Raw genomic sequence first — 115,343 nt, 5'->3', positions numbered from 1 at the left:
TGGTAGACACCGCGGACGTCACCGTGCTTCTGGAGCGCGGACGGGCCCTGTCCGCTCCGGTGCTCCGGGCCGCCGTTGACCGGCTCGCACCGCCCATGGACACCGTCGCCGCCTACCACTTCGGCTGGATCGACGCCCAGGGCCGGCCCTCCGACGGCGACGGCGGCAAGGCCGTCCGCCCGGCGCTCGCCCTGATGTCCGCCGAGGCGGCGGGTGCTGCGGCCGAGGCCGGCATCCCCGGCGCGGTGGCCGTCGAACTCGTGCACAACTTCTCGCTGTTGCACGACGACCTGATGGACGGCGACGAGCAGCGCCGCCACCGTGACACGGTATGGAAGGTGCACGGCCCGGCGCAGGCGATCCTGGTCGGCGACGCGCTGTTCGCGCTGGCCAACGAGATCCTGCTGGAGCTCGGCACGGTCGAGGCGGGCCGCGCGGCCCGCCGGCTGACCACCGCCACCCGCAAGCTCATCGACGGGCAGGCCCAGGACATCTCCTACGAGCACCGCGAGCGGGTCACCGTCGAGGAGTGCCTGGAGATGGAGGGCAACAAGACGGGCGCCCTGCTCGCCTGTGCCGTCTCCATCGGTGCGGTGCTCGGCGGCGCCGACGACCGTACCGCCGACACCCTGGAGGCGTACGGCTACCACCTCGGCCTCGCCTTCCAGGCCGTCGACGACCTGCTCGGTATCTGGGGCGACCCGGAGTCCACCGGCAAGCAGACCTGGAGCGATCTGCGTCAGCGCAAGAAGTCCCTGCCGGTCGTCGCCGCGCTCGCCGCGGGCGGCCCGGCCTCGGAGCGTCTCGGCGAGCTGCTTGCCGCGGACGCCAAGAGCACCGACTTCGACAGCTTCTCCGAGGAGGAGTTCGCCGCCCGGGCGGCGCTCATCGAGGAGGCGGGCGGCCGTGAGTGGACCGCCCAGGAGGCCCGTCGGCAGCATGCGATCGCCATCGAGGCGCTGCACGGTGTCGACATGCCGGAAACCGTGCGTGCGCAGCTCACGGCGCTCGCGGACTTCGTCGTCGTACGAAAGAGATGATCACCATTCGCATATGACTCGCAGTCGCCGGTCGGCGCCCTCGAAGGGCGCCGACCGACGGAGACCCCAGCACAGCAGAGGACCAACTGCACGAAGGGGAAGCCATGACAGCGACGACCGACGGAAGCACCGGGGCTGTTGACCCCCGCGCAGCCTCGGCCAGCGAACCGACCGAATCAACCATCGCCGCGGACGACGTACTCGCCGCCGCGCGGCGGGCCGCGGAACGCTCGGTGGAGCATCTCCTCGGCAGACAGGACGACCAGGGCTGGTGGAAGGGCGACCTCGCCACCAACGTCACCATGGACGCCGAGGATCTGCTGCTCCGTCAGTTCCTCGGTATCCAGGACCCGGCCACCGTCGAGTCGGCCGCCCGCTTCATCCGCGGCGAGCAGCTCGGCGACGGTACCTGGGCCACCTTCCACGGAGGGCCTGGTGAGCTCTCCACCACCATCGAGGCGTACGTCGCGCTGCGGCTGGCCGGAGACCGGCCGGACGATCCGCACATGGCCCGCGCATCGAGGTGGATCAGGGAAGAGGGCGGCATCGCCGAGAGCCGCGTCTTCACCCGGATCTGGCTGGCCTTGTTCGGCTGGTGGAAATGGGACGACCTGCCCGAGCTCCCACCGGAGCTGATGTTCTTCCCGAAGTGGGTCCCGCTCAACATCTACGACTTCGGCTGCTGGGCCCGGCAGACGATTGTGCCGCTGACCGTCGTCTCGGCGAAGCGGCCGGTACGGCCCGCGCCCTTCGCCCTCGACGAGCTGCACACCGACCCGCTCGTCCCCAACCCACTCAAGCGCCGTGCCCCGGCGGTCAGTTGGGACGGCGTCTTTCAGCGTCTCGACAAGGCCTTGCACGTCTACCACAAGGTGGCCCCGCGCCGGCTGCGCCGGATCGCCATGAATGCGGCAGCCCGCTGGATCATCGAACGCCAGGAGAACGACGGCTGCTGGGGCGGCATCCAGCCGCCCGCCGTGTACTCCGTCATCGCCCTGCATCTCCTCGGCTACGACCTCGACCACCCGGTGATGCGGGCCGGCCTGGACTCGCTCAACCGGTTCGCCATCTGGCGCGAGGACGGCGCCCGCATGATCGAGGCCTGCCAGTCACCGGTCTGGGACACCTGCCTCGCCACCATCGCGCTCGCCGATGCCGGAGTCAGGCCCGACCATCCCGCGCTCGTGAAAGCGGCCGACTGGATGCTCGGAGAGGAGATCGTCAGGCCCGGCGACTGGTCCGTGCGGCGACCTCAACTCGACCCGGGCGGGTGGGCGTTCGAGTTCCACAACGACAACTACCCGGACATCGACGACACCGCCGAGGTGGTCCTCGCGCTGCGCCGGGTCCGGCATCCGAATCCGGCCGGCGTCGAGGCCGCCATCGAACGCGGGGTGCGCTGGAACCTCGGCATGCAGTCCCGCAACGGGGCCTGGGGCGCATTCGACGCCGACAACACCAGCCCGTTCCCCAACCGGCTGCCGTTCTGCGACTTCGGGGAGGTCATCGATCCTCCGTCCGCCGATGTCACCGGACATGTGGTGGAGATGCTGGCCATGGAGGGGCGGTCCGACCACCCCGCCACCCGGCGCGGCATCGAATGGCTGCTTGCCGAACAGGAGGCGAGCGGTGCGTGGTTCGGTCGCTGGGGCGTGAACTACGTATACGGAACAGGGTCGGTGGTGCCCGCCCTGGTCGCCGCCGGGCTGCCCGCCGCACATCCGGCGATCCGCCGGGCGGTCGGCTGGCTGGAGTCCGTACAGAACGACGACGGCGGCTGGGGCGAGGATCTGCGCTCGTACCAGGAGGAGAAGTGGATCGGGAACGGTGCGTCGACCGCGTCCCAGACCGCCTGGGCGCTGCTCGCCCTCCTCGCCGCCGGCCGGCGCGAGAGCACCGCGGTGACCCGGGGCGTCGCCTGGCTGACCGAGACCCAGCAGGCCGACGGGTCCTGGGACGAGCCGTACTTCACCGGCACCGGGTTCCCCTGGGACTTCTCCATCAACTACCACCTCTACCGGCAGGTCTTCCCGCTCACCGCACTCGGGCGGTACGTGTACGGCGACCCGTTCGCCGACCGCACGGCCGTCCGGGAGGGGGCCTGATGGGCGATGCACCGGGGCCGTTCGGCCCCGCGGCGCCGCTGCTGATCGCCTGCGCGCTCGGCATCGAGCAACTCGCCCTGCGCAGTGGCAGAGGAAAGGCGGGCGACGCCCCGGGCCAGGTGACCGTGCTCCGTACGGGCATGGGCCCGAAAGCCGCCGAGACGGCCGTGGCGCACGCGCTCGGCCAGGACCGGGCGCTCGGCGCCGCGGTCATCGCCTCCGGGTTCTGTGCCGGGCTCGCGCCCGGCATGCACCCGGGAGACCTGGTGGTCGCCGACGAGACCCGGGAGGCCGGCGACTCGACGACCTGCACCGGTGCGGGTCTGCTCGCCGAGGCGCTCGCCAGGACGGTGCCGGGCCGCACCGTCCACACCGGTCCGTTGACCGGCTCCGGCCATGTCGTGCGCGGACATGAGCGGGCCGAGCTGCGGGCCACCGGAGCGATCGCTGTGGACATGGAGTCCGCCGCCACCCTCCGCACCGCCCTGCGCACCGGGGTACGCCCCGTTGCGGCCGTACGGGTGGTCGTGGACGCTCCGGAGCACGAGCTCGTCCGCATCGGCACGGTACGCGGTGGAATATCGGCTTTCCGTGTTCTCCGTGCTGTCCTGCCGGCTTTCTATGAATGGCACCGATCTTTGCTGCTCCCCAGGAGGTGAGCTAGATGGCCATGCCGCTCCGTCAGACCATCAAGGTTGCGACGTACCTCATCGAACAGAAGCTCCGCAAGCGGGACAAATTCCCGCTCATTGTCGAGCTGGAGCCTTTGTTCGCCTGCAATCTGGCGTGCGAGGGCTGCGGAAAGATCCAGCATCCGGCAGGAGTACTCAAGCAGCGGATGCCGGTGGCCCAGGCCGTCGGCGCGGTGCTGGAATCGGGTGCCCCCATGGTGTCCATCGCGGGCGGTGAACCCCTGATGCACCCGCAGATCGACGAAATCGTGCGGCAGCTGGTTGCGCGGAAGAAGTACGTCTTCCTCTGCACCAACGCGATGCTGCTGCGCAAGAAGATGGAGAAATTCACCCCGTCGCCGTTCTTCGCCTTCGCCGTGCACATCGACGGTCTGCGCGAGCGGCACGACGAATCGGTCGCCAAGGAAGGCGTGTTCGACGAGGCGGTGGCGGCGATCAAGGAGGCCAAGCGCCGCGGCTTCCGGGTCACCACGAACTCCACCTTCTTCAACACCGACACCCCGCAGACCGTCATCGAGGTACTGAACTACCTCAATGACGACCTGAAGGTCGACGAGATGATGATCTCGCCCGCCTACGCGTACGAGAAGGCACCCGACCAGGAGCACTTCCTCGGCGTCGAGCAGACCCGCGAGCTCTTCAAGAAGTCCTTCGCGGGCGGCAACCGGGCCCGCTGGCGGCTGAACCACTCGCCGCTCTTCCTGGACTTCCTCGAAGGCAAGGCGGACTTCCCGTGCACGGCCTGGGCGATCCCCAACTACTCGCTCTTCGGCTGGCAGCGGCCCTGCTATCTGATGAGCGACGGGTACGTCCCTACGTACCGGGAGCTCATCGAGGAGACCGACTGGGACAAGTACGGCCGCGGCAAGGATCCGCGTTGCGCCAACTGCATGGCGCACTGCGGCTACGAGCCCACTGCCGTCCTCGCCACGATGGGCTCGCTCAAGGAGTCCCTGCGTGCCGCGCGCGAGACCGTCTCCGGGAGCCGGTGACGTCATGACCACTGGAGAACCAGTCGCGCTGGGTCTCCCCGAGCTGCCGGCCCGGCCGCTCGCGATGCGCCGTCCCTCGCGGCGCATCCAGGTCGGGTCGGTGGCGGTCGGTGGGGATGCGCCGGTGTCGGTGCAGTCGATGACCACGACCCGGACGTCGGATGTCGGTGCGACGTTGCAGCAGATCGCGGAGCTGACGGCGTCGGGCTGTCAGATCGTGCGGGTTGCGTGTCCGACGCAGGATGATGCGGATGCGCTTGCGACGATTGCGCGGAAGTCGCAGATTCCGGTGATCGCGGATATTCATTTCCAGCCGAAGTATGTGTTCGCGGCGATTGATGCGGGCTGTGCTGCGGTGCGGGTGAATCCGGGGAACATCAAGCAGTTCGATGACAAGGTGAAGGAGATCGCGCGGGCGGCGAACGATGCGGGGACGCCGATCCGGATCGGTGTGAATGCGGGTTCGTTGGATGCGCGGTTGTTGAGGAAGTACGGGAAGGCGACGCCTGAGGCTCTGGTGGAGTCGGCGTTGTGGGAGGCGTCGCTGTTCGAGGAGCACGGGTTCCGGGACATCAAGATCTCGGTGAAGCACAACGATCCGGTGGTGATGGTGAATGCGTACCGTCAGTTGGCGGCTCGGTGTGATTACCCGTTGCATCTGGGGGTGACGGAGGCGGGGCCGGCGTTCCAGGGGACGATCAAGTCTGCGGTGGCGTTCGGTGCGTTGTTGAGTGAGGGGATCGGGGACACGATCCGGGTGTCGTTGTCGGCGCCGCCGGCCGAGGAGGTCAAGGTCGGTCTGCAGATTCTTGAGTCGTTGAATCTGAAGCAGCGGCGGTTGGAGATCGTGTCGTGTCCGTCGTGCGGTCGTGCGCAGGTGGATGTGTACAAGCTGGCGGATCAGGTGTCCGCGGGTCTTGAGGGCATGGAGGTGCCGTTGCGGGTTGCCGTGATGGGCTGTGTCGTCAATGGTCCGGGTGAGGCCCGTGAGGCGGATCTGGGTGTGGCGTCGGGGAACGGCAAGGGGCAGATCTTCGTCAAGGGCGAGATCATCAAGACGGTTCCCGAGTCGAAGATCGTCGAGACGCTCATCGAGGAAGCCCTGAAGATCGCCGAGGGCATGGAAGACGCGGGGACACCGTCAGGGGTTCCCGCCGTCACCGTGAGCTGAAACAGGACCGGAGAGGGGGCCCGAGCGTGACCATTCTGGAGACCATTCGGGGGCCGCACGACCTGAAGGCACTGAGCGGACCGGAACTCGGCGAACTCGCCGCGGACATCAGGAAGTTCCTGATCGAGGCGGTGGCCAGGACCGGCGGCCATCTGGGGCCCAACCTGGGGGTGGTGGAGCTGTCCGTCGCCCTGCACCGGGCCTTCGACTCCCCGGTGGACCGCATCCTGTGGGACACCGGGCACCAGAGCTACGTACACAAACTGCTCACCGGGCGACAGGACTTCTCCAAGCTGCGTGGGAAGGGCGGTCTGTCCGGCTACCCGTCGCGCGAGGAGTCCGCGCACGACGTCATCGAGAACTCGCACGCCTCGACCGTGCTCGGCTGGGCGGACGGCCTGGCCAAGGCGAACGAGGTGCTCGGCCGCCCCCACCATGTCGTCGCCGTCATCGGCGACGGGGCTCTCACCGGCGGCATGGCGTGGGAGGCGCTCAACAACATCGCGGCGGCCAGGGACCGGCCGTTGATCATCGTGGTGAACGACAACGAGCGCTCGTACGGGCCGACCATAGGCGGCCTCGCCAACCACCTGGCCACCCTCCGTACCACCGACGGATACGAGCGCTTCCTGTCATGGGGCAAGGACGTCCTCCAGCGCACACCCGTCGTCGGACAGCCGCTGTACGAGTCACTGCACGGCGCGAAGAAGGGGTTCAAGGACGCCTTCGCCCCGCAGGGCATGTTCGAGGACCTGGGGCTCAAGTACGTCGGGCCGGTCGACGGGCACGACATCGCGGCCGTCGAGTCCGCGCTGAGCCGGGCGAAACGCTTCCACGGCCCGGTGCTGGTGCACTGCCTCACCGAGAAGGGCCGCGGGTACGCGCCCGCTCTGGAGGACGAGGCGGACCGGTTTCACACCGTCGGTGCGATGGACCCGCTGACCTGTGCCCCGCTCGCACCGCTCGGCAGCCCGTCGTGGACCTCTGTGTTCGCGGACGAGATCGCCGAGATCGGTGCGGAGCGGCCGGACGTCGTCGCGATCACGGCGGCGATGCTGCACCCCGTCGGGCTGACGAAGTTCGCCGAGGCGTTCCCCGACCGGGTCTGGGACGTCGGGATCGCCGAGCAGCACGCGGCGGTCTCCGCGGCGGGGCTCGCCACCGGCGGGCTGCATCCGGTCGTCGCCGTCTACGCCACGTTCCTCAACCGTGCCTTCGACCAGCTCTTGATGGACGTCGCGCTTCACAGGTGCGGTGTGACGTTCGTCCTCGACCGGGCAGGTGTCACCGGCCCGGACGGTCCTTCGCACAACGGCATGTGGGACCTGTCCGTGCTCCAGGTCGTGCCCGGGCTCCGGATCGCCGCCCCGCGCGACGCCGACCGGCTGCGGGAGGAGCTGCGTGAAGCCGTCACCGTCGACGACGCGCCGACCGTGCTGCGTTTCCCGAAGGAGTCGGTGGGGGAGCCCGTCCCGGCGATCGGCCGGGTCGGTGCCATGGACGTACTGCACCGCGCCGACGACCCCCAGGTGCTCATCGTGGCGGTGGGCGTGCTCGCCTCCGTGTGTCTGCAGGCCGCCGACCTCCTTGCGGGTGGCGGAATCCGCTGTACGGTCGTCGACCCCCGTTGGGTCAAACCGGTCGACGAACAGCTCGCCCCGCTCGCCGGACAGCACCGGCTGGTCGCCGTCGTCGAGGACAACAGCCGGGCGGGCGGCGTCGGTTCGGCGGTCGGACAGGCGTTGCGCGATGCCGGTGTCGACGTACCGCTGCGCACGTTCGGCATCCCCGAGCAGTTCCTCGCGCACGGCAAGCGCGCCGAGGTGCTGGCCGACATCGGGCTCACACCGGTCGAGATCGCCGGCCGGATCAGTGCCGCGCTGGCCGCCAAGGCCGCAGCCGAGCGGATGGAGGAGAGCGGGGAATGAAGGACGGCGGCCCCAAGGGTTTCGATCTTGCGCAACTCCTCGCGGAACGCGGCGCCGAGCGCTACGAGCTGCACACGAAATACCTCAACCACCAGCTGCCGCGGATGCTCCGCACCATCGGCTTCGACAAGGTCTACGAGCGGGCCGAGGGTGCGTACTTCTGGGACGCGGACGGCAACGACTACCTCGACATGCTCGCCGGCTTCGGCGTGATGGGGCTGGGCCGCCACCACCCCGTCGTCCGCAAGGCACTGCACGACGTCCTGGACGCCTCGCTCGCCGACCTCACCCGCTTCGACTGCCAGCCGCTGCCCGGACTGCTGGCCGAGAAGCTGCTCGCACACAGCCCGCACCTGGACCGGGTCTTCTTCGGCAACAGCGGCACCGAAGCCGTCGAGACCGCGCTGAAGTTCGCCCGGTACGCCACCGGGAAGCCGCGCGTGCTCTACTGCACCCACGCCTTCCACGGCCTGACGACCGGCTCCCTCTCGGTCAACGGCGAGTCCGGCTTCCGGGACGGTTTCGCCCCGCTGCTGCCCGACACGGCCATCGCACTCGGCGACCTCGACGCACTCCTGCGTGAACTGAAGCGTGACGATGTGGCGGCGCTCGTCGTCGAGCCGATCCAGGGCAAGGGTGTCCACGAAGCGCCGCCCGGCTTCCTGCGCGCCGCACAGGAGCTGCTGCACCGGCACAAGGCACTGCTCATCGCCGACGAGGTGCAGACCGGCCTCGGCCGGACCGGTGACTTCTACGCGTACCAGCACGAGGAAGGTGTCGAACCCGATCTGGTCTGTGTCGCCAAGGCACTCTCCGGCGGCTATGTGCCGGTGGGAGCGACCCTCGGGAAGGACTGGATCTTCAGACGGGTCTATTCGTCGATGGACCGGGTTCTGGTCCACTCGGCAAGCTTCGGCTCCAACGCCCAGGCGATGGCGGCGGGGCTCGCGGTCCTCGCGGTGATGGAGGACGAGGAGATCGTCGCCAACGCCCGCCGCACCGGCGATCTGCTGCGCGAGCGGCTCGCCGCGCTCATCGGGCGGTACGAGCTGCTGCACGAGGTCCGTGGCCGCGGGCTGATGATCGGAATCGAGTTCGGCCGGCCGTCCTCGCTGAAGCTGCGCAGCCGCTGGACCGTGCTCCAGGCGGCCCGCAAGGGTCTCTTCGCGCAGATGGTGGTCGTACCGCTGCTGCAGAAGCACCGGATCCTCACCCAGGTCTCCGGCGACCATCTGGAAGTGATCAAGCTGATTCCACCGCTGGTCATCGGTGAGCCGGAGGTGGACCGGTTCGTGACAGCGTTCACGGCGGTGATGGACGACGCGCACAGCGGCGGCGGGCTGATGTGGGACTTCGGCCGAACACTGGTCAAGCAGGCGGTCGCCCACCGCTGAGTCCCAAAGGTTTTGCCTCGGAGGCAAGAAAATTGCCTCTGAGGCAGAATCCTGGCCCAATGGACATATGAATCCTCCCGAAGGAGGGGTGGCCGACGAGCTGCCCGGGGTCGCGCCACGCCTGCGCGATCTGCGCCGCAGCCGTGGTCTCACCCTCGAGAGCGCCGCGCAGCGCGCGGGGCTTTCCCCCGCCCATCTCTCCCGGCTCGAAACGGGCCGGCGGCAGCCCTCGCTGCCGATGCTCCTCGGACTTGCCAGGATCTACGGTACGACGGTCTCCGAGCTGCTCGGCGAGATTCCGCCCGAACGTGACGCGATCGTGCGCGCCGGCACGTTCGAAGGTGCCGAGGCCGACGGCTGGATGTACCAGCAGGCCGGTGGCTCCGGCCGGGCGATGCAGGCGCTGCGCGTCCGCGTGCCGTACGGCGCGCAGGGCGATCTCGTACGCGTTCATCCGGGCGAGGAATGGCTGTACGTCCTCGCCGGGCGGCTGCGGGTGAGTCTCGGTGACACCGTGCACGATCTCGATCCCGGGGACAGCGCCCACTTCGACTCGCTGACCCCGCACCGGATCGCCGCCGTCGGCCCCGAGGGATCCGAGCTCCTCTTCGTCCACACCCTGCTCCAGAGCCCCGCCGCCGAGCTGTGCCTCGGCAGCGGGATCCACCGCCGCTGAGACCGGTCCGTCCGGTCGCCAGAGAGGACTGTCATGTCCGATTCAGAGAACTTCGATCCGCTCAGCCCGGCCAGGCCCAAGAACTACGACCCGCAGGAGCGGAAGTTTCCGCGCGGCGTGGTGATCCGGCTGATCGCCTATCTTGTCGCCGGACACGTCTTCGCGGCCTTCCTCTACCTCCTCTTCGCGGTGGCCGGCAAGGGCTGACCGGCCGGCCACCACCGCCGGGAGATCCGGTTACGCCTCGTCGAGCAGCCGTCCGCGCAGCCGCTCCAGCGTCTGCGGAGTGAGCTTCAGCCCGTCGGCGAGATAGCGGTCGGTGCTGCCCCAGGTCTCCTCGATGGTGGTGAACGCCTGGGCGAGATATTCGGCGCGGGCGTCGAAGAGCGGGCTGAGCAGCTCCATCACCTCGGGCGACATCCCGGTCGCCGAGGTGTCGCTGCGGCGCACCTTGTACCGGCGGTGCAGCTCGTTGGACTTCAGGTAGTCGGCCTCGACGGCCTCGCGCTCGACCCCGACGGCGAGCAGCGCCACCGCGATCGAGATCCCGGCCCGGTCCTTGCCCGCCGCACAGTGCATCAGCGCGGGGACGCTGTCCTCGGCCAGCGCGTGCAGGACCCGGCTGTGCTCGGCGGTGCGGTCCCTGACGATCGCCCGGTACGAGGCGGTCATCCGGGCCGCTCCCTTGCCGTCGGCGAGGATGTCGCGCAGCTGCTCGATGTTGCCGTCGCGGACCATCCGCCAGAACTCGGCGCCGTCGGCCGGGTCGGAGAGCGGGATGCTCACATTCCGTACACCCGGCAGCTCCACGTCCAGGCCGTCCAGCTTGTGGTCGGCCGCATTCCGGAAGTCGAAGATCGTGTGCAGCCCGAGACCGCCGAGGAACGCCGCGTCCTCGGCGGTGGCGTGCGCGAGGTGACCGCTGCGGAAGAGTCGTCCGTACCTCACCCGGCGTCCGTCGACGGTGGGCAGACCGCCCACGTCACGGAAGTTGCGCACGCCCGACAGCTCGGGTTCCGTCGACGGGATCTGCGGCACCTGCTGCGTCACGGTGTCTCCTGGAATGTCTGGCGTCGGCGCTGCTCGCCGGCGAGGTCACTCCCGCGACGATACGACATCGGTCCCTCGGACAATCATCTCGGCCGTTCTCGCCCCCGACGCAGGTGAATTCCCCCTGCGCGGGCGTTGCCCGGCCACCCGTCGGAGCTTGATGATGTGCGGAACTGTGCGAATGTGGGGATGACATGATCGAGACTGGTGACACGGGTCGGACCTGGCTGCTGACCGGGGCGACCGGCAGCTATGCGCTGCATCTCACCGACCGGGACGAACTGCTGCATCTGCACTGGGGGCCGCGCATCTCCCTCGCGGCCGCCGAGGCCCTCGCCGCCGCACCGGCCCTGCCCTTCCGCGGCTTCGAGTCACAGCTGGACGGTCGCGAGGAGTACCCGGTGGAGGGTGGCCCCCGGTTCGTCCGGCCCGCGCTCTCGGTACGGACCCCCGAGGTCCGCGGCACCGAATGGGCCTACGCCGAGGCGGCGGTGGACGGCGACGAACTGCGCATCGCGTTCTCCGACCCCGTACAGCAGCTCGCGCTGACGCTGCACTACCGGATGCGGGACGACTCCGATGTGGTCGAGCGCTGGGCCACCGTCCGCCACGCAGGCCCCGACGGACCGCCGCTGGAGCTGCTGCGGGCCGACGCTGCCGCCTGGGCACTGCCCGCCCGCGACGGCTGGCGCCTCAGTCATCTGCACGGGCGGTGGGCGGCCGAGACGCAGCTGGTGCGGTCGGAGCTGACGTACGGCGAGAAGGTCCTCTCCAGCAGGCGCGGTCACACCGGGCACCAGTTTCTGCCCTGGGTCGCGCTCGACGCGGACGGCGCCGCCACCGAGGAGGTCGGCGAGGTGTACGGCTGCGCGCTCGCCTGGTCCGGCTCGTGGCGGATCGCCGTGCAGCAGCTTCCCGACGGGCTCGTGCAGATCACCGGCGGAGCCGGCTACGACGACTCGGGTCTGCTGCGGCTCGCACCGGGGGAGACGTACACCACACCGGTGTTCGCCGGACTGTGGAGCGCCGAAGGGTTCGGCGGGGCGAGCCGGGCCTGGCACGCCTGGCAGCTGGCTCACGTCGTTCCGGACGCCGAGAGCCTGCGGCCGGTGCTCTACAACTCCTGGGAGGCCACCGGCTTCGACATCGCGGAGGACCAGCAGCGTGCCCTGGCCGTGCGCGCCGCAGCGATGGGTGTCGAACTGTTCGTCGTGGACGACGCGTGGTTCGGGCAGCGCACCAGCGACCGGGCGGGACTCGGCGACTGGACCCCGAACCCCGAGCGCTTCCCCGGCGGACTGAAGCCGCTCGCCGACGAAGTGCACGCGCTCGGCATGCAGTTCGGCATCTGGGTCGAACCGGAGATGGTGAACGCCGACAGTGACCTGTATCGCGCGCACCCTGACTGGGTGCAGCACTTTCCCGGCCGGACCCGGACGGAGTTCCGTCATCAGCTGGTGCTCAATCTGGCCCGGACCGATGTGCGGAACCATCTGTGGGAACAGCTCGACTCACTGCTTTCCAGCGCCCCGATCGACTATGTGAAATGGGACTTCAACCGCTGCTTCACCGATGCGGGGTGGCCGGGCGAGGAGTATCCGCAGAAGCTCTGGATCGAGCATGTGGATGCGCTGTACGCGCTGATCGACCGGCTGCGGGCGGCTCACCCCGGTGTCGCTTTCGAGTCCTGCTCGGGCGGCGGTGGCAGGATCGATCTGGGCATCCTCGCCCGTACCGACCAGGTGTGGACCTCCGACAACACCGACCCGCTGGACCGGCTCGCCATCCAGGAGGGCTTCGGGCAGATCCATCCGGCTCGAGTGATGGCCGCCTGGGTGACCGACAGTCCGAATGTCCAGCTCAACGGCAGGGTGAGCTCGCTGCGCTTCCGGTTCGTGAGCGCGATGGCCGGGGTGCTCGGGGTCGGCGGAGACCTCACCGAGTGGAGCGACGAGGAGCTGGCCGAGGCCCGGGGCTGGGTGGACCTGTACAAGGAGATCCGCCCGGTGGTGCAGCACGGTGCGCTGTACCGGCTGCGTGCGCCGCGTGGCGGGCTCGGCGCCGTGCAGTACACACGCGGTGACGAGACCGTCGTGCTCATGTGGCTGGAGACACAGAGGTACGGGGAGCTGCCGCCGGTCCTGCGGCTGCGTGGGCTCGACCCCACGGCGACCTACACCTGTTCGGACACCGGGGCCGTCCACCACGGTTCCGTGCTGCTGCATCAGGGGCTGCACACCGGCCTGCGGGGGGATCTGGACGCGAAGGTGCTGAGGCTCCGCCGCGGATGATGTTCATGACATGTCCGTATTGAGGCATTTAGTCGAACATGCCCTGATTCAGCGGTAGATGAGGGGCCTTTCGTGAGCGGGATCATATCTGTGACGGTGTGTGCTGGTGCGGGGGGCGGGGATTCCGTGCACCGCGCGGAAAGCCAAGATCCTTAATCCACGGAGTGTGACCGGAATTCCGCGCCGATTTCCTGGCGCGGATTCCGGCACGCAACCGATGGCTTGTTCTGCTCGTCCTCACTCGTTTACGGTCACCGTCAATCCGGACGGACCGCCTAATCCTGCCGCCGACCGGAATTCGCATCCACTCATCGTGTGGCAGGAGCGGGGGAACCAGGTAAGCCGCCGACCGGAGAAATCCGGCCGGCTCGGGGTGAAGTCGCACCTCATGCGACCGGGCATCTCCAGCCCGAACCCGACAGCTCACCTCGTAGGCGCCGGAGAGGAAATTCTTCATGCCCATATCGGGTAAGCACCGTCGTCCGAAGTCCAGCACCATCGCTCGTGGCGTTGCCGCCGTCGGCGCCGGCGGGGCCGTCATCGCCCTCCCGCTGCTCGGTGCCACCGGTGCCCACGCCGCGGAGCAGGCCGCCCCCGCCGCGCACTCCGCCGCCGCTCCGGCCGCCCCGGTCGCGAAGAAGCAGTCCGAGACCCGGACGTACTCCGTCGTCGCCGGCGACTACCTGTCGAAGATCGCCTCCGACAACAAGGTCGAGGGTGGCTGGGAGAAGCTGTACCAGGACAACCGTGAGGTCATCGGCGGCAACCCGAGCCTGATCCACCCGGGCATGAAGCTGACCCTCGGCGGCCCTGCCGCGGCCACCGGCACCACGCCGGCCGCCCCGGCTCCGTCGAAGGCTCCGGCGGTCACCAAGCCCGCGCCCGCCCAGAGCAGCAGCTCCGGCTACGTCGCCCCGGTTCCGGGCAAGCACACCACCAACTACCGTGCCTCCGGTGCCAACTGGTCCAGTGGCAGCCACACCGGCATCGACTTCCCGGTCTCCACCGGCACCAGCGTGAAGGCGATCACCTCCGGCACCGTCGTCACTGCCGGCTGGGGTGGCGCGTACGGCAACGAGGTCGTCGTCAAGCACGCCGACGGCCACTACTCGCAGTACGGCCACCTGTCCGCGCTCTCCGTCTCGGTGGGTCAGACCCTCTCGACCGGCCAGCAGATCGGCCTCTCCGGTGCCACCGGCAACGTCACCGGCCCGCACCTCCACTTCGAGGTCCGCACCGGTCCCGCGTACGGCTCGGACATCGACCCTGTCGCCTTCCTGGCGTCGCACGGAATCTCCGTCTGATCTGATCCGATCAGGCCTGATCCGAACGGCTTGTTGAAGGGGCGGTGCGCGGCGGCGCACCGCCCCTTCGCTTATTCCCTCTTTACCAAAACCTGACCGGGTGGTCTATCTCACCTCCCGTCAACCCCTTATTACGGTCGCGTAGGTCACATTCGGCAGTGCAGGATGTGCCCTTGTGGCAGACGATTCGAGAAAAAATCAACGTGGCGTCAACAACCGGCATGGCGCCATCGGGTCGTACGCAGCGATTGGCGACAGCTTCACCGAGGGGGTCGGTGACCCCGGCCCGGACGGAACCTTCGTCGGCTGGGCGGACCGTTTCGCCGTACTCCTCGCGGACCAGCTCCCCGACCCCGACGCGGCGACGAACACCGGTTCCGCCGGTTCGGCTCACGGGAACTTCCGTTACGCCAATCTCGCCGTACGCGGACGCCTCCTCGACCAGATAGTCGAGGAACAGGTGCCGCGCGCCAAGCAGCTCGCCCCCGACCTGGTGAGCTTCTGCGCGGGCGGCAATGACATCATCCGGCCCGGCACCGACCCCGACGACGTGGCCGAGCGGTTCGAGCGCGCGGTCGCCGACCTGACACGGTCGGTCGGCACCGTCATGGTCACGACCGGCTTCGACACCCGCGGCGTTCCCGTACTGCGCCATCTGCGCGGCAAGATCGCCACCTACACCGCCCATGTGCGGTCCATCGCCGACCGCTACGACTGCCCGGTCCTCGACCTGTGGTCGCTGCGGTCCGTGCAGGACAGGCGCGCCTGGGACGACGACCGGCTCCACCTGTCGGCCGAGGGACACACCCGGGTCGCGCTGCGCGCCGCCCAGGTCCTCGGCCTCGATGTGCCGGCCGACCCCGACCAGGAGTGGCCGCCGCAGGCACAGCGCGGCACGCTCGAGGTACGGCGCGACGACATCCACTGGGCCCGCGAATATCTGGTGCCCTGGATCGGGCGGCGGCTGCGCGGCGAGTCCTCCGGTGACCACGTCGAGGCGAAGCGCCCCGACCTGTTGCCGCTGTGACCGGCGCGGTGTCCTCTTCGGCCGGACGGGCGCGCTCGCAGCGACCCGTCCGGTTCGATCAGGCTCGTCCGCCGACCGGGAACAACGGCAGCAACGCTTGATCCCGGTGAGCCGGTACGCCCGCCGGCTCGGCCGGTATGCGTTCCAGCACCCCGCCCGCGAAGACGTCGTACAGCGGCAGCGTCTCCAGATGCACATATCCGATGTGGCAGTCGCACACGGCGAGCGGACAGGCCCGCGGGCCCAACGCCCGCCGATAGCTGCCGTCGTAGAGATTGCCGAGCTCGGCCGGGACGAAGTGGCAGCGGCGCACCGTACCGTCCCCGTCCACCGAGATGACCGACTCGCCGGTCCGGCAGGGCATCCCGGCCGAGCGATGCGGATCCCGGCTGTACGGGAAGAGGGGGTCGAGGGACGTCCAGCGGTCCGCCTCCTCGTCCGTGTAGCTACGCCCCTCGGCCGCGTTGACCCAGAGATAGACCTCGCCGGGCAGGTCGGCACGGAGCCGTCGAGCCTCGTCGAGATGCTCGTCGAGACCCACCACGCCGACGCTGTACCGGACACCGAGGCCGGTCAGCTCCCGGCACTTCGCGAGGAAGCGGTCGTACGGCGTCTGTCCCGGGTGGTACGTGCACCACAGCGCGATCCTGTCGCGGGTGGACTCACCCGCTTCGGCCAGCCACCGCGTGCGGCCGCTGAGATTGGTCTGGATCGCGACCCGGCCGATGTGCGGCAGCTGTGCCAGCTCGACCAGCGCCCGGCGGTACCAGGAGCGGACCAGCCCCTCGCCCCAGGGCGTGAACAGCACCGAGATCCGGTCGCCGGTCCGTGCCGCCGCCCAGGCGGTGAACCGCTCCAGCGCGGCACGGTCCGCACGCAGCTGTTCCGGACTGTCGCGCCGCTTGGCGAACGGGCAGTACGGGCAGTCGTAGTCGCACGACGCCAGCGGACCGCGGTACAGGATCGTCAGGTCCATGGGCGCGCTCACTTCAGTTCGTACGCGGCCATCGCGGCCCGTACGGCTGGGGAGAACAGCTCGGGACCCAGCGCGTCGGAATGCGCGAGGCCTTCGGGCGACAGCCGCAGCAGCCCGGTCGCACCGGCGGCGCCGTCCAGCCAGCCGCGCGCCTCGAACCGGTCCAGCTCGGCGCGGAAGTCGTCGCCGGGCAAGGTGCCGAACCGTTCGTGGTACTCGCCCGGTCGCAGCCCCTGGGCCTGGAGCAGCGACTGCAGGAGATGGCGTCTGCGCGCCTCGTCGCCGTCGACGTGGCGACCCACTTCGGCGCGGGAGAAGTCCTCGGTGGCGGTGTAGTCGTCGATGATCGTCCGCACCTCACGCATCTCCACCGCGTAGTCGAACGAGTAATGCAGCCGTGTGGTGTACGAACGGGCGCCACAGCCCAGACCGATCATGCCGTCCGTCTGGCACGCGTAGTCGGCGGGGCCCTCCTGCGGGGCGTCGGTGCGGCGGAACATCCGCATCGACACCTGCTCGTAGCCGTGGGCGAGAAGATGGTCCCGGCCCGCCCGGTACAGCCGCAGCCGCTGCTCGTCCCACGCGGCGTCCGCCGCGGCCTCGACGTCGGCGCCGTACCGGCCCAGCCCGGTCAGCGGGCGCACGTACAGCGGATAGAGGTAGAGCTCCTCCGGCTGCCAGCCGAGCGCGGCGTCCAGCGAGGTGCGCCAACTGTCCTCCGTCTGCCCGTCGATGCCGTAGATCAGGTCGATGTTCAGGACCGGGATGCGCACGTCACGGATCCGGCCGAGGGCGGCTTCCACATCGGCCCGGCGCTGCGGACGGACCGCCGCGCGGGCTTCGGCGTCGATGAAGCTCTGTACGCCGATGCTGATCCTGGTCGTCCCGCGGTCGGCGAGGACGGCCAGCCGGTCGGCCGTCGCGGTCGACGGCGACGTCTCGACCGACAGCGGTACGGAGCGCAGGTCGGCACCCATCCGCTGCTCCGCGATGTCGCAGAGCCGGTCCAGTTCGGCGGCGGTCAGAAAGGTGGGGGTGCCGCCGCCGAACGCCGCGGCGGCGAACCGTACCGGCGCCTCGTCCCCCAGCGCGTCCCGGACGGCGGTGGCCTGTCTCTCCAGCGCGTCGAGGTAGCGGGTCGTCAGCTCATCGGGAGCGCCGATCCGGGTGAAGAGGTTGCAGAAGCCGCAGCGGACCTCGCAGAACGGTATGTGGAGATAGAGCGACAGCGCGTCCTTGCGCTCGGCCGCCCACAGCTCGCGCAGCACGGGCCGCCCGGTGGGGTGTGAGTCGAGTTTCCCGTACGCAGTCTTGTGCGGATAGGCGTAGACATAGCTCTGATACGGGCGGATGGTGGGCTGACTCGTCAGCATGCGGTGGCCCCCGGTTCGAGGAAGAAGTGCGCGTACGGAACGGTCCATACGGACTCGTGGCCGAGCCGGTGACCGGTGTAGCCGTCGTCCCCGTACGCCGTGCCGTGGTCGGAGCAGACGATGGCGAAGCAACGGCGGCGGCTGCTCGCGGCGGCGAAGAGCCGGCCGATGTGCGCGTCGACGTACTCCAGGGCGGCGGCATGCGTGGCGCGGGAGTCACCCGCCTCCGGGGTGGCGCCCGGCCGGTGGAACCAGTTGGGCTGGTGCAGCGCAGCCACGTTGACGAAGAGGAACAGCCGCTGTTCGGCCGGAAGCCGGGCGACGACCTGCTCGGCCCGGGTCACCTGGGCCTCGAAGGAAGTGGGTGACGCAACCCCGAACTCCGGTTCCCAGTGGCTCTCCTGGAACATGTCCGGCAGAACCGAACCGAGCGGGCCCTGCCGGTTGAAGAATCCGACGCCACCGATGCACACCGTGCGGTAGCCGGCCCCGGCGAGAGCGGACACCAGATCGGGGGTGTCGAAGACAAAAGTACGGGAAGCCGTGGTCTCACTGCCCGCGAAGCGCGCCGCGAACAGCCGCGGATGCGGGCCGGGCGCGGCGGGCGTCGGCAGGAAGCCCGCGAAGATCGCCTGGTGGGAGGCGTATGTGAAGCTGCCGGGAGCATGCCGCTTCTCCCAGACCCCGCCCGGCAGATGGCGGGCCAGATGCGGGATGCGGCCGGCGGCGGCGAGCTCCGCCGCCACGTCGTACCGCAGGGTGTCGAGCGTGATCAGCAACAGGTCGTGGCTGCCCACGATCCCGCTCATGTCCGGGTTCCGGGCGTCGGTGGGGGACCGGCCGGTATCAGGCGCTGGTGGTTGCACGGTGGTTCCTTGCTCTGTTCAGTACGGCGGCGACCTGCGCCGCATAGGTGTCCAGGCCCTCGGCGCCACTGCCCGGCAGGCCGGTCAGGCGTGGCAGCAGATCGCCGAACGCGTTGACCTCGCCGACGGCGAACCGCCGCCAGCCCGTCGCGGGCAGCAGATCGACGGCCACGCACAGCGTCTCCGGGAAGCAGGCGGCGGCCCTCTCGCACACGGCGAGGACCTCGGCCCAGCTGCCGCCCGCCGCCCGGACGGCCACGCGGACCTCGTCGAGATCTCCGCGCTCCCCGCCGAGGTGAAGATTGGTCATGGGGGAGCGGCTGGTCCGTACGACGGCATGGGTCGCGCGACCGGCCACGACCACGACCCGCAGATCGGCCGATCGCCCATGCTGCGATGCCTTGGGCAGCCAGCGCTCGATGTGCAGCCCGTCCGGTGCGAGCGCGTCGACGATCGCCGCCACCTCGCGTTCCGTCGTACAGCGGCGCACCCGCAGCGAGTTGAAGAGCCGCCCGGCGGAGTCACGCTCCACCGACGTCGTCGCCCGCACGCGGCCCGGTCCGGCCGTCTCCACGGCGAGTACGCCCGAGGCGGACGAGCCGTGCGCGAGCTTCACGAAGGCCCGCGGCATACGGTGCCCCGCCATCAGCGCGCGCACGTCAGCCCAGCCGCGCACCACAGGCGCGCCGGCCCCGGAGGTCGCGGATGCAGGCACGGGGACTGCGGCGCCGTCCAGTACGCCATGGCAGAGCCGCTTGTCGAACAACACCGCCACATCGCCCGGATCGTCCAGCAACTCCGCGCCGGCGGCAGCTGCCGCCCGCGCCACCTCCCTTACGGCCGCGGTGAAGCGGGCGTACCAGCGGGCCGTTCCCTCCACCCTCGTCGGATCGTCGACGGCCCGCAGCAGCCGATCCACCTCGGCGTCCTCACCGGGCGAGTCCATCCGTACGGTCTCGCCCGGCCGGAACGCCACCTCGCCGCGCAGCACGTCCGGCCAGGGCACGACCCGTGGGGCCGGCAGCCCGGCGGCACGTACCGCCTCCTGGAACAGCGTCACCCGACGGTTGCCGGGCACGCCGACGACGGCAAAGCGTGGCACCGGACCTACCGTGCTACTCGGAGACCGCGACATAGCGCTCGTCGTCCTCATCCGGATCCCAGTACTCCACCTCGTGCGGTTCGCCGTTCACCCGGTCGGGTCCGATCAGCCCCCTGAGCCGGTCGACCAGCGGGTCGCTGATGTAGTGATGGTGCAGATCCAGCGAGGTCAGATGAGTGAGGGGCTGGCCCGCGAGCAGCGCCTCGGCGCCGATGTCGCTCAGGGTCCCCATCGCGAGGGAGAGCGATTCCAGGTGGGCGACGACCGGGGCCGATGCCACCGCGGCCGCGATCTCGTCCTGGATCTCACTGTTCTGCAGGCCCAGGTGGCGCAGCTTCGGGAACGCGGCACCGGAGAGCAGCGGGGCGAGGTCGTCGACCGTCGAGTCGCCGCCGTACTCGGTGACGCCCAGCCAGAGTTCGAGATGCTCCAGCGCGGGCAGATCCGAAGCACCGATCGCCCGCACGACGCCGGCCGGGAGCCCGCCCGACTCGAACCGGAGCGACCTGAGCGCCTTGTGCCGCACCGGCTGCAGGCCGAGGACCTCCGTGCCCTCGACCGGCTCACCGCACCCGCGTACGGTCAACTCCTCCAGCTGCCCGAACGCCTCGACCACCGGGGTGATGTCGGACATCTCCAGCCACGAGAGCTCGCATTCCTCGCTGACGACATCGGCGAGGAAGAGCGCTCGCAGGGCCGGGAAGCGGTCCGCATCGGCGCACAGCAGCTCGACGACCGGTGCGAAGGGGGTGTACTCCTCCTCCCACCAGGGGCCGATCACCAGAGCCCGTACCGCGGTCGTGTCCACCGTGTCGAGGAAGTACTGCCAGAGTGCCGCGAACGTCAGATCGCTCTGCCAGGCGCTCTCCAGCCGCCAGGCGACGGCATCCGCCGCCGGGAGGGGATCAGCGCGCGGCCGGTCGGGGCCTGGCAACGTGAGAACCGGCAACCCGTGGAAGGAATCGGGGTGTTCGATGTCCGTCATCGCACATCACTCCGCAACCGTGGTGTAGCGGCCTTCGATCCCGCGGCCGCCCCACGGCTCCTCGCGCTCGGAGAGATCGACCTGCACGCCGTGCGGCTCCAACGCCGCCTTGATTCGACGCTCCACCGGCTCGGTGAGGAAGTGATGGTGCAGATCGAGCCGTTCGAGATGGGTCAGCGGCTGGCCCTCGAGCAGCGCGGCCGCGCCCTCGTCGCCCAGTGTGCCGTTCGACAGGTCGAGGGTGCGGAGCTGGGCGACGACCGGGGCGCTCGCGACGGCGCGCGCGATTTCGTTCTGCAACTCGCTGTTGCGCAGACCGAGGTGGTGGAGCCGGGGGAACCGCGAGCCGGAGAGCAGCGGGGCCAGGTCCGCGACATCCGCGTCGCCGCCGTACTCGGAGACGCCCAGCCAGAGATCCAGCCGCTCCAGTGCGGGCAGCTCGCTGTCAAGAATGCCGCGGATCACCTCGACCGGAAGCCCGCCGGTCTCGATGGTCAGCGAACGCAGCCGATCGTGCTTCGACGGGGAGAACGTCAGATACGTGCCGCCGCGCACGCCCAGTTCGAGCAGGGCGGGGAACGCGGTCAGCAGCGCGGTGACCTCGCACTGCTCGATCCAGGAGATCTCGTTCTCCTCGCGCGTCATGTCGCCGACGAATATCGCCTCCAGCGAAGTCAGCCGGTCGGCCGCGGCGATCACCAGACCGATCGGGTAGGACGACGTCTCGTCGGTCGCCTCCCCCCACTGCCCGATGATCAGGGCTCGCACGCCGCCCGGGTCGACCGCCCCGAGGAACGCCTGGAACGCCTCCTCCCAGGTCATCTCGGACTCGTCGTCGTACGGGTCGACCGAGATACGCCAGGCCGCGGCGTCCGCGGCCTGCGCCGGGGCCTCGCCCGTCGCGTGCTGGAAGTCGACGGCCGGAAGGCCGAGCAACTCGTGCAGGTGATCCACACCGGACATGGCCCTGAACTCCTGAGACTGGGATCGGCTGATGCCCGCAAGGTTTATCAAGCCGCACTGACAACGCGGCGGGCGGGACCGGTTGTGACCGATTGTCAGACCCTCCTCGTAGCGTTTTCTCCACGGCCGCGGCACAGCGGGTGCCGCCGTGGAGGGGAGACGTCTGTGTACCGGCAGGGCGATGTACTGATCGTGTCGTTGGAGGAGTCGGCGGTGCCCGCGCATCTGGTGGACGCGCCGGGGGAGCCGCGGGACGCCCGGGGGCGACTGGTGCTGGCGCTCGGCGAGGTCACCGGTCATGCGCATGCGGTACAGGGGCCCGGCCGGCTGATGCGCGAGGCGGGCGCGTTCGGCCCGATGCTCCTCCATCTCCCCGACGGCGGACGCGTGGTGCACGAGGAGCATGCGGCGATCCCGCTGTCGAAGGGCTGGTACCGCGTGGTGCGCCAGCGGGAGTACGCACCCGGCGCGGTCCGCATCGTCGCGGACTGACCGGCCCGTCCGGAGCGGCCAGGAGGCACCGGACAGGACGTGGCACAGCAGGGATTCAGGACCGGACAGCGATACAGGGGACGGGGACAACCGATGCAGTATGTGGACTCATGGCGGGGCGTGGCAGCGGCGACCGGCGCGGCGGACCGGGCCGCGGCCGAGGACGGCGTCCGGCTCGCCTACCGCAGCGCGGGACTGGCGGAGCCGGAGGAGTTCGTCTGGGCGGACTCGCCGAAGGCGGCCGTCGAGGCCGTCGAGAAGCTCGTCGACGCGGGGCGCTCGGTCCGCGACGAGGTGCGCACCCGCCCGTGGGCGCAGGAGCGGCGCCGGATGTACGACGAGCTGGGACCGGCCGGCTGGTCCGCCCTCTGGTCGGCCACGGGCGCCCAGCTCTGGGAGACCACGGCGGCGCTCGCCGAGCGGATACGGGCGGGTGTCGTCACGGCCCTCGCCCAGCGGCCCGAGGACGAGACGGCGGTCCGGCTGGTGCTGCTCGACGCGGTGCTCGGCCAGCACGACGCGGCGTGGCTGGCCGCGTTCGACGGCCGTGGTGACCGGCTCGACGGACTGGCGGAGGTGGCCCGGCACGCCGGCTGGTGGTGGCCCTACGAGCGCACGGTGGTGCTCAGCGAACGCCCGGAGGCACTCCACCGCGACGAGGCGGGCCGGCTCGACCGCGGGGACGGCCCAGCCCTCTCGTACCCTGACGGATTCGCGCTGTACGCCTGGCGCGGCATGCCGGTCCCCGCCGAGTTCCTGGCGGAGCTGGCGGCCCTGACCCCCGAGCGGATACGCAACGAGGAGAACGCGGAACTGCGCCGCGTGATGCTGGAGTTCTACGGCTACGACCGCTACCTCACCGAGTCGGGCGCCGAGCCGGTGCACCGGGACGAGACGGGCATCCTGTGGCGGATCGCGCTGCAGGGCGACGAGGACGTGGTGATGGTCGAGGTGGTCAATTCCACCCCGGAGCCGGACGGCACGCATCGCACGTACTGGCTGCGGGTGCCGCCGACGACCAGGACCGCGAAGGAGGGTGTGGCCTGGACGTTCGGACTTCAGCGGGAAGCGTACGCACCCCTGCGTCAGACCTGATCGACCGACCGGCCGGGAGGTGGCGGGAGACGGGAGGAAACGGGGAGCGCGGGGGAACCGGCCGGGTCAGGCCGTCAGTGCCTCCTGGTCGATGCCCAGCTCGCGGGCGAGCGCCTCGTCGGTCCACGCCAGCATCGTGGTCCGGGAGAGCGGACCGGCGTAGGACGTCATCTGGACGGCCAGACCGTCCAGCAGCGCGGTCAACCGCCAGGCCACGGACATGGGATCGTCGCAGTGGAACTCCCCTGCGGCGGCCCCTTCTTCGAGGACCTCGGCCAGTTCGGCCTTCCACTGCTGGTCGAGATCGCCGGCCACATTGCGCAGCGCCGGATCGCGCAACGAGGCCGCCCAGCCCTCGATCCACAGCCGCCACCCCTTGGCCTGTCCGGTCGGCGCGTACCAGCGGACGGCGGCGCGCAGCCGCCGTACCGCACTGGTGCGGCGGCTGAGCAGCTTGCGCAGATGGGCCAGGTCGGCCTCGGCCGCATGCGCGAAGGCGGCCGCGACCAGCTTCTCCTTCGTCGAGAAGTGGTAGAGCACGAGTGCGTTGCTCACCCCGAGGACGGACGCCACATCGGCGATCCGTACCGCGGCGACGCCTCGCACCTCGATCTGCTCGACGGCAGCACGCAGCAGCTCCTCGCGTCGTTCCGCCACGCTCAACCGCACTCTTGCCACGGCGTCACCCTAACCAATGCAGGGGTTCCCGACAGGTCGGGGGCGAGACCGCAAGCGGCCCGCCCCCGACCTTCCAGCTGTCAGGCCTCGGTCAGCACCAGATGTCGGCGCAGCCCGAGTTGTACGCGTCGATGAGGGTCTCCGTCAGCGACGCACCGGTGGTGTCCGTGACGGTTGTCCGCAGGTCGACCTTGGCGGTGCCCGCGGCAGGCACCGTGACCTTCCACCGGCCGTCGGCCCCGCGCGCCGCCGTGGCCTGCTTCCAGTCGGTGCCGTCCGTCGCGTACCAGACCTTCAACGATGTGATGGGAAGCGCCCGCTGACCGCCCTGTGCGGTCAGGCCGACCGTGTAGTCGAGCGGCTTGTCCGCGTCCGCCGCGTTCTCGCCGGTCAGCGGCAGCCGGTAGTCGAGGTCCAGCAACCGGGCCGCGGCAGCGGACCGCTCGTGGCCGGAGCGGAACCGCCACTCGCTGGTCACCTGCGCCCCGAGCATCCATGTCACCGGATCCGGTGAGGTGCGGGTGGCATCGACGGTCAGCCGATACCAGTTGTCCTTGCGCGGCAGGTCGAACGTGGCCCGGCCAGGTGCGCCGTTGCGGGCCAGTGCCTTCCCGCTGTCGTCCGCCAGCACCGTGCTGCCGGTGTCCGCCACCGGCGCCGTCTCGGCGCGATGGCCGGCCGCGTCGGAGAACATCGGGAGCGCCACATTGAGCTTGTCGCCGTCCCGGGTGATCTGTGCGGACCCGGCCTGCTTGCCGAGCGCGGGGTTGAAGGGCGCGGACATCCAGTCGTCCCGGTATTCACCGCCCGCGCGGTACACGGTCGGCGCGCTGACCAGCGTCCCCAAAGGGTAGACCCGTTCGGCGACGTCGTACTGGTAATGGAAGGTAGCCGTCGTCCACGCCACGTCCGGGGTGTAGTAGAGCGTCTGCTCCGACGGCGGCCGGTAGCGGGTGGACTGCTGGAAGAGCGTCAGCCCGTGCCAGGTCGTCCAGGCGTACATGCCCTTGGGGTCGGACGGGTAGCCGTGGGTACGCTGTACCGTCGTCACCTTGGCCAGTTCCGACCGCCGGTCGAACCAGTCGGCCCCGGCCGGGACCCTGCCGTCGACGGAATGATGCAGGAAGTACGCGTCCGCCGAGCTGTTGATGCCGTCGAGCGTCAGCGTCAGCGGCCCTTCGGCCAGCCGGGCCCGCAGGGCGGGCACACTGGCCGTGTCCAGCCTGAGTACCGGTGTCGGCTTGTAGACCGAGAGCCCGTAACCCACGTACACGATGGCAGCCGTACCCGCGTCCGAGAGCTTCTGGTAGAGCGCGTTGTTGAACGAGGTCTGGCTGGTGGCCGGTGTCCACAGGACGATCCTGCCCTTGAGGTCCATGGCGGCCGGGTCGGTGTCCGCCCCGGTGCCGATGTCGACGACCTCGCCGGTGGCCGTCCCCAGCCAGCTGTAGATGCTGTACTGCGAGAGCAGCAGCTTCAGCGCGTCGGCCGAGGAGCCGGGCTCGTGCGCGTCGACCTCCCGCTGCTGCCAGCTCAGCCCGCCGAAGAAGCTGAGCCCGTCCAGCGTCCCACCGGTGGTGGGCACCGCCTCCACCTGGTACTGGCCTGCGGAGCTCGGCGCGACCAGACCGGTGTCCTGGGCGCCCGTACCTGGGCCGACGCGTGACACGATCCCGGTCGCAGACTGCAGGGACACCCGCGCCGACCCGTCGTCCACGCCGATCCTGACCGGCTTCGCCCCCTCGGTGCCCAGTGTGACGGAGCGGTCCCCGCTGACGGTGACCCGCCGGGCGAAGTGGATCGCCGCGGTCCCGACGACGGTGTTGCCGACCGTGTCGTACTCCCAGGTGTGCCCGAGGATCCGGTAACTGCCGCGCGGCAGCGTCACCGTCCTCGGCTCGGTGCCGTCCAGCCCGATCAGCTGGGACGCGCCGGTCCTCTCGTTCTGCAGGACCGCGCCCGTCGAGGTGCGTTCGGCGCCTTCGCGCGGTGCGGGACCGGTCAGGGTGAGGGAGTACGTCTCAGGATCGGCCTCGACCGAGACGGGCACCGTCGCCCGGCCGCCCCCCGGCCAGGTCGCGGTGACCGCCCCGCTGTACGTCGTCCCCGCCTCGACCCGCGACGGCTCGAGGACGACGTCCGTGACCGCGGACGAACGCGCGGGCACGGTCACGGTCTCCGCGCCCAGCCGGATCGCCCGGCCCGGCCCTGCGGACAGCCGTAGCTTCACCGGCTTGTCCGTGGTGTTCGTCCACGTCACCTCATGGCTCTGCGCGGCGGCGGAGGCGTTCGGGTACGTGGTGTGGGCGGCCAGCGTGGCGGGTTCGGCCACCGCCTTCGCCGCCAACGCCGCCGGCACGTCGGTGAGACCGGCGCCGGTGTCGGAGGCCGACGCACCCGCCACCGGGGCGGCGCTGCCGACGAGCGCGGACTTCAGGCGCGCGCCCGACCAGTCGGGGTGGCGCTGGGTCAGCAGGGCGGCGGCGCCCGCGACATGCGGGCTCGCCATCGACGTACCGGAGAGTGAGGCGTACTGCTCGGTGACGGCCGCGTCGTCGAGCGTGCCGGCGGCGCGGGCGGCCACGATGGCGCTGCCCGGTGCGGAGATCTCCGGCTTGACCGCGGGCCGGCCCTGGCGCGGTCCACGCGAGGAGAACGCGGACATCTCACCGGACTTGGTGACCGAGCCGACCGTCAGGGCGGCATCGGCGGCGCCGGGTGCGCTGATCGTCCGGTCGCCGCTGTTGCCCGCGGCGATGACGAACAGCGTGCCGTGCTCGGCGGAGAGCTTGTCGACCGCGGCGGACAACGGGTCGGTGCCGTCGGAGGCCCGGTTCGACCCGAGGCTCATATTGACGATCCGGGCGTCCTGGTCGACAGCCCACTGCATGCCCGCGAGGATCCACGAGTCGTAGCCGTAGCCGTCGTTGCCGAGGACCTTGCCCTCGACGAGCTCGGCGCCCGGCGCGACGCCCGCGTAACGGCCTTCGGACGCCGCACCGGAACCGGCGATGATCGACGACACATGGGTGCCGTGGCCCTGCCGGTCCTGGACGTCGCCGTCCTCGGTGAAGTCCTGCGAAGCGGTGACGACGCCCTTCAGATCGGGGTGGTCACGGTCGTAGCCGGTGTCGAGCACCGCGACCTTGGTGCCTTTCCCGGTGATCCCGGCCCGGTGCGCCTTGTCCGCACCGATCTGCGGTACGGACGTGTCGAGCGTGGCCCGCACCCTGCCGTCCAGCCAGACCTTCCCGATGCCTGCGGTGCGGGCCCGGGAGGCCGTGCCGAGCTGCTTCCACACGGTGCCGGCCGACTTCTTGGACACGGTCAGAGCCGTGGTCCCGGCGGTCCGGAAGGCCGCGGCAACGCGGGCGCCCTTCGGCGCGTCCGGGCTTCCGGCGGAGGGCGTGGCGCCGCCGACCAGGACCCGTAGCGTGTCGGTGCTGCGGTCCGAGTACCCCGAGGCGACCAGCTCGCTCACGTCGAACAGGCGCTGGTCCACCCGGCCCTGCGAGATCTGCCCGACGGCGTCGATCGGCACCGCGTACTCGTGGCCGTCCGCCCGGAACCGGGTGAAGCCCATGCCCTCGCGGCCCGGTCCCGGCACGATGGAACTGATCTCCACGGCGTTCCCGCTGCCGGAGTACGTCACCACGTCGCCGGTCAGCAGGGTGACGGTGCGGGTTCCACCGCCCGCTCCAGGGGACGGGGCCGGATCGGCGAACGCGGGTGCCTGGTCGGCGGTGGCGGGGAGCGATCCACCGGCAAGGGCGGCGGCGAGCGCTGTGGCGCAGGCCGCCGCCCATCTGGTCCGTCTCATTCTCACCTCGTGAACTCGTGTGTTTTCAGGGGGTGGTGAGGTGAGACTGTCAGGAGCATGACGTAACAGTGGCGGTCGGAGCTGGCGGGAAGCTGCCATGGCAGCTATTCGCCGTGCGGCCCCTCGGGAAACGGGAGCCGGTTCGCCCGTACAGGTCCGGCGGCTCAGCGGATCCGGCGGCCCGGCGTGCTCATCGGTACCAGCCGAACCGTGCTCATCGGTACCAGCCGAACCGTTCGGCCATCACAGGAAGCCGCTCGGCGACGAGGGCGTGGGCCGCCGCCCGGGGAGTGGAGCCGTCGGCCTCGGCGCGGGCCAGCATCCGGCCGATCAGCGCCCGCATCGAACGACGGGTGTGCGAGAACGCCTCCTCGGCATCGGCCCCGATGTCGCCGAACAGCGTCCACCACCACCACGCGTTCGTACCGGAGTTGACGACCACGTCGGGCAGTACGGTGATGCCGCGCTCGGCGAGCAGCGCCTCCGCCTCCGGCAGTACCGGCATGTTCGCCGCCTCGACGATCCAACGGGCGCTGATCCGGGCCTGGTTCGTGGCGTCGACGGCGTACGAGACCGCCGCCGGCACGAGTACCTCCGCCTCCTGCGTCAGCCAGGCGTCGGCGGGCAGCTCCTGGTCTCCGTCGCGCAGCGCACCGCGGTCCACCGTTCCGTACGCGTCCCGGGCCGCGAGCAGCGTCTCGACGTCGAGGCCCGCCGGGTTCGCGATCGTCCCCTTGACGTCGGCGATCGCGACGACCTTCAGTCCGGCCCGGGCGAGGAACCGCGCCGTGGCGCCGCCCATGGTGCCGAGCCCCTGTACGGAGACCCTGGCCTCCGTGTACGCGACGCCCGCCCGGTCCAGCGCGGCGAGCGCCGACTCGGCCACCCCGCAGCCGCCGACCAGCTCGTCGAGCCCGATGCCGTCCACCTCGACGGCGAACGCGTCGGCGAGCCGCTGCCGCGCCGCCGTCTCGTCGTCGAGGAGCGGGTAGACCGCCTGGATCGAGGAGACGAGCCCGGCCTCGGCCGCCGCCCGGTCGACGATGTCCTGGGTGAGACCGAGATCCTCGCCGGTCGTCCAGACGTTCTCTATGTACGGACGCACCGCCCGCAGATAGCGCACGAGCACCCCGTACGCCTCAGGGTCGCGCGGGTCGCAGTCGATGCCGCCCTTGGCGCCGCCGAGCGGTATGTAGCGCGCCTGTGTGTCATCGGCATCGAAGTGCAGGGCCTCCTTCATCGTCATGCCCCGGGCAAGGCCCGCCACCTCGTCGAGCGTGCAGCCCGCCCGCATCCGCAGCCCGCCGCTCGACACGCCGCGCACCAGTCGGTCGACGACCAGATGGCCCTGGCGACCGGTGACGTGGTCCGTCCAGGTCAGCGAGATCAGGGGGGCGGGCGGAGCGGCCGAGGACACCGCCGGCGCCGTCGGAATCGTCGGTGTCGTCATCGGGGTGTCTCCTCGGTATCAGTGGTCGGGGTGGGTCCCGGAGCGGTTCGGGCCGGGGCGCGGGCGAGCGTCTCCGGCCATCCGGGGTGGCCGCCGCAGCCAACGATTTACTGAATCGCCGGTCAGTATCGGGAGGTGGGGGCGGCCCTGTCAATGTGACCCTTGCTGAATCGTTGTTCAGTGGATGGGGTCGGCCGTGCCCTGGGCGGCGGCCTTCGGCGGATCGCACCGCGTGAAGCCCTGGCCGGTCAGGCCGCGTGCGAACGGGTGCGGAAGCGCATCTCCTCCACGGCGCGGATCGCGGTCGTCAGCTCGACCCGCCGCTCCTCGCCGATCCCGGTCCCGATTGTGCGGGGCCACGTCCAGCGACGTGCGGGCGGTCATGGCCGGTTTCCTTGCCCGGTGTCCATCGGTGTCGGCCGGCTGCTGTCGCGGATGCGCCGGGCGACGGCCGCCGGATGTGACATGAGTCAGTGGCGGAACGCGGAATCCTGTGATCGCTGTGCACGTTGGATTCGTCATGACGGGAATCGATGCACAGCAGGACGCGCTCCTTCGGCTGGTCGCCGAGGAGCGCGGCGGGGTGCTCGTGACGCTGAAGCGGGACGGCCGGCCCCAGCTGTCCAATGTCAATCACTTCTACTATCCCGCGGAGCGCATCATCCGTGTCTCGATCACCGATGACCGGGCGAAGACGCGGAACCTGCGGCGCGATCCGCGGGCGAGCTACCACGTCACCAGCGAGGACCGCTGGGCCTGGACGGTCGCAGACGGCACGGCCGAACTGTCGCCGGTCGCCGCCGATCCGTCCGACGCGACCGTCGAGGAGCTGATCACGCTCTACCGGGACGTGCAGGGCGAGCACCCCGACTGGGACGATTACCGCAGTGCGATGGTCCGCGACCGGCGGATCGTGCTGCGTCTGCATGTCGAACATGCGTACGGGCAGTTGCGTGGCTGAGACGGCAGGGTCCCGCCGTCATTCCATTGGCCGTCCCGTACTCGCACTGTGCTACCCCCTGCTCATAATGAAACGACACCGACTCCCTCAGGAGATGTTGTGACCGGCGCTGACTCCCTGCATTCGCTCCGTACCCGGCTGCGTTCGCTGCGACCCGCCGCATTCGGCGCCGACCCGGGGGGCGCGCGCATGGAGCGCATCCGGAACTCGCCCAATTTCGCCGACGGGGTCTTCCAGAACCCGGTGGGGGCCCGGACCAGGCCGTCCGGCTCGACGCTGGAGTTCGCGAAGGTCTACTTCCACAAGGAGGAGCGGGTACGCAGGTCGCCGAACGGCATGATGCCCGTCCATGCGACCACCCTCGCCGACCTCGCCCGGCCGCCGGCCTCGGGGTTGCGGCTCACCTGGATGGGCCACTCGAGCGTGCTCGCCGAGATCGACGGCCGACGGGTGCTCTTCGACCCGGTATGGGGTGAGCGCTGTTCGCCCTTCGCGTTCGCCGGACCCAAGCGGCTGCACCCGGTGCCGTTGCCGCTCGCCACGCTCGGCCCGCTCCACGCGGTCGTGATCTCGCACGACCATTACGACCACCTCGACCTGCCGACGATCCGCGCCCTGGCGGGCACGGACACGGTCTTCGCGGTGCCCCTCGGAGTCGGCGCCCACCTGGAGCGCTGGGGCGTGTCGACCGACCGGCTGCGTGAGCTCGACTGGAACGAGACCACGAACATCGCCGGGATCAGCTTCACCGCGACTCCGGCCCGGCACTTCTGCGGACGTGGCCTGCGCAACCAGCAGCACACGCTCTGGGCGTCCTGGGCCGTCGCGGGCCCCGAGCACCGGATCTACCACTCCGGGGACACCGGCTACTTCCCCGGTTTCAAGGACATCGGCGCCGAGCACGGCCCGTTCGACGCGACGATGATCCAGATCGGTGCGTATTCGGAGTACTGGCCCGACATCCACATGACCCCCGACGAGGGCATGCAGGCGCAGCTCGACCTGCAAGGGGGCAAGCCGCACGGTGTCATGCTGCCCATCCACTGGGGCACCTTCAACCTCGCCGTTCACCCCTGGCACGAGCCTGCCGAGCGGACGATGCTAGCTGGTCACACGGTCGGCCAGGTCACTGCCGCGCCTCGACCCGGTGAGCCCTTCGAGCCCGCGGACCGACCGGCCGTCGAGCCGTGGTGGCGACAGTGCGCCGCAACGCCCCTGGAGGGGTGGGCCGAGTGGCCGCCTCCGGAGCCGACCGGGGCCGTCGTCACCTCGGCACCTGATGACGACCTCGTCGCGGAGATCTGACAGCGAACGGAGAGCGGCCTCGGAGACATGGCGAAGCCGCTGCCGCACTATCGGCTGCCTAGCAGAGCCAGGCGAGCCGGGCCACTGACTCCCGCTCCCCCCGGGGGGAGCGGGAGCCGAAGGCCCGTCAACAGATCCGGCTGCCGCTTTCGCGAAACCCGTGCCGCATCCGTGTCGGGCCCCGGAGTGTGAAGTCCTGACACCGAGTGCCCCACTCCTCCGGTTCGACGGCGGGGTGGGGCCTCTGCCGGGCCCGCAGCTCGGACGACCCGGAGGCCCGCCCCGTCACCCGCGCCATCGTCCTGCGCCCCTTCGAACCACAGATCGCCTAAGTCGTGACTAGTAGACGTACATGGGGTAGCTGGGGTAAACGGGATACACGGGGTACACCGGGTACACGGGGTAGACGGGGTACACGGGATAGGTGGTGGGCGCTGGCCGCCATCCGCAGTCGCCCGGGTGCCAGTCGCACCAGCTGGCGGGTGCGGCCTGTGACGCGGTGGTCCGCGCCGGAACCTGTGGGGCCGCCTGGGCTGTCGGTGCAGCTACGGAAAAGGCGAGCGCTGAGGCCAAGGCGGATGCAGCCACGAACGCCGGGATTCGCCTACGCAGAGTTCTGGTCATGATGAGCCTCGTCCTGTGGAGACCCCCGAGTTCTGCTGTTCCCCCGTATTTCCACGCTCCGCTTCTTGTCGACCCCTGGCAACCCCTCCCGCGCCTGTCGGCCGAGGCGTGTGTGCTTCACCCGGCTCCGCGCCGGTCGGCCGGTCGACGGCGTCGACCTCGGACGACGCCGCCCACCCTCACCGTGCATCGCACCCCACTTGAGCACGCACCGTGCTCGTGGATTCGCGGATCCCGCAGCCACCTCCTGCAAGCTCCTCCATGACTACGACCGGGGTATTCGCGCTCGAACTGTTCGGACCGTCCGGGTCTGCCGGACCGGCCGCGCCGTCATGTGTGTTCCGGCTGCCCGGGTCTACGTGTACGCGGGCGGGTGTCAATGAGGCGTATTCGGCTGTCCGTGCGAGAGCTCATACCAGAGCGGGACGGATGGCGGGCAAGTTCTACAACTGCCCGCCACGGATACGCGATCGACGACTACCGTGTGTGGCCGGTGATCAACGGTGGGCTCATATCTTCCGGGCCTGCCCGACCGATGACCTGAGCCTGACCGACCACCGTAGGTGCCACCAATGAACGCCGAATCCTGGTGCCCCACGTACCGAGGACGCTGATGTCTCAACTTCGCGCACCCGAAGCGCGACCGGAACGCCGAGAAGGCGGGCGGCACGGCCGGCCGGGGGCCCGTGCCCACTCGGCCGCCGCCAGGCCGCGCGCCGCACAGCCGTCCCCCGACGCCCGCATACGGCCCCAGATCTTGCGCACGGCCGTGCTGCCGGCCGTCGCGGTGGCACTGAGCGGCACCGCAGCAGTGGTCATCACCGTCCGCTCCACGAGTGCCCCGATGACCACCCAACTCTGGGCCGCGCTGGGCGGATCCGCGGCGCTGGCCGTCGCCGCCGTGGTCGCCGCGTCCCTCGGTGCCAACCGGGTCGCCACCACCGTCCTCGGCCGGTGTCTGGCCCTGCGCCGTTCCAGTGCGCAGGGGCAGGCGGAACTGCAGCGGGTGGTGGAGCAGTTGCGCAACGGCGAGCCGTTGCCCGCGCGGCGGCCCCCGCAGCCCGTCCCACCCGGGAGCGACGCCTTCGACCTGCTCGCGCAGGAAATGGGCCGCTCGCACGAAGGGGCCGTGGCCGCAGTCGTGCAGGCCTCCCGGCTCACCCGCGCATCGGGCGAGGAACAGCGGGTGGAGGTCTTCGTCAACCTCGCCCGCCGGCTGCAGTCGCTCGTACACCGTGAGATTCAGCTGCTGGACGAGCTGGAGAACGAGGTCGAGGACCCCGATCTGCTCAAGGGCCTGTTCCATGTCGACCATCTCGCCACCCGCATCCGCCGGCATGCGGAGAACCTCGCCGTCCTCGGCGGCGCCGTCTCCCGGCGGCAGTGGAGCAACCCGGTCACCATGACCGAGGTGCTGCGTTCGGCGATCGCCGAGGTCGAGCACTATCCGCGGGTCAAGCTGGTGCCGCCGATCGACGGCACGCTACGCGGGCACGCCGTGGCCGACGTGATCCATCTGCTGGCCGAACTCGTCGAGAACGCCACGGTGTTCTCCGCCCCGCACACCCAGGTGCTGCTGCGTGCCCAGCACGTCACCGCGGGGCTCGCCCTGGAGGTCGAGGACCGCGGGCTCGGCATGCCGGGCAACGAACAGCAGCGGATGAACACGCTGCTCGCCGACCCCGACCGGGTCAACGTCGCCCATCTGCTGCAGGACGGCCGGATCGGACTGTTCGTCGTCGCGTCACTGGCCCGCAGGCACGGCATCGCGGTCCGGCTGCAGAGCAACATCTACGGCGGCACACAGGCCGTGCTGGTGCTGCCGCAGTCCCTGCTCGGGGTCGAAGGGGACACGCCCCCGACGGCGGACGCCGCCCCGGTCCCGCCACCCGGTCCCGTACACCGGCCACCGGCCCAGGACGACACCGCCCACCAGCGGAACCTGAGCCCCGCCCCGGCCCCGGACCGGCAGCCGCAGATGCCCAGTCGGCCACTGCGGCTGCATCAACCACCGCAGCAGTTGCGAAGGCAGGGCGAAGCCCCACCGCTGCCGTCGCGTGCCGAGAGCGTCAACCGGTGCACCCCCGCCGATGCCCGCCCCGGTGTCCAGCGCCCGGACGACGCGATCGCGGCGCTCCAGCCCGACCCCGGAGTCGTGCGCGGCACCATGGGCCGGCCCCAACTCCCCAGGCGCGCCAACCAGGAACACCTGGTCCCGCAGCTCAGGGAGGCTCCCGTGCCGCGCGCCGAGGACGAACAACCCGTCCTGCACGACCCGGGCCTGATGGCGTCCTTCCGCCGGGGCATCGAACTCGCCGAGGCGCGCAGCGTCTCGGAGGCCGACACCGCTCAGGCCCCGGACGGCGTCCTCGACGCGCCCGCACCGCAGGCCTGGCGACCGCCGGCCCCACTCGAACCGCTGCCGGTCCGGGGACTCACCGCGCCCGCCGAGCCGTCGCAGCCCGCCCCGGACCCCCTCGAGACGAACACCTTCAAGGAGTAGATGCACCATGGCGACCGATATGCCGTCCGGTCAGGTCTCGGACCTCGACTGGTTGCTGAGCGGGCTGGTACAGCGTGTGCCGTACACGCGCAGCGCGGTCCTGCTCTCCGCCGACGGGCTGGTGAAGTCCCTCCACGGCATGGATGCCGACAGCGCCGACCACATGGCGGCGCTCGCCGCCGGCCTGTACTCCCTCGGGCGCAGCGCCGGGGCGCGCTTCGGCGACAACGGGGAGGTCCGCCAGGTGGTGGTGGAGCTCGACTCGACGCTGCTGTTCGTCTCCACCGCCGGTTCCGGCACCTGTCTCGCCGTCCTCGCCGGACGCGAAGCGGATGCCGCGGTGCTCGGATACGAGATGACCATGCTGGTCAAGAGCGTCCGGCCGTATCTGATGACCCCGGCCAGACAAGCGGCCGGGGCACCGAGCGCCACGGGACTGTGAGGGTGTCGGCCAAGCAGGACGGGCCGTTGCTCGACGACGCGGCCGGCCGGCTCATCCGTCCGTACACCGTCAGCGACGGCCGTACCCGTCCGACGACCGTGCTCGACCTGCTCTCCCTGGTGATGGCCACGGGCAGCGATCCGCAGACCCATCTCGGCCCCGAGCACTGCGTGGCGCTGGGACTGTGCGGCGGTCCCACCTCGGTCGCCGAGATCGCCGCGCATCTGCGGCTGCCCGCGGTCGTCACCAAGGTGCTCGTCTCCGATCTGGTGGACTGCGGCGCAGTCACCGCGCATCCGCCGGCCTTTCATGACATGCCCACCGACCGATCCCTGCTGGAGGCAGTGCTCGATGGCTTACGACGACAGCTCTGACGGCTTCGGCGGCTCGGCCGGGGGTGACGGCACCGGGGACACCGAATACTTCCCCGTCGCACTCAAGGTCCTCGTGGCGGGCGGCTTCGGCGTCGGCAAGACGACGTTCGTGGGCGCGGTCAGCGAGATCGCACCGCTGAGCACGGAAGAGCTGCTCACTCAGGTCAGCGCCGCGACCGACAGCCTCGAGGGGATCGAGTCCAAGACCGCGACCACGGTCGCCATGGACTTCGGCCGCATCACCCTCGACGAGCAGCATGTGCTCTATCTGTTCGGTACCCCGGGCCAGGAGCGCTTCTGGTTCATGTGGGACGAGCTCTCCCAGGGCGCGCTGGGCGCGGTCGTGCTGGCGGACACCCGCAGACTCGAGGAGTGCTTCCCGGCGGTCGACTTCTTCGAACGGCGCGGCATCGGATTCATCGTCGCAGTGAACGAGTTCGACGGCTCCTACCGCTACGGCCCAGAGGAGGTGCGCGCCGCGCTCGACCTCGGCCCCGATGTGCCCGTCATCCTCTGTGACGCCCGGATCGCCAGCTCGGGCACCGGAGCGCTGGTCACGCTGGTGCAGCACCTGATCAACGCCACCTCCTCACCGGCCCCGCTCTCCGGCTACGGAGCCCGTCCGTGAGCCGACACGCGACCGGTCGGCCGCTGCTGACCCCCGTCGACCGCGATGCCTCCGTCCGCACCCGACGACTGCGGATGCTCGGGCTCGGGGAGCGCGGCGACACCTCGTTCCGCAGCTTCGACGCGTTCGCGGACAAGGTGGCCGAAGTGACGGATGTGCCGTATTCGATGGTCAACTTCATTGACGGGAACCGGCAGTTCTTCGCCGGTCTGCACACCCCTGCCGGCACCCGCACCGGTTCCGATCTGGGTGCCACGGCCGCGGGCAGCGGCCATGGCGGACGGTACATGGCGCTCGACCACGGCTACTGCCCGCATGTCGTCGCACGGCGCAAGGCACTGGTCCTGGAGGACGTCTGCGACTACCCGCGATTCGCCGGCAACGCGGTCGTCGACGAGATAGGCATCCGTTCCTATCTGGGGGCGCCGCTCATCGACCGCACGGGCGTCGCACTGGGCGCCGTCTGCGCCGTCGACACCGTGCCCCGCCCCTGGGGGCGGGCCGGCCTCGACACGATCAAGTCCCTGGCGCAGGAACTCATCGGCCACATCCAGCGACGGGAGGACAACCGGTTCAGGAGCATCAAGCCCTGATCCGCCCCGCCTCCCGCGCTCACACCTCGACCGTGGTGCCGTCCAGGAAGGTCAGCACCACCGAATCCGCGTCCGCCCGCACCACCACCGACGTACGCAACGCCCGTGGATGCACGGTGTCGCGGGACAGCGCGATCAGCGAGACGTGGATGCTCCGCCCGCCCGGACGATGGGCGGCACACAGATACGGGATCGCGGAGTGCGGTCCGAACGCATTGGACTGCACGTCCCGCGCGACACCGGACCCGTGCGTCTCCAGGCCGCCTGCGGTCATGCCGGCCCGCGCGCTCTGCACAGCCTCCGGGGTTTCCTCGACCGCCGCGCCGCCGTCGGCTTCCGCGTCCTCCTCGGTGTCCCAGCCGTACAGTGCGACAACGGCACTGGTCAGACCGTCGGCTGTGCGCGCCGTCGCCCAGCCGGGGCCCGACGAGACGCGCGGCCGCTCCTCGTGCGCCACGGAATGACCGCCCTCCCGCACGATCGCACCCTCCGGCGCATCGACCCGGTGCACCCGGATCTCCCACGGGCCGTGCAGCACACTCGTCGTCTCGATCCGGTACGTACGCTCGTCACCGGGCAGTTCGGCCGCGTACCAGGACGAGGCGATCCGGTCCTCGCAGCGCAACGGATGAATCCTGCGCCGCCGGGACGGGGTGCCGTCCGGTGCGAGCAGGGCCAGATGGCCGTCGACGGAACGTGCCACGGCGTGCGGAGCGGACTCGGGGGCCGTCGCCGTCGAGTAGCAGAGTCTCGCGTAGTGCGGATCCTCCTCGCCCGCCTGCGGTGCGTCGTCGGTCGCGGCCGGGGGGTTGTGGTCACTGCCGTGGTTGATCAGCCGGACGATACCGTCGTGCCGGGTGCCGTGCAGTAGCCACCCCGGTGCTGGCAGCGCGGTGTACCGGTCGGACTCCTCCACCGGAAGCGGGAGTTCGCGCTCCGTCCACACCGGGTGGTCCGCCGGGAGCAGCAGCCCGAGGAACCCCTTGCTCGCCCAGTACGGGGAGGCGGGACCGGAGTACGGCTGGGTGCTGGGCAGGAACGTGTCGTACCAGCCGAGGGTCAGGAGCCCCCGCTCGTCGGGGATGCCGCGCTCCACGAAGTGCCGCAGGGTGCCCGAGGCGAGCCGACGCGTCAGCCCCGGCGCGAGCGGCGTGCAGTCGGCCAGCGCCCCCATCCAGACCGGTGCGAGGGCCGCGAATCGGTAGGTCAGGGAACGCCCCTGGTGCACCGGCGCACCGTCGGAGCCGAAGAACTGCGGATAGTCCTCCAGGAACCGGGAGAGCCGCTGCCGGTAGACCTCGGTCCTGCCCCCGTCGTCGCCCGGGCCCACCATGCGCGACCAGAGCAGCGGATACAGATGCATCGCCCAGCCGATGTAGTAGTCGAAGTTCCGGCCGTCCCCGTCCGTGTACCAGCCGTCCCCGACGTACCAGTCCTCGATCCTGTCCAGGTTGCTCTCGATGTCGGAGCGGTTGTACGGGGCGCCCACCGAGGCGAGGAACTGCTCGGACACCACCTGGAAGAGGCGCCAGTTGTTGTCCCAGGTGCGGCCGCCGACAAATCCCGAGAACCAGTCGACGACCCGCTCCTGGACGCGGGTGTCCAGCTTGTCCCAGATCCAGGGGCGGGTCTCGTGCAGCGCCACGGCGATCGAGGCCGCTTCGACCATCTGCTGTGAGCAGTCGGTGAGTGCGGGCCAGGCCTCGGCCGACCCCGGGTCGGTGCCGGTCGCCAGACCCTGCGCGTAGCGCTCGATCAGTTTCGGGTCGACGTCGCCCTGGGCTCCGGCGATCCGGAAGGCCGCCATCAGGAAGGAGCGTGCGTACCCCTCGAGCCCGTCCGACACCACGCCCGACCAACTGGCCCGGCCGGGCAGCCGGTACTGGGCGAAGCCCGAGGTCGCGTACGGGACGAGAGCGTCGAGCATGCGGTCGGCCGTGACCTCCCAGTGGGCGCGCGTCCAGCCGGTCCGTGAGGACAGCAGTCGGTCGGTCGGCGGGAGGTGCAGGAAGGGCGCGGTCATGCGGGCGGTGCTCCTCAGTCCGTCAGGGACGACGGGTCTACGGGCGGTGTGGGCAGGCTGAGCGCGGCGAGGACGGCCTTCGTCCGTGTCGATCGGCTACTCCCACTTGTCGGCGTGGAAGCCGGTGAGATCGTAGCCAGTGAGCTCGAGGAGGAACGGGGGACCGGCGGACCGGCGGCCGGTGCTCACGGGCCGGCCGCCGGTGCCCGGTCAGGAGAGGGTGGCGGTGTGCGTGTGGCCGCGTGATCCACCGACCGCCACCGTGAGCACGGGGTGTCGGCCCGGCGCGAGGGACACGGTGTCGTCCGCGGCGACCACCCGGCCGGCGGGGAAGGGAAGTTCGACGGTGAGCGACGTCAGGGTGCGGCTCGGGTCGGCGACGGCGACGTTGAGCTCCCGGCCCCGGCGCTGGACCAGGACCGAGGCCGGACCGGATGCGGTGATCCCGGCGGCGGTGCCGGCACCCCAGAAGTTCACTGCCGTCAGCCCCTGCCTGCGGGCCTCGACGGCCTGTGCGGTGGTGTCGTTGGCGACGATCCGGACCGGCCGCGAATGCGACCAGACCGCGGTCGCGGCCGCGGAGGCACCGGGCAGCAGCACATAGGAGTAGCCCGCACCGGCGGGCGAGACACCGTGGTCGACCCAGAGCGTGAGGTAGCGGCGGGTGACCGGATCGGTGCTGCCGCCGGTGTCCGCCCCGGTGTTGATCGCCCGCCAGGTCCCGGTCCGCTCCTCGCGCAGCGCGCGCAGATCAGTGGGGTCGGCGAAGACATAGCCGCCGACGCCGTCGACATGGGCCCACCGGGCATGGCCGAACTTCTGCGTCCAGCCCTGCTGGGCGGGCTGCCGGACGCCGTCGACCAGCAGCCGCTGTGTGCCGTTCCGGCCGAGGTTGCGGTTCTCGACGATCGTCTCGACCGTGCGGCCGTCGCCCGACGAGATGCCCGCGCCCAGCGCGATCACCGCGTTGTCCAGCAGGAACCACGACTTCTTGGTCCGCAGGGAGGTGCCTGCGGGGCCGATGAGCTCCATCGCGGCAGCACCGTACCGGTCGTGGAGCACCGCTCCGCCCGCGACCGCGTTCGTCGGCCGGTAGGTGGAGGTGCCGGTGCCGGTGCCGAGATCGGTTCGCTCACGGGTGTCGACCGTGGTGCCGGGCAGGCGGTACGGGTCGACGGTCGGCCAGAAGCCGTCGTCGAACTGGCCGAGGTCGTCGCCGTCGTACAGATAGGTCATGCCGTCGCCGGTGTACCAGCCGTGCAGATTCTCGCCGTTGCCCGCCTCGTATGCCGAGATGCGTTTCGAGGAGAGCGACAGGGTGCAGCCCCATCGCGCCTGGCGGTGCACCACCCGGTCCATGTCCGCGAAGACGAAGTGGCCCGTTGTGCGCGGTCCGGGGTGAATGGTCCGGTCGTTCAGCACCGCTTTGGCGAGGGCGAGCTGGGGGAGCGTGGCGAGCGAAGCGAACGGGGTGGTGCGGTTGCGGGTCAGCCAGCCCTTGACCAGCTCGCGCCAGCGGTCGGCGTACGCGGCGGGTGCGCCCGTCGCCAGGAGCAGGATCGCGGCGACGGCCGCCGCACCGTCACGGTGGTCACCGGCGCGCTCCCGGGAAATCGCTCGGCCACGCACCGCGTCCATCATCAGCCCGTCGAAGACCACCGGCGCGAAGGAACGCTCGACGGCCTCGTACATCACGGAGACGCTCGGGTCGGCGATCGCCCACTCGGAGTCCGCGAGCAGGGACAGCAGCCACGCGGCGCCGCCGAGCAGCACCGCGCCGTACGTACCGGTGTACGCGACCACATCGTGCTGGACGAACGACCCGTCCCGGTAGAAACCGTCACCCGAACTCGTATACCGGAACAGGCTGTTGCGTCCCGAGTCACGTACGTCGGAGAGGGCGTCACGGGCCGATGCCAGTTTGGCCGCGTCCTGTCCCAGCAGCCCGCGCAGCGCGACGATGACGGCCTTGTCCGTGCGGTTGGCGCCCGTCTCGGCGAGCGTGGGGGAGTTGGTGCGACGGTCCGCGTCAGGGCAGAAGCGGTCGACGACCGCCAGATAGGCCGCCAGATCGGCGGCCGGAAGACGGTCGCGCAGCAGGACGGAGCAGTCCATCAGCGCGCGCGGGGCGCCGATCTCCCAGAACCACCAGTTGCCCGTCTCGCGCTTGGCCGGGTTGTACGCGGTGTCGTGGGCGAAGCGCAGCGCGGCGACGAGGGTGTCCGCCGCCTCCGCACTGCCGGCGAGTGAGGTACCGGGGGTGGCCCAGGCGGTGGCGAGCGTACGCAGCCGGGTGTAGCTCTGGCCGAAGTTGCCCGGGTCGGTAGCGGGCGAGAGGTCCGGCCAGAGGGCGGTCCGTCCGGCACTGCGGTCCAGGGTCTCCCAGAGCCCCTTCGCCGTGGCGTCCAGGGCCGCGACCGCGGCTGCGAAATCGGCGTCCGAGGGGTCGAACGCGCCGCCGGTCAGGAGAGTTTCGGCACGCTGCAGAAGCGCGTCGAAACCGACGGTACCGACCGTCTCGACGGGTTCGTCGGCCGTGTCGCCGGACTGCGCGCGCGCGGCACCGGCCGACGTGGCAAGTGTCGTGGCGGATATGGCCGCAGTGGCGCCTGTCGCGGCGAGAAGGGTTCGTCTGCTGACATTCATGGTGACTCCTTGCGCCTGCGGTCAGTCGGTCAGCGTGCTCGGGTCGACGGGCGGCTTCGGCAGGCGGAGCGCCGCCAGTTCCGCCTTGCCCGTGGCGTCGATCGGGAACGCCCAGGTGTTCACGTAGAAGTCCGTGAGGTCGTATCCGGCGACACGGCTGGAGTAGGTGGCGAGTGCCCGGTAGCGCTTGTCGGTCTCCGTGTAGTCCGACTGCGGGTTCTCCTCGCGCACCAGCTTGTGCAGGCGAGGCCAGAAGTCGTCCCCGAAGGCGAGCTCCAGCTGGCGCAGTGGGACGAGCTTCTCGTAGGCGCCGAAGGACTTCTCGTACGTGAGCCCCGCCGTGCCGAACTTGTGTTGCGCGGACCGGAAATAGGTGAGCCCGGTCGTCGCGTCGACCGTGAGCAGGTTGGACGGCTGCCGCAGGGTGCGCTGTGCGGCCAGCGAATAGATGTTGACCGTGACCTCGGTCAGACCGCCCGGCTTGTACGCCATCTGCTGGTGGAGGTGGCCGAGTTCGTGGTACAGCCCCCAGCCGCGAGTGCGCAGCCCTTCCACTGTGGTGGCCCGGTCGAGATAGGCGCGGGGGAAGCCGTTGTAGCCGTGCGTGGCGTAGGCGCCGACACCGGTCGGCACCTTGCTGACCTCGGTGAAGTGGTACGGCCCCGCCTTGCGCCGGTGCACCGGCCTCGTACCGTCGAGGCCGCTGATCCGGGCGTGCGAGTCGATGATCGTCTCGACCAGTTCGAGAAGCGCGGCATGGTCCTCGCCGCGGTACAGGAGCGCGCCGTCGCGGGTGAGCGTCATGATCGTGTGCGGGGCGTGGAGTTCGACGTACGGCGAGCTGGTCAGCGTGTCGAGTTGGTGCTGGTAGTCGGCCTCGGAGGTGCGGCCCAGTGTGAAGACCGGCATCGGTACGGCACCGGACCGGAAGACCACGCCGGCCCGCTCGCCGCTCCCCGCCAGGGTCAGGTACACGGGACCGCCGTGCGGGTCGGTCACGGTGTTCGCGCCCGCGGTCAGCGGGTAGCTGCGGGGCTCGGTGACCTCGCCGTAGTAGTCCCAGGTGCCGATCCGGAGGGTGGGCAACAGGCCGTCGTGGGGCTGGACGGTGAAGGAGAGCGCGGCTCCGGCCGGGACGTACAGGCCGGTGGGCTGGAACTCGGAGCCGCGAAGGGCCTGTCCGAGCCGCAGCCGCTCCGCCTCGGCGGCGGGCCGGGCGGTCACGGTCACCTTCACGGGGCGGGCGGATCCGGCGGCGCTTCGTGTCGCGGCCGGGGCGGACTGTGCGGTGGCGCCGAGCGCGGCAGCGGCTCCGACGCCGGCGGCCGCGGCGAGAACCGACCGGCGGCCGACGGAGGAGGAGCTCGACGTCGGGATCGAGGAGCTGACGGCGGAGAAAGGGGGCTTACGCATGCGGAACTCTCCCTGCAGAAACAAATGAAGGGCGGAAGCGTGCGGAACGGATGTAGCTCGCCGTCAGCATGTAAGCGGTTGCTATCGAGCCGCAAGAGGGGTGGGGAAGTTACTGCTCTTTACTATGGCCAACTACGGTCAGTGACGCAGTAACCGGTCACATACGGGCGGTCCGCCCGGATCGCGGCGCGACAGAATCGCGTACCACGATGTGCGTGCCGAGCCGCAGCGCGCCCGCGGTCGGCTCGCGCCAGTCGTCCTCGTCCCCGCCACCGACGGCCAGCCGCACGGCCTGCCGCCCCATCTCCTCCAGCGGTACATGGACGGTGGTCAGCCGCGGGCGCAGCTCCTGGGCGACCGGGATGTCGTCGTACCCCACCAGGGAGATGTCCTCGGGCACCCGCACCCCGGCCTCCTCCAGCGCCTGGGCCGCGCCTGCCGCCACGATGTCGTTGGCAGCGAAGACTGCGGTGAACTCCGGCCCGTCCTGCAGTAGTTCGGCCATCCGCCGGTAACCGAAGTTCCGGCTGAAGGTACCGGTCTGCGTCAGCTCCGGGTCCGGTGTCACCCCGCGCAGCTCCAGGGCCCGCCGGTGTCCGGCCAGCCGGTCGCGCGTGGTGGAGAGCTTGGGCGGCCCGCCCAGATAGAGGATCCGCTCGTGCCCCTGCATCAGCAGATGGTCGGTGATGGCGAAGGCACCGCCCTCGTTGTCGTACTCGACCGCGGCCGTCGGTGCCTGCTCGCCCAGCGGCGGCCTGCCGCACAGTACGAGTTTCGATCCGCCTGCGTCCAGCTCACGGGCGCGGCGGGCCAGCTCCGAGGTGTAGCCGCGGTCGGCGACGCTGCCACCGACCACGATCACCGCATCCGCCCGGCGCTCATGCATCAGCTCGACGAAGGCCAGCTCGCGCTGAGGGTCTCCCTGGGCGCAGCAGACCAGGCAGAGCCGCCCGCCGAGCGCGGCTTCCCGTTCCACGCCCCGGGCGATGTACGCGTAGAACGGGTCGATGAGCTCGCTGACGATGATGCCGACGGTGCGGCCGGAGGCCCCGGCGAGGGCGCGGGCATGCGCGTTCACGACGTACCCGAGGTCGCGCATGGCGGCCTCGACCCGCGCCCGGGTGGCTTCCGCGACCGGGTAGTTGCGGTTCATGACACGCGAGACCGTCGCCGTCGAGACGCCTGCCTGCCGGGCCACATCGGTGACGGTGGCTCGGCGCTGCCCGTCCGTGGCCGTGCTCTGCCGGCGCATCCGGCTCACCCCCTGGGGACTGTTGTGTGACGTCGAGCCTAGAGCCTGCGAACGGGTGGGGTTCATGCAATCCTCCCCAGGTCGGCCCGGTGGACCGGGTGGGCGAGGGGGGCGCCCTGCGCGTACCGCACCAGCTCGTCGACGGCGAGCGCCCCGAGCCGCCCCACCTCGTTTCCCTGGGCGCCCGCCAGGTGCGGGGTGAGGAAGACGTTCGGCAGGTCCCACAGGGGGTGCCCGTCCGGCAGCGGCTCGGGCGACGTCACGTCGAGGACCGCGTCCAGCCGCCCGCTGACCAGGTGCTCGGTCAGCGCCTCGGTGTCCACGAGGGGACCTCGCGCGGTGTTGACGAGCAGGGTGCCGGGACGCATCAGGCCGATCCTGCGTGCGTCGATCAACCCGCGGGTCTCGGGTGTGTCCGGTGCGTGCACGGTGACGACGTCGCTGGTCGCCACGAGGGTGTCCAGATCGGTCGGGGTGACGCCGAGCCGTGCCGCCTCGGCGGCGCCGACGTACGGATCGTGGAGCAGCACGTCGGCGTCGAGGATCCGGAGGAGTTCGATGACCCGGCGGCCGATCCGGGAGGCGCCGACCACGCCGATGGTCAGTCCGTGCGTGCCGAGCCAGTGCTGGCGGTCGAGGTCGGCGCCGGTGCGGTGGGTCCGCCGGGTGCGGAACAGCCCGGCCAGCGGGAACACCCGCTTCGCGCCCATGATGATCGCGGCCAGGGTGTACTCCGCCACCGGTACGGCGTTGGCCGCCGCCGCGGAGGAGACGACGATTCCGCGGTCGAACGCGACGGGCGACAGAAACGTCTTCACCGTGCCGGCCGCATGGATCACGGCGCGCAGTCCGGGAGCACGGTCCAGCAGCGCCGCGTCGACCGGGGGGCAGCCCCAGCCGGTGAGCAGGACCTCGGCCGAGGCGAGCGCCTCGGCGGCCTCCGGTGAGGCGAACTCGCCGAGCGCGGACGGGGTGAGGAGGTCGGCGGACTCCTCCAGCCGGGCCCGTACGGCCGGCGGGAAGACGTCGTCGACCAGTCCGGGGCTCATGACCAGGACCGTGCGCGGCCGCCTCGGGGGCGTTTCCGCAGTGTCGGAACCGGAATGAGCCGGTGCCTCTTCGGTGGTTCGCACCCTGCCTCCGGACAGTAAGCGTGTTCTGTGGAATGACCGGCACGCTAAGGAGCCCGATGCCCGACCGTCAAGCATGACGACTACTCAAGTAGCCTGTTTACTCGCTAATTTGCGGATTCATCCCCTTGGATTTGAGTGAGTGAGCCTCCGCATAACTCAGCCGTTTCTTCAGATCCCTTGACGCTTGGGTTAACCGCTTACTAACTTGCCGCCGCAGAAGCTCACCACGCGCCACCCGGCCGAACAGGACGCACCATGGCTGAAACAGCACCCCCGCTGCCCCGGGAGAAGCGGTCGAGACGGCACCGGAAGGCCGAGACGTCTTCGCCGTCCCCGACCCCGGCCGTTCTCGTGCAGAACAGGCTGACCCTCCGGCAGCGGATCAAGCGGGACCGGGTGATGCTGCTGCTGACCCTGCCGGGCCTGCTGTACTTCATCGTCTTCCACTACGTACCGCTGCTCGGCTATGTCGTGGCGTTCCAGGACTACCAGCCGTACCTCGGCTACATGCACAGCGTCTGGGTGGGGTTCGCCAACTTCACCACGGCCTTCGGTGAGCCCGCCTTCTGGTCCGCGACCTTCAACACCCTGGAGATCGCCCTCATCCAGCTGGTGTTCTTCTTCCCCGTACCGGTCGCCCTGGCCCTGCTGCTGAACAGCATCGCCAGCGACCGGATACGGCGCTTCGTGCAGAGCGTCGTCTATCTGCCGCACTTCATCGGCTGGGTCATCATCGTCTCGATCTTCCAGCAGATCCTGGGAGGCGCCGGGCTGCTGCCCGACGTCCTGGGCGGGATGGGACTGCCGCGCTACGACATGATGAGCGACCCCGACGCCTTCCCCTGGCTGCTGACCCTCCAAGTGGCCTGGAAGGACGCCGGCTGGGGAACGATCATCATCCTTGCGGCGCTGCTCGGCATCGACAAGGGCCAGTACGAGGCCGCCGCGATCGACGGCGCGGGACCCCGACGCCGCCTCTGGCACGTCACCCTGCCCGGCATCGCACCGGTCCTGATCCTGCTGCTGATCCTCAACCTCGGGCAGATCCTCTCCGTCGGCTTCGAGCAGATCCTGCTCCAGCGCGACGCGGTCGGCCCGGACGCCGGTGAGGTCCTGGACACCTACGTCTACTACCACGGCATCAAGGACAACGACTGGGGAGTCGCCGCCGCCGTCGGGCTCGTCAAGGCGGTCATCGGCACCGCACTCGTCCTGGGCGCGAACAAGTTCGCCCACCGCCTCGGCCACGAAGGGGTGTACCGCGGTGCTAACCGTTGAGAAACCGCCCGCCACATCCGTATCCACGGCACCGGCGAAGAGGGCCCCCCGTACTCCCCGCTCCAGGAAGCAGTCCGACGGCCGGCCGCCGTGGATGGAGAAGCCGACCCGCATCGGCCAGGCCGCCAAGGCCCTCGCGGTCGTCGTGGTGGTCGCCGCCGTCGCCTATCCACTGCTCGGAGTCATCGGCACCAGCTTCGCCTCGCAGTCCGACATCATCCGAAGCTCCGGGCTTGTCCTGTGGCCCGACCACCCCACCACCGACGCCTACCGCACCATCTTCACCGGCGGAGTCGTCACCCGGGCGCTCGTCGTCAGCCTCGGCATCACGGTGTTCGGCACGCTCGCCAGCCTGCTCGTCACCGTCGGCATGGCGTACGGTCTCTCCCGCCGAGATGTCACAGGATCCCGCTTCATCCTGATGACCGCGCTGTTCACCATGCTGTTCAACGCGGGCATCATCCCCAACTTCCTGCTGGTCAAGGGCCTCGGTCTGTACGACACCTACGCGGCGCTCGTCATGCCCACCCTGGTCAGCGCGTTCAACCTGGTCGTACTGCGGTCGTTCTTCATGAACCTGCCCGAGGAGCTGTACGACGCGGCCAAGGTCGACGGCGCCGGCGACTTCCGCATCCTCGTACGGATCGTCCTGCCGCTCTCCAAGGCCGTCCTCGCCGTCATCAGCCTCTTCTACGCGGTGACGTACTGGAACGCCTTCTTCAACTCACTGCTGTACCTCAACGACTCCGACAAGTGGCCGCTGCCCATGGTGCTCCGCACCTACGTCCTCCAGGGGCAGAGCCTGAACGCCGCATCGGCCGGTGAGGTGCTCGCCCCGCAGCAGGCCGTACAGATGGCCGTCCTGGTGATCGCCGTCGTACCGATCCTCTGCGTCTACCCGTTCCTCCAGCGCTACTTCACCAAGGGCGTGCTCACCGGCGCCATCAAGGGCTGACCGTCACCCCGCCACCCCCCGGTCCTCCGTCCCTCTCTCGCAAGGAGATTCCAGGTGTCGAGCTCCACCCCCATCAACCGCAGATCGCTGTTCCGCATGGGTGCGGGCATCGGCCTCGGTCTGGCCGCCGCCCCGCTGCTCGCCGCCTGCGGCGACGGCGGCACGACCGCCAAGGCGGAGGCCAAGAGCGCCTCACTGCTGCCGAACACCGCGGTGCGCAACATCGGTCTCGAGGCCGACCTCCAGGGCACCGCCGCCGGAGTCCCGCAGGGCTTCTTCAGCTACCCGGCCAAGCCACTGCGGGCCACCAAGGGCACTCCACTGGCGGGCGCGAAGCCGATCAGCGCGACGATGGAGACGTTCTCCCCGCCGCCGCCCGCGCGCGGGAAGAACGCCGCCTGGCAGCAGATCGAGAAACTCCTCGGCGGCCAGGTGGACATCACCGCCGTCCCGGCCGACGACTACGGCACCAAGTTCTCCACCATGGTCGCCAGCGACAGCCTGCCGGATCTCTTCATGTACCCGGAGTCCGGAGGTGTCGACAACAAGGCAGCCTTCCTCCAGGCCAAGTGCGCCGACCTGACACCGTTCCTCGCCGGGGACAAAGTCAAGGACTACCCGAACCTGGCCGCGATCCCGAAGGGCGCCTGGCAGGCCGCCGTCTTCGGCGGGAAGCTGTACGGTCTGCCGATCGCCCGCACAGGCACCGGCGGCGCGGGCTTCTACCGTCACGACCTGTTCGAGGAGATCGGTGTCAGCAACCTCGACCAGATCACCGACCTCGACAGGTTCGTCGAGCTGTGCAAGGAGCTGACCCGCCCGAAGAAGGACCAGTACGCGATCATCGCAGGCATCACGAGCGTGCTCGCGATGTCGGCGGGCGCCCCGTTCTCCTGGCGGCTGGACGCCACGACCGGCAAGTTCATCTCCGATCTGGAGACGCCGGAGTTCCGCAAGGCCGTGGAGACCGCCCGCGAGCTGTACAAGGCGGGCTGCTTCTACCCCGGCACCCTCCAGATGTCCGGGGCGCAGAAGGCCCAGTACACGGACATGTTCAAGAACGGCAAGGGCGCGTACGTCTACGACGGAATGCCGAGCTACCTCGCGCCCGGCGTCGGCTATGTCGCCGCAATGAAGGCGATCGACAAGAAGTACGACCCGCGCCCCTTCGTCCCGGTCGGCAAGGACGCCATCGCCTGGATGGACAACATCGCCCTGCAGAACACGCACATCAAGAAGGCCTCCGACGACCGCGTCGAGCAGATCCTCGCACTTGCCGACTTCGCCGCCTCGCCGTTCGGCAGCGAGGAGTACACGCTGATCAACTACGGCGTCGAGGGGGCCGACTTCACCCGCGACGACAAGGGGAACCCGGCCCTCACCAAGCAGGGCACCCAGGACGTCACCGTGCCGTGGAAGTTCGCGGCCTCGGCCGTCCCCGCGATCTTCAGTGCCGACTCCGAGGAAGGCGTGCGCCACGTCCACGACGCGTTCACCAAGATGATCCCGATGATGGTGCCGGACCCGACCCTTCAGTACTCCTCGCCCACCTGGGACTCGAAGGGGTCCGGCAGCCTCTACACGCTGAAGCAGGACGGGCTGAAGGACATCATCGCCGGCCGCAAGCCCCTGTCCGCCTACGACCAGCTGGTCAAGGACTACCTGGCCAAGGGCGGCGAGCAGGCCCGTGGCGAATTCGAAGAGGCCGTCCAGAAGGGCAAGAAGTGATGACCGCTTCCACCAGCAGACGATCCGCACTCCGGCTCGGCGCCGCGGCTGTGGCGGCGGCCGTCGCCGTACCCGTCCTCGGCTCGCCGGCCAGTGCCCGAAGCCACGGCTTCGACCCGGCCCCCGGCTCCGACGGCGTCGGCGACCCGCTCTTCCCGACCCTCGGCAACGGCGGCTACCAGGTCGTCCACTACGACCTGACCTTCGACTTCACCCCGGTGACCTACGACTTCACCGCCGTGGTGAAGATCGACGCGAAGGCGACCCAGGATCTGTCCGCCTTCAACCTGGACACCGACGGCCACACCATCGACTCCGTCGACGTCGGGGGCCGCACCGCGGAATGGGCGTTGTCGGCGGGCAAGAGCGGCCAGGAACTCACCGTCACCCCCGGCCGACCGCTGCACCGCGGGCAGGCGTTCACCGTCGAGATCCGTTACCACGGCAACGGAAAGGCACCCCGACTCGGCCTCACCGGCTGGAAGTTCGGCACCGACGGCGGCTTCGCCTCGGCCGCCCAGTCCTCCCGCGCCGACACCTTCCTGCCCTGCAACGACACCCCGTCCGACAAGGCCACCTGGACCTTCCACGTCAGCGCGCCGCAGGGCTACGTCGCCACGGCCAACGGCGAACTGCTCGACAGGACCCCGCGAGCCGACGGCTCCACCGTCTGGCACTTCGCCCTGCGCGAGCGGATGGCGACCGAACTCATCGGCATCGCCGTCGTCAAGGGCACCTACCTGTACGGCACCAGCCACCGCGGACTGCCGCTGCGACACATCGTCCCGCAGGGTCAGGAGGACAAGTACGGCCCGATCGTCGCCCGTACCGCCGACCATCTGGCCTGGCTGGAGGCGAAGTTCGGCCGCTACCCGTTCTCCGTGTACGGCCTCCACATCTACGACGGATACACCGACGCCCTGGAGAACCAGACCCTTTCCCTCTTCTCCACCAACTGGTTCAAGCTCAACGCCAACGGCCAACCGGGCTACGAGACGACCATGGTCCACGAGCTGACCCACCAGTGGTTCGGCGACTCGGTCACCCCCGACAACTGGCAGCAGGCCTGGCTCAACGAGGGCCCCGCCGTCTACTACGCCGGGCTGTACGGCGAGGAGCGCGGCTGGTCGGTCTTCGCGGACAAGATGAAGGCCACGTACGAGAAGCTCGACGCGATCCGAGCCGCGGACGGCCCGCCCGGACTGCCCAAGGCGCTCGGCGGAACCAACATCTACGACGGCGGCGCGCTCGTCCTGTACGCCCTGAGTCGGCAGATCGGTCGGCGGACGTTCGACAAGGTCATGCGGGAGTGGGTGAAGCGCTTCAAGGACTCCACCTACACCAGCGAGGAGTTCATCGCCCACACCGTCGAGGTCACCGGCGATCCGTCCCTCGACGCGTTCCTGCGCGACTGGCTCTTCGGAGCGCTGAACCCGCCCATGCCGGGCCACCCCGACTGGAAGGCCGCCGCATGAACCGTCGGATGAACGTCATACGGAGAACCGCCGCCGCCGTCACCGCCGCGGCCCTGGCCGCCCTCGTCGCAGCCCCGACCGCGGCGGCATCCGGCGCCCGCACCCTGTACGCGATACCCGACGGCCACGGCACCACCTGTACGGTCGTGCGCCCGTGCTCCCTGGAAGGCGCCCGCGACCGCGCCCGCACCGAGACCGGCCGTGACATCCGCGTCCTGCTCGAAGACGGTACGTACCACCTCGACGCACCCCTGCGGCTCGGCGCCGAGGACTCCGGGACGGACGGACACACCGTCACCTGGACCGCCGCACCCGGGGCCCGGCCCGTCCTGTCCGGCGGCCGGGCCATAGCCGGCTGGAAGCAGAACACCGACGGCACGTGGACCGCCGGTGTCGCCGCCGGAGTCACCCCGCGTCAGCTCTTCGTCGACGGCAGGCGCGCCGTCCGTGCCCGTGGCCAGGCGTGCGCGGCGAGCGTCTGCGACGCCACCAGGACCGGTATGACCGGGGCGAAGGCCACCGGCATCGCCGACTGGCAGCGGCCCACCGACGCCGAAGCCGTCATCCGGGTCCGCTGGCGCAACTACCACTGCCGGATCGCCGGCGTCAGCGGCGACCTGCTCACCTTCGACCAGCCCTGCTGGACCAACTCCGCGAGCGGCACCAACCGCACCGGACCCGCCTGGGACACCACAACGGTCGACTCCACCCGCTACAGCGGCGTCGCCTTCTTCGAGAACGCCCCCGAACTGCGCGACCAGCCGGGGGAGTTCGTCTGGGACTCCGAGGAACGCACCGTCACCTACCTGCCGCGCAAGGGCGAGAACATGAACCGCGCGCAGGCCCTCACTCCGCACACCGAACAGCTGCTCGTCGTCGACGGAGCCCACGACGTCGTCGTCAACGGGATCGGCTTCGCGTATGCGGCGTACCGCCGGCCCGACACCGAAGAGGGCTACGCGGGTATGCAGGCCGGTCTCACCCTGACCGGAGCCACCGGACCCGTGGACCATGCGGGCCGCTTCTACACCAAGCCGTCCGCCGCGGTCACCGTCCGCGGCGGACAGCACATCTCCATCGAGAACGCCCGGTTCAGCCACCTCGGCGGAGCGGGCGCGATACTCGAGGCAGGCACGAAGGACAGCTCCCTGACCCGCTCCGCATTCACCGACCTGTCGTCGGGGGCGGTCTACGTGGGCGACACCGAGCCGAAGCCCGACGCCTCGCTCGCGGGGGAGCGGAACACGATCGCGTACAACACGATCACCCGCTCCGGTGTCGAGTACACCGACTCGGTGGGAATCTGGGCCGGATACGAGGCCGAGCTGACCGTCGACCACAACAGCATCGACCACCTCCCGTACTCCGGCATCTCGGTCGGCTGGGGCTGGAACCAGCCCGAGGCTCAGCAGTCCGTACTGCGCGACAACAAGGTGACCGACAACCGGATCACGAACGTCATGGAGGTCGCACAGCAACAGCACGACGGCGGCGCGATCTACACCCAGGGCGCCCAGCCCGGCACGGTCCTGTCCGGCAACTACATCAACCGCTCAGCCTTCGGCAACACCGAGCGCGACGGCAACGGGATCTACCTCGACGAGCAGTCCTCGCACATCACCGTCCAGAACAACGTGATCACCCGTATCGGCTACAAGTGGGTCTCCAACTGGGCGGACTACGGCATCCAGAACACCGCCCGCGCCAACTGGACCGACACCGCCGCGCCCGCCCTCGCCGGGACGGGATCCGTCATGACGGACAACTGCACGGGCCTGGACAGGCTGCCGGCCGAAGCCCTCGCCGTCGCCGCACGGGCCGGCGCCCACGGCGGCCCGGTGGAGCAGCTGCGCACCGACCTCGCCCGCACGGGCACCGCCACCCAGTCCTCCACCGAGGGCACGGCGGGCGCCGGGCTCGCCCTCGACGCCGACACCAACACGGACACCCGCACGCTGTCCGAGGCGGGTGCCTGGTGGCAGGTCGACCTGGGCGCGACGAAGCACATCCGCCAGATCGAGATCTGGAACAACTCGTCGACGACGACCGCCGACTTCGACGTCATCACCGACGACGGCACGGTCCACGTGAGCGGCAAGGCACTGCGCCCGACGGTCCTCGACCTGGACAGCCGGACCCGCACGGTGAGGATCGCGGTGCCGGGAACGGGGCGGGTCGCCCTGTCCCAGGTCCTGATCCACCCGTAGGACTACGTCCTGACGCGATCGTGGTGGACGGCTGCGTCCTCAATCGCCGGCACAGTCAAGGCCGTCGATGCGGCCCTTCCCATGCCCTCAAGGCTATGGGGGTGATTGAGGACGCAGCGCGCTCCGGGTGCCATCGGTCACCGCACTCCCCCCGGCACCCCCGTACTGCCCCGCAGCACCACTTCCCCCTCCACCCGCACCACCCGCGCCCTGCGCACCGCCCTCGTGTCCCGCAACGCCAGTGCCATCACGCTCTCGCCCATCGATGTCAGCGGCAGCGCCACGGTGGTGAGCGGCGGCGACAGCTCCCGTACCAGCGGAATGTCGTCGAACCCGGCCAGCGACACATCCTCCGGCACCCGCAACCCCGCCTCGCGCAGAGCCGCCAACGCGCCGACCGCCATCACGTCGGTCACCGCGAACACGCACGTCGGCCGTGACCGGGACGGCGCCCGCCCCGCATCGAGCAGCAGCCGCCGGGCCGCCTCGTACCCGCCGTCACGGGTGAACGCCCCCTCCACCACCTGCCCGAGCCCGATGCCCGCCTCGGCGAGCCCTGCCCGGAACCCTGCCAGCCGGTCGGAGACCGTGGTCAGCGCGGCCGGCCCGGTGAGCACCGCGAACGTCCGATGCCCCAGGTCGACCAGCGCCCGGGCGAGCGCCGCGGCCCCCGCCCGGTTCTCCGGCTGCACGGTGTCCACCCGCAGGCTGCGGTGCCGGCTGATGACCGCCACCCGGCCGCCGACCCGGACGTACGGCTCCAGTTCGGCATCCATCGCACGCTCCCAGGCGCGGTCCTGGAAGCCCGAGCCGATCAGCAGGATCGCCCGGGCGTGCTGGGCCCGCAGCATGGAGACGTAGCTGATCTCCCGGGCCGGTTCACGGAACGTCGAGGCCAGCATCACGAGCAGCCCCTGTTCCGCCGCGGCCCGCATCACCCCACTGGAGATCGCGGCGAAGTACGGGTCACTGACGTCATGACAGATCACGCCCACCGTACGGTTGTTGGCGGCGCCGGCCAGTGCCTGCGCGTGGGCGTTGGGGATGTAGCCGAGCCGGTCGGCCGCCGCGCGCACCCGCTGCCGCAGATCGTCGCGGACCCGGGCCGTGCCGTTCAGTGCCCGTGAGGCGGTCGCCGGTGAGACCCCGGCTTCCCGGGCGACGGCGTCGAGCGTCACATGGGTCGCCGTCCCGACGTCGCGCCGGGACCCCGGAGGGTCCGGCGTCGCCCGCGTCACCGGTTGACTCAACTCGACTCCTAAGGGCGCGGTGGCGGCAGGGTCCCGAAACTTCGGGACGACCTATTGACCATGCGTGCAGGCAGTCATTAGCGTGGCGGCACCTTATCAGAAAGCGCTTTCTGAAAGCGCCTTCTCCGTCATCGCGAGATCGCACAGCTCTCCGTAACTGCCGCCGAAGCACAGGGAGTTCAAGTGAGCCAGAGCGCGTTGGCCAAAAGTCCCGCCGAAGTGGCGGGGGTTGCCCGGCGGTCCGCGCCGTCGGCAGCCGAGCGGTTCGCGCGGGCGGTCGAGCAGAGCTGGCGTCCGGTCGCGCTGCTGCTGGCATGCTTCGTCGCCTGGTGGGTGATCTCGGCGGCCGAGCTGGTGGAGTCCTACCTCGTACCGTCACCGGGGGCGACTCTCGATGTCCTCACGGGCAAGACGAGTTATCTCTGGCAGCACAGCTGGGTGACCACGTACGAGACGCTGCTCGGCTTCGTGATCGCGGTGGCCGTCGGCGTGGTGGCCGCAGTGATCATGGTGTACTCCTCGACCGTCGAGCGCACGCTCTACCCGATTCTGCTGTTCGCCCAGGTCGTACCGAAGATCGCCATCGCACCGCTGTTCGTGGTCTGGCTCGGCTTCGGCATCGCACCGAAGATCCTCATCGCCGTCCTGATCGCCTTCTTCCCCGTGGTGATCTCCATGGTCACCGGCCTCAAGGCGGTCGACCCGGAGATGCTCCAGCTGTCGGCGACGATGGGCGCCAAGCCCTGGCAGACCTTCCTCAAGATCCGCTTCCCGGCCTCCCTCCCACATCTCTTCTCCGGCCTCAAGGTCGCGGTCACGCTGGCTGTGACAGGGGCGGTCGTCGGCGAGTTCGTCGGTGCCAACGAGGGGCTGGGCTACGTGATCCTCCAGGCCAACGGCAACCTCGACACCCCGATGCTCTTCGCCGGGCTGCTCGTGATGTCCCTGATCGGTGTCGTCCTGTTCGTCGCTGTCGAGATCGCCGAGAAGCTCCTGCTGCCCTGGCACGCCAGCCGCCGGGACGCACCCGCCACCACCTCGTACTGAACGCCACCCACTGACTGCTGTCACGGACCCCGTCGCGAGAAGGGCCAGCCCATGCACCCGCGCAGACTCCTGATCGGTGTCGTACCTCTCGTTCTGCTGGCCACGGCCTGCGGCGGGAACGACGCGTCGACCACCACCAGTGACTCGGGCAAGAAGCTGGACAAGGTCACGCTGACGCTCAACTGGTATCCGTACGGCGAACACGCGCCGTTCTACTACGGCAAGCAGCAGAAGATCTTCGAGAAGCACGGCATCGATCTGACGATTCAGGCGGGCCAGGGCTCGCAGAAGACGGTGCAGGCGACCGCCGCGGGGCAGACCGACTTCGGCTGGGCCGACACCCCGGCGCTGCTGGCCGCGGTCGACCAGGGGGTGCGGGTCAAGAGCCTCGGCGTCTTCCTCCAGACCACGCCCGCGTCCGTGCAGTCCTTCGACGCCAAGGGCATCGGGTCACCCGCCGATCTCAAGGGGAAGACGATCGCGGGGACGGCCGGGGACGCACTCTCCAAGACGTTCCCGATCTTCCTCAAGAAGAACAACATCGACGAGTCGGACGTGAAGGTCCAGAACACCGACCCGGCGGGCAAGATCGCCGCAGTGATCTCGGGGAAGACCGACGGACTGCTCGGATACGCCAGCGACCAGGGCCCCACCATGCAGGACAAGGCCAAGAAGCCCGTCTCGTACCTCCGCTTCTCCGAGAACGGGCTGAACTTCTACTCGAACGGCCTGCTCGCCGGGCAGAAGCTCCTCGCCTCGAAGTCGGAGCTCGCTGGGCGCATGACGCAGGCGGTCAGCGAGGCGTGGGCCGCCGCGGAGAAGGCGCCCGGCCCCGCGGTTGCCGCGATGGACGGAGCGTCGGAGCAGCTGCCGCCGAAGAACGTGCTGGCGGAGCAGTTCAAGACGACGCTCACGCTGCTGCACACCTCGTCGACCGAGGGCAAGGCGCCCGGGGTCAACAACGAGGCGGACTGGCAGCAGACCATCGATGTCTTCGCCGAGGCCGGCATGGTCGCCCAACCGAAGGCCGTCGGGGAGTACTGGGACGCGAAGACAGCGCCGAAGGGATGACGATGCCCAAGCAGGAGGCGAAGCCCCTGGAGCGGGACCCGCTGTCCTCGGGCGGCCGCGGCGCCGTCACTCCGGCCGTAGGAGTGTCGGACGTCTCGGTGCGGTTCCGCGGCAAGAACCGCGATGTCACCGCCCTGCGCGAGGTTTCGCTCGATGTGGCGCCGGGCGAGTTCGTGGCCCTGGTCGGTCCGTCCGGATGCGGCAAGTCGACCCTGCTCAAGCTGGTCGCCGGGCTGCTGAAGCCGTCCACGGGTGAGGTCCGGCTCGGCGGTGAACAGGTCAAGGGCCCACGGCACGACATCGGTTACGTCTTCCAGCGCGCCGCCCTCCTCGAGTGGCGTTCCGCGCGCCGCAACATCCTGCTCCAGGCGGAGATCCGGAAGATGCCCGCGGCCCGGGCGCGCGAACGGGTCGACGCACTGATCCGCATGACCGGACTCGACGGCTTCGAGGACGCCTATCCGCACGAGTTGTCCGGTGGTATGCAGCAACGCGTGGCGCTGTGCCGGGCCTTGTTGCACGAGCCGCCCGTCCTGCTGATGGACGAGCCGTTCGGCGCGCTCGACGCCCTCACCCGCGAACAGATGAACATGGAGCTCAACCGCATCTGGCGGGAGACCGGCACCACAGTGCTGCTGGTCACCCACTCGATATCGGAGGCGGTCTATCTGGCCGACCGGGTGGTGGTGATGAGCCCACGGCCGGGCACCATCACCGAGATCATCGAGGTGGGGCTGGACGCGGAACGGGAGTACGGCGAGACGCTCGGCCGCCGGGAGTTCCGGGACGCGGCCGCCCATATCCGAGATCTCCTCGGGGCGGCGTCCGCGCACGACTGACCAGGGACGGGCCGGGGCGTCGACGCCCCGGCCTTCGTGTGAGGGCGCCTTCACCCGGGACCTTGTGCGACGGCGCCTTTGCCTCGGCCTTCGTGCGAGTGCGCCTTGGCCTCGGTCCGCGTGTCCAGGCGTCGACGCCCAGGTCCGCGTGCGGTTGTGCTGATGCCCAGGTACGCAGGCGCAGCCGCCATGACCTTGTAGGCAGCGCCCTGCGCCCCGGGTACGTGCGCAGGCGACCGTCCCCGTCCCGCGGGACCTGGCGTCATGCCAGCGTGAACGCGTTCGCCAGCATCTCGGTCTGCGCGGCCAGCAGCGTGTCGCCGCCGTGTCCCATGCCCGTGAAATGGCCGGCCGCCTCGAGCCCGACCGAGCCGTGCAGCTGCGCCCAGGCGAGCACGGCGCCGGCCAGAGCCTGCCCCGTCATCCCGGTGTCGCCGTCGGCGGCCGGCACATACTCGGCCACCCATCCGGCCACAGCCGAGTCCGACCCGGCCCACGCCGTCATCTGTTCCACCACGTCGGCCACCTCGGGTCCCGGGGACCCGTTGGCGAAGACCGGCAGGAACGGCCCGAGCACCGCCCGGGCCCGGTCCAGCGTGTCGGCCGGTGCGACATAGCCCGGCACCGGGGCGCCCTGGATCAGCAGGTAGCGGTGCGGCTCGGCGACCGCCCAGGCCCGGTAGGCCTCTGCGAGTGCGTGCAGGTGGGCGCGCGGGCCCTGTGAGGCGGCCGTGGAGCGGTCGGCCGCTGCTGCCATGGCCGCAGCGGCCTCGTCGTAAGCGTCTCTGATCAGTGCGTTCAGCAGATCGTCACGGCTGGCGAAGTAGCGGTAGAGCGCCGGGCCCGAGAGCCCCATGTCCTTGGCGATGCGGGTCAGCGCGAGCGCCGCGACACCCCCCTCGGCGAGTTGCCGGAGGGCGGCTTCCTTGATCTCCGACCGAGTCTGCTCCCGGTATCGGGCGCGCGGCCCCTGCTGGGCTTGGACCATTACCGGCCCCTTTCGCTAGTCAAGCTCACTTCTGTTACGCAGTCTAACAGCGCCGCTTGCTATGAGGCATAACAAAGGTTACTGTCCATAACAGCTGCAACGAGCAATCAGCGATGTAGAGGGGTACGCCATGACCGCAGTACGTCATCTCCAGGTAGTTCTCGGCGCAGGCCCGGCCGGCACCGCGCTCGCCCGTGAACTCGTCGGCCGCGGCCACCCGGTCCGGCTCGTCGACCGGGCAGGGAGCGGGCCGGCGATCGAAGGTGTCGAGCGGTTCGCCGCCGATGTGGCCACCGCGGACGGCGCCCGGGCCGCGGTCGAGGGCGCCGCGGTCGTCTACCACTGCGTCAACGTCGGCTACCACCTCCAGGTCGACGTCATGCCGCGGATCCAGGAGGCCGTCCTCGCCGCTGCGGAGGCGGTCGGCGCACGGCTCGTCGTACTCGACACGCTCTACCCGTACGGCGAGACGCACGGCGCCGTGATGACCGAGGACTCACCGTGGAACGCGACGACCCGCAAGGGCCGGATGCGCGCCGAACTCGACGCCCGCTATCTCGCGGCGCACTCCGAGGGGCGGCTCCGTGTCGTCCTCGGCCGGTCGGCCGACTTCGTCGGACCCGGCGTGCTCAACTCCACCCTCGGTGGCGCCGTCTTCCCGGCGGCACTGACCGGGGGAGCGGTGCCGGCCCTCGGCGACATCGACCTGCCGCACAGCTACACGTACATCGGCGATGTCGCCGCCGGACTCGCCACGCTCGGCGCGCACCCGGACAGCGACGGCCGCGTCTGGCACCTGCCCACCGCACCCGCCCTGAGCACCCGGCAGATCCTCACGATGATCGAGCAGCGCACCGGCCGCCCGCTCGACATCACCGTGGTCGACGAGCCGCGTCCGTTCGGGCCGTTCGACGAGGTCTTCATGACGGAGTACGCCGAGATGTTCTACCAGCACACCGAGCCGCAGATCGTCGACTCGTCGGCCATCGAGAAGGCCTATGGCCTCACTCCGAACCCGCTCCCGGCCACCTTGGACGAGACCCTCGCCTGGTACGAGCAGTTGCTCGCCGCCCACTGAGCACCGCAGCGGCCCCGGAGAATCGAACAACGCTCTCCGGGGCCGTACCGCGTGCCGGACCGCTCAGTACCGCAGCCGCGACAGATACGTGTAGCTGGCGAGCGCCGAAGCGAACGGATCAGCCGGCGAGTCGTGCTCCACCAGCCACTGCTTCACCCCGCCCCGCCGCGCCGTGTCGAACATCGCCGGGAAGTCCAGCACCCCGGACCCGACATCGGCGAAGTCCCCGTCCGGTGCCATGTCCTTCACATGCAGCGCCGGGAAGCGCCGGGGATGGCGTACGAACAGCTCGCCGGGCGCCGAGGCGCCCCCGTTCGCCGCCCAGTACAGATCCAGCTCGAAGCCGACGAGTTCCGGATCGGTCTCGGCGAGCAGGATGTCGTACAGGCTGACGCCGTCCACCACCTGATGGTCCGTGCCGTGATTGTGGTAGAGCAGCTTCAGCCCGGACTCGCGGGCCGCCAGCCCCGCCTTGTTGAACTCCCGGGCCACCTCCCGGTATCCGGCTGGACTGTGCAGCGATCCCGGCAGACTGGGTACGACGATCCACTTGCCGCCCAGCGTGTGGATGTCCTCCAGTGCCTGCGGCAGCCCGGCGCCCCTCACGATGTCGTACGCGACATGCTCGAGGACCGCCTTGAGCCGTGTCCCGTCGAGCATGCGCCGGATGTCGGCGGCGCTGTTGCCGTGCCGGCCGCTCACTCCGACCGTCGCGTACCCGATCTCCGCGAGCCGTTCCAGCGTGCCCCGGAAGTCCGTCGCGAGCGGCGTGCGCATGGTGTACAGGTGCATGCCGATCGCGGACGGCGGGATGCGGCGGCAGCGGCCGGCCGCGGCGGCGGACGCCGGGACCGTACCGAGACCGGCCACCGCGGCGGCACCCAGAGCCGTACCGAGAAAGGCACGTCGTGTGCTGTTCATGTTGTCTCTCCTCTCAGCCGACGCGCGCTCAGCTGACGTCGATGCGGACGGAGCCGGTGCTCGTGTCGCCCATGTCGTCGGTGACGGTCAGATGTGCGGTGTACGCACCCTTGCGGTCGTAGGTGTGTGTCGCGGTCGCGCCTTCCGTGCCCGTGGGCTTGACGTTGTCGCCGAAGTCCCAGTGGTACGAGGTGATGGTGCGTCCGGCGGCCGGCTCGACCACGCCGCCCAGCGCGACGGCGAGCGGCGAGGTTCCCGTGGCCGGGGCCGCCTTCACCTTGACCTTCGTACCGGGCTTCTTCTCGACGCCGGACCCGTTGAAGTGCAGCCAGTCCACCGCGAACAGATCGGCCTTGTCGCTCGACCACTCCGGATTACTGAACACCGCGTAAAGCTTCACGCTGCTTCCCGGGTTCTGCAGGGCCGTCGTCGGCGAGACGACCTTGCCCCAGTCACCGGTGTTCGGAACGGTCACCTTGCCGAGCAGGGGACCCGTCGGGGAGCCGGACCGGAACTCCACCGTGCCGCCGATCCCGCCGGACGCCGCGCCGACCGTCACCGAGTCGACGTTCTTCAGATGCACCGGATCGAAGCTGATCCAGTCACCGTCCTCGATCTCCGTCAGCCGCTTCCCGCCGGAGGCGTCGGTCCTGCTCGCGACCACCACCCCGTCGTGGGCCCCGCCGGTCGCCGTGAAGTGCTCCGCCTCACGGAACGTGGTGCGCAGCGTCAGCGAGGTCGAGCCGGTGAGCGCGGGGGCGTCCGGGGCGCCCTTGTCCTCGTACTGGGCGGTGATCCCGTAGTACAGGTTCTGTCCCGGGCCGTGGCTGTCCCCGGCGTCCGTGACGATCTCCCCGGTGCAGCCGGTGTAGTTGTCGAGCGGGTGCAGATGGGTGTCATGGCCGAGCTGCGACTGTACGACCACCCGGGAGCAGTCGATCGGCGCCCCGTTCCGCCCGTCCTCCTTGTCCTTCACCTTGACCGTGAACGGAATGGTGTCGCCGAAGCTGAACATCCCCCCGTTCGGCGGCTGCTTGATCGTCACCTCGGGCCTGCTGTTGCCGACGGTGATGTCCTGCACGGCCTGCGCGGTCAGACCACCGGGCCCGGTGACGGTCAGGCGTGCCGTGATGAGCCCCTTGGTGCGGTAGGTGTACGAGGGGTTCTGCTCCGTCGAGTCGGTGGTGCCGTTGCCGTCGAAGTCCCAGGCGTAGGTGACCGGTTGGCCCTCCGGCAGCCCGGATCCCGCGCTGGAGAAGTCGACGGTGAGCGGTGCGGGACCGCTGTCTCGGCTCGCGGTGATCTTCGCGTCGGGCAGCCGTCCGTCACCGACGTAGTCGATCCGGTAGATGCCCGCCCCCTCGTTGCTGCCGCCGCGTCCGGTGCCGCTGCCGAGCCCGAAGTCGATGACGTACAGCGCACCGTCGGGACCGAAGTCGGCATCGAACGGCTGGTTCCATTTCATGTCCGCGAAGACGCCGTTGATCGACTGGAGATCACCGGCCTTGACCGGAGCGAACCGTGGATCGGTGAACGTCTGGTCCTTCTGCTGGAACGAGAACGTCTTGAACCACTGGCGGGTCAGCTCATAGGTGAGCCACTTCCCCTCGAAGTACTCGGGGAACTTGGTGCGGTACGTGTTGTCGGGGTCGTAGTCGTAGACCGGACCGCTCATCGGGCCACCGCCGCCGGTGCCGAGCTCCGGGAATTCGGTGGACGCGGAGTAGGCGTACCAGACCGTGGCCGGCTGGGCCGGCGGCAGCTCCCGCAGCCCCGTGTTGTTCGGCGAATCGTTGACGAGCGCGGCACAGTCGAACTTCGGGCCCGACTTCTTCGCCGCGAAGTCGTAGTCGTTGAACGGCGTGTTGTTGCCGACGCAGTAGGGCCAGCCGAAGTTCCCCGCCTTGGTGATACGGGTGTACTCGACCGTGCCCTCGGGTCCGCGGTCGGCGACCGCGGCCTTGGCGTCCGGACCGTAGTCGGCGACCATCAGTGCGCCGCTCAGCGGATCCGTGGTGATCCGGAACGGGTTGCGCATCCCCATCGCGTAGATCTCGGGACGGGTCTTCTCCGTACCGGGCGCGAAGAGATTGCCCTCCGGGACGGTGTACGTGCCGTCGTCCTCCGGCGTGATGCGCAGGACCTTGCCGCGCAGATCGTTCGTGTTGCCCGCCGTGCCCTGGGCGTCCCAGGCGCGCCGGCCCTCGCTCTCGTCGATCGGGTTGAAGCCGTCCGAGGCGAACGGGTCGGTGTTGTCGCCCGTCGCCGCGTACAGATTGCCGCCCTTGTCGAAGGCGAGCGAACCTGCCATATGGGAGTTGGCCCGGCCCTCGCCCCGCCAGGTCGGAATGGTCAGCAGCCGCTTCTCCGAAGCCGGGTCGACCGTGTTCCCGGTGACGGTGAAGCGGGAGAGGTCGAGCTGCTTCTCGGTCTTGTCGGAGTGCAGGAGATAGAGCCAGTTGTTCGTGGCGAAGCCGGGATCGAGCGCGAGGCCGAGCAGCCCGTCGGACTGGCTGGTCATCTCCGGCGTGTACGCGAAGTCCAGTGCCGTCGTGACCTTCATGGTCTGCTGGTCGATGACCTTCAGCTTCCCGGTGCGCTGAGCGAAGAACACCCGGCGGTCGGGGGCGACGGCCAGCTCGAACGGGTCGGCGAGATCGCCGGTGGCCAGTGCGGTGCGCTGGAACGAACCGGTACGGGTCGCCGTGCAGTCACCCGACTTGGCACCCGCGGCCCATTCGATGCCGCCCAGCAGATGCTTGACGAAGCCCTCCTCCTGGAAGGCCGACGCCGCATGGCCGCCCGCGGTGAACCAGGAGCGTCCGCCGTCGTAGTTCTGGCACCAGGACCATGGATGGTCCACGCCCTCGTCCAGGCCGGTGATGCCGTCGCGCACCTTGATCTGCGCGAGCGTGTGCACCTTGGACGTCGGATTGGTGCGCCAGTTGTACCACTCCTCGGTGCGCTCCCAGAGGTCCGGAAGGCCCTTGGTGGACGGGTGCGCATGGTCGAGGACCTTGATCCGGCCGGTCTGCACGGCGGGATGCTGGTCGAAGATCGCGCCGACCAGTCCCTCGTACCAGTCCCAGTCGCGCTCGCTGGCGGACGCGGCATGCAGCCCGACCCACCCGCCGCCCCCGCGTATGAACTTCTGCAGGGCGGCCCGCTCGTCGGCACCCAGCAAGTCACCTGTCTCCGGGGTGGAGTTGGTGTTGTTGAAGACGATGGCCTGGAAACGGGCGAGATCGGTGTCGTTGAAGACCGCCGAATCGTCGGTGGCCTCCACGTCGAAGCCGTTCTCCGCGCCGAGCTTCTTGATCGCGTCGACCCCTGCGGGGATCGAGTCGTGCCTGAAGTTGGTGACCTCGGAATAGACCAGGACCCGGAAGGGGGCAGCATGGGCGCGGGGTGGCGACGCCACCAGAAGGCCGAGGACCAGGGCCAGGAGTGCGGTGAGAGCGAGGAGAGGGGAAGGTAATCCTCGCGAGGGGTGCCTGCTCAGCAGGTGTCTGCTCAGCGGATTTCTGCGGGGCGGATGGTGACTCATGGGCGCTCCCTGTGCGGTAGATGCCGACTGCGGGATGTAGAAAGCGCTTTCTGGAGTGCGCCGTTCAGACTAGGTTCACGCCATCCACGGGGTCAATGGGTCGGAAGGGCTCTCTGTGACTTCGCTGTGACGGGGAGTGCGGGGCTGGGTGCGGGCGGCCTGGGCCCCCGTCGTCCGGTCGCCCGGTTACTGAGGGGCCGACTGTCCGCCTCGGCCGGCCGCATCCCGGTGAGGGGCGGCCCGGTGTCCCCCCGCTCGGTCTCCGCTGGTCAGGAAACCGCTGATCGGCTCCCGTACCTCGCGCGGATCCAGGACGTGCGCGTCGGTTCGATGCCCGCGGCCTGCCAGTCGTACGAACCGCCGGCGCTGACATTCCCCCCGGACATGCCCCTGATGCCCGAAGTCGAGCTTCACCTGCTCGAACGGCCGCTCCATCAGGAAGGGGATGAACGTATGGGTGATCGGCCGCATCCCGGTCAGCGCCGGTTCGGCCCCGGCGGCGATCAGCGGCTGCTCCCGGATGCCGACATCGATCACCCGGTCCGGATGAGGGCGCGCGGCGCCCGGTCGAAGCCGGCGCGGCTGATCTCGGCCGGCACGACGGTCGGCCCCGGGTCGTCGTCCAGGAGCCGCGTCGCGGTGGTGATGAAACGTTCACGCATGGTGTCCATGAGAGGAGGTGCTCCTCGTTCCGGTGAGGGGATGCGCTGGTGTGCCGCGGTACGGGCGTCAGCTCTTGGGGGCGACGTGGGTGATCACTGCGTGAGGAGGCCGGGGTGGGGTGCGGTGCAGGCCGCGTACAGCGCCTCGTGCTCGCGCCCGTCCACGGTCGGGACCGACCAGCCGGCCGCTTCGAACCGGGAAACGATGCCGCCGAGGCGTTGTCGATCACCAGGGTGTGCAACTGGTCGAGACCGGCCGGACCGGCATGAGCGATCGCCTCGCGATTGCTGCCCTGTCCAGATCGGCGTCCCCGACCAGGATCCGGGCCTGCGGAACGGTGAGCCCCCGCGCCCGCAGGCCGAGCACGCTGCCTACGGCCGGCGGCAGTCCGTGTCGCGGTGATCCGCTGCCGATTTCGGTGCCCGGGACGAGCAGTCGGTCCGAGTGGTGTCCCAGCGGCGGGTCGTACCCGCCGAAACCGGACAGTGGAGCCTCGTCGCAGAAGCCGTCTGTGGCGAGGACCGCCGTAGTGCGACATCGCCCCGTGCCCCTTCGAGAGCAGGAACCTGTCGGGCTCCGGATCATCCACCGTGGCCGGTGTGACGCGCGGCACGCGGTGGTACGGCACCCGGAGTGCGTCGCGATTCGAGGTGGCCGCGGACCCGTGTTTCTCGTCGCCCGTCGTCAGGCTCATCTGGCGGCTGGGGTCGCGGCACGGGAGCGCCGGTCTTGATCGTCATGCGTCCCAGCGTTCGACCTCAAGTTCGGTCGAGGTGAAGTACCGAAAGGCGTTCGTGAGCACCGGCCCAAGTGCGGTATTGTTCTCATGCGCGTTCAGCCAGGGGAAAAGCCCAGGTCAGGCGAGCAACGGGACGTGGCGCAGCTTGGTAGCGCACTTGACTGGGGGTCAAGGGGTCGCAGGTTCAAATCCTGTCGTCCCGACAGTTCGAACGTTTCGAACGTCGCAGGTGAAGGGCCGTTTTCATAACGGCCCTTTTTCTGTTCCCCGGCTCGCTCCCAGGGAGCGATGAGAGGGGGCGTGTTCGCTCTCGGTGCCCTTGACGAATTGCTCCCACTCGGATCGCTGTCCTTATATTCGATTTCCTGCCCGCGCGTTCACGTTCGTGTCCGTTTTGTGACCGTCGGCCCCCGTCGTTCGGGGGCTTATGGGTATGGGCCGGCGCTTCTCGGTGCAGGTCGCGCTCGCCCCTGGTGGGAGCGGGGCTGGGAGCGGCGTCCCCATGACCAGGGCCGACGATATGGGGCCATGCGAAATCTTGGGCACATGTCCGATGATCGTCCACCCGTCGCCGTCAGGTGGACGCACTGGGAACGAGTCGTTCGTCGAGTCGAGCGCGTACGTGTTCAGGCTGTCGTCGTCGGCCGGCATGGTGAAGAGCCGGGTGTTCGGCGTTGCGAGCGGCGCCACGAACCCTGCCCTGGCAGTGCCGGCCGTCCGGTGGACAGCCGACGCCCAGCGCGCCCCTGCTCCCGGCGAACGTGCGGCGAGCTCGCAGGCGAGGAAGTGCAGAGCCGAGCTGGACGATCGACGCCGGCTGGACGGACAAGCGCGCGGAAGCTCCTGGTGGACAGGCGATCTCGGTCGTGACGTCGTCCGTCGGAAGCATCTCCACGTCCGACGCCATTCGCCGCAACTGTTCGCCAGGTCTGCAAGGTTGGAGCTCACCGGCACTGTTCGTCGGACCGAGAACGCCTATTCCACGACCTGCCTCGGATCGATCGGAATCTCTCGTGCCGTATTCTCGCCGCGCTGCTCGGCACTCAACTGTCGCGTCACGGTCCCGCAGCAGCGGTCGTACTGGTTCTGCCAGTCCGTCATGAACATGTCGTAGTTGGACCGACCGGTCAGCTTCAGGTTCGACTCGTCGTTGTGCCAGACGCCGTTGCTCGTCCAGTTCGAGGACCCGATGAACACGATCCTGGAGTCGGCCGCACCCGCGTAACTGCCGCTGACCATCATGTACTTGTCGTGCGTGTAGTGCAGAGCGTTGCCGTTCGCGTCGGTGCCGTGGGTGGTGTCGTGCACGTCGATGTTCGGCCGGTTCTTCAGGTAGCTCTGCACGCTGTCATCGACCTGGCCGGCGGTGATAAGAATATGGATCTTGACGCCGGTTCCTGCCAGACTCACCAGCTTCTTCGGCAGCTCCAGATAGTTCCGGTCGCCCGGCTGTCCGTGAGAGGTCCACTGGAACATGGCGATGTTGATCGTGGCCGGCGCCTTGATGTTGCCCAGGAAGTCGACCCAGGTGTCACTTCTGGAGCGAGCCTTGGGCCACTGGTAGGAGGGCGGGGACAGTTTCCTGGCGGCCGTGGCGCTGGTGGAGTTGTAGTAGTCGGGTGCCAGCGGGCCCGGGCCGTTGATCGCCCCCTTGGCCATGGCGGTGAAGTAGCGGACGTAGGAGTTGTACAGGTCGACGTTGCCCTTGACGGTGGCGCTGCTGTTCCATGCGGTGCCGGCTTGGGCGGAGGTGGGGTTGGCGCTGCTGACGGTCACAGTCCTGTTCGCATCGAGCCCACCGCTGAGCATGTAGTACTTCGCGTGCAGGGCGGAGCCGCCGAAGTGGGACAGGCAGCCGCCCGGGCACAGCGCGGCGAAGCTGGAGGCTCGCGGGTCGTTGCCCAACTCGGTGACCATCGACTGCCAGATCTTGTTGTCGCTGTGAGCGTCCATCAGCGCCTTCACGATGACGCCGCGCTGGTGCGCGGCGATCAGGGCGTTGGCGAAATCCGGGCCCGGTTGCGCGATGCTGATCGAGTACATGGCGACGCGTACGGTCTGCCCGCAGCTGGCGCTGTTGATCGATTCGATGATCGGGCCCATGATCTTCATCTGGGCGGCGGGGTCCTCCGGGTCGTTGAAACGCGGCCCCGGGCTGGAGACGAACGTCCGGGACTCGCAACTCAGCGGGGTCTTGGCCTTCTTGACCGCGGCGTGCGCCGTCGTCAGCGACAGCACGGTGAAGACCAGCGCGGTGATCAACGTGAACGTACGCTTCATGGGCCGCCTTTCGATGGGCTGTTGATGATGAAGGGTCGGGTCCGCAAGAGGCCGGCGGGGGCGATGCCGCCGCCAGCGGAATCTACTACTGTTCCACCGATTGTTCCGATATTCACTCGGAGTCCCTGCATTGCGCATCGAAAGATTTCTTGGGCGGGGGAGCAACCGCGGCGTGTGCAAGTGACCATCAGGGCCCCGTGACTGCCGTTCGCCGGGAACCGGTCAGGTATTGCCTCGAGGCACCTTCGCTGCGGGCCATGAACCGGGCGCGGGCCTTGTCCGCGTCCTTCGATCGCGGTTAGGGTCCTGTGTACGGAAAGCGCTTTCCCCTCACCTGCTCTCCGAGGAACCCGCATGTCATCCCCCTCTCGTCCGGCATCTCCTCTGCGTGCCGCCGTCGTCGGCACCGGCGCGATCGTCACCGGAAGCCATCTGCCCGCCCTCGCCGCCCTGCGCGACCGCGCCGAACTGGTCGCAGCCGTCGACGTGGATCCCGCCCGGCTCGACGCGTTCGGAGCCCAGGCCGCCGAGGCCGGTTTCGCGGACGTCGCCGGGCACACCGATCTCGCCGCGATGCTCACGGCGGACCGACCGGACCTGGTGCTCATCGGCACGCCACCGGCGTTCCACCGCGAGCAGACCGTCGCCGCCCTGAAGTCCGGTGCCTGGGTGCTGTGCGAGAAGCCGCTGACACTGTCGCTCGCCGAGTACGACGAGATCGCCGCCGCCGAGGACGCCAGTGGCGGGTACGCGTCCGTCGTCTTCCAGCACCGTTACGGCTCCGGCGCCGTGCACGCCCGCTCCCTGCTCGCCGACGGCACGCTCGGCCGCCCGCTCGTCGCGCACTGCCAGACCACCTGGTACCGCGACGCCGCGTACTACGCGGCGCCCTGGCGCGGCCGTTGGGCCGGCGAGGGCGGCGGCCCCACCATGGGCCACGGCATCCACCAGTACGACCTGCTCCTGCACCTGCTCGGCGAGTGGACCGAGGTGCGCGCGATGGCCGCCCGCCTGGTGCACGACACGGAGAGCGAGGACGTGTCCACCGCGCTTGTACGGTTCGCGGGCGGCGCCCTGGCCACCGTCGTCAACTCGGTTCTCTCGCCCGACGAGACCAGCCGCATCCGCATCGACTGCGAGCGGGCCACCGTCGAACTGACTCATCTGTACGGGCACTCGAACGACGACTGGCGGTACACCTCGGCACCCGGCGCCCCACAGCCGCCCGCGCCCGCGGCTGACGTACCCAGCTCGCACACCGCGCAACTGACCGCGCTGCTCGACGCGCACGACGCGGGTACCCGACCGCCCGGCAGCGGCCGCGACGCCCGCAGCACCCTGGAGTTCGCGGCCGCGCTGTACAAATCGGCGTTCACCGGCGCCGCCGTAAAGGCCGGTGAGCTCGGCCCAGGCGACCCGTTCTACGCCACGATGCACGGCGACCACCCGGATTGGAGCCCGAAGCGTTGAGCGGCGAGGCCGTGAGCGGCGGTACGACCCCCAAGAGCGCGGCCGCCGTCGAGGTCACGCACGTCCACGGCGAGCGGATCACCGTGCGCGCCGCCGCGACCGGCGTGGAGCTGTTCTCGTACGTGTACCGGCCCGACCCGGTCGCGTTCGAGGCCCGTAAACCGTATGTCCACCCGCTGCGCACCCTGTCCGGCCGCCTTGTCTCCGGCTACCGGCCCAGTGACCACCGCTGGCACAAGGGACTGCAGATGACGGCGAGTCATCTGTCCGGGCAGAACTTCTGGGGCGGCCACTCCTACATCCACGGCAAGGGCTATCTGGGCCTCCACGAGCTGATCGGCTCGATGCGGCACGACGGCTTCGATGCCATCGACGTGTGCGCCGACGAACTGTCCTTCACCGAGCGGCTGACCTGGGTGGAGAACGGAGGCGCCCAGTGGGCGCGGGAGCGGCGCGGGGTACGGGTGCACGCGGTGGACCCGGAGACCGGCTCGTACGCCGTGGACTGGTCGATCCGGCTGACCAACGTCCGCGAGGACGGCGAGGCTCTGCGCTTCGGCTCACCGACCACGGCGGGCCGCGAGATGGCCGGGTACACCGGTCTGCAGTGGCGCGGACCGCGCGACTTCACCGGAGGCCGAGTCTTCGGCCCCGGCACCGAGGGTGAGTTGATGGGCACGCAGGGCCCGTGGCTGGCGTTCACCGGCGAGCACGACGACGTCGACGGCCACTCGACGCTGATGTTCGCGCACGCGCCAGGGAACGCGGACGCGATTCACGCCTCGCACTGGTTCGTGCGCGCGGCGCCGATCCCGACCGTCGCGTTCTCCTGGGCGTTCTTCGAGGAGTTCGCGCTGGACGCCGGCGAGTCCTTCGCGTACCGGTATCGCGTGGTGGTCGCCGACGGCGCCTGGGACCGCGAGCAGGTGGCCACCCGGCTGAAGGGGCTGGCGTGGTGAGCCCCGACACCGACGCGGCGCCGGGACCGGTCGACCCGTCGGTGAACCGGTGTGTGTAGCACGGCACTTGGGGTGGTCGACCCACGACGGCGGGGGCAGGGTGGCCGTGTCGATCCGGTGACGGCAGATGCCACTGACACCTCCCGTACGGGCGGGGTCAGTGCTTCGAGGTGGAACGGATCGCCGCGATGTCGAACTGGAGGCGGAGCCGCTCGCTGACCATTGCCCCGCCCTCCGCCAGCCGGGCGTTGTAGGTCAGGCCCCAGTCCGATCGGTTGATGGTGGTCGTGCCGTCGAAGCCGACCCGTTCGTAGCCGAACGGGTCGGTGACATGGCCGATGTAGGTGAGGTCCAGTTCCACGGGGTGGGTGATGCCCCTGATGGTGAGGTCGCCGGTCATGCGGTAGACGTCCTTGCCCGCGAGGTGAACGGCGGTACTGGTGAAGGTCATCCGCGGATACGTCGCGGCGTCCAGGAAGTCACGCCCGACCAGGTGGGCGTCACGCTGCTCCACCCCCGTGTCGACGCTCGAGGTGTGCAGCACGATGTCCGCGCGAGAGCGTGCCGGGTTCCGGCCGTCGAAGTAGAGGCGACTGTCGTACGAACCGAAGGATCCGCGCACCGTCGTCACCATCGCGTGCCGCACCGAGAAACCGATCCTGCTGTGGGCGGGGTCGATCATCCACTCTCCGGTGAGAGCTGCCAGGGCGGGATCCGGCATCACGGCAGCAGCGGGGGTTGTCGGAGCGGCGGGCGCCGCCGGGCGTCGGAGCGTGGTGCCGCGGCTGAAAAAGTTCATGGGACATGTTGTTACTCGGGGGTACCTCGCACGCGCAAGTCGCGGGTGGGAAACCCGCTCATGTATGAACAGACTTTCACAACTCGGAGCACAGCCCGGGTACGGTCAGTCACCGGAGGTCCTCCACGGGGACGCGCTGAAGGCCGTCACCCGGAACGTCGCGAGGGATGCGCCACGCGCCAGAGTGCTGTCCCGTGACAGCCGTGAGCATGCTCCTACCGTGGGCGCCCGGCATCGGCATCGCCTTCGGGGCGGGTGGACTTCCGGGTCGTCGCCGCAGTCGGATCCGCCGATCGTCAGCACGCGCGCGGCGCGGTCGTGCGAGGTTCTCCGGCCGGGCACGGGGCCATGCCCGGGCGTACGCGCGTGCCGACGCACGAGGGTCCACGGCGGCGCAGATGCCGGAGACGGCGGCGGCTCCCACCGCCCCGGCGTCTCGCAGGCGCGGCAGGTCGGCCGGGGTGATGCCGCCGATGGCCACGGCGGGCAGATCGCTGAGCCGGGCGAGGCGGGCGAAGCCGGCATGGCCGAGCGGGGCCGGGGCGTCCGCCTTGGTCCTGGTCGCGTGCAACGCGCCGATGCCGACGTGGTGGACGCGCGCCGGATCCTCGGCGGCGGCCCGCAGTTGCTCGGGGGTGGCTGCACTCAGGCCCAGAACCGCGTCCTCCCCGATCAGTTCGCGTACGGCCGCCGGCGGCAGATCCGACTGGCCGACGTGAACACCTGTCACGCGGGCGCCGGCGGCTCGGGCCGCCAGGAACACGTCCACCCGGTCGTTGACGATCAGCGTCACTCGTTCGGGAAGGACGGCGGCCACCTCCAGAACCGTGTGCAGGAACTCCCTCCCGGTGGCGTGCTTCTCCCGGATCTGCACGGCGGTCACGCCCCCGGCCACTGCCAGGGCGACGGTCTCGGCCACGCTCCGGCCGCGGGCCGCGCACTGGGCCGTGTCCGTCACCAGGTAGACCGACAGATCCACCGGTGCCGCGGTCACGAGAGGGCCGCCCGCTCGCCGAGGTCCGCTTCCTGCAGTGCGGCGAGCGCGTCCAGGAAGGCGACGGCGAAGCTGCCGGGCCCGGAGGACTCCTTCGCGGCCAGTTCGGCGGCGACCGTGTACGTGGTGACGGCGGCCACGACCGCGGCGAAGCGGTCCTCGTCGACCGCCGCGAAGGCGGCCATCACCGCACCCAGTGCGCAGCCGCCACCTGTCACCCGGGTCAACAGGGCGTCACCGTTGGCGATCCGGGCGCTGCGCACCCCGTCGGTGACGAAGTCGACAGGCCCGGAGACGGCGACCACACAGCCTGCTGCACGCGCCAGCTCGCGGGCCGAATCCTCGGCGGCCCCGACGCCGTCGGAGGAGTCCACGCCGCGGCCGCCGTCGCCCGCGCCCGCGAGCGCGATGATCTCGGACGCGTTGCCCCGGATCACAGTCGGTCGCAGCCGCAGGAGTTCTCGCGCCAGAGCGGTGCGCACCGGCAGCGCGCCGACCGCCACCGGGTCGAGGACCCACGGGGTGCCGGCCGAACCCGCCGCCCGCGCGGCCTCGACCATGGCGGAGCGCTGCTCCGCGTGCGGGGTACCGAGATTGATCAGGACCCCGGAGGCGACCCGGGCGAACGGGCCGGCCTCCTCCGGAATGTCGACCATGGCCGGCGAGGCGCCGAGCGCCAGCAGGACGTTGGCGGTGAAGCCCGTGACCACCGAGTTGGTCAGGCACTGGACCAGAGGGGAGTCCGCCCGCACGCGTGCGAGGGCCTGCGGGACGAAAGCGGTGTGATCGGTGGATGTAACGGGCATGGGATTTCGCTCCGTGGGGGAGGGGATGTCGTTCGGGGTCCGTCGGCCGGCGGCAGGTCAGTCCTGCGGGCGACGGCGTAGCCGCAGCGGCGCGTAGACGGTGAGAGCCACGAGGAACGCCACGTAGTACGAGAGGTCGGCGCTGTGCAGGGCGGCGGCCACCGGTCCCACGTACAGACTGGTGTCCATGAACGGCACCGCCGCGGCGAAGGCGACGGCGAACGCCAGCAACGGGGGCCACCCGGAGTTCGGCCGAGCGGTCTCGGCGGCGAGATCGATCGCCGCACCGTCCCGTGTCCGGGCCCGTGCGATCCAGTCGACGATGACGATCGCCACGAATCCGGGGATCCAGTAGCCGACGAACAGCAGCACGTTCTGGAAGCGGGCAGTGGTGTCGGCAGCGTGCATCCACAGCACCAGAGGGAAGCCGAGCGCGGCGGCGAGGGCGGCGGCCGCCGGGCGGGGAATGCGCACGCCGACGGTCTGCAGGGCCAAGGAACCGCTGTAGTCGTTCATGGCGTTGCTGCAGAGGGCGGCCAGCGCCACGGCGAGCAGTCCGAACGCGCCCAGCACCCCACCGCCCAGCAGCTTGTCCACCCCTGCGGCGGTCTGGTCGGTCAGTACGGACGCGCCCAGCAACCCGAGGGCCTGGACGGCCACGAAGGACACCACCAGGCCGAGCAGCGTGAACCAGAACATGCGCGGGCGCGAGGTGGTGCGTGGCAGATAGCGGCTGAAGTCGCTGGCGTACGGGGCCCAGGACAGGGCCAGACTCAGCGCGATGGTGCTGGTCAGGACGAACGCGCCGGCCCGGTCGGCGCCGTGGGCGGTGCCGGCTCCGACCGGATGGACACCGTCGAGCAGCCGCCAGGCGATCAGGGCGAACGCGCCGGCGAGTACGAAGGTCATGACGATCTGGAGCCGGTGGATGGCCTCGTAGCCCAGCACGCCGAGGGCGCCCTGGGCCAACATCATGGCCAGCACGCCGAGCCAGAACGGCCAGCCGCAGAGCCGCGCGAGCGCGTCCCCGCCGAACAGCCCGATCAGCGCGTCCCAGGCGACCGAGGACAGCCACTGCAGGATGCCGGGCACCGTCACGGCCCGGCCGAAGGCGAGCCGGGCCAGCGGCAGCTGTCCGGCACCGGTCTGGCTCCCCCAGGTCCCCAGGTAGGCGGTGGGCACCGCGCCGAGCACCGTGCCCAGCACGACGGCGGCGAGCGCGGTGGCGAAGTCCAGGCCGAGGGCGATGCCGACGGTGCCGGTGAATACACCGGTCATGGTCAGATTGGGAGCGAACCACACGCTGAACAGGCGCCCGGGACCGCCGTAGCGATTGCTCTCGGGGACCGGCTCGATGCCGTGCGTCTCGACCCGGAGGTCGCCGGCCGCCACCGGCATCCGTCCGTCGAAGACGGTCTGCCGGCCGTCGGCGGGCAGCCCGCCGGAAACATGCGTCAAAGGCATGAAAGACATCCCTCCGCCAGTGCGAACTGGTTCAGGTTCGACGGGTGTGATCTCAGCCCTCGGGTAGGGCACCCCGTGTCCGGTACGACGGTCAGACTAACCCGGTCCCTGCGAACACCTGTACCGAGGTCTGCGTGGCAGACGACTCGGTGGGTTCCTCCGGGGCGTGGATACGCGGTCCGCGTCACGAGGGCGGCGCACCGTTCTCACGGCCGGGTCCCCACCTCCGCGTGACCGGTGCGATCCAGATGCCAGCGGTGTTCCACCTCGAAGCGGCGCAGCCCGGTGCGGCGTTCGACGACCACGTCGACGGTCGCACGTTCGGTGTTGGTGCATGTGGCGGTCGCTCCGTCGGGGTCGGTGTAGGAGAGCGAGACACAGTCGACCGGGTCCTGGGTCACATCGATCCGTACCCTGCGCCGCGCGCCGCCGCCTGCGACCGACCAGTCCGGCAGCCCGATCCGTGCGCGCAGCAGTGGCGCGGTCAGCAACGGGTCGCGCGGCCAGTCGGTGCCACCGATCCGCAGCTGAAGCATGGGCAGCGGTGGCAGCCACCGCATCGTGGGACGGCGGGCGACGGCGGCCACCACTTCCAGTACGTCCCCGCCACCGAGGCCCGCATGGAGCCACGCCCATCGCTGGGCATTGCCGTGACCGGCGATCCGGGCGACGCCTCCCACGGCGTCGGAGAGGGTGAACCGTCTTTCCCCGAAGACGAGTTCCCCCTCGAAAACGGCGTCGGGGGCAGGCACGATCTGGGCGGCGGGGAGCAGTTCACGCTGCCAGGACCAGCGCGGAAAGGTGTAGAGGGGCTCTCCGCCCCCGGTGACCGTCAGACGCCAGGTGATCGCGCCCGCGGTGCCCTCCAGCAGGCTGGGCGTTGCCCGCACCCCCGGCACCTCGAAGTACGCCTCGCCCTGGGGCGGCGGAGCGTCCCGGCCCCCGAACCGCTCGGTGACCGGCGGTCCGTCCGGCGGGAAGACGGATATCCAGCCGTGTGCCCGGACCGGGCCGTCGTGCTGGGGTGCCACCACTTCGTGGTGGATCCACACGCCGGTCCCGGTACGCGGATCGGTCAACGTCGCGTACCAGACTTCGAGCCGCCCTGGACGACCGGTCATCCGCGGCGGGTAGAGCGAGTTCACGAGGGATTCCTTTCACCGGGGCACCGGGGCCCCGTACCGTGCGCGCACGCCTTCCTCGGCGGTGCTCTCCACGATGCCGGGACACGCCCGTTCGGCCAGCGCCGCGATCGTCAGTGAGGGGTTCACGCAGAGCGAGGTCGGTACCGCCGAACCGTCGGTGACGAACAGACCCGGGTGGCCTCGTAGTTCGCCGCGTTCGTCGAGCGCCGAGGTGGCGGGGTCGTCACCCATCCGGCAGGAGGCGAGAGGGTGTGCGCTCACGGACCCGGCGGCGTTCTCGCTCCAGGGCCGCACCCGCGCAAGACCGTCGCGTTCCAGCACCGCGCGGGCCTCGGCGTCCGCGGCGGCCCAGCCGCGCAGGGTGTTCGCCGTCGGCCGGTACGAGAGCGTGGACAGGCAGAGCGATGTGGCCACGCGCGTCGAGCTACCGGTGGGTGGCGGCGGGCCGAAGACGCCCTCGTTGTCGTCCTCGGTCATGGCGAGCACGGAGAGCCACGACGGCCAGCGTGCCCGCAGCTCCTTCTTGCGGACGCCGAACCAGCTCGTCGCCGGGGCGTCAGTGGCCTGGGCCAGCAGGTCGGTGATGCCGGGGAAGTAGATCTGCTGAAGGGAGAAACGGGTGAACTCCGCCGTTGCCGGGTCGAGCCGGTCGTACGACATGGAACCAATGGGCTTCCCGATGGGGAAGCCCTGGTACGGGATGCCCGGTGCGCGCTCGAGACCGAGCAGGTCGCGCACCTTGCCTTCGTCGACGTCGGCGATGGACACGCGGTCGCCGTTGCCCGAGAAGTAGCGCCCGACGGCCTGCGGGACGCCGCCGAGCAGAGGAGCCGAGCGCTGCAGCAGCACGGGGGTGGCCAGAGCGCCCGCGGCCAGCACCACGGTCTTGGCCTCGATCGCCCCTGCACCGACCGGCAGCCGGTAGTCGCCGGCGTCGAGCCGCGTGTACGAGACGCGGTAGCGGTAACCGGGTGTGGTGGCAGGCGCGATCGTCTGCACCTCGTGGAGTGGGCGGATCTCGGCGCCGTGCGCGGTCGCGGCGGGGAGGTAGTTCAGCAGCATGGAGCGCTTGGCGTCGAAGTGGCAGCCGTTCAGCATCCAGTTGCAGTTGGTGCAGCGGGCCAGGTCGACGGCGACGGGCACAGGGTTGCAGGTGCGGCCCGCACGATCGCACGCTGCCGCGAACAGGCCGCCGGGGTAGGGCACTTGGTCCCAGCTCTGCTCGGCCACGGGCAGGGCCTCCTCGACCCGGTCGTACCACGGGTCGAGTGCCGCACGCGTCAGGGTCGAAGGCCACAGGCGGTGGCCCAGACTGCCGCGGCGGTCGAAGACGAAGCCAGGGGCCCGCAGCGAAGCGGCGAAGTAGACCACGCTGGACCCGCCGACGCAGTTGCCGGCGACGACGGTGATGCCGTCGCCCTGCACGAGGTCGACGATCCGGGTGTAGCCGCCCAGACGCAGGTCATGGGTGAAGTCGGGGGCGGTGAGGTGCGGTCCGCGTTCCAGGATCACCACCTCGGCGCCGCCCGCGGCCAGATGGTAGGCGGGGATGGCGCCCCCGAAGCCGCTGCCGATGACCAGCACGTCGGTGCGTTCGGTGACGCTCATGCGGGGTGCCCTCCGACGGTGGTGAGCGGATGTTCGGAGGCGAGCCTTCTGCCGTACGAGTAGTCGGGGAAGCGCCACAGTCCGTCGGCGCCGGGCGCCGGGAAGCCGATCCAGACCAGGCCCGGGTGGCGTTGCCGGATGGCTACGGCGGTGTGCAGGTGGGCCGCGGTGTCGAAGGCCGCGGCGGCGAAGAGTGCGAGCAGCACGTACAGCTGCCGGTCCGGGGCGCCGGGTGTGAGCAGCTCTCCGGCGAGCGCGGTGCGATCGGTGAACCGCAGCGCTACGAACGGAGGTTGAGTGGGCGGCAGGACCCGGCCGTGGGTGGCCGCGTAGGCGAGGGCGCGGGTGTTCACCAGCAGCGCCAGCTCGGGCAGCAGCACACCGATGCCGAGATCGGGAAGGTTGAGCAGCTCGACGGCCCCCGCCTGTACGGCGCCGGGACCGGGGGCCGCCCCGGCGACCGCCATGTCACCGCCGTACCTCTTCTCGCCCGGGACCATGGTGTCCGCAAACGCCTCCAGCGTGGCGGTCGTCGGGTCGGGCAGCGCAAGGGAAGCGGGCTGCGGCCCGGCCTGGGCCACCGGGACCGAATCAGGCACAGGGCGAGCGGAAGGCGTGGCCTCGGCGGTCAGCTCCCCTGCTCGCAGGGCGGCGACGGCGGCGGTCAGCCCGACGAGCAGCCGCCGCCGAGTGGGACGTGCGGGTGGTTCGCTCAACACAGTCCGCTCACCGGCAGCCGCACCGCCAGACCCGCCGCGTCGCGTATGAGCGCGTCGGCGAGCCGGGCGTCGTACGGCCGGATCACCTCCGCGGCGTCCTCGGCCCGCGCTGGCTGCCCGGCGACGGTGATGTTGCGTACCCTCGCCGCGGCGCTGCCCTCCGCCTTGTCGAACCAGTAGCTGCCGTCCCAGCCGACCAGTTCGGTTCCGCCTGCCGTGGCCTGCACGCTCCAATGGTCCAACTGCCAGTAACGGCACGCCGGTACGGCGAGCGCGAAGCGCGCGGGCTCGGCCAGCAGAAAGCGTGCCGCGCCGCCGTTGGCCACGGTGATGTCCCGCTTGGCGTACTCCACGCACAGCGGGTCGGCGCCGAACAGGGAGAGCGGCGGCGTCTCACCCTCGCCGTAGCGGTGGAAGGCGCACGTGGAGGCGTACGAGGGGTCGGTGTAACCGCCGACGCCTGGTTCCGCAGCCGCGGCGGAAGCGGCGGGGAGCAGGGCGGCGGCTGCCGCCAGCACCGCGCCGAGGACGGTGAGGCGGACGCCTGTCGACAGGGAGCCGAGGGTGTTCGTCGTGTGGCGGAGTACGGACACAGCAGGACCTTCTTCACGTCCCAGCCCTGATGGGCGGCGGTTACCGGCGGTCACATGCAGTCAGCATCCTGATCGCTGCACGCTGTCGGCGCAAGGGATGGGACGGAGGTGATTCCCGGTCGGTGGAGAGGCAGGACGTCGGCACAGGACCCGGATCCGCGAAGCGTGCGTGCCACCGGGACAACGGCGCCGGAGCAGATGCGTACGTCGCCGCGCGAGGCCTCCATCAAGCGATCACCGCACCATGGAGGCCGACGGTGGGAGTCCGTTCTCCGCGCCACGCACGGGTGCGCCGAGCCCCTCGGCGGGCGCCGGTGACGGCTACTCGACGGCCACCGGTCCGTCACCGGTGCGGTGGAGCGGACCCGCTTCGGCCCGGACCGGGGAAAGACCACCGTCAAGGGCAGCCGGATGGCCGACGTCCGATGCCCGGCGGGCCGATGAGCAGGGCGAGACGGCCGGGGACCGGACGTGCGGCCGTTTTCCTGCACCCGGATGTGCGAGGCGTTCCGTCAGGTGCGACGTATGAGGATGCTGATCGCGTTGGCGCAGACGACGGTTGCCATGCCGGCCCACTCGATCCAGCCCAGGTTCTGCCCCAGGACGATCCATCCGACCACGGCCGCCAGGACGGGGTTGACGCTCATGAACAGACCGAAGGTCTGCGCAGGCACGTGTCGCAGGGTGAACAGGTCTGCGAGGTACGGCACGGCTGAGGACAGGACACCGGCGGCGACAGCGCAGGCGGCGGCCCCCACGGTCGGCGGATGCTGTACGACGATGACGAGTCCGACCGGCAGGAACCCCAGGGCGGAGAGGCCTGCGGCGGCCGCCGATCCCTCCGCTCCGGCGATGCGGCGGCCGACGGTGCGGTTGAGCAGGATGTAGGACGCCCAGCAGACGGCGGCCAGCAGCCCCAGACCCATCCCGACGTAGTCGGCGGAAGGTTGCGGACGCATCAGGGTGACGACGCCCGCTGCGGCGATCACCGCACAGATCGCGTCCACGCGGCGGCGTGAGGAGGCCAGGGCGATGCCGAGCGGTCCGAGGAACTCCAGGGTCACCGCCAGCCCGAGACCGATGCGGTCGATGGCGCTGTACAACGACAGGTTCATCGATCCGAACACCAGCGCCAGCAGCAGGACCGGCCACCACTGACGCCAGGTGAAGGACCGCGGACGGGGCCGGCCGACGGCCAGCAGGACGATCGCGGCGACGTACTGGCGTGCCGCGACGACACCGACAGGTCCGAGGACGGGGAAGGCCAATGAACCGATCGCGGCGCCGGTCTGGTTGGAGAGCCCGCTGCCGAACATGGCGGCCATACCGGCCAGGCGCTTTCCGTCAGGCCCCGGGGAAGGGGGCGCCGCGGCAGTGTGGTGCGCGGGTGCTGCTGAGCCTGCGGGAGCTGCTTGCATGCCCCGATCGTGCGACCACACGCCTCTTGCACAAAATGCATGGGTCGATCCATCTATACGCTTGAGTCATGGATGTGGAGCTGCGGCAGTTGCGCTGTCTCGTCGCGATCGTCGACGAGGGCAGTTTCACCGATGCCGCCCTTGCGCTCGGTGTCTCCCAGGCGGCCGTGTCCCGCACGCTGGCCTCGCTCGAACGCGCCCTGGGAGTAAGGCTCCTGCGGCGCACCTCCCGCGAGGTGACTCCGACCGCGACCGGGCTGCGCGTGGTGGCGCAGGCCCGACGCGTGCTCGGCGAGGTGGCGGATCTCGTCCGGGAGGCCACGTCGGGCCACGCCCGGGTGCGGATCGGATACGCCTGGTCGGCCCTCGGTCGCCACACGCTTGCCTTCCAGCGACGCTGGAGCGGTGCGCACCCCGAGACCGACCTGCAGCTCGTCCGCGTCAACTCCGGTACCGCCGGGCTGGCGGAGGGCGCCTGTGATCTCGCCGTGGTGCGCAGGGCGCTGGACGACCGCCGCTTCGACTCCGCCATCGTGGGACTGGAGCGGCGTCTGTGCGCCATGGCCGCCGACGACCCCTTGGCCAGGCGCCGCTCGGTCAGGCTCTCCGACATCGGCGGGCGCACTTTGCTCATCGACCGGCGGACCGGCACCACCACCACGGAGCTGTGGCCACCGGACTCCCGCCCGTCGACCGAGGACACGCACGATGTCGACGACTGGCTCACCATCATCTCCACGGGCCGCTGTGTGGGAATGACGGCGGAATCCACCGCCAACCAGTATCCGCGTCCCGGCGTCGTCTACCGGCCGGTGCGCGACGCCGAGCCGATCGCCGTGCGGCTCGCCTGGTGGCGGGACGACCCGCATCCCGCCACTCAGTCCGCGATCGAACTGCTCACGGCGCTCTATCGCACGGGGTGAGCCCTCGCCGCGAGGCCCGGAGATCGCGATCAGCGGCCCGGACGCTACGACGCGCGGCTGCAGCCGTCGGCGGAAGGCATGCACTCGGGGCGCACGAGGTGGCGCATGGTCATGTCCTACTCGTCCGGGTCCCAGGCCAGGAGCAGGTCGAAGAGGCGTCGGTCGCGTCGAGCTTCGGGGAGTCCACCGGAACACGGTCGTACAAGGCCAGGAGCAGCTCGCCGGCCGTGCCCCGGAGGGAGGCGTCGGCCGCGTCCGGGTCCTCGCCGGCAGGAGTGGCCGGCACGGTGCCGGGCGCGTGGCGTCGGCCGCGCCCTCGGACGGCGCGGTGCCCTCACTCCGAAACGATCAGCGGGTCCGGGCGGTCAGAAAGCGGTCCAGCCACAGCCGCAGCATCTCGTCGTCGAATGCGGGGTCCTCGCGCAGCACGCCGGTGAGTGCCAGGCCGCGGTGCAGGACCAGCAGTGATTCGCAGAGCAGGGGGAAGTCCTCGCGCGCCGCTGTCTCCGCGCCGAAGATGTCGGCCATCACCGCACGCTGGGCCGCCCCCACGTCCCGCTCGGCCGGAAGCAGCGCCGCCCTGAGGTCGGCGTCGGTGCGCGCCGCCAGCCACAGTTCCAGGCCCGCGAGGAAGTACGGGCCCGACATCGCCGTGCGCAGCAGGGCGAGCCCCTTCTCGCGGCTCTGTGCGCCGCCTTCCGTCTCGGCGCGGATGTGCGCGAGTCGCAGCTCGGCGACATGGTGGGTCGCGGCCGCCAACAGATCGGCCTTCGAGGCGAAGTGGTGCAGCAGCGCGCCGCGGGAGACGCCCGCCCGCTCCTGTACCCGCTGGGTCGTGGTGCCCGCGAAACCGTGCTCGACCAGACAGTCGATCGTGGCATCGAGGAGGCGCTGGCGGGTCTCCTCCCGGCGTTGTTGCTGGGTGCGGCGTGGAGCGGGCATGGCAGCGAGCGTACGGCAGCACAGGGAACCAACAAACAGTCTGGACGGACTGTATGTGACGGGTCTATCGTCCGGCACATGCTTGCCGTAGACCTGGTTCGCCGCGGCGCCGCGCGCCCCGCGGGACGTACCGCCGTGCATTTCGTCTACCCACGCGCGGTCGGGGACGCCCTCGCGAGCCACCCCGCGGTCGGGCAGAGCGCCGTTGTCGGTGCCACCGACGCGACCTGGGTCGAGGCCGTCACCGCCTTCGTCACACTGCGGCCCGGGGCCGCTGCGCCCGAAGCGGCCCTGCGCGATCATGTGCGTGCGCGGCTGGCCGGCTACAAGGCGCCGAAGAGAGTTCACTTCGTCGAGACCATCCCGTACTCGCCGGTCGGAAAGATCCTCCGCCGGGACCTGCGCGACCCCCTGTGGGAGGGAAAGTGACGACCGGACACCCCGCCGTACGTATCGAGCGCGACGGCCCCGTCCTCACGGTGATTCTCAGCCGCCCAGAGGTCCGTAATGCCGTCGACGGGCCGACCGCCGATCAACTCGCGGACGCTTTCCGCGAGTTCGACTCAGATCCGGACGCATCTGTCGCCGTGCTGTGGGGCGAGGGCGGCACCTTCTGCGCCGGAGCGGACCTCAAGGGCATCGGCACGGAACGCGGCAACAAGGTCCGCGGCGAGGGCGACGGGCCCATGGGACCCACCCGGATGCGACTGAGCAAACCGGTCATCGCCGCGGTCTCCGGCCACGCGGTGGCCGGCGGCCTGGAACTCGCCGCCTGGTGCGACCTGCGGGTCGCCGAGGAGGACGCGGTCTTCGGTGTCTTCTGCCGCCGCTGGGGCGTGCCCCTGGTGGACGGCGGCACGGTGCGGCTGCCGCGCCTGATCGGTGAGAGCCGTGCGATGGACCTGATCCTCACCGGCCGCCCGGTCGCGGCGACGGAGGCGTACGACATCGGACTCGCCAACCGGATCGTGCCGACCGGTGAAGCACGTCGCGCGGCGGAACAACTCGCCCGGGAGATCGCCGCGTTCCCCCAACTGTGTCTGCGTCACGACAGGCTCTCCGTCCGCGAACAGCACGGACTGTCCGAGCAGGACGCACTGGCGGCCGAGTACCGGCACGGCCTGGTTCCGCTGACCGCCGGGGAGACCCAGGCCGGTGCGGACCGGTTCGGCGGCGGTGCGGGACGCCACGGGTCGTTCGACGAGTGAGCCGAAACCCGGCTGACACCGGAAACGGGCTCGTCCTAGGCTCGCCGGATGACGACACCCAGCTATCCGGACAAGCCCCGCCCCGGCGACCGTATCGCCGTCATCTCGCCGTCCTCCGGGCTCCCGGGAATTCTGCCACTGCCCTACGAGCTGGGACTGCGCAGACTCCGCGACGAGTTCGGGCTCGAGGTGGTGGAGTATCCGACGACGCGCACCATGGGGTCGACCCCGGCCGAGCGGGCCGCCGACATCCACGCGGCGTTCGCCGACCCCGAGATCAAGGCGGTGATCGCCAGCATCGGTGGTGACGACCAGATCACCGTCCTCCCACACCTGGACCGCGAGCTGCTGCGCGCCAATCCCAAGCCGTTCTTCGGGTACAGCGACAACACCAACCTGCTGGCCCTCCTGCGGAACCTGGGCATCGTGGGCTATCACGGCGGGTCGGTGATGGTCGAACTCGGACGCCCCGGTGCGATGCACCCGCTGACCGCTGACTCCTTGCGAGCGGCCCTCTTCACCCGTGGCACCTACGAACTGACTCCCGCCAAGGAGACCGACCACGTCAACCGCCGCTGGGAGGATCCCCGGACCTTCGACGCGGAGCCCGAGATGCGACCCGCCGACGCCTGGATCTGGCACAACGCCGACCGGGTCGTCGAAGGGCCCGGCTGGGGAGGCAACCTGGAGATTCTGGCGTGGCTGCTCATGGCCGACCGCGAGATCATGCCGGTCGGCGACTACGCGGGCAGCGTGCTCTTCCTGGAGACGTCCGAGGAGATGCCCTCTGCCGACGAGGTCTACCGGATTCTGCGGAGCATGGGGGAGCGTGGGCTCCTGCAGCAGTTCTCCGCGCTGATCATGGGGCGGGCCAAGTGCTGGTCGTTCGCACAGCCGCTCGGCGCCGAGGAGGGGGACCGGTTCCGTGCGGAGCAACGGCAGGCGGTTCTGCGCGCGTTGAGCGAGTACGCCCCCGACGCGATGGCCGTCCTCGATGTCGACCTCGGCCACACGGACCCTCAGCTGGTGATCCCGTACGGCGGGAACATCCAGGTCGACGGGACCGCCCGCCGTATCGTCGTGACCTACTGAGGCGCTGCCCGCAGGTGGGCGTCCCCGCCGGTCAGGTACGGCGGAGGGGCCGTGCGCGGAGCGCGGCGGAACATCGCCGTGAACGCACCGGGTGTCGTGACAGTCGCCCGCGCGCGGTGGACCGGTCCGCGGTGCCCGGCACGAGCGACGCTGCCACGGCGGCTGCGCTGATCATCGCGGTCCCGCCGCAGCGTCGCCTGTTCGGGTTCGAGCACATGTCTTGTGGGAGCCCGGAATTGGAGTGCAGGGCCATGGGAGCTTCATACGTACGCCTGAACTGAACGCGCGCGCCTACGGACCGGGGCGGCCCGTCACCTGACGTGCCTGACAGCGGGGTCGAGCGGGTCGGTGGGCACCGCGATCAGGCAGGTGTCGGCCGACGCCGCCGCGGGCCGCCGTTACTGTCACACATTCCGATGCTGATACCGGCACGGGGTGCGGCGTCGATCCCGTTCGGCGCTCTGCATCTCGCTGCGTCGGCCGGGCGGTTGGTCCACCAGCGACCGGAATCCCCGTGGGAATGTCCAAGGTGCACGCGCGCGCATGTCGCAGCGGCGCACGCCTTGTAGCGGACCGATGTTGATGCCTGAGCGGGCGAACTCACCGGGAATTCGGCCGACTTCTCGTGTGGCGAACATTCCGCCAGGTGTGGCAATGAGGCCGTCTCATTCAGATCATCAGACTCTTGACCATGTCGATCGCCCTTGTCGGCGGACGAATTGCCGGTCTGCCTGCTGAAGAATCCGGTGTCACCCAGAGATTCGAGTCATCGACTTCAGGTGAATGACGCCGCTGGATGCGTACGTTCGGGTGGTCTGTACGCCCTAAGTCCCTGACGAATCGTGACGCCATAACGGTCACCTCGTAACTTTGGTGACAATGGCGGAGGTTCGGAATCCGGTCTCTCCGGCACCGCCCTCGGGCGCCCGTGTCAGCCGTTCGGTATCGGCCGGATCCATTCCATCCCATCCCGCACCGACTCCATGAGATGTGACCAAGTGAAACGTAGGCGATTGTGGACAGGGATCGCAGCAGCGGCCGTGGTTGCCGCCGGGGCAGCAGTCTGGGCGGTTCTGTCCCAGCCGGCCGCCACGGAATCCGAGGCCAAACCAGCGGCCCGGGACGTCTCGGAGGCGCAGACGCTTCTGAGTGCCGGCCTTATGCAGTCGCAATACCAGGATTTCTCCGGTGCAGCCACCAGCTTCAAGCGGGTGGTGGCCCTGGATCCGCACAACAAAATCGCCTGGTACAACCTGGGCGTCATCGCGCAGCGGGACGGCAAGAAGGCTGATGCCCGCGAAGCCTATGACAAGGCGTTGAAGATCGATCCGTCGTTCGACTCCGCCCTTTTCAACGAGGCGCTACTGCTCAAGTCGAGCGAGCCCGACCGCTCCATCAAACTCCTGAAGCGTGTCGTCGCCCACAACTCGAAGGCTTCCACGGCCTACCTGCACCTCGGGGAGGCCCTGGCGAAGAAAGGCCGCGACGACGAGGCCCAGGACGCATTCAGCCGCGCCGTTGCGGCCGACCCCAAGCTGCTCTCCTTCGTACCGGAACCATTCCAGGATTCCGCAAGCCCATCACCGTCAACTAGCCAAGCAGGTACTGCCGAATGACGTCGACTGCGACACCGAGGTTCTCCGTCTTCACCCCCAGCCACAGGCCGCGATTCCTCGATGAGTGCCTCACCACCTTGCAGGCACAGACCTGTTCGGACTGGGAGTGGATCGTCCTGCTCAACAACGGCGCCCGATGGCGACCGGAGTTCCCCGACGAGCGTGTCCGTGTGGAGATCGCGGACGACGTCCACGGCGTCGGGGCCGCCAAACGAAGGGCCTGTGAACTGGCACGAGGGGAGATCCTCGTGGAACTCGACCACGACGATCTTCTGGCGAAGGCGTGTCTGGCGGAGCTCGCCAAGGCGTTCGACGCCAATCCCGAGGCCGTCTTCGTGTACAGCAACACCGCGCAGATCACCCAGGACGGGGGGCGGGACGAGAGCCGGTTCAACAAGGAGCACGGCTGGCAGTACGAGGATGTGAGCGTCGACGGCCGTCGGCTGCTGCAGGCTCTGTCCATGGCTCCGACGCCGCACAACGTCTCGTACATCTGGTACGCGCCCAACCACGTGCGGGCGTTCCGCAAGGATGTCTACGAGAAGGTCGGCGGATACGACGCCACCCGTACGGTCCTGGACGACCAGGACCTGATGTGCCGTCTCTTCCAAGCCGGCGACTTCCACCACATCCCTCGCTGCCTGTACCTGCAGCGGATCCACCCCGCGAACACGCAGCGCGATCCGGAGATCAACGCTCACATCCAGCGCGAGACGGTCGCCCTGTACGACAAGTACATCGAGGCCAACGCCCTGGCCTGGACCCAGCGCCACGGGCTGTTCGCGCTGGACCTCGGTGCGGCCCACCGGAAGCCGCCCGGCTACCTGGGCGTGGACCAGTACCCGGGAGAGGGCGTCGACATCGTCGCGACCCTGCCCGGGAAGCTCGACCTGCCGGACGGCTCCGTCGGCCTGCTGCGGGCGGTGGACTTCCTCGAGCACGTGCCCGCGAAGGTGCCGCTGATCAACGAGCTCTACCGGCTGCTGGCACCCGGGGGCATGCTGCTCACCATGACCCCCAGCTCCGACGGCCGCGGCGCGTACCAGGATCCGACACACGTGTCCTTCTACAACGAGAACTCCTTCTGGTACTACACGGACAACCAGTACCGGACCTTCGTGCCCGAGATCCAGGCCCGGTTCCAGAACTCACGGCTGGTCACCTACTACCCGACCGACTGGCACTCCAGGAACAACATCTCCTACGTCGTGGCGAACCTCATCGCGGTGAAGGAAGGCGCCGCACGATGCGGCGGACCTCTGAAGGTCTAGGACCGTCCCAGGACATGTCCGAGGCGCCCGGCCGGAGCTGAGAGCTCTCGCCGGGCGCCTCTTTGCCCTTCGACGCGGTCGGGTGATAGCGCTCCAGAGGGGCCGGGCCATGCACTTGTCGCTCTGCAACTCGGTCCGGCACAACGACAGGACCGGGTCCTGGGTGCGGATGCGGCGGTGGGGCCTCTCGCCGGGCCCTGAGCGCCGTCCACGCCGCTCAGGGCCCGGCATCTTGCCGGCGGGCAGGGGCTGTTGCTGCGGTCGCGTGCAGCCGTCGCACGAAAAAGCAGACGGTGCCCCGAGGCAAAGCCTCGGGGCACCGTTACGCACTCCCAGGTGAAGCGGACAGCCGGGCCGCACCACCGCTCACATGGGGGTCATGTCATGCCTCGCTGTGGCAGATCGCGAAGGAGGTGAGCGAGTCGGTGATGAGGCCGACGGTGGCGGTGGTCTGCCAGCCGGTGGCAGGGCCGGTGCCGGTGAACACCGGTGCGTTCTGCGTGACGTTGACGGTGACCGCGTCGGTGTTGTACCCGCCGCCGACAGCAACGTCGCCGGGGTCGCACAGCGCCGTCGACTCGACATTCAGGAGACCGGTCGCGACGTTGCCGGTCACGACGTAGGTGTCCAGCGTCGATGCGCCCTGGACGCCCTGGCTACCCTGCACGCCCTGGGCGCCCTGTGAGCCGGTGGTGCCGATGGGGCCCTGCGGACCAGTTGCGCCCTGTGGGCCCGTGGCGCCGTCCACACCGTCCACGCCGGGCTCACCCTGGATGCCCGGGGTGCCCTGCGGACCGAGGGGTCCCTGAGCACCCGTTGCACCCTGAGTACCCGTTGCTCCCGTTGCACCCTGGGCACCCGTTGCGCCCGTGCCACCCTGGGGGCCCGGCGCCCCGTCCAGGCCATCGACGCCGTCCACGCCATCGACGCCGTCAACGCCCGGTTCGCCCTGGGGGCCCTGCGCGCCGTCATCGCCGTTGAGGCCATTTGCGCCGTTGGCGCCGTTGACACCGTTGGCGCCGTTGAGGCCGTTGGCGCCCTGTGCGCCCTGTGCGCCCGTGCTGCCCTGGGGGCCCTGGGCGCCGTCGGCGCCGTCCACGCCGTCGATACCGTCCGCGCCCGCGTCACCCTGGGGGCCCTGGGCGCCGTCGGCACCGTCGGTACCGTCGGTGCCGTCCACGCCCGGGACACCCTGTGCGCCCGGGCCGCCCTGGGCACCCTGTGCGCCGTCCACGCCGTCGGCGCCGTCGGCGCCCTGGGCACCCTGTGCGCCGTCCACGCCGTCCACGCCGTCGGCACCGTCAGCGCCCTGGGCACCCTGTGCGCCGTCCACGCCGTCGGCACCGTCAGCGCCCTGGGCACCCTGTGCGCCGTCCACGCCGTCGGCACCGTCGGCGCCCTGGGCACCCTGTGCGCCGTCCACGCCGTCGACGCCGTTGATGCCCGGCACACCCTGGAAGCCCTGGGGGCCCTGGGGGCCCATCGGGCCACCGACACCGCCACCGGCGGGGCCCTGAGTACCCTGCGGGCCCTGAGTGCCCACGCCCGGCACACCCTGCGGGCCCTGCACGCCGTCCACGCCGTCCTCGCCCGGCACACCCTGGGGTCCCTGCGGGCCGACCTGGCCGCGCGGTCCCTGCGGGCCTCCTTGGCCCCGGGGGCCCTGCGGGCCACGGTCGCCGTCGCGGCCGTCACGGCCGTCGTGGTCACGGTCGGCACTGGTGGCGCCGTTCGGGCCCGGCAGCCCCATGCTGCTCTCTGTGCCGGACCTGTGGATCGCGTCGGCGATCGCCGCGGTGCTCGGGACGACATTGAGCACAACGGCAAGGGTGCCCGCCGAAACCAGTGTTGCGGTTTTGATGCGGGAGCTTCGGATCGTTTTACGGCTCACCTAGGGAACCTTCCTCACGGAATTTGGAGTGACCACACCGCGTGCGGGCGCACTCGATAAGCGCGGTTTATTTGCATGCGCGTCACGTCGCTGACAGCCACGGACACAGGCATACTTCACTCTCAGTGATGGAACGTGTGCGGTCGGTTCCGTGTCGGGAGTAAAGATCACCCAAAGGGAGGCGAATTGCCGTAGGCACCATCTTCCTGTCGTATCTATGCGCCCGATGAGGCGGAACTGTCGGCCTCTCCTGTCGGGTTCGGCGATCTTCAGTCCGATCTCGGTGCAGGTCGCGAGGGTGTGCTGCGCCGATGGGCTCCCTCGTCTCCCCCTGTGCGGCGGAAGCCGCGCTGCACGGTTCGCCGGGCGGGGATGCGCTTCACGACGCCATCGGACGCGGTGGTCGGTGGCCGCCGCGAGCCCCGCGCTAGGCACCGGGGCACGAAATGGGTGTGTGGGGTTCTGTGACCTCCCGATGGCTTCCGGTGCGGTAGTGATTGGCAACAGTGAAGAGTGCAAAAGATCCGGCCCCTTCGCCGAGCGGCGGCGGGAAGGTGGTTCCGGATCACTTTCCGTGCCGCGGTCGCAGGGGTGCTCGCCGTGTGGCGCGGACCCCGCAGTGCGTTGGCTCGGCGGCGGGATGTTTGGTCCGACCACATGCCGTGCGTGACATAGTGAGACGAAGAGGCTGAGGCAGGGGGTGGACGGTGCCCGTCGAGTGGCAACCCGTACGGCAGTCCCGTACGCATGAGCTCGTGCTCCAGAGCATCGAGGAGCGGGTTTTCGCCGGAGAACTCAAGGCCGGGGACCGGCTGCCGCCCGAGCGGGAGCTCGCGCCGGTCCTCGGGGTCAGCAGGTCCGCTCTGCGTGAGGCGCTGCGGGTGCTGGAGACGATCGGAGTCCTCGTCGCCCAGCCCGGCCGTGGCCCGGACGCCGGGGCGCGGATCGTACGCAACCCCGACGGCGCCCTCGGCCGGCTGCTGCGGCTGCACTTCGCCCTCGGCAGCTACAGCCTGGAGGACGTTCTGGAGGCGCGCGTCGTGCTGGAGCGGTCCAGCTTCGAGGCGGCCGCCACGCATGCTTCCGCGGAGGACCTCGACGAGGCGGAGCAGTTGCTCGTACGGATGGCGGAACCGGACGTCGGCGTGGCCGAGTTCAACGATCTGGACACCCGGTTCCACGTCCAGATCGCGCGCAGTTCCGGCAATGAACTGACCTCCACGCTCACCTCCGCCGTGCGCGAGTCCGTGCGTCCGCTGATCCTGCGCGCATTGGAGGAGGCCGAGGACTGGCCGGCCACGGCGGCCGGTCTCAATGCCGAGCACACCGAACTCCTGCGGTTGGTGCGCGCGGGCAAGGGGGCGAAGGCGGCCGGTCTGGTCGAGCGTCACATCCGCAGCCTGCACGGCACGCTGGTGGACGAGAAGTCGTAGCCGCGACATGACGGCAACCAGGGGACGGTGCGACCGCGCACCGTCCCCTCGCCATGTCCTGGCCCTCTTCACGTTCCGGACCGAGACTAGTATGGTCCGACCATATAAAGGCCAGAGAAACGATCGGAGAGGCCCCATGCGTATCGGACTCTTCGCCACCTGTCTGGGAGACACGCTCTTTCCCGAGGCGGTGAAATCCACCGCGGTCCTGCTCGCCCGCCTGGGGCACGAGGTGGTGTTCCCGCCGGAGCAGACCTGCTGCGGCCAGATGCACGTCAACACCGGCTACCAGCGCGAGCCCGTCCCGCTCGTACGGAACTTCGCCGAGCAGTTCGGCGACGCGTCGATCGACGCCGTCGTCATGCCCTCGGGATCCTGCGCCGGATCGGTCCGCCATCAGCACGAGATCATCGCCGAGCGGTACGGGGACGCGGCGCTGCGCGCGGGCGTCGCCACGGTCAAGTCCAAGACCTACGAGCTGTCGGAGTTCCTCGTCGACGTCCTGGGCGTCACCGGTGTCGGCGCGTACTTCCCGCACCGCGTCACGTACCACCCCACCTGTCACTCCTTGCGCATGTTGCGCGTGGGGGACAAGCCCCTGAAGCTGCTGCGGGCCGTCGACTCCATCGACCTCGTCGAGCTTCCCGAAGCCGACTCCTGCTGCGGTTTCGGCGGCACCTTCGCCCTGAAGAACGCCGGGACATCGACCGCGATGCTCCAGGACAAGATGCGCAACATCGCCACCACCGGGTCCGCCGTGTGCACCGCGAACGACTCGTCCTGTCTGATGCACATCGGCGGCGGACTCTCCCGCATCAAGTCGGGCACCCGCACCCTGCACCTCGCGCAGATCCTCTCGTCCACCCGCACCTCGCCGTACGTCCTGACGGAGGCCGTCCGATGAGCAGCACCTTCCTCGGCATGCCCGCCACCCCGCCCCGCTCCCCGTACGGGACGGGCCATCTGCGCGGCGACCGGACGTTCCCCGCGGCCGCCCACGACGAGCTGCGCAACGAACAGCTGCGCCGCAACCTCGGCAAGGCCACCCGTACGATCCGCGCCAAACGCCTCGACGTCACCGGAGAACTTCCCGATTGGGAGCAGCTGCGCGACGCCGGCTCGGCCATCAAGACCGACACCATGAACCGGCTCCCCGAACTGCTGGAGCAGTTGGAGCGGAAGGTCACCGAGCGCGGCGGCACCGTCCACTGGGCGCGCGACGGCGTCGAGGCCAACGAGATCGTCGCCCGGCTCGTCCGTGCGACGGGATCGAAAGAGGTCATCAAGGTCAAGTCGATGGCCACCCAGGAGATCGCCCTCAACGAGCACCTCGAATCGATCGGCATCACCCCGTACGAGACGGACCTCGCCGAGCTCATCGTGCAGCTCGCCCACGACAAGCCGTCTCACATCCTGGTGCCCGCGATCCACCGCAACCGCGACGAGATCCGGCAGATCTTCCTCAAGGAGATCCCCGGTGTGGATCCGCGGCTCGACAACGTACCCGCTCATCTGGCCGCCGCGGCACGCGCCTATCTGCGCGAGAAGTTCATGACGACGAAGGTGGCCGTCTCCGGCGCCAACTTCGGTATCGCCGAGACCGGCACGCTCTCCGTCGTCGAGTCCGAGGGCAACGGCCGGATGTGCCTGACCCTGCCCGACACCCTGATCACCGTCATGGGCATCGAGAAGGTGCTGCCGCGCTATCAGGACCTCGAAGTCTTCCTGCAGTTGCTGCCGCGCTCGTCCACCGGGGAGCGGATGAACCCGTACACCTCCATGTGGACGGGGGTGACGCCCGGCGACGGTCCGCAGGACTTCCATCTGGTCCTCCTCGACAACGGGCGCACCGCCGCGCTCGCCGACCGGATCGGGCGCGAGGCGCTCAACTGCATCCGCTGCTCGGCCTGTCTGAACGTCTGCCCGGTGTACGAGCGGGCCGGCGGCCATGCGTACGGATCGACCTACCCCGGCCCGATCGGCGCCGTCCTCACCCCTCAGCTCGCCGGGATGCACGCCGCCAAGGACGACCCCAACAGCTCGCTGCCGTACGCCTCCAGCCTCTGTGGCGCCTGTTTCGACGCCTGCCCGGTCAAGATCGACATCCCCTCGCTGCTGGTCGAGCTGCGCCACCAGCACACCGAACAGTCCGGTACGACGACGCAGAAGCTGGCCATGAAGGCGGCGGCCGGCGTGATGAGGAGGCCGAAGCTGTTCACGGCCGCGCAGAAGGCCGCCGGGCTGGGGCGGGTCCTCGCCGGGCGGGACGGGCAGATCTCGCACCTGCCGCCCCCGCTCAACGGGTGGAGCGACAGCCATGACACCGCGGCGCCGCCGAAGCAGTCCTTCCGCGCCTGGCTGGCGTCGGACGAGGGCGCCGCGACCATGAGGGCCGCCGCCGAGGACGGCAGGAACCAGCAGCAGGAGGAGAAGTGACGACCGCTCGCGAAACGGTGCTCGGCCGGATCCGGGATGCCTTGGCTCTCGCGCCCACCCCCGGCACGGCTGTCCCGCGCGAGTACCGGACCGGCCGCACACTCCCCGACGACGAGCGCCTCGCGCTCTTCACCGACCGGCTCGTCGACTACAAGGCACAGGTGCACGCCTGCACCGGCGACCGCACCGCCGAAGTGATCGCACAGGTGCTGCGGGAGCGTGGTGCCCGGAAGATCGGGGTGCCCGCGGGGCTCGACGAGCGGTGGCTCGAGGCGTACGACGGGGAGATCCAGCAGGACTGCGCCGACATCCCGGCGCCCCGGCTCGATGCGCTGGACGGTGTCGTCACGGGGTCGGCCGTCGGCTGCGCCGAGACCGGCACGATCTTCCTCGACGGCTCGCCCGACCAGGGGCGACGGGCGCTGTCGCTCGTCCCCGACCTGCACGTGTGCGTGGTGGATCTGTCGGCGGTCGAGGTGGGGGTGCCGGAGGCGGTAGGCCGGCTGGTGCCGGAGCGGCCGACGACCCTGATCAGCGGACCGTCGGCCACCTCGGACATCGAGCTGGAGCGGGTCGAGGGCGTGCACGGCCCGCGGTCGCTGGTGGTGGTCGTCCGCGTCGACGCGTAGGGAGGTAGGGCGGGGTCGTCCGCCGGCCGGCCATGGAGCCGACCGGCGGACCGCTGGTCAGCGGTGCTCGACCTTCAGCGGTTCGAAGTCGATACGGGTCGTCGCCCCGTCCTCCGCCCAGCCGACCTCGACCGTGTCGCCGTCCACGTTCACGCCGCTCACCGCCGTCGCGAGCGCCGTGGCGTCAGGCTCCGCCGTCAGGGACGCGAGGGACACCAGCAGGACCGTCCCCTCGGCGTCCGCGCCCAGCCGGGGCATCACCGCCCAGCGGGTGTACGCCGTGCCCTGCGGGGCCCGTACCTCCTCCGAGGTCTCCCAGCCGTGCAGTCCGTGCAGCGTGGACCGTACGGCGTCGTCCGGGCCGGTCGCCCAGCCCGTCTGCTCCACCCGTGCCCCGGCCGGCGCGCCCAGCACCCGGTGCACCCGCAGTTCGTACCTCCCGCGGACCACCGTGACGCTCTCCACCCGCAGCCCCGGCACCATCGGCGCACCCGACGTGAAGACGGGGCGGTGCCAGGACGCGGCCCAGCCCCAGCCGTCACCGTGCCCGGCGCCCAGCGGGCGGACGCTGCGGCGGCCACTGCGCACTCCCGCGACGACGACGGCCAGATGGTTGTCCGCCGCGTTCACCTTCGACGTGGGACCGGTCACCGTGGAGTACGACTGGCGGCTGTACAGCGGGTCGTCCTGCACGCCCGACTCGCCCTCGTGCGGCCGGACATGGTCACTGCCGTGGTTGTGCAGCCGTACGATGCCGTCCGCCCGGGTGGACTGGATCAGCAGACCGGGCGCGGGCAGCGCCAGCACCCGGTCGGGGCCTTCGCTGGGCGCGGGCTCCTCGGTCGTGCTCCACAGCGGATGGCCCTCCGGGGCCAGCAGCGAGACGAACGCCTTGGATGCCCAGTACGGGGACGCGGGGCCCGAGTAGTGCTGCAGCGTCGCCTCGTGCGGGCCGTGCCAGCCCAGGCTCAGCAGTCCGTCCGTGCCCGTCGCACCGCGGTCCAGGAAGTAGCGCAGAGATCCGCTGATCACCCGCCGCGAGGCACCGGGGGAGAGCGGGGTGTGCCCGGTGACGGCGCCCAGTGCGACGGCCGAACCGGCCGCGAAGCGGTAGGTCAGCGAGCGGCCGAAGTGGATCGGCGCGCCGTCGGCGCCGAACAGCAGCGAGAAGCTGTCCAGGTGTTCGCGCAGCCGGGAGCCGTAGTGCGCGGACAGTTCGGGGTCGCCCGACAGATGCGCGTCCAGCACCGGGTACAGGTGCAGCGCCCAGCCGTTGTAGTGGTCGAATGCGGCGCCGTCGCCGTCCGTGTACCAGCCCTGTCCTCGGTACCAGCCCTCCAGCAGGTCGAGTGCCCGCTCCTTGGCCCGGGTCGTCTCGGCGTCGCCGCGGCCGACCGACTCCAGGAACGCGGCCACGGAGTAGGGGAACAGATACCAGTTGTTGGGCGCGGGGGTGTGCCGCAGCGCACCGCGCAGCCATTCCTCGGCCCGGTCCTGGACGCCCGTATCGAGCCGTTCCCACAGCCAGGGACGGGTCAGCCGCAGCCCGATGGCGACCGAGGCGGACTCGACCATGGGCTGGCCCTGGACGTGGTGGTCGAGGATCAGCGGCCAGGACTCCGGATCGTCCCGGCCGGGCGTCCGGGTTCCGGCGGCGAGTCCGTCCGCGTACCGGTCGAGCCAGCCGTGCGGGTCCTTCCCGTCCGCGCCGGCGACCCGGAAGGCCGCCGCGAGGAACGTACGGGCGTAGCCCTCCAGGCCGTCCGAGCGCACCCCGGATCCGGACGGCCGGCCCGGCAGGTCCAGTAGCGCGCGGCCGGGCGTCGACCACTGCCACGCGGCCCGCAGCAGGCCGTCCGCCGCCGCCTCCCAGTGCGCCCGGGTGTAGCCGGTGTGCGGGCTCAGGTCGCGGTCGTCGGTGGGAAGTTCAAGGGGGGAGGTCATGCGAGGAATGCCAGCCTTTCGCGTCGTACGGGGTGGGCGAAACCGTCGCCCGCGGCCCAGCGGCCGATCTCGTGGACCGCCAGGTCGACCAGCCGCTGCCACTCGTTGCCCTGCGAGCCCGCGAGATGCGGAGTGATCAGGGCGTTGTCGCACTCCCACAGGGGGTGCCCGGACGGCAGCGTGTCGGGGTCGGTGACGTCGAGGATCGCGCGGATCCGGTCCTGCCGGAGTACGTCGGTGAGCGCGTCCTGGTCGACGACGGCGCCTCGCGAGGTGTTGATGAGCACACCGTCCGGGCGCATCGAGGTGAGCAGTTCACGACTGACGAGCCCGCGGGTGGCGGGCAGCAGCGGGGTGTGGACGCTCACCACGTCGCTCCGCGCGAACAGCTCGGCGAGTTCGACCGGCCGGACACCCAGCTCGGCGGCGTCCGCCGCGGAGACGTAGGGATCGTGCAGCAGTACCCGCAGGTCGTACGGGCGCAGCAGCTCGATGACGCGGCGGCCGATCAACGAGGCGGACAGGATGCCCACGGTGCGGCCGTAGTTGCCGACCTCGGGCGAGGTGCGCAGCCAGTCGTCACGACGGCGCTCCGCCCGGTAGTCGCGGGCCCGCTCCAGGGCCCGCTTGCCGGAGAGCAGGATCATCGCGACGGTGTACTCCGCGACCGGCAGCGCGTTGGCGGCGGCGGCCGACGACACTTCGATGCCCCGGTCCCAGCAGGCCTCGGTGATGTGCCCGCGGACGGAGCCCGCCGTGTGCACGACGGCGCGCAGCCGGGGAGCCGCCGCCAGCACGTTCTCGTCGAGAGGCGGGCAGCCCCAGCCGGTGACCAGGAGTTCGGCGTCCGCGAGCGCGGCGCGGGCACGGTCGGTGGTGAAGTCGTCGAGTACGGGCAGCGGGGCGAGGGCGCACACCTCGGCGAGTGCGGCCAGGGATCGGGGGGCGAGGACGGCGGCCGCGGCATCCGGCTTCATGGCGACGGCGGCGCGCGGCCGACGGGCCGCGGTGCGGGTGGTGCTGGACATCTTGCTCCTGGTACGGAAGTGGTCCGGGTGGCCCGGCTACTTGACGGCGCCCGCGGTGAGCCCCGACTTCCAGAACCGCTGGAGCAGTGCGAAGGCGAGGATCAACGGGAGGACGGCGAGCAGCGAGCCCATGATCACAACGGGGTAGTACTCGGGGGACACGGTTGCGGAACTGTTCCAGGTGTAGAGCCCCAGACTGACCGGATACAGGTCCTGGTCGGACAGCATCACCATCGGCAGGAAGAAGTTGTTCCAGATGGCGGTGAGCTGGAAGAGGAAGACGGTGACCAGGCCGGGCCCGAGCATCCGCAGCGCGACCCGGAAGTAGGTGGTCAGCTCGCCGGCGCCGTCCACACGCGCCGCTTCGAGCACCTCGTTCGGCACGTACCCCTGACTGAATATCCGGCCGAGATACACACCGAACGGATTGAAGAGCACCGGGATGAAGACCGACCAGAAGGTGTTGACCAGGCCGGTGCCGGACGCCATCAGATACAGCGGCAGGGCCAGCACCGTCTGCGGCACCATGACGGCGGCGAGGACCAGGCCGAACAGCTTCTCCTTGTGCGGGAAGCGGTACTTGTCGAAGGCGTAGCCGCAGGCGATGCTCACGAGGGCGCCCAGCGCGGCGCCGAGCACCGCGTACAGCAGGCTGTTCCCGTACCACCGCCCGTACAGTCCGCCGTCCATCGCGAACAGGTCCTTGAGGTTCTGTACGAAGGCGAAGTGGTTCAGCGACAGCACGTCGCTGCCGAACAGGGCGTCCCGGTCCTTCGACGCGGCGAGCACCAGCCACAGCACCGGCAGCAGCGTGTACAGCACCGAGATGCCCACCACGACATTGACGACGGAACGGCCGAGCAGCCGGGGCCGCAGCGTGGCGGAGTCACGGGTGGGGCTCGTCGCGCTCATCGGGCGTCCTCCTCGGGGGCATCGGCGCGGTTGGTCCAGCGGGTGACGCCGTAGGAGAGGGCGATCGTGCAGATCAGCAGGACGACCGAGGCGGCCGCTGCCAGGCCGTAGTTGTTACGGGTGAACGCCGCGTCGTAGATGTACATGCTGGGCGAGAAACGTGAGTTGATCATCGGGGTGGACTGGCTGAGCAGCATCGGCTCGGTGAACAGCTGGAGCGCGAAGATCAGGGTGAACATCGCCACCATGACGATGGACGAACGCACCAGTGGCGCCTTGACCTGGAGCGCGGTACGAACCGGTCCGGCCCCGTCGACGACCGAGGCCTCGATGACCTCGTGGGACACGGCCTGCAGGGCGGCGTAGAAGACCACCATGTTGTAGCCGAGATTGCTCCACAGGGCGATGTTCACGATCGAGGGCAGGACGGTGTGCACGCCGAGGAAGTCGACGGTGATGTCGGCCTTGCCGAGCAGGTCGATCACCGGGCTGAGCCCTGGCGTGTACAGATACAGCCAGATGACGGCGGCGATGATGCCGGGCACGGCGTGCGGCAGGAACAGACCGAGCTGGGCCCAGGAGCGGAGCCGTACCACCCCGGAGTCCAGCAGCAGCGCCAGCGCGAGCGCGGCGATCACCATCACGGGGATGTAGATGACGCAGTAGAGGACGACGGTGGCCAGGCCACCGAGGAACGTCGGGTCGGTGAGCACGGCCGTGTAGCTGCGCAGTCCGACGAAGACCGTGCGCTCCGGGCCGAAGCCGAGCCCCGGCTGGTCGTCGCTGAAGAAGCTGAGCCAGACGGCCGTTCCGACGGGGATCAGGAAGACCGTCACGAGGAGTACGAAGAACGGTGTCATCAGGGCGCCGCAGGCACCGAGTTCACGGCGCCGGGCCGACCTGCGGGCGGAGCGCGCGGGCGCCGCGGCCGACCGGGCGTTCGCCGGGTGCGCGGGGGTGATCGAGGGGGTGGGAGCGGGGGCGGTCATGAGTGTCACCTGCCTCTCTGCTGCTGGGAACGTGGGAAGTGGCGAACGGGGTCAGGTGCTGTGCTCGGTGGTGGCGAGGCCCAGTGCCTTGAGGTCCGGCATGGTGCCCTGCTGAGCGGCGCGCACCGAGTCGATCAACGAACCCTGGCCACCGCCCGCCCGTGCGAAGCCGTCCTGCATCACCTTTCCGGTGGCGGTCATCCGCGGTCCCCAGAGCCAGCCGTGCCGGATCTTGTGCGCCTCCTCCTCGAAGACCGTGTAGATGTCCTGGCCGCTGTAGTAGCTCCGGTCGAAGGCCTTGCGGCCGACGGCGACGAGACCGGGGGCGGCCGGATACTGGCTGCTGCTGCCACTGGAGAGCCGAGCGCGCAGAGCGTCCGGGTGCGACACCTGCCACTCGATGAACTCCAGGGCGGCCTCCGGGTGCCGGCTGTCCTTGGTGACCGCGAAGGTGGAGCCGCCGTGGGTGCCGACGGCCGGCTTCGCCGGATCCCACTGGGGGAGCGGGGCCACGGCCCACTGGCCCTTCTGCGCGGGCCGGGCGTTCATCTGCGCTCCGGCGTCCCAGGCGCCGCTGAGCCGGACGAGGATCTGGCCGTTGCTGATCTGGGCGTCACTCTGCCGGCTGTCCACGGCGTTCATGAAGACCAGGTCCTGGTCGATCAGCCGTTGCCAGTACGACGCGACGCGGCGGGTCGGCTCGTCGGCAAGCGACACGTTCCAGGCACCGTCCGAGGTGTCGAACCACTGGGCGCCGGCCTGCCAGGCGAGCGCCGCGAACTGCATGGCACCGTCGGTGGCGAAGGTCGCCAGACGCCGGTCCGGGGCCTTGCGGCGGACGGTCCGGGCCACTTCCTCGAACTCGTCCCAGGTGCGCGGCACTTCGAGACCGAACTGCTGGAACAGGTCGGTGCGGTAGTGCATCAGCATCGGCTCGACGTCCAGCGGCACACTGAAGACGCGCTGCTCGAAAGTGGTCAGTCCCAGCGCCTGCGGCAGCAGTTTGCCGCGCAGTCCGTCGCCGATCAGATCGGTGAGCTCGCGTGCCACTCCATCGATGGCGAAGCCGGGGACCTGGGGGTACTCGATGGTCGCGACATCCGGTGCGTTGCCCGCCCGGGACGCGTTGCTGAGCTTGGCGTAACCGCCCTGGCCTCCCGTGGGGATCTGCTGGAAGTCGACCTGGACGCGGTCGTGGGTGCGGTTGAACGCGTCCACGACCTCCTGGCTGCCGCGCAGGGCCGACCAGAAGGTGATGTGCGTGGCGCGCTTCGCGCCCTTGCTGCTGATGGTGCTGGTCCTGCTCGTGCTGCCCGACTTCGATGCGTCGTCACTGCTGCTGCAGGCGCTGAGCGCGCCCGTCAGCGGCAGGGCGGCGATCGAGGCGAGCACGGATCGACGGCTCTGTCGACCAGGCATGGGTGCCTCCCGCGGCTCCTGATTCGAGACACGGGAATCCTGATCGGCTGATCGGTACGGGTCAATAGATCGCTCAGAAGAAAATTAAAGCGGTCAAACGATCAGTCTTCGGGGGTGGGAACCGGCTGTGCGGAACCGCGGATCTTCAGCGTGGGCAGCAACTCCGTCCGGCGCACCGGACCGGTGGCGCCGGCGGTCCCGGCCAGCCGGTACAGCAGCAACTCGGCCGCCGCCCGCCCGATCTCCGCCTTCGGTGGGGCCACCGCGGTCAGCGGCGTACTGCCCAGAGCGGCGACCACATCGTCGTACGCCACCACCGAGCAGTCCCGCGGCACCTGGACGCCGCCCTCCGTCAGTCGCTGCACCAGCATCAGCGCGTCCACGTCGCCGTGCAGCACGGCCGCCGTGGCGCCCCGTTCGCGCAGCAGCGCCGCAAGGTCGACCGCCGTGGCGTCGCAGTCGGGATCGGCATCGGGCGTGGCTTCGGCCGGTGCGCCGGGCGGCTGCGGACCGGGACCGGGTACCGCCGCGGGCGAACTGAGCACGATCGACCAGTCCTCCACCTCCGGACGGGCCGCCGCGATCTCGGCGAACGCCGTCCGGATGGTGCGCGCCGTCGGACTGTCGTCGCGGGCCGCGAGGACGATACGGCGGTGGCCCAGCGACACCAGATGGTCCACGGCCAGATGCGTCCCGTACCAGTGGTCGGAGCAGACGGAGTCCAGGGCGTGCAGCGCGCTGCCCGGCCGGGGCCGCCGCTCCATCAGCACGGTCGGCACCCCCACCTCCGCCAGCCAGCCGTAGTCCAGCTCCTCCGAGCGCGCGTTGCGCCACCGCGGGGCGATCAGCAGGCCGCGGGCCCCGTCCGCCAGCGCCCGCTCCACCAGCGGCCGTTCGGCGCCCGCGGACTGAGGCGCGATGTGCAGGGCGATCCGCATCCCGGACTCCTCCAGCACGCTCCGGGCGCCGTGCAGCGTCTCGTACAGGTACGAATGCCGCTCCGGTACGACGAGGGCGACCGCGGCGCCGTCCCCGGCCGGCTCCTCGGTCCGCGCCGCCGGAACCGTGGTGGGTTCCGGCGCGTCGACCACCGGACGGGCCACCCCGTGCCCGCGCCGCAGCCTGCCCACCCGGGTCAGCTCCTCCACGTCCCGCCGGATCGTCACCACCGAGACATCCAACTCGGCGGCGAGCACGCTGACCTTGACGGCACCCCGCGACTGCACCACCGACAGGATTCGCTGACGCCTGAGTTCAACCGGCTCCCGCATGCTGTTGGCCCCCTCGCCGTACCACCGCGCATTGTTCGTTTGAACGCTTCCCGCGAGCGCTTGCGTCGCAGCATAGCGATCACCTTCGCGCCGTCCATGGCGTCCGAGGCCTTCGTGGCCTCCACGGCCGAATCTCGTCGTGACCAACTTGCGATCGATGTGGAAGGCAGGGCGCATGGAGCTCAATGGCGCATGGAACTCCATAAGGTCGTGGTCCGCGAAGAAGAGGCCAGGAACCGCGAACGGCAGACGATCGGGAAATGTCCGACGCGCTGAACCGCCTGATATCCGCGGGACGCGCGAGATCAAAGGGGGGCGGGCGGCGGGAACAGGTCCAGTGCCTGCCCCCTCGTGCCGTGGGACGAGAATCGGTACCCGACCCGGCGGACGCCCGGCACACCTCAGGGGCCGCTGCGGAACGGCCCCTGAGGTGGCTCCACCGACGACCTACGGCTGCCCCAGCGACAGCCGGTCGAGGTCGGGCGCGGACTCCTCGTCGTTGTAGATCCTGATCGTGTTGGCACCCGCCGCGAGCGTCACCGGAACGGTGGTCGTCGTCGGGGTGCTGTTCCCGATGCCGCTCACCGCAGCTTCGACCGGCGCTCCGTCGTTGACACTCACCAGGAACGAACGATCCCCGTTCACCGTGTAGTCGATGAACAGGGTGTATGTGCCGGCCCGGTCCACGGTGACATCAGGGAACCGGACATCGGCAGCCGCGCTGCCCCCGATGTTTCGCACCTTCTCGCCGCCGGAGCAGGGCGAGCAGCCGGTCTGACCGGCGGTGCCGAGCGTGTTCCGCGAGTCCTCGGCCTCGCGCATGAACACCCGGTCAGCCGGGCGCGGCCGGACGCCGACGCTCTGCGTCACCTCGTGCGGTGTGCCGAGAGTCAGGAAGGCCGCGGTGACGGGCACCGTCGTCGACGCGACATCCGCGCCGGGCGGCGAGGTCAGCGTCCAGCTCGCCTCGAGGGTCTCGCCCAGCCGCATCGACGACGCCGTAGCCGGACCGCCCTCGACCGACCAGCCCGCGGGAACCTTCGGGGCGAGCTGGACACCGTCGAGAATGTCGTCGGCGTCCAGCCGCAGCTTCGCCGTCACCTTGACCGACTGCTGCCCGGCGCCGACCCACTGCAGCCCGTGCGGATCGACCGTCATCGTCGTCTTGGGCACGTACGACGCCGGCGGCAGCGGTCCGACGGCGATCCGGTCGAGGCCAGGCCCCCGGGCCTCTCTGCTGAACACCTCGACCGTATTGGCGCCCGCGACCAGCGGCACCGGGACAGCCGTGGACCCGGGCACGTCCGGGTTGCCCGCGGGCACCGCCACATCGACGGCCGCGGCGCCGTTGACCCGTACCGACAACGAGGTCGCGGATCCGGCGGTGTGGTCGAACTGGAGCCGGTAGTTCCCGGCTTCGGCGGCCGTCACGTCCCGGAACGTCACGGAGTTGCGTGCTCCGCCGCCGAACCCGACGAGCCGGGACGAACCCGAGCAGGCCCCGCACTCGGACGTCCGTACACCGCCCTCCCGGTCGTTGCTCCGTGACTCGGCCTCCAGCGGCACCTGCGCCGAGCCCGACACAGGTGCCCCGTGGGCCACCTTGATCTCGTCGATCCTGAGCCGGCCGAGGAAGTCCGGTGCCTGCGGACCGGCCCAGGTGTTCCGTACGTCGAGCTTCAGATAGCGGGCCGTGCGTTCACCGATGTCGATGAACTGGACCCCACGGGCGCTCGGCAGAGCCCCGCTACGGACCGTCTTCCAGAGCCTGCCGTCGTCGCTCGTCGAGACGGCGTAGTCCTTGATCCGCGCGGAGTCCTCCGGCCTGCCGAACGTCGACCGGGCGTGTGTCGGTGACCATTCGCGCTGGTTGACGGCGAGCGAGGTCGCCTTCCGGCGGCTGCCGAGGTCGATCGTCACGGACGCGGGGAGCTTCCCGTCACTGTCCCAGTAGTTCTCGTGACTTCCGTCGACGACATCGGCGGCCGGGTGCCCGGTGGCCGCGGACGAGGCCGTGGCCCGCAGGGAGTTCTGCGGGTAGTAGGACCGCTGCCGGCCGTCCGTGTCGACCTTGAACACCGTGTCGTACGGATCCCAGTCGGCGATCCCGAGGATTGTCAGGTAGCCCCCGGACTGGCTGAACGCCATCGCCTTCCCGGTGCGTACATCGGTCACCTTCGTCGCCCGGTAGCCGTTGTCCCGCAGACGCACCAGATCCGTTCCGGGCCGGGTCAGCACATGCACGTACTGAGTCCGCGCCCCCGGCCGGACGGTGACGACACCGTGCGCGCCGTCGTTCCAGAAGCCGGGCTGCATCCCGCCGTACATGTAGCCGCCGCCCTCGGTACCCTGCAGCGAGGACCGGATGGGGGCGGTCCAGTCGGCCATGAAGTCGTTGTACTCCTGCTGGCTCGGCGGGAACCTGCCGTTCACCATCGCCGTCTCCGCCATCAGCGACTTCATGGACGAGCCCGCGTTGGTGATGTACCGGCCCGTGCTCAGCCGGAAGTCCACCGGGTGGTCCTTGCCGTCGTACCACCAGTCGCCGCTGGTCGGCAGCTTGTAGTCACCCTCGGAGATGCGCGGCATCGGCGTGAACGCGGCCGATGGATAGTCGTACGCCGGAGTCATGCCGGTCTTCTGCTCATTACTGACCGTGTCCATGATCGGCGTGTCCTCGTTGTTGTTGGTCAACAACCAGGACGGCCGCTTCGCCCGGATCTGCTCGTAGAGGTGATGGCTCTCCCAGTACTCGTTGTCGTTGTCGATCCAGAACCCCGCCAGATCCGGGTAGTTCTCCATCACCTCGAAGAACTGGTCGTAGCTGAATCGGCCGAAGCCCTCGCGCGTCGTCAGGTCGACCTTCTCGCCCTTGTACGCGGAGTACGCGTCCGAGTCGAGCGTCTGCACCCCCGGCACCTCGTTGTGCCACTGCGGATCATCGGTCATGTACAGCTCGACCTTGATGCCCTTGGCCTTGCCCGCGTTCACGAGCTCGCCGAGGAAGTCGCGCTCCGTGGAGCAGCTGCCGGGGATCTTCGAGGGCCACGGCCGCGCATAGCCCAGCCTGCTGTGGAAGGTGGCGAGGACGATGTACGAGGCGCCGAGCTTGCGGGCCTCGTCGATCCAGTAGTCGGCGGACCAGCCGCCCGCGGTGACGTCGTGCTCCCACGCTTCACAGTCGACATGGCGAGGCGCGGTGAACATGCCCCAGTGGAGGAACAGACCCGCCGTGGACTCGCGCATCCACTGCTGGCGCGGATGCTGGACCTCGGCTGTGGCGGCGGGTGCGCCGAGGAGTGCCGCTGCCATGGCCAGGGCCAGGGACAGACAGAACAGGGTCCATCTGCGCCCCGCCGGTGAGGTGGGTGGTCTGCCCGTTGATCGAAGTGCTGGAGATGTGCGGCTGTGCGGTACGGATGCCATGGCCGTCGCCCTCTCGCCGGGGCCGGTGTGGGTGGAGCCACGGTGGCTGCCCACTGAGACATCCGATGCTTACAACGTCCCTATCCGGGGTCAAGTCTTCTGACGTGCAACTACCCGGTAGATAAGGTCAATTGTGCTGGTGAGCGAGGGGACTGTGTGACAACACATCGGATGAGTCGGTGCAAAGTCGGGCGTTGAGTAAAGGGCTCGATCGCGGCCCGAAAATGGATGCGGCTACCATCTGTTCCTGGCATGGACACCCTCACACTCTGGCAACTGGCGGCACTGGCCGCGGCATCCGCACTCGTAGGCTTCTCCAAGACGGCCGTCAGCGGTGCCAATACGATCAGTCTCGCGGTCTTCGCGGCCGTGCTCCCGGCCCGCGAGTCCACCGGGGTACTGCTCCCGATCCTCATCGCGGGCGATGTGCTCGCCGTCCTCACCTACCGCAGGCACGCGCACTGGCCGACGCTGCTGCGGCTGTTTCCCGCCGTCGCCGTGGGCGTGGTGGCCGGCACGCTCTTCATGATGTGGGCCGACGACGACGCGGTGAGGACGTCGATCGGCGCGATTCTGCTCTTCATGGCAGGCGTCACCGTCTGGCGGCGCCGATCCGGCGCCGAGGGCGGGGAACCCCCTGAGGAGTCCGGCGGCCCGTCCCGGACGGCTCGGCTCAAGGCCCGTTCGTACGGAGTGCTCGGCGGTTTCACCACCATGGTCGCCAACGCGGGCGGCCCCGTGATGTCGCTCTATCTGCTCTCGGCCGGTTTCCGGAAACTCGGCTTCCTCGGTACGTCGGCGTGGTTCTTCCTGATCGTCAACACCTCCAAGGTGCCGTTCAGCGTGGGCCTCGGCCTCATCGATGCCCGGTCGCTGCTGCTGGACGCCGCGATGTTGCTGTTCGTCGTTCCCGGCGCCTATGTCGGCCGCAAGTGCGTGGACCGGATCAACCAGAAGCTCTTCGAACGACTGGTGATCGGCGCGACCGTGCTCGGCGGCCTCCAGCTGCTCGTGGGCTGAGCGCACCCGCGGCACGACAAGGCCCTCCCGACCGGAGGGTCCAGGAGGGCCTGAAGGGCGCGCGAAGGGGCACCGACAGCCGTCGCGTCAGACGATGTCCGCCGCGATCTCCGCCTGCTCACGGGCGTTTCCGTACGCGGACGGTGTGCCGTACGAACCGCGCGCGACGAACCACCAGACGGTGGCCAGTACCAGGACCGCCACCAGTGCGATCGAGGCGTAGTTCATCGAGTCGATGGTCACCGGCGACGACTGCGGAAGCAGGAACAGTACGGTCACGATCGCCACCCACGCCACGGCGATCCAGCCGATCGGCTTCGACCAGCGGCCCAGGTGCCAGGGGCCGCGCTGGAAGCGGTCGCCCGCGCGCAGCTTCAGGAAGATCGGGATCGCATAGGCGGGCGTGATGCCGATGACATTGATCGCGGTCACCGCACCGTACGCGGTCGCGGAGTACAGGGACGGAAGTGCGAGCAGGCCGGCGACGACGACCGACAGCCACACCGCGTTCACGGGTGTCTGGGTGCGGGCGCTCACCTTGCGCCACAGCGTCGAACCCGGCAGCGCGTTGTCCCGGCTGAACGCGAACACCATCCGGCTGGCCGCGGCGACCTCGGCGTTGCCGCAGAACAACTGGGCCGCGATCACGATCAGCAGCATGGCGGTGGCGCCCGAGGTACCGAGCGCGTCGATCAGGATCTGGGCGGGCGGGACACCGGTGGCGGTGTCCTGGGTGCCCGCGTAGTCCTGGATCGCGAACGTCAGACCGGCGAGCAGCACGAACCCGGCGATCCAGGAGACCCAGATCGAGCGGACGATGCCGCGGGCCGCCGTCACCGAGGCGTTCGACGTCTCCTCCGACAGGTGGGCGGAGGCGTCGTATCCACAGAAGGTGTACTGCGCGAGGAGCAGACCGATCGCCGCCACATAGAGCGGGTTCTGCCATCCCGTGTCATTGACGAACTCGGTGAAGACGAACGACGGCGACTGGTGGTGCGAGGGGACGATCGCCAGCACGGCGACGATCACGGCGACGCCGGCCAGGTGCCACCACACGCTGATCGAGTTGAGAACGCTGACGAGGCGGACCCCGAAGAGGTTCAGCACGGCGTGCAGCAGCAGGATGCAGACAAAAATGATCATGGTGTGGCCGGGTGTCGGGTCGAAGCCCCACTGCAGGTTCATCAGCGCGCCGGTGAACAGTGCGGCGCCGTAGTCGATGCCCGCGATCGCGCCGAGCAGGCCGAGCAGGTTCAACCAGCCGGTGTACCAGCCCCATTTGCGGCCACCGAGCCGGTCCGCCATGTAGTACAGCGCGCCGGACGTCGGGTAGGCGCTGGTGACCTCGGCGAGCGCCATGCCGACGCAGAGCACGAACAGGCCGACACCGGCCCAGCCCCACAGCATCACCGCCGGTCCGCCGGTCGACATGCCGAAGCCGTACAGGGTCATGCAGCCGGACAGGATCGAGATGACGGAGAAGCTGATGGCGAAGTTGCCGAAGCCGCCCATGCGGCGGGCCAGCACCGGCTGGTAGCCGAGTTCGCGCAGCCGCTGCTCCTCGTCCTTCTGGGGGTCGGCCTCCGCGCCCGGCTGGGCCGAAGTGGATATGGACATGACAGGAACCTCCATGGGTGGGATGGGGACGGGTAGGTCTGCTGCGGGGTGACGGCTCGGCGGGCTCAGCCGTGCGGTCCGCGCCCCGGGTCGCGTGATGCGGCGAGACAGCGGCTCCGGGCACGCAGGAACACGTCCTCGGCGGCCGAGGAGTCACGGGGAGTGCGGGTGCGGTGCGACCAGGGCAGCGTGGTGAAGTACGGCCCGAGCGCCCGGAAGACGGGGGCCGCTTCGGTGAACCGCAGGGAGCCCCACAGTGCGTGGGCGAGATGATTGACGTCGAGCAGGGACTGTCCGGCCGGATCCGTGCGGTGGAACCACAGGCGCAGCGCCCGCTCGGCATCCCGTTCGGCGTCCTCGGTGACCCAGTGAAGATCCAGCGCCTTCTCCTGCCCGTGCTCGCGGCGGTAGCGCTCGACCCGCACGTACAGCGGCAGGACATGGAGCGCGGAGCCGTCGGGTGCCGAAGAGGTCGCCCACTGTGCGAAGTTGACGGCCTCCGAGAGGGTGCTGCCGGCCCTGCGCACGTATACGAACTGGAGCATCCGGTGGTAGGCCTCGCGGTTGCCCGGATCGCGGCGATCGGCCTCCGCCAGCAGGCCCCACGGGCCGGGAAAGAGCATCGGCCCCGGCGGAAGCAGCCGGTGCTCCTTCAGTCGCTGCTCGTCGTCCAGCTGGGACAGGGCCAGCAGGCATACCCAGGGCACCGGATCGGTCGGGGTGGCGTGGGCGGCGGCCCTGCAGGCCTCCCAGGCTTCCTGCCACAGTTCCTGCGCCCGGTGATGGCCTTCGCGATGGGCGCGCACCGTCCGCTCGACGACGACGCGTGCGTGCATCACGACAGCCGCGACGCTCCCGGGCTCCTCGGCCCGCCAGGCCTGTACCGCGTCGGATCCCGCGGCGACCGCTCCGAGCACCTGGGTGCGCTGGGTCCACAGCGTCCAGTCCGGGGTGCTCTCCAGCAGATTGCGCATGGAGACCCAGCGGCCGGTACGCAGGTCCTGTAACGCGGAACGTAACTCGTTGTCATGTCCGGCAGGGTGATAGACCGGCCGGAATTCACCGCTGGCCATGGGCTCGCCCCGCTCCCGTGCGACAGGGCCGGACGGCGCGGATCGGAGGTGTTCTCAGCACGTCTCGCCGCCCGGAGGCGGTACGACCATGCGGAAGCGAAAGACCCGGTGACCGTGATGTCGGTGCACGGGAAGGCGTGTCGGTCCCATCAATCCTCAAGCGCGTGGGGGGTGTAACAGCTGTTGGAGGACGAACTGCTCCGGAGTGTCCGGTTGTTGCTCGGCGGTGAGTGTAGAACGCCTGGTGCCGACCGCCTCGACGATTCGCGGATCTTACTCAAGTCCTCCGAATAAACGGCGAGTTGACCACCATCCGGTCGCTCCGCCGAGGTGCGGACGGCGCTTGACGTACGCGGTGGTCTGCACCACTCTGTGCGTCAGCGACCAGTGATCACGATTCCGTACAAGCCGAAGAGCTTCCGCACAGCTGGAGTGTCGATGACAGGCCCGGTACTCGCCGTGGACCAGGGCACCTCCGGCACCAAGGCGCTGGTGGTCTGCCCGGAGCGCGGAGTTATCGGCTCCGGTTCGGCCCCGGTGCGACCGAGGTACGGCGCCGGGGGAGTGGTCGAGGCCGACCCCGCCGAGCTGCTCGCCTCGGTCGTCGATGCCGGACAGCAGGCGGTGCGCGAAGCCGGTGAGCCGGTGGCCGCCGTCGGACTCGCGAACCAGGGGGAGACCGTCCTCGCCTGGGATCCCGCGACCGGGCGGCCGCTCACCGACGCCATCGTCTGGCAGGACCGGCGTTCGGCCTCGCTGTGCGCCGAACTCGCCGGGCATGAACAGGAGTTGAAACAACTCACTGGGCTGCCGCTCGATCCGTACTTCGCCGCACCGAAGATGGCCTGGATCCGGCGCGAGCTGACCCGCGACGGTGTGGTCACCACCAGCGACGCCTGGCTCGTCCACCGGCTGACCGGGGCGTTCGTCACGGACGCGGCGACCGCCGGACGGACCCAGCTGCTCGACCTCGACCGGGTCGGCTGGTCACCGGCCGCCCTGGACATCTTCGGCCTCTCCGGTGAACGACTCCCGTCCGTCGTCGACGCCGCCGGGCCCGTCGGTGCGACACGCGTCTTCGGCGGTGAACTCCCGCTGACCGGACTGCTCGTCGACCAGCAGGCCGCCCTCCTGGCCCAGGGCGCCCTGGAGCCGGGCACCGCCAAATGCACCTACGGCACCGGCGCCTTCCTCCTCGCCCAGACCGGGCCCACGCCACGTCGCGGCACCACCGGGCTGGTCAGCTGTGTCGCCTGGCAGCTCGGCGGGCGTACCAGCTACTGCCTCGACGGACAGGTGTACACCGCCGCGTCAGCTGTCCGGTGGCTCACCGACCTCGGAGTGATCTCGGGCGCCGCCGACCTCGACCCGGTCGGCTCCACCGTCCCCGATGCCGGCACGGTCACGTTCGTGCCGGCGCTCGCCGGACTTGCCGCACCCTGGTGGCGCAGCGATCTGCGCGGCTCGGTCACCGGCCTCGGCCTGGACACCACCGCAGGGCACCTTGTGCGGGCCCTGTGCGACGGCATCGCCGCGCAGGTCGTCGAGCTGGCCGATGCCGTTGCCACCGACCTCGGCGAACCCCTGACCTCGCTCCGCGTCGACGGCGGCCTGACCCGCTCCGCGCTCCTCATGCAGACCCAGGCCGACCTGCTGCAGCGGCCGGTCGAGGTGTCCGCACTGCCGGACGTCACCGCGCTCGGCGTCGGGGCCGTCGCGCGCCTGGGCCTCGACCCGCGGTTGCCGCTCCACCAGGCGGTACCCGCATGGGAACCGGCCGCCGTGTACGAACCGCGGATCGGCGCGGACGAGGCCGCCGAACGCCTCGCCCGGTTCCGCGCGGCGGTGGAGACCCTGCTGGACCGGGCATGACGGGCGTGCGCGACCGGCGCGGCCCGGGAGAGACGACATGACACCGACGATCACCGCCACCGGGGCCCTGGCGCACAGCCTGCGTGACGGCGGCGCGGATGCGACGACGTACGACGTCACCGTCATCGGCGCAGGAGTCGTCGGCACCGCCGTCGCCCGCGAACTGGCCCGTTACCGGCTCCGTACCGCCCTCATCGACGGATCCGACGACATCGGCAACGGCACGTCGAAGGCCAACACCGCCATCCTGCACACCGGTTTCGACGCCGTGCCCGGCTCGCTGGAGGCCCGCCTCGTGAGCGACGGGCGACGCCGACTCGCCGCGTACGCCGCCGCGACCGGCATCCCGGTCGAGCGTGTCGGCGCCCTCCTCGTCGCCTGGGACGAGGAACAGCTCGCCGCGCTCCCCGCCCTGGCGGCCAAGGCGGAACGCAACGACTACCACGCGGCACGCATCATCGACGCCGGCGAACTGCGTGCCCGCGAACCCCGTCTGGGCCCGGGAGCGCTCGGCGCGCTGGAGATCCCCGACGAGAGCATCATCTGCCCCTGGACGACGCCCCTCGCGTACGCCACCCAGGCCGTGCGCGCAGGAGTCCATCTCCACCTCAACTGCCGGGTCGGGCACATCGACAGCGGTCAGGACGTCCACACCCTCACCACCACGCGCGGCCCGCTGCGCACCCGCTACCTGATCAATGTCGCCGGTCTGTACGCCGATGAACTCGACCGACAACTCGGCCACGACGCCTTCACCGTCACTCCGCGCCGGGGCCAGCTCATCGTCTTCGACAAGCTCGCCCGCGATCTCGTCGACCACATCCTGCTTCCGGTACCCACCGAGGCCGGCAAGGGCGTGCTGGTGGCACCGACCGTCTTCGGCAACGTCCTGCTCGGCCCGACCGCCGAGGAGCTCGACGACAAGACCGCCACCGGATCCAGCGCCGACGGACTCGCGCTCCTGCGCGAGAGGGGCCGCCGGATCCTGCCCGGGCTGCTCGACGAGGAAGTCACGGCCGTCTACGCAGGACTGCGCGCCGCCACCGGTCACGAGGACTACCGCATCCGGGCCTACCCCGACCAGCGGTACGTCGCCGTCGGCGGTATCCGATCCACCGGCCTCACCGCCTCGATGGCCATCGCCGCGTACGTCACCGAACTGCTCGCCGGCACCGGCCTCGAGCTCGGTGCGCCGACCGAACTGCCGCCGCTGACCATGCCCCAGCTCGGTGAGGCCTTCCCCCGCCCGTACCTGCGCGCGGAGCTGATCGCCGCCGACCCGGCCTACGGCACTCTCGTCTGCCACTGCGAACGCGTCTCCGCGGGCGAGATCCGGGACGCGCTGACCAGTACGATCCCGGCGCGGTCGAAGGACGGGCTGCGGCGCCGGACCCGGGCCGGTGGCGGACGCTGCCAGGGGTTCTACTGCGGGGCCGCGGTCCGTGCCCTGATCGAGGAGGCCCGGCCATGACCCGGCGCGAGCGGACCGTCGACGTCCTGGTCGTCGGGGCGGGACCGGCCGGTCTCGGCGCCGGGGCCGAACTCGCCGCGTCCGGCGCGGGCCACGTCGAGATCCTGGAACGCGAACAGGCCGCGGGCGGCATCCCGCGCCACTGCTTCCACGGTGGGTTCGGTGCCGGCCGCAGGGGAGGGGCCATCGGGCCCGTGTACGCACGGCAGTGCGTGGACGCGGCCGTCCGGGCCGGCGCCATCCTCCGTACCTCCGTCACCGTCACCGGCTGGGCCGGCCCCCGCACCCTCGACATCACCGGACCCACCGGACTCGAACGCATCACCGCGCGCGCCGTCGTCCTCGCCACCGGCGCGCGCGAACGCCCGCGCAGCGCCCGGCTCGTCCCAGGCACCCGTCCGCCCGGCGTCTACACCACCGGTGAACTCCAGCAGGCGGTGCACCTCTTCCGGCAGCGGGTCGGTACGCGAGCGGTCGTCATCGGCAACGAACCCGTCAGCCACGCGGCGGCGGACACGCTGAGGGTGGCCGGCCTCGACGTGGTCGCCCTGGTCACCGACCAGCCATCGTCCCCGCTGCCCGCCGCCCCGGTGGGCGCGCGGCACCGCACACCGCTCCTCACCGACGCCACCGTCACCGGACTGACCGGCCGGGAGCGACTCACCGGGGTCTCACTGCGCCACCGCGACGGCCGGACCACGACCCTGCCCTGCGACACCGTCGTCTTCACCGGGGACTGGATCCCCGAACACGAGCTGGCCCGGCGCGGCGGGGCGACCCTGGACCCCGGCACCCGTGGTCCCGCGTACGACGCCTCGTACCGCACCCGGGCGACCGGTGTCTTCGCCGTCGGCAATCTGCTGCACGCGGTGGAGAGCGCGGGGACGGCGGCCGCCGAGGGCCGGGCCGTCGCCGCTCCCGTACTGCGTCACCTGGCAGCGGATCCCTGGCCGACCGGCCGTCCGGCGCTCGCCGTCGACGCCCCGCTGGAATGGATCGCGCCGAACCTCGTCGCCCCTGACGGCAGCCGCCCGCTCCGCGACCGGTTCACCCTGCGCACCGGCCGGCGGCTGCTCCGCCCGGTTCTCGTCGTGGGCCAGGACGGGCACGTCCTCCACCGGGAGCGGCTGCTGCTGCCCGCCGTACCGACCCGGTCGTTCAGGCTGCGGGGGGACTGGCTCGACCGGGTGGACCCGCACGGCGGAACCGTGCGGATCACGGTGCACTGAGTCCTCGGTGCGGTGTCAGGGGATCAGTAGCCAGTCCGAACCGATCGCCGCCACCAGGCCGACAGCCAGCAGCCAACTGCCCAGTCGTGTCCGGCCGTTGCGGCTGAGCTCGATCACGATCCCGCACAGGATCAGCGCGAGCCCGTACACTCCGACCACCAGAACGGACGACCGGCTCGCGATCCTCAGCCCGAGCACGACCGCCATCGCCACCATGCCGACCGACGAGAGGGCGATCCGCAGCCGTCTCGCCTGGCGCGGGGTCAGTCTGCGGTCCTCGGCCTCACCTTCTGCCTCATCCGCGCCCTCGACGTCGGCCTCAGCCTTGGCCTCATCCGCGGCGTCAGCCTCGGCCTCGACCTCGGCTCGGACCTCGGCCGTTGTACCGGCGTCGGGGGCGGGTATCGGAGTGTCCACGGACTGGTCCTGGTCAGAAGTGCTCATGACGCGGGATGGTAATGGCTTCGCGGCGCCGTGTTCGCCCGTCCGGGCGAGGGCAGCCCGAAAACGATCGCGGTCGACCGGATGTCCGCCTCAGCGGTCTACCGGCGCTCCGGCCGCAGACACGGCGCCTCCTCGGCCGCATCCACCGGCTGCGCGCCCGCCGCCGGCCCGTCCGCGGTCTCCACCCGCCCGGCCAGCTCCTGCGCCCAGTCGATCAGTCCACCGACCCCGATCCCGTAGGGCACCGCGTCCCCGAACTCCCCGGGTTCCACGAACCCGCCGGACCGCGCACACTCCTCGAGCGCCGACGCACCCCGTCGCAACAGGCGCGCCCCGCCCGTCGTGTTGCCGCGGGCCGTATGCGTCAGCCCCACCGCCAGTTGTGCCAACCCGCGCCACAACTCCCGCTCCTCCTCGGGACCCGACTTCCACGCATCCTCGAACACCTCGTGCGCATGGAACGGCATCCCGGCGTCCAGCAGCCGCTGCGCCTCCCGCAGCGTCTCGTCGGGGGAGCGGATCACTCCCTCCGGCTGCCGCTCCACTCCCGGCGTCCCGTACGGCAGCGGGCGCCCCAGCCCGTCCCGGGGGCGTGCGTTGCGCGCCCGGCCCTCGGCGTCGCGGTCCCTGTGAGTCTCGTCCACCCTTCGATTGTGCCCCGCACCTGCGACGAACTGTCCGAACCACTGTCGGTGGGCCCCCGCGCACGACTAGTGTCGGGAGTCATCCGTACCACTATGGGGAGGGTAGGCATGAAGCCGTCCCGGCCGCTGTACGAGCGCGATCCGGAACTCGCTGCCGCCGCACAAGCCGTGGATGCCCTGTGCGGCGCCCAGGCCGTCGGCGGGCTGTTGATCTTCAGTGGCGAGGCGGGCATCGGCAAGACCGCGCTGCTCGCCGAGATCGAGACCCTGGCGGCGGACCGCTGCACCGTCTGGTCCGCGCGCGGCGGCGAGACGGTCACATCCGTACCGTTCCACGTCGTACGTCAACTGCTGCAGCCCGCCCTCGACCAGTTCCCGCCCGACGAGGTGAGGAGTCTGTTCGGCGCCTGGTACGAGATCGCCGCGCCCGCCCTCGGGCTCGCCGAACCCACCGGCCCGCAGCCCGATCCGCAGGGTGTGCGGGACGGGATCGACTGGGTCGTCGCGCGGCTCGCCTCACGGCTGAGCCACCGTCCGCTGCTGCTGATCGTCGACGACGCGCACTGGGCGGACGGCGAATCCCTCGCCTGGCTGGCCTCGTTCACCGCGCGCCTCGGCGAACTGCCCGTCCTGGTCGTCCAGGCGCACCGTCCGGACGAGCTGGCGGCGCGGAAGACGGAGGGCGGCAACGGCAGCGGACACCCGGCGCAGGTCCGGGTCGCGCTGCGCGCTCTCACCCCCGACGCCACGGCCGAGCTGGTCAGGGCGGGGCTGGGTGACCACGCCGACGATCCGTTCTGCCGGGAGGTGTGGGCCGTCACCGGCGGCAACCCGTACGAGGCGGTCGAACTCGTCGCCAAGGTTCAGGACCGCGAACTGCCGCCGCTGGAGGAGTCGGCCGGACTGCTGCGCGAACTCGGCGCCTCGGCCCGCGGCAGCGGACTCGTCGCCCGGCTCGAACGGCTCGGCACCAACGCGAACCGGTTCGCCTGGGCCGCCGCCGTCCTCGGCACCGACATCTCCCAGGACCTCGCCGCCACCCTCGCCGGGATGAGCCCCGCAGAGGCCGCCGACTGCACCGCGCGGCTGCGCGACGCCCGTATCGTCAGCGGATTCGACCCGCTCGAATTCGTCCACCCGCTGATCGCCACCGCCGTCTACCGCTCCATCCCGCCGGCCACCCGCACCGCCATGCACGGCCGGGCCGCCTGGGCGATCGCCAGGGCCGGACTGGGCGCTGCCGCGGCCTCCCGCCACCTCCTCGAAGTCCACCCGGACGACGACCAGGAACTGGTCGAGCAACTCCGTGAAGCAGCCGGCCAGCACCTCGCCGTCGGCGCACCCGAGGCCGCGCGCCGCTGCCTGGAGCGAGCCCTGCGGGAGCCCCCGCGCCACCAGGTGCGCGCCACGCTGCTGTACGAACTGGGCTGCGCCACGCTGCTCAGCTCCCCGCCGACCACCGTCCAGCATCTGCGCGCCGCCCTCGATCTGCCCGGACTCGACGACGACGTACGGGTCGACGCCACCTTCCGGCTGGCCGCGGCCCTCTCCCACAACAACCAGCTGAAGGAAGCCGCACTCGCCCTCGCCGCCGAGGTCGGACGCACCGCCCCGGGGCCGGGTCAGATGCGCCTCCAGGCCGCGCACTTCATGTGGGAGGGCATGCAGGCCGCCGAGGACGACGGTCCCGGCCGCTCGCGTCGGCTCGCCCGCAACGCGGACCACCTCACCGGCAAGGACAACGCCGAACGCGCCCTGCTCACCATCCGCGCGTTCGACGCGATGCTGCGCGGCGAGAACTCCCAACTCGTCATCGACCTCTGCGAACGCGCGCTTGTCGACGGCCGCCCCGCCCGTGGTCTCGGCTGGACCGACACCGAATGGGGCTTCGAGTTCCCCACCCTGGTCGGCATCACCTATGCCTTCACCGACCAGCTCGACCGGGCCGAGCAACTCTTCAGCGAGGCAGTGCGCGCCTTCGAGATCTCCGGCTGGAGCGGAGCCCACCTCGCATTCGCGCACACCCTCCTCGGCCTGGTCCACCGCCGTCGCGGCCGACTGGCCGAGGCCGAGGGCTTTCTGCGCGAAGGGCTGCGGCTCGCCGACCGTGTCGGCAGCGGTCTGCCCGTCCACTG

Annotated in this window: 91 protein-coding genes, 1 tRNA gene, 2 pseudogenes and 2 riboswitches (2 of these 96 running past the window's edge); of the genes and pseudogenes, 49 read left to right on the top strand and 45 right to left on the bottom strand. The window is 70.2% G+C overall.

What is annotated here, in order from left to right; all coding sequences use genetic code 11:
• The 9 genes from OG963_RS09415 to OG963_RS09375 all read left to right on the top strand — a co-directional run.
• Positions 1 to 1,040: the 3' portion of a polyprenyl synthetase family protein gene (locus OG963_RS09415; RefSeq protein WP_030930199.1), read on the top strand. The gene continues 64 nt to the left of window position 1, outside the view; 1,040 of the gene's 1,104 nt are visible here — the last part of the coding sequence; its start codon lies off the left edge, out of view; its stop codon occupies positions 1,038 to 1,040.
• 104 nt (positions 1,041 to 1,144) lie between these two features.
• Positions 1,145 to 3,145 carry a squalene--hopene cyclase gene (gene shc / locus OG963_RS09410; protein ID WP_093779536.1) on the top strand — a complete coding sequence of 667 codons (2,001 nt, stop codon included), beginning with the start codon at positions 1,145 to 1,147 and terminating at the stop codon, positions 3,143 to 3,145.
• Positions 3,145 to 3,804, top strand: coding sequence for a 1-hydroxy-2-methyl-2-butenyl 4-diphosphate reductase (locus tag OG963_RS09405; RefSeq protein ID WP_093779538.1), 660 nt, complete (start codon positions 3,145 to 3,147; stop codon positions 3,802 to 3,804). The genes shc and OG963_RS09405 overlap by 1 nt, the downstream gene beginning before the upstream one ends.
• 5 nt (positions 3,805 to 3,809) lie before the next feature.
• Positions 3,810 to 4,829: an adenosyl-hopene transferase HpnH gene (gene hpnH, locus OG963_RS09400; RefSeq protein WP_093779540.1), complete on the top strand. Its 1,020-nt coding sequence runs from the start codon at positions 3,810 to 3,812 to the stop codon at positions 4,827 to 4,829.
• Positions 4,830 to 4,833: 4 nt separating this feature from the next.
• Complete coding sequence (gene ispG / locus OG963_RS09395) at positions 4,834 to 6,000, top strand: flavodoxin-dependent (E)-4-hydroxy-3-methylbut-2-enyl-diphosphate synthase (protein ID WP_327421009.1); 1,167 nt, start codon at positions 4,834 to 4,836, stop codon at positions 5,998 to 6,000.
• Between the two features lie 26 nt (positions 6,001 to 6,026).
• Positions 6,027 to 7,928: a 1-deoxy-D-xylulose-5-phosphate synthase gene (dxs, locus tag OG963_RS09390; protein ID WP_093929281.1), complete on the top strand. Its 1,902-nt coding sequence runs from the start codon at positions 6,027 to 6,029 to the stop codon at positions 7,926 to 7,928.
• On the top strand, positions 7,925 to 9,322 hold the full coding sequence (locus tag OG963_RS09385; RefSeq protein WP_371798750.1) for an aspartate aminotransferase family protein: 1,398 nt from the start codon (positions 7,925 to 7,927) through the stop codon (positions 9,320 to 9,322). The genes dxs and OG963_RS09385 overlap by 4 nt, the downstream gene beginning before the upstream one ends.
• 67 nt (positions 9,323 to 9,389) lie before the next feature.
• The gene (locus tag OG963_RS09380; protein ID WP_030924056.1) at positions 9,390 to 9,998 is read left to right on the top strand and encodes a helix-turn-helix domain-containing protein; all 609 of its coding nucleotides are present in this window, start codon (positions 9,390 to 9,392) and stop codon (positions 9,996 to 9,998) included.
• Positions 9,999 to 10,031: 33 nt separating this feature from the next.
• Positions 10,032 to 10,205, top strand: a complete 174-nt coding sequence (locus tag OG963_RS09375; RefSeq protein WP_176901977.1) for a DUF6126 family protein — start codon at positions 10,032 to 10,034, stop codon at positions 10,203 to 10,205.
• Positions 10,206 to 10,235: 30 nt separating this feature from the next.
• Here OG963_RS09375 and OG963_RS09370 read toward each other — a convergent pair whose 3' ends face one another.
• Positions 10,236 to 11,048, bottom strand: a complete 813-nt coding sequence (locus tag OG963_RS09370; RefSeq protein ID WP_093769949.1) for a tyrosine-protein phosphatase — start codon at positions 11,046 to 11,048, stop codon at positions 10,236 to 10,238.
• A 194-nt stretch (positions 11,049 to 11,242) separates the two neighbouring features.
• Here OG963_RS09370 and OG963_RS09365 point away from each other — a divergent pair, with 194 nt between their 5' ends.
• The 3 genes from OG963_RS09365 to OG963_RS09355 all read left to right on the top strand — a co-directional run bounded on the left by OG963_RS09365 (position 11,243) and on the right by OG963_RS09355 (position 15,670).
• A complete protein-coding gene (locus OG963_RS09365) occupies positions 11,243 to 13,339 on the top strand; it encodes an alpha-galactosidase (protein WP_093769950.1) in 2,097 nt (698 codons plus the stop codon).
• A 295-nt stretch (positions 13,340 to 13,634) separates the two neighbouring features.
• A riboswitch (cyclic di-AMP (ydaO/yuaA leader) is annotated at positions 13,635 to 13,791 on the top strand.
• Positions 13,792 to 13,794: 3 nt separating this feature from the next.
• Positions 13,795 to 14,643: a LysM peptidoglycan-binding domain-containing M23 family metallopeptidase gene (locus tag OG963_RS09360; protein WP_093929279.1), complete on the top strand. Its 849-nt coding sequence runs from the start codon at positions 13,795 to 13,797 to the stop codon at positions 14,641 to 14,643.
• A gap of 175 nt (positions 14,644 to 14,818) precedes the next feature.
• A complete protein-coding gene (locus tag OG963_RS09355; RefSeq protein WP_093929278.1) occupies positions 14,819 to 15,670 on the top strand; it encodes an SGNH/GDSL hydrolase family protein in 852 nt (283 codons plus the stop codon).
• A 58-nt stretch (positions 15,671 to 15,728) separates the two neighbouring features.
• Here OG963_RS09355 and OG963_RS09350 read toward each other — a convergent pair whose 3' ends face one another.
• From OG963_RS09350 to OG963_RS09325, 6 genes are read right to left on the bottom strand one after another with little or no spacing between them, the layout of a single operon-like run.
• Positions 15,729 to 16,646, bottom strand: coding sequence for an STM4011 family radical SAM protein (locus tag OG963_RS09350; protein WP_319327823.1), 918 nt, complete (start codon positions 16,644 to 16,646; stop codon positions 15,729 to 15,731).
• An 8-nt stretch (positions 16,647 to 16,654) separates the two neighbouring features.
• Entirely contained in the window at positions 16,655 to 18,019 is a 1,365-nt protein-coding gene (locus tag OG963_RS09345) for an STM4012 family radical SAM protein (RefSeq protein ID WP_093769954.1), read from the bottom strand.
• The gene (locus OG963_RS09340; protein ID WP_093769955.1) at positions 18,013 to 18,828 is read right to left on the bottom strand and encodes an STM4013/SEN3800 family hydrolase; all 816 of its coding nucleotides are present in this window, start codon (positions 18,826 to 18,828) and stop codon (positions 18,013 to 18,015) included. Before OG963_RS09340 ends, OG963_RS09345 begins: the two co-directional genes overlap by 7 nt.
• 37 nt (positions 18,829 to 18,865) lie before the next feature.
• The gene (locus OG963_RS09335) at positions 18,866 to 20,020 is read right to left on the bottom strand and encodes an STM4014 family protein (RefSeq protein ID WP_093929276.1); all 1,155 of its coding nucleotides are present in this window, start codon (positions 20,018 to 20,020) and stop codon (positions 18,866 to 18,868) included.
• A complete protein-coding gene (locus tag OG963_RS09330; RefSeq protein WP_093929275.1) occupies positions 20,001 to 20,972 on the bottom strand; it encodes an STM4015 family protein in 972 nt (323 codons plus the stop codon). Before OG963_RS09330 ends, OG963_RS09335 begins: the two co-directional genes overlap by 20 nt.
• A gap of 6 nt (positions 20,973 to 20,978) precedes the next feature.
• Entirely contained in the window at positions 20,979 to 21,935 is a 957-nt protein-coding gene (locus OG963_RS09325; protein WP_093769958.1) for an STM4015 family protein, read from the bottom strand.
• Between the two features lie 165 nt (positions 21,936 to 22,100).
• Here OG963_RS09325 and OG963_RS09320 point away from each other — a divergent pair, with 165 nt between their 5' ends.
• Positions 22,101 to 22,427, top strand: a complete 327-nt coding sequence (locus OG963_RS09320) for a hypothetical protein (RefSeq protein WP_093769959.1) — start codon at positions 22,101 to 22,103, stop codon at positions 22,425 to 22,427.
• A gap of 93 nt (positions 22,428 to 22,520) precedes the next feature.
• Positions 22,521 to 23,522 (top strand): DUF6745 domain-containing protein, encoded by a 1,002-nt coding sequence (locus OG963_RS09315; RefSeq protein ID WP_093769960.1) that lies wholly within the window; start codon positions 22,521 to 22,523, stop codon positions 23,520 to 23,522.
• A 66-nt stretch (positions 23,523 to 23,588) separates the two neighbouring features.
• Here OG963_RS09315 and OG963_RS09310 read toward each other — a convergent pair whose 3' ends face one another.
• From OG963_RS09310 to OG963_RS09295, 4 genes are all read right to left on the bottom strand, one after another.
• Positions 23,589 to 24,179, bottom strand: a complete 591-nt coding sequence (locus OG963_RS09310) for a TetR/AcrR family transcriptional regulator (RefSeq protein ID WP_030924020.1) — start codon at positions 24,177 to 24,179, stop codon at positions 23,589 to 23,591.
• Positions 24,180 to 24,291: 112 nt separating this feature from the next.
• A complete protein-coding gene (locus OG963_RS09305) occupies positions 24,292 to 28,020 on the bottom strand; it encodes a S8 family serine peptidase (RefSeq protein ID WP_371798749.1) in 3,729 nt (1,242 codons plus the stop codon).
• 214 nt (positions 28,021 to 28,234) lie between these two features.
• On the bottom strand, positions 28,235 to 29,470 hold the full coding sequence (locus tag OG963_RS09300) for a Glu/Leu/Phe/Val dehydrogenase dimerization domain-containing protein (RefSeq protein ID WP_093769962.1): 1,236 nt from the start codon (positions 29,468 to 29,470) through the stop codon (positions 28,235 to 28,237).
• Between the two features lie 177 nt (positions 29,471 to 29,647).
• Positions 29,648 to 29,854 carry a hypothetical protein gene (locus tag OG963_RS09295; RefSeq protein WP_093769963.1) on the bottom strand — a complete coding sequence of 69 codons (207 nt, stop codon included), beginning with the start codon at positions 29,852 to 29,854 and terminating at the stop codon, positions 29,648 to 29,650.
• A gap of 136 nt (positions 29,855 to 29,990) precedes the next feature.
• Between OG963_RS09295 and OG963_RS09290 the strand changes: the two genes are divergently transcribed.
• The 7 genes from OG963_RS09290 (at position 29,991) to OG963_RS09260 (ending at position 36,900) form a co-directional block, all read left to right on the top strand.
• The gene (locus OG963_RS09290) at positions 29,991 to 30,431 is read left to right on the top strand and encodes a PPOX class F420-dependent oxidoreductase (RefSeq protein ID WP_030924015.1); all 441 of its coding nucleotides are present in this window, start codon (positions 29,991 to 29,993) and stop codon (positions 30,429 to 30,431) included.
• A gap of 99 nt (positions 30,432 to 30,530) precedes the next feature.
• Positions 30,531 to 31,736: an MBL fold metallo-hydrolase gene (locus tag OG963_RS09285; protein ID WP_371798748.1), complete on the top strand. Its 1,206-nt coding sequence runs from the start codon at positions 30,531 to 30,533 to the stop codon at positions 31,734 to 31,736.
• A 1,237-nt stretch (positions 31,737 to 32,973) separates the two neighbouring features.
• On the top strand, positions 32,974 to 34,863 hold the full coding sequence (locus tag OG963_RS09280) for an ATP-binding protein (RefSeq protein WP_176901979.1): 1,890 nt from the start codon (positions 32,974 to 32,976) through the stop codon (positions 34,861 to 34,863).
• Between the two features lie 7 nt (positions 34,864 to 34,870).
• Positions 34,871 to 35,305 carry a roadblock/LC7 domain-containing protein gene (locus OG963_RS09275; protein WP_030924005.1) on the top strand — a complete coding sequence of 145 codons (435 nt, stop codon included), beginning with the start codon at positions 34,871 to 34,873 and terminating at the stop codon, positions 35,303 to 35,305.
• Positions 35,306 to 35,307: 2 nt separating this feature from the next.
• A complete protein-coding gene (locus OG963_RS09270; RefSeq protein WP_030924003.1) occupies positions 35,308 to 35,679 on the top strand; it encodes a DUF742 domain-containing protein in 372 nt (123 codons plus the stop codon).
• On the top strand, positions 35,657 to 36,307 hold the full coding sequence (locus tag OG963_RS09265) for an ATP/GTP-binding protein (protein ID WP_030923999.1): 651 nt from the start codon (positions 35,657 to 35,659) through the stop codon (positions 36,305 to 36,307). The genes OG963_RS09270 and OG963_RS09265 overlap by 23 nt, the downstream gene beginning before the upstream one ends.
• Positions 36,304 to 36,900: a GAF domain-containing protein gene (locus tag OG963_RS09260; protein ID WP_093769965.1), complete on the top strand. Its 597-nt coding sequence runs from the start codon at positions 36,304 to 36,306 to the stop codon at positions 36,898 to 36,900. Before OG963_RS09265 ends, OG963_RS09260 begins: the two co-directional genes overlap by 4 nt.
• A 19-nt stretch (positions 36,901 to 36,919) precedes the next feature.
• On the opposite strand, the gene OG963_RS09255 is transcribed toward OG963_RS09260, so the two are convergent.
• From OG963_RS09255 to OG963_RS09235, 5 genes are all read right to left on the bottom strand, one after another.
• A complete protein-coding gene (locus OG963_RS09255; RefSeq protein WP_371798747.1) occupies positions 36,920 to 38,923 on the bottom strand; it encodes a DUF2264 domain-containing protein in 2,004 nt (667 codons plus the stop codon).
• 210 nt (positions 38,924 to 39,133) lie between these two features.
• On the bottom strand, positions 39,134 to 41,569 hold the full coding sequence (locus OG963_RS09250; RefSeq protein ID WP_371798746.1) for a polysaccharide lyase 8 family protein: 2,436 nt from the start codon (positions 41,567 to 41,569) through the stop codon (positions 39,134 to 39,136).
• 21 nt (positions 41,570 to 41,590) lie between these two features.
• Positions 41,591 to 42,982 (bottom strand): M60 family metallopeptidase, encoded by a 1,392-nt coding sequence (locus OG963_RS09245; RefSeq protein WP_093769968.1) that lies wholly within the window; start codon positions 42,980 to 42,982, stop codon positions 41,591 to 41,593.
• A 157-nt stretch (positions 42,983 to 43,139) separates the two neighbouring features.
• Positions 43,140 to 44,234 carry a LacI family DNA-binding transcriptional regulator gene (locus OG963_RS09240; RefSeq protein WP_093769969.1) on the bottom strand — a complete coding sequence of 365 codons (1,095 nt, stop codon included), beginning with the start codon at positions 44,232 to 44,234 and terminating at the stop codon, positions 43,140 to 43,142.
• A gap of 62 nt (positions 44,235 to 44,296) precedes the next feature.
• A complete protein-coding gene (locus OG963_RS09235) occupies positions 44,297 to 45,283 on the bottom strand; it encodes a hydroxyacid dehydrogenase (protein ID WP_176901981.1) in 987 nt (328 codons plus the stop codon).
• 339 nt (positions 45,284 to 45,622) lie between these two features.
• Between OG963_RS09235 and OG963_RS09230 the strand changes: the two genes are divergently transcribed.
• The 5 genes from OG963_RS09230 to OG963_RS09210 all read left to right on the top strand — a co-directional run bounded on the left by OG963_RS09230 (position 45,623) and on the right by OG963_RS09210 (position 53,010).
• Complete coding sequence (locus OG963_RS09230; protein WP_371798745.1) at positions 45,623 to 46,645, top strand: ABC transporter permease; 1,023 nt, start codon at positions 45,623 to 45,625, stop codon at positions 46,643 to 46,645.
• Between the two features lie 94 nt (positions 46,646 to 46,739).
• A complete protein-coding gene (locus OG963_RS09225; RefSeq protein WP_093769971.1) occupies positions 46,740 to 47,600 on the top strand; it encodes a carbohydrate ABC transporter permease in 861 nt (286 codons plus the stop codon).
• A gap of 54 nt (positions 47,601 to 47,654) precedes the next feature.
• Positions 47,655 to 49,328 (top strand): extracellular solute-binding protein, encoded by a 1,674-nt coding sequence (locus OG963_RS09220; RefSeq protein WP_093769972.1) that lies wholly within the window; start codon positions 47,655 to 47,657, stop codon positions 49,326 to 49,328.
• Positions 49,328 to 50,803 (top strand): M1 family metallopeptidase, encoded by a 1,476-nt coding sequence (locus OG963_RS09215; RefSeq protein ID WP_371798744.1) that lies wholly within the window; start codon positions 49,328 to 49,330, stop codon positions 50,801 to 50,803. Before OG963_RS09220 ends, OG963_RS09215 begins: the two co-directional genes overlap by 1 nt.
• Positions 50,800 to 53,010 carry a right-handed parallel beta-helix repeat-containing protein gene (locus OG963_RS09210; protein ID WP_371798743.1) on the top strand — a complete coding sequence of 737 codons (2,211 nt, stop codon included), beginning with the start codon at positions 50,800 to 50,802 and terminating at the stop codon, positions 53,008 to 53,010. The genes OG963_RS09215 and OG963_RS09210 overlap by 4 nt, the downstream gene beginning before the upstream one ends.
• A gap of 137 nt (positions 53,011 to 53,147) precedes the next feature.
• Here OG963_RS09210 and OG963_RS09205 read toward each other — a convergent pair whose 3' ends face one another.
• Complete coding sequence (locus tag OG963_RS09205) at positions 53,148 to 54,188, bottom strand: LacI family DNA-binding transcriptional regulator (RefSeq protein WP_093769975.1); 1,041 nt, start codon at positions 54,186 to 54,188, stop codon at positions 53,148 to 53,150.
• A gap of 255 nt (positions 54,189 to 54,443) precedes the next feature.
• Here OG963_RS09205 and OG963_RS09200 point away from each other — a divergent pair, with 255 nt between their 5' ends.
• Genes OG963_RS09200 through OG963_RS09190 form a run of 3 tightly spaced genes read left to right on the top strand, consistent with a single transcriptional unit; the run spans position 54,444 to position 57,217 of the window.
• On the top strand, positions 54,444 to 55,307 hold the full coding sequence (locus tag OG963_RS09200; RefSeq protein WP_093769976.1) for an ABC transporter permease: 864 nt from the start codon (positions 54,444 to 54,446) through the stop codon (positions 55,305 to 55,307).
• A gap of 51 nt (positions 55,308 to 55,358) precedes the next feature.
• Positions 55,359 to 56,378 carry an ABC transporter substrate-binding protein gene (locus OG963_RS09195; RefSeq protein ID WP_093769977.1) on the top strand — a complete coding sequence of 340 codons (1,020 nt, stop codon included), beginning with the start codon at positions 55,359 to 55,361 and terminating at the stop codon, positions 56,376 to 56,378.
• Positions 56,375 to 57,217 carry an ABC transporter ATP-binding protein gene (locus OG963_RS09190; RefSeq protein ID WP_093769978.1) on the top strand — a complete coding sequence of 281 codons (843 nt, stop codon included), beginning with the start codon at positions 56,375 to 56,377 and terminating at the stop codon, positions 57,215 to 57,217. Before OG963_RS09195 ends, OG963_RS09190 begins: the two co-directional genes overlap by 4 nt.
• A 262-nt stretch (positions 57,218 to 57,479) precedes the next feature.
• On the opposite strand, the gene OG963_RS09185 is transcribed toward OG963_RS09190, so the two are convergent.
• The gene (locus OG963_RS09185) at positions 57,480 to 58,205 is read right to left on the bottom strand and encodes a TetR/AcrR family transcriptional regulator (RefSeq protein ID WP_093929266.1); all 726 of its coding nucleotides are present in this window, start codon (positions 58,203 to 58,205) and stop codon (positions 57,480 to 57,482) included.
• 130 nt (positions 58,206 to 58,335) lie between these two features.
• Here OG963_RS09185 and OG963_RS09180 point away from each other — a divergent pair, with 130 nt between their 5' ends.
• Entirely contained in the window at positions 58,336 to 59,283 is a 948-nt protein-coding gene (locus OG963_RS09180) for an NAD-dependent epimerase/dehydratase family protein (RefSeq protein WP_362276172.1), read from the top strand.
• A gap of 63 nt (positions 59,284 to 59,346) precedes the next feature.
• On the opposite strand, the gene OG963_RS09175 is transcribed toward OG963_RS09180, so the two are convergent.
• The 4 genes and pseudogenes from OG963_RS09175 to OG963_RS09160 all read right to left on the bottom strand — a co-directional run bounded on the left by OG963_RS09175 (position 59,347) and on the right by OG963_RS09160 (position 65,108).
• Positions 59,347 to 60,204: a sugar phosphate isomerase/epimerase gene (locus tag OG963_RS09175; protein WP_176901984.1), complete on the bottom strand. Its 858-nt coding sequence runs from the start codon at positions 60,202 to 60,204 to the stop codon at positions 59,347 to 59,349.
• A 28-nt stretch (positions 60,205 to 60,232) separates the two neighbouring features.
• Entirely contained in the window at positions 60,233 to 63,751 is a 3,519-nt protein-coding gene (locus OG963_RS09170; protein ID WP_371798742.1) for a ThuA domain-containing protein, read from the bottom strand.
• A gap of 332 nt (positions 63,752 to 64,083) precedes the next feature.
• Positions 64,084 to 64,422 (bottom strand): annotated as a pseudogene (locus tag OG963_RS09165) (transketolase); the annotation flags it as partial.
• Positions 64,423 to 64,480: 58 nt separating this feature from the next.
• Positions 64,481 to 65,108 (bottom strand): annotated as a pseudogene (locus tag OG963_RS09160) (transketolase).
• Positions 65,109 to 65,282: 174 nt separating this feature from the next.
• Between OG963_RS09160 and OG963_RS09155 the strand changes: the two are divergent.
• A tRNA-Pro gene (locus tag OG963_RS09155) sits at positions 65,283 to 65,356 on the top strand.
• A gap of 772 nt (positions 65,357 to 66,128) precedes the next feature.
• Here OG963_RS09155 and OG963_RS09150 read toward each other — a convergent pair.
• Entirely contained in the window at positions 66,129 to 67,433 is a 1,305-nt protein-coding gene (locus tag OG963_RS09150; protein ID WP_371798741.1) for a phosphatidylserine/phosphatidylglycerophosphate/cardiolipin synthase family protein, read from the bottom strand.
• 354 nt (positions 67,434 to 67,787) lie between these two features.
• Between OG963_RS09150 and OG963_RS09145 the strand changes: the two genes are divergently transcribed.
• Entirely contained in the window at positions 67,788 to 68,903 is a 1,116-nt protein-coding gene (locus OG963_RS09145) for a Gfo/Idh/MocA family protein (protein WP_093769984.1), read from the top strand.
• Positions 68,900 to 69,862, top strand: coding sequence for a PmoA family protein (locus OG963_RS09140; protein WP_256327932.1), 963 nt, complete (start codon positions 68,900 to 68,902; stop codon positions 69,860 to 69,862). Before OG963_RS09145 ends, OG963_RS09140 begins: the two co-directional genes overlap by 4 nt.
• A 157-nt stretch (positions 69,863 to 70,019) precedes the next feature.
• Here the strand turns inward: OG963_RS09140 and OG963_RS09135 are convergent, their stop codons facing one another.
• From OG963_RS09135 to OG963_RS09095, 9 genes are all read right to left on the bottom strand, one after another.
• A complete protein-coding gene (locus OG963_RS09135; protein ID WP_093769985.1) occupies positions 70,020 to 70,661 on the bottom strand; it encodes a YceI family protein in 642 nt (213 codons plus the stop codon).
• 109 nt (positions 70,662 to 70,770) lie between these two features.
• On the bottom strand, positions 70,771 to 71,655 hold the full coding sequence (gene thiE / locus OG963_RS09130) for a thiamine phosphate synthase (protein WP_371798740.1): 885 nt from the start codon (positions 71,653 to 71,655) through the stop codon (positions 70,771 to 70,773).
• Complete coding sequence (gene thiM, locus OG963_RS09125) at positions 71,652 to 72,461, bottom strand: hydroxyethylthiazole kinase (protein ID WP_093769987.1); 810 nt, start codon at positions 72,459 to 72,461, stop codon at positions 71,652 to 71,654. The genes thiE and thiM overlap by 4 nt, the downstream gene beginning before the upstream one ends.
• A 57-nt stretch (positions 72,462 to 72,518) precedes the next feature.
• Positions 72,519 to 73,925: a cytosine permease gene (locus tag OG963_RS09120; RefSeq protein WP_093929261.1), complete on the bottom strand. Its 1,407-nt coding sequence runs from the start codon at positions 73,923 to 73,925 to the stop codon at positions 72,519 to 72,521.
• Positions 73,917 to 74,011: riboswitch (TPP riboswitch) on the bottom strand. (Overlaps the previous gene by 9 nt.)
• A 120-nt stretch (positions 74,012 to 74,131) precedes the next feature.
• The gene (locus tag OG963_RS09115; RefSeq protein WP_218133067.1) at positions 74,132 to 75,070 is read right to left on the bottom strand and encodes a hypothetical protein; all 939 of its coding nucleotides are present in this window, start codon (positions 75,068 to 75,070) and stop codon (positions 74,132 to 74,134) included.
• Positions 75,071 to 75,082: 12 nt separating this feature from the next.
• Complete coding sequence (locus tag OG963_RS09110) at positions 75,083 to 76,678, bottom strand: GMC family oxidoreductase N-terminal domain-containing protein (protein WP_371798739.1); 1,596 nt, start codon at positions 76,676 to 76,678, stop codon at positions 75,083 to 75,085.
• On the bottom strand, positions 76,675 to 77,178 hold the full coding sequence (locus OG963_RS09105; protein ID WP_256223384.1) for a DUF5987 family protein: 504 nt from the start codon (positions 77,176 to 77,178) through the stop codon (positions 76,675 to 76,677). The genes OG963_RS09110 and OG963_RS09105 overlap by 4 nt, the downstream gene beginning before the upstream one ends.
• Before the next feature lie 212 nt (positions 77,179 to 77,390).
• Positions 77,391 to 77,990 carry a hypothetical protein gene (locus tag OG963_RS09100; RefSeq protein WP_093769990.1) on the bottom strand — a complete coding sequence of 200 codons (600 nt, stop codon included), beginning with the start codon at positions 77,988 to 77,990 and terminating at the stop codon, positions 77,391 to 77,393.
• Between the two features lie 512 nt (positions 77,991 to 78,502).
• Positions 78,503 to 79,315: a DMT family transporter gene (locus OG963_RS09095; RefSeq protein WP_256223361.1), complete on the bottom strand. Its 813-nt coding sequence runs from the start codon at positions 79,313 to 79,315 to the stop codon at positions 78,503 to 78,505.
• 161 nt (positions 79,316 to 79,476) lie between these two features.
• On the opposite strand from OG963_RS09095, the gene OG963_RS09090 reads away from it, so the two are divergent.
• Positions 79,477 to 80,331 carry a LysR family transcriptional regulator gene (locus tag OG963_RS09090; protein ID WP_093769992.1) on the top strand — a complete coding sequence of 285 codons (855 nt, stop codon included), beginning with the start codon at positions 79,477 to 79,479 and terminating at the stop codon, positions 80,329 to 80,331.
• A gap of 348 nt (positions 80,332 to 80,679) precedes the next feature.
• On the opposite strand, the gene OG963_RS09085 is transcribed toward OG963_RS09090, so the two are convergent.
• Positions 80,680 to 81,273: a TetR/AcrR family transcriptional regulator gene (locus tag OG963_RS09085; RefSeq protein WP_093769993.1), complete on the bottom strand. Its 594-nt coding sequence runs from the start codon at positions 81,271 to 81,273 to the stop codon at positions 80,680 to 80,682.
• A 78-nt stretch (positions 81,274 to 81,351) separates the two neighbouring features.
• Here OG963_RS09085 and OG963_RS09080 point away from each other — a divergent pair, with 78 nt between their 5' ends.
• From OG963_RS09080 to OG963_RS09060, 5 genes are all read left to right on the top strand, one after another.
• Complete coding sequence (locus OG963_RS09080) at positions 81,352 to 81,702, top strand: hypothetical protein (RefSeq protein ID WP_093769994.1); 351 nt, start codon at positions 81,352 to 81,354, stop codon at positions 81,700 to 81,702.
• Positions 81,699 to 82,481, top strand: coding sequence for a crotonase/enoyl-CoA hydratase family protein (locus OG963_RS09075; RefSeq protein WP_093769995.1), 783 nt, complete (start codon positions 81,699 to 81,701; stop codon positions 82,479 to 82,481). The genes OG963_RS09080 and OG963_RS09075 overlap by 4 nt, the downstream gene beginning before the upstream one ends.
• Positions 82,482 to 82,529: 48 nt before the next feature.
• Entirely contained in the window at positions 82,530 to 83,573 is a 1,044-nt protein-coding gene (locus OG963_RS09070; protein ID WP_093929259.1) for a S66 peptidase family protein, read from the top strand.
• A 1,040-nt stretch (positions 83,574 to 84,613) separates the two neighbouring features.
• Positions 84,614 to 85,189, top strand: coding sequence for a tetratricopeptide repeat protein (locus tag OG963_RS09065; RefSeq protein ID WP_176901988.1), 576 nt, complete (start codon positions 84,614 to 84,616; stop codon positions 85,187 to 85,189).
• Positions 85,186 to 86,460 (top strand): glycosyltransferase, encoded by a 1,275-nt coding sequence (locus tag OG963_RS09060; protein WP_030923889.1) that lies wholly within the window; start codon positions 85,186 to 85,188, stop codon positions 86,458 to 86,460. Before OG963_RS09065 ends, OG963_RS09060 begins: the two co-directional genes overlap by 4 nt.
• Before the next feature lie 382 nt (positions 86,461 to 86,842).
• Here the strand turns inward: OG963_RS09060 and OG963_RS09055 are convergent, their stop codons facing one another.
• Positions 86,843 to 88,279, bottom strand: coding sequence for a collagen-like protein (locus OG963_RS09055; protein WP_371798738.1), 1,437 nt, complete (start codon positions 88,277 to 88,279; stop codon positions 86,843 to 86,845).
• A gap of 779 nt (positions 88,280 to 89,058) precedes the next feature.
• Here OG963_RS09055 and OG963_RS09050 point away from each other — a divergent pair.
• The 4 genes from OG963_RS09050 (at position 89,059) to OG963_RS09035 (ending at position 92,849) form a co-directional block, all read left to right on the top strand.
• On the top strand, positions 89,059 to 89,784 hold the full coding sequence (locus OG963_RS09050) for a FadR/GntR family transcriptional regulator (RefSeq protein WP_093769998.1): 726 nt from the start codon (positions 89,059 to 89,061) through the stop codon (positions 89,782 to 89,784).
• Positions 89,785 to 89,920: 136 nt separating this feature from the next.
• Positions 89,921 to 90,688 (top strand): (Fe-S)-binding protein, encoded by a 768-nt coding sequence (locus tag OG963_RS09045; protein WP_093769999.1) that lies wholly within the window; start codon positions 89,921 to 89,923, stop codon positions 90,686 to 90,688.
• On the top strand, positions 90,685 to 92,220 hold the full coding sequence (locus OG963_RS09040) for a lactate utilization protein B (RefSeq protein WP_093770000.1): 1,536 nt from the start codon (positions 90,685 to 90,687) through the stop codon (positions 92,218 to 92,220). Before OG963_RS09045 ends, OG963_RS09040 begins: the two co-directional genes overlap by 4 nt.
• On the top strand, positions 92,217 to 92,849 hold the full coding sequence (locus OG963_RS09035; protein WP_093770001.1) for an LUD domain-containing protein: 633 nt from the start codon (positions 92,217 to 92,219) through the stop codon (positions 92,847 to 92,849). The genes OG963_RS09040 and OG963_RS09035 overlap by 4 nt, the downstream gene beginning before the upstream one ends.
• Before the next feature lie 57 nt (positions 92,850 to 92,906).
• Here the strand turns inward: OG963_RS09035 and OG963_RS09030 are convergent, their stop codons facing one another.
• From OG963_RS09030 to OG963_RS09005, 6 genes are all read right to left on the bottom strand, one after another.
• Positions 92,907 to 94,793, bottom strand: coding sequence for a DUF2264 domain-containing protein (locus tag OG963_RS09030; RefSeq protein WP_371798737.1), 1,887 nt, complete (start codon positions 94,791 to 94,793; stop codon positions 92,907 to 92,909).
• Positions 94,790 to 95,821: a hydroxyacid dehydrogenase gene (locus tag OG963_RS09025; RefSeq protein WP_093770003.1), complete on the bottom strand. Its 1,032-nt coding sequence runs from the start codon at positions 95,819 to 95,821 to the stop codon at positions 94,790 to 94,792. The genes OG963_RS09030 and OG963_RS09025 overlap by 4 nt, the downstream gene beginning before the upstream one ends.
• A gap of 36 nt (positions 95,822 to 95,857) precedes the next feature.
• On the bottom strand, positions 95,858 to 96,733 hold the full coding sequence (locus tag OG963_RS09020) for a carbohydrate ABC transporter permease (protein WP_093770004.1): 876 nt from the start codon (positions 96,731 to 96,733) through the stop codon (positions 95,858 to 95,860).
• Complete coding sequence (locus OG963_RS09015; protein WP_371798736.1) at positions 96,730 to 97,722, bottom strand: carbohydrate ABC transporter permease; 993 nt, start codon at positions 97,720 to 97,722, stop codon at positions 96,730 to 96,732. The genes OG963_RS09020 and OG963_RS09015 overlap by 4 nt, the downstream gene beginning before the upstream one ends.
• A 51-nt stretch (positions 97,723 to 97,773) precedes the next feature.
• Complete coding sequence (locus OG963_RS09010; protein WP_093929256.1) at positions 97,774 to 99,141, bottom strand: ABC transporter substrate-binding protein; 1,368 nt, start codon at positions 99,139 to 99,141, stop codon at positions 97,774 to 97,776.
• Positions 99,142 to 99,242: 101 nt separating this feature from the next.
• The gene (locus OG963_RS09005; protein ID WP_093770007.1) at positions 99,243 to 100,412 is read right to left on the bottom strand and encodes a substrate-binding domain-containing protein; all 1,170 of its coding nucleotides are present in this window, start codon (positions 100,410 to 100,412) and stop codon (positions 99,243 to 99,245) included.
• A gap of 39 nt (positions 100,413 to 100,451) precedes the next feature.
• On the opposite strand from OG963_RS09005, the gene OG963_RS09000 reads away from it, so the two are divergent.
• Complete coding sequence (locus OG963_RS09000) at positions 100,452 to 100,688, top strand: hypothetical protein (RefSeq protein WP_371798735.1); 237 nt, start codon at positions 100,452 to 100,454, stop codon at positions 100,686 to 100,688.
• 171 nt (positions 100,689 to 100,859) lie between these two features.
• Here OG963_RS09000 and OG963_RS08995 read toward each other — a convergent pair whose 3' ends face one another.
• The gene (locus tag OG963_RS08995) at positions 100,860 to 103,724 is read right to left on the bottom strand and encodes an alpha-L-fucosidase (RefSeq protein ID WP_371798734.1); all 2,865 of its coding nucleotides are present in this window, start codon (positions 103,722 to 103,724) and stop codon (positions 100,860 to 100,862) included.
• Positions 103,725 to 104,090: 366 nt separating this feature from the next.
• Between OG963_RS08995 and OG963_RS08990 the strand changes: the two genes are divergently transcribed.
• Positions 104,091 to 104,858 carry a sulfite exporter TauE/SafE family protein gene (locus OG963_RS08990; RefSeq protein ID WP_093929255.1) on the top strand — a complete coding sequence of 256 codons (768 nt, stop codon included), beginning with the start codon at positions 104,091 to 104,093 and terminating at the stop codon, positions 104,856 to 104,858.
• A gap of 87 nt (positions 104,859 to 104,945) precedes the next feature.
• On the opposite strand, the gene OG963_RS08985 is transcribed toward OG963_RS08990, so the two are convergent.
• Entirely contained in the window at positions 104,946 to 106,475 is a 1,530-nt protein-coding gene (locus OG963_RS08985; protein WP_093770009.1) for an amino acid permease, read from the bottom strand.
• A 65-nt stretch (positions 106,476 to 106,540) separates the two neighbouring features.
• Entirely contained in the window at positions 106,541 to 107,548 is a 1,008-nt protein-coding gene (locus tag OG963_RS08980; RefSeq protein ID WP_093770010.1) for a hypothetical protein, read from the bottom strand.
• Between the two features lie 438 nt (positions 107,549 to 107,986).
• Here OG963_RS08980 and OG963_RS08975 point away from each other — a divergent pair, with 438 nt between their 5' ends.
• From OG963_RS08975 to OG963_RS08965, 3 genes are read left to right on the top strand one after another with little or no spacing between them, the layout of a single operon-like run.
• A complete protein-coding gene (locus tag OG963_RS08975; RefSeq protein ID WP_093770011.1) occupies positions 107,987 to 109,420 on the top strand; it encodes an FGGY family carbohydrate kinase in 1,434 nt (477 codons plus the stop codon).
• Between the two features lie 37 nt (positions 109,421 to 109,457).
• Positions 109,458 to 110,891 carry an FAD-dependent oxidoreductase gene (locus OG963_RS08970; RefSeq protein ID WP_093770012.1) on the top strand — a complete coding sequence of 478 codons (1,434 nt, stop codon included), beginning with the start codon at positions 109,458 to 109,460 and terminating at the stop codon, positions 110,889 to 110,891.
• On the top strand, positions 110,888 to 112,120 hold the full coding sequence (locus OG963_RS08965) for an FAD-dependent oxidoreductase (protein WP_093929252.1): 1,233 nt from the start codon (positions 110,888 to 110,890) through the stop codon (positions 112,118 to 112,120). The genes OG963_RS08970 and OG963_RS08965 overlap by 4 nt, the downstream gene beginning before the upstream one ends.
• A 15-nt stretch (positions 112,121 to 112,135) precedes the next feature.
• On the opposite strand, the gene OG963_RS08960 is transcribed toward OG963_RS08965, so the two are convergent.
• Positions 112,136 to 112,564, bottom strand: coding sequence for a hypothetical protein (locus OG963_RS08960; RefSeq protein WP_176901990.1), 429 nt, complete (start codon positions 112,562 to 112,564; stop codon positions 112,136 to 112,138).
• A gap of 98 nt (positions 112,565 to 112,662) precedes the next feature.
• Complete coding sequence (locus OG963_RS08955; RefSeq protein WP_093770014.1) at positions 112,663 to 113,208, bottom strand: DUF309 domain-containing protein; 546 nt, start codon at positions 113,206 to 113,208, stop codon at positions 112,663 to 112,665.
• A 108-nt stretch (positions 113,209 to 113,316) separates the two neighbouring features.
• On the opposite strand from OG963_RS08955, the gene OG963_RS08950 reads away from it, so the two are divergent.
• On the top strand, positions 113,317 to 115,343 hold the 5' portion of the coding sequence (locus OG963_RS08950; protein ID WP_093770015.1) for an AAA family ATPase. It continues 607 nt past the right edge of the window; only the first 2,027 of its 2,634 coding nucleotides appear in the window; its start codon is at positions 113,317 to 113,319; the stop codon falls past the right edge of the window.

Origin of the sequence: Streptomyces sp. NBC_01707 (assembly GCF_041438805.1) — a bacterium.
GTDB lineage: Bacteria > Actinomycetota > Actinomycetes > Streptomycetales > Streptomycetaceae > Streptomyces.
Note: the sequence above shows the minus strand (reverse complement) of the source record. Positions and strands in the feature narration are given on the sequence as shown.

Coding starts and splice junctions, on each gene's coding strand:
- shc (WP_093779536.1), top strand. CDS start 1,145: ATGACAGCGACGACCGACGGAAGCACCGGGGCTGTTGACCCCCGCGCA.
- OG963_RS09405 (WP_093779538.1), top strand. CDS start 3,145: ATGGGCGATGCACCGGGGCCGTTCGGCCCCGCGGCGCCGCTGCTGATC.
- hpnH (WP_093779540.1), top strand. CDS start 3,810: ATGGCCATGCCGCTCCGTCAGACCATCAAGGTTGCGACGTACCTCATC.
- ispG (WP_327421009.1), top strand. CDS start 4,834: ATGACCACTGGAGAACCAGTCGCGCTGGGTCTCCCCGAGCTGCCGGCC.
- OG963_RS09385 (WP_371798750.1), top strand. CDS start 7,925: ATGAAGGACGGCGGCCCCAAGGGTTTCGATCTTGCGCAACTCCTCGCG.
- OG963_RS09380 (WP_030924056.1), top strand. CDS start 9,390: ATGAATCCTCCCGAAGGAGGGGTGGCCGACGAGCTGCCCGGGGTCGCG.
- OG963_RS09375 (WP_176901977.1), top strand. CDS start 10,032: ATGTCCGATTCAGAGAACTTCGATCCGCTCAGCCCGGCCAGGCCCAAG.
- OG963_RS09365 (WP_093769950.1), top strand. CDS start 11,243: ATGATCGAGACTGGTGACACGGGTCGGACCTGGCTGCTGACCGGGGCG.
- OG963_RS09360 (WP_093929279.1), top strand. CDS start 13,795: ATGCCCATATCGGGTAAGCACCGTCGTCCGAAGTCCAGCACCATCGCT.
- OG963_RS09350 (WP_319327823.1), bottom strand. CDS start 16,646: ATGGACCTGACGATCCTGTACCGCGGTCCGCTGGCGTCGTGCGACTAC.
- OG963_RS09345 (WP_093769954.1), bottom strand. CDS start 18,019: ATGCTGACGAGTCAGCCCACCATCCGCCCGTATCAGAGCTATGTCTAC.
- OG963_RS09340 (WP_093769955.1), bottom strand. CDS start 18,828: ATGAGCGGGATCGTGGGCAGCCACGACCTGTTGCTGATCACGCTCGAC.
- OG963_RS09335 (WP_093929276.1), bottom strand. CDS start 20,020: ATGTCGCGGTCTCCGAGTAGCACGGTAGGTCCGGTGCCACGCTTTGCC.
- OG963_RS09330 (WP_093929275.1), bottom strand. CDS start 20,972: ATGACGGACATCGAACACCCCGATTCCTTCCACGGGTTGCCGGTTCTC.
- OG963_RS09325 (WP_093769958.1), bottom strand. CDS start 21,935: ATGTCCGGTGTGGATCACCTGCACGAGTTGCTCGGCCTTCCGGCCGTC.
- OG963_RS09315 (WP_093769960.1), top strand. CDS start 22,521: ATGCAGTATGTGGACTCATGGCGGGGCGTGGCAGCGGCGACCGGCGCG.
- OG963_RS09305 (WP_371798749.1), bottom strand. CDS start 28,020: ATGAGACGGACCAGATGGGCGGCGGCCTGCGCCACAGCGCTCGCCGCC.
- OG963_RS09300 (WP_093769962.1), bottom strand. CDS start 29,470: ATGACGACACCGACGATTCCGACGGCGCCGGCGGTGTCCTCGGCCGCT.
- OG963_RS09295 (WP_093769963.1), bottom strand. CDS start 29,854: ATGACCGCCCGCACGTCGCTGGACGTGGCCCCGCACAATCGGGACCGG.
- OG963_RS09290 (WP_030924015.1), top strand. CDS start 29,991: ATGACGGGAATCGATGCACAGCAGGACGCGCTCCTTCGGCTGGTCGCC.
- OG963_RS09280 (WP_176901979.1), top strand. CDS start 32,974: ATGTCTCAACTTCGCGCACCCGAAGCGCGACCGGAACGCCGAGAAGGC.
- OG963_RS09275 (WP_030924005.1), top strand. CDS start 34,871: ATGGCGACCGATATGCCGTCCGGTCAGGTCTCGGACCTCGACTGGTTG.
- OG963_RS09265 (WP_030923999.1), top strand. CDS start 35,657: ATGGCTTACGACGACAGCTCTGACGGCTTCGGCGGCTCGGCCGGGGGT.
- OG963_RS09255 (WP_371798747.1), bottom strand. CDS start 38,923: ATGACCGCGCCCTTCCTGCACCTCCCGCCGACCGACCGACTGCTGTCC.
- OG963_RS09250 (WP_371798746.1), bottom strand. CDS start 41,569: ATGAATGTCAGCAGACGAACCCTTCTCGCCGCGACAGGCGCCACTGCG.
- OG963_RS09245 (WP_093769968.1), bottom strand. CDS start 42,982: ATGCGTAAGCCCCCTTTCTCCGCCGTCAGCTCCTCGATCCCGACGTCG.
- OG963_RS09240 (WP_093769969.1), bottom strand. CDS start 44,234: ATGCGCCGGCAGAGCACGGCCACGGACGGGCAGCGCCGAGCCACCGTC.
- OG963_RS09235 (WP_176901981.1), bottom strand. CDS start 45,283: ATGAGCCCCGGACTGGTCGACGACGTCTTCCCGCCGGCCGTACGGGCC.
- OG963_RS09230 (WP_371798745.1), top strand. CDS start 45,623: ATGGCTGAAACAGCACCCCCGCTGCCCCGGGAGAAGCGGTCGAGACGG.
- OG963_RS09225 (WP_093769971.1), top strand. CDS start 46,740: ATGGAGAAGCCGACCCGCATCGGCCAGGCCGCCAAGGCCCTCGCGGTC.
- OG963_RS09215 (WP_371798744.1), top strand. CDS start 49,328: ATGACCGCTTCCACCAGCAGACGATCCGCACTCCGGCTCGGCGCCGCG.
- OG963_RS09210 (WP_371798743.1), top strand. CDS start 50,800: ATGAACCGTCGGATGAACGTCATACGGAGAACCGCCGCCGCCGTCACC.
- OG963_RS09195 (WP_093769977.1), top strand. CDS start 55,359: ATGCACCCGCGCAGACTCCTGATCGGTGTCGTACCTCTCGTTCTGCTG.
- OG963_RS09190 (WP_093769978.1), top strand. CDS start 56,375: ATGACGATGCCCAAGCAGGAGGCGAAGCCCCTGGAGCGGGACCCGCTG.
- OG963_RS09185 (WP_093929266.1), bottom strand. CDS start 58,205: ATGGTCCAAGCCCAGCAGGGGCCGCGCGCCCGATACCGGGAGCAGACT.
- OG963_RS09180 (WP_362276172.1), top strand. CDS start 58,336: ATGACCGCAGTACGTCATCTCCAGGTAGTTCTCGGCGCAGGCCCGGCC.
- OG963_RS09175 (WP_176901984.1), bottom strand. CDS start 60,204: ATGAACAGCACACGACGTGCCTTTCTCGGTACGGCTCTGGGTGCCGCC.
- OG963_RS09170 (WP_371798742.1), bottom strand. CDS start 63,751: ATGAGTCACCATCCGCCCCGCAGAAATCCGCTGAGCAGACACCTGCTG.
- OG963_RS09150 (WP_371798741.1), bottom strand. CDS start 67,433: ATGAAGCGTACGTTCACGTTGATCACCGCGCTGGTCTTCACCGTGCTG.
- OG963_RS09145 (WP_093769984.1), top strand. CDS start 67,788: ATGTCATCCCCCTCTCGTCCGGCATCTCCTCTGCGTGCCGCCGTCGTC.
- OG963_RS09135 (WP_093769985.1), bottom strand. CDS start 70,661: ATGAACTTTTTCAGCCGCGGCACCACGCTCCGACGCCCGGCGGCGCCC.
- thiM (WP_093769987.1), bottom strand. CDS start 72,461: ATGCCCGTTACATCCACCGATCACACCGCTTTCGTCCCGCAGGCCCTC.
- OG963_RS09120 (WP_093929261.1), bottom strand. CDS start 73,925: ATGCCTTTGACGCATGTTTCCGGCGGGCTGCCCGCCGACGGCCGGCAG.
- OG963_RS09110 (WP_371798739.1), bottom strand. CDS start 76,678: ATGAGCGTCACCGAACGCACCGACGTGCTGGTCATCGGCAGCGGCTTC.
- OG963_RS09105 (WP_256223384.1), bottom strand. CDS start 77,178: ATGGTCCCGGGCGAGAAGAGGTACGGCGGTGACATGGCGGTCGCCGGG.
- OG963_RS09095 (WP_256223361.1), bottom strand. CDS start 79,315: ATGGCCGCCATGTTCGGCAGCGGGCTCTCCAACCAGACCGGCGCCGCG.
- OG963_RS09090 (WP_093769992.1), top strand. CDS start 79,477: ATGGATGTGGAGCTGCGGCAGTTGCGCTGTCTCGTCGCGATCGTCGAC.
- OG963_RS09085 (WP_093769993.1), bottom strand. CDS start 81,273: ATGCCCGCTCCACGCCGCACCCAGCAACAACGCCGGGAGGAGACCCGC.
- OG963_RS09080 (WP_093769994.1), top strand. CDS start 81,352: ATGCTTGCCGTAGACCTGGTTCGCCGCGGCGCCGCGCGCCCCGCGGGA.
- OG963_RS09070 (WP_093929259.1), top strand. CDS start 82,530: ATGACGACACCCAGCTATCCGGACAAGCCCCGCCCCGGCGACCGTATC.
- OG963_RS09060 (WP_030923889.1), top strand. CDS start 85,186: ATGACGTCGACTGCGACACCGAGGTTCTCCGTCTTCACCCCCAGCCAC.
- OG963_RS09045 (WP_093769999.1), top strand. CDS start 89,921: ATGCGTATCGGACTCTTCGCCACCTGTCTGGGAGACACGCTCTTTCCC.
- OG963_RS09040 (WP_093770000.1), top strand. CDS start 90,685: ATGAGCAGCACCTTCCTCGGCATGCCCGCCACCCCGCCCCGCTCCCCG.
- OG963_RS09030 (WP_371798737.1), bottom strand. CDS start 94,793: ATGACCTCCCCCCTTGAACTTCCCACCGACGACCGCGACCTGAGCCCG.
- OG963_RS09025 (WP_093770003.1), bottom strand. CDS start 95,821: ATGTCCAGCACCACCCGCACCGCGGCCCGTCGGCCGCGCGCCGCCGTC.
- OG963_RS09020 (WP_093770004.1), bottom strand. CDS start 96,733: ATGAGCGCGACGAGCCCCACCCGTGACTCCGCCACGCTGCGGCCCCGG.
- OG963_RS09015 (WP_371798736.1), bottom strand. CDS start 97,722: ATGACCGCCCCCGCTCCCACCCCCTCGATCACCCCCGCGCACCCGGCG.
- OG963_RS09010 (WP_093929256.1), bottom strand. CDS start 99,141: ATGCCTGGTCGACAGAGCCGTCGATCCGTGCTCGCCTCGATCGCCGCC.
- OG963_RS09005 (WP_093770007.1), bottom strand. CDS start 100,412: ATGCGGGAGCCGGTTGAACTCAGGCGTCAGCGAATCCTGTCGGTGGTG.
- OG963_RS08995 (WP_371798734.1), bottom strand. CDS start 103,724: ATGGCAGCGGCACTCCTCGGCGCACCCGCCGCCACAGCCGAGGTCCAG.
- OG963_RS08990 (WP_093929255.1), top strand. CDS start 104,091: ATGGACACCCTCACACTCTGGCAACTGGCGGCACTGGCCGCGGCATCC.
- OG963_RS08985 (WP_093770009.1), bottom strand. CDS start 106,475: ATGTCCATATCCACTTCGGCCCAGCCGGGCGCGGAGGCCGACCCCCAG.
- OG963_RS08980 (WP_093770010.1), bottom strand. CDS start 107,548: ATGGCCAGCGGTGAATTCCGGCCGGTCTATCACCCTGCCGGACATGAC.
- OG963_RS08975 (WP_093770011.1), top strand. CDS start 107,987: ATGACAGGCCCGGTACTCGCCGTGGACCAGGGCACCTCCGGCACCAAG.
- OG963_RS08970 (WP_093770012.1), top strand. CDS start 109,458: ATGACACCGACGATCACCGCCACCGGGGCCCTGGCGCACAGCCTGCGT.
- OG963_RS08965 (WP_093929252.1), top strand. CDS start 110,888: ATGACCCGGCGCGAGCGGACCGTCGACGTCCTGGTCGTCGGGGCGGGA.
- OG963_RS08960 (WP_176901990.1), bottom strand. CDS start 112,564: ATGAGCACTTCTGACCAGGACCAGTCCGTGGACACTCCGATACCCGCC.